The sequence below is a fragment of the Geodermatophilus sp. SYSU D01045 genome (assembly GCF_054050295.1).
In genome coordinates, this window is record NZ_JBJGZB010000001.1 from 1 (window position 1) to 110481 (window position 110481).

Consider the following 110481-nt stretch of genomic DNA (forward strand, 5'->3'; position numbering starts at 1 on the left):
GCGCCGGGACACACCCCCCCCGCGGGGAGGCCGGGGGCGGTGGCCCGCCCTGGCCCTCCCCGCGTTCGGGGCCGGGTGCCCGGCCGGTCCCCGCTCAGCCCGTGGCGATGCAGGCCCACACGTGCTTGCGCCCGTCGTCGACGCTCCAGCCGTGCACCCGGGCCAGCCGGGCCACCAGGTGCAGGCCCAGACCCCCCAGGGCCGGATCCCGGCCGAGAGGGGGCACCGGAGGACGGTCGACCGCGGCGTCCACGACGTCGACGAGCCACCTGTCACCGGCGGCCTCGACGCGCACGCTCACCGGCGGCCGCCCGTGGCGCAGGCCGTTGGAGGTCAGCTCCTCGAAGACCAGGAGCAGCTCGTCGACGTCCACCAGGGTCCCGGTCCCCCGCCGTCCCCGCCGGACCGCGTCCTGCAGGTCGCGGCGGCCCGCCGTCAGGTCGGGCGCCGAGCGCAGCTCCCACCCCCAGGCCAGGAGGGTGACCCGGGGCATCCGCGGCAGCGGTCGCCGGCTCCAGGGTTCGTGCTCCATCTGCCACCCTCTGCTCGGGCAGGTCCCCGTGCCCGCCGCGGCGTGCGACCGCCTGCTGTGTCCGTTGCCGTTCCGGATCTCGAGCGTAGGTCCGCGGCGGCCGGGGGGCTCCCGGTGACGGGTCCCCCCGGCGGGGCGTGACCGCACGGTGTCGGCCGTGTCGGCGCGGTCACCGTGGGCACCCGCGTCGCGAGGACCACCGGTGCGGCTCGCGCCGACTAGGCTTCAGACCCGTCCTGTGCCCGGGGGCGTCGACCGATGGACCGGGGGTCACGGTGAGCCAGCCCGCCACAGGCCCGACGGCACCGGCGTGGCTGGTCACGGTCCTGGACCGGCTCCCCGGGGGGACGGCCGTCTTCGATGCCGACTGGACGCTGCGCTACGCGAACCCGGCCGCCGCGGGCCTGCTCGGCCGCCCCGCCGAGGACCTGACCGGCCGGAACCTGTGGATCGCCCTCCCCGAGCTCGCCGGCACCGCGCTGCACGCCTTCCTGCTGCACGCCCGCGCCGCCGGCACCGCCACCACCTGGCGCGGCTTCTACGCGCCGACGGGCCGGTGGCTGTCGGTCACCGCCGAGCCGGTCGAGGACCTGCTGCAGCTGTCCATCCGGCAGGACGCCGGCCTGCAGGCACCGACCTCCGCCCGGGGGCTCGCCGACGGCAGCACCGACACCGACGCCGACCGGGCGCGGCTGCGGTTCCTCGCCGAGGTGTCCGAGACGCTGATCAACAGCCTGGACATGGGGCAGGCGGCCACCCAGCTCGCCGAGGTGGTGCTGCCGCGGCTCGGGGACTGGACGGTCGTCGCGCTGCTCGACGAGGACGGCGGCGGGGGCGAGGAGGCCTGGGCCCACCGGGACCCGGCCCGGCGCGCGGACCTGGACACCTACATGCGCGGCCGGATCCGCGGCACCGGCGACGACGAGGCGATGGTCCGGGCGCTGCTGTCCGGCGAGCCGGTGCAGGTGACCACGATCGACCAGCAGCAGGTCGCCCCCTCACTGCCGACGGAGGCGGTGCGCGCGGCCTGGCGGCGGCTGGACGTCACCTCGTGCACGATCGTGCCGCTGCGCGCCCGCGGCGACACCTTCGGCGCGCTGGCGCTGCTCAACGCCGGGGACCGCCCGCCCCACACCGAGCTGGAGATCGCCACCGCCGTCGAGGTGGCCCGCCGCGGCGCGCTCGCGCTGGACAACGCCCGCCTCTACGGCCGCCAGCAGCGGGTCGCCGAGACCCTGCAGCGCAGTCTGCTCACCCCGCCGCCGCAGCCGGACCGCCTGCAGATCGCCGTCCGCTACCGGCCGGCCAGCAGCCACGCCCTGGTCGGCGGCGACTTCTACGACGCCTTCATCCCCCCTGACGGCGCCACCGTGCTGGTGATCGGCGACGTCGTCGGGCACAGCGTCGAGGCCACCGCGGCCATGTCCCAGCTGCGCAGCGCGATCCGCACGCTGGCCTACGACCACCCCGACAGCCCCGCGCACACCCTCACCCGGGTCGACCGGGTGCTCGGCGGCCTGGGCTTCGGCACCCTGGCCACCGCGCTGCTCGCCCGGGTCGAGCAGCCGCCCGAGCAGGCCCGCGCCGGCCTGCGCACGCTGCGCTGGTCCTCCGCCGGCCACCCACCCCCGCTACTGGCCCACCCCGACGGCGCGGTGGAGGTCCTGCACTGCCCACCCGAGCGCCTCCTCGGCACCGGCGAACCCGCCCCGCGCACCGACCACACCGTGACACTGCAGCCCGGCGCCACCGTGCTGCTCGTCACCGACGGCCTCGTCGAGCACGGGCACACCGGCATCGACGAGGGCCTCACCCGCCTCACCCGCGCCCTCGAGGAGTTGCACGACCTGCCCCTCGAGCAGCTCTGCGACCGGCTGCTCGACCGCATCCTGACCGGTCGAGCCGACGACGACGTCGCCGTCCTCGCCGTCCGCTGCGAGACCTAGCACCCCGGGGCGGTGCGGTGGCCGGTCACGTCGTCCCCACCAGGGGTCGGTGCTCGACCTGGCAGCCGCGAACCGGACGACCTCCGCCGGCGCGGCCTGCTTCCTCGCCCGCGCGGTCCCGGGGTTGGTCGCGCGTCGGCCGGGTCCGTCGACCGGCGGCCCCCGGGCGCCGCGCGGCGCCGGCGCAGGACACCGGCGCGCCGACGTGCGATGCGGGTGCACAGCGGGCGGCGGACGGGCCAGGATGACCCCAGCGCCCCGTCGACGCGAGGAGGGACAAGGTGCCGGACCCCTCTCCTCCCGGGACCGGAGGACGGAGCCCCCGCCCCCGGGACCCGCTCGCGGCCGGCTGGGACCGCGACGAGGCGGCCGCCGAGCGGGACGCCGACGCCCGCGAGCGTGACCGGGACGCGGAGGACCGCGACGACCGCGCCGTCGAGCGCAGGGCGGCGGCCGGGCACCGGCTCGTGACGGCCGACCGGGACACGGCGGCCGACCAGGACGCCGCCCGTGCCGACCGCGACGCCCAGGAGTCCGACCGCAAGGCCGCGGCCCGTGACCGCGAGGCGGCCGCCGCCGACCGGGACGCGGCGGCCCGCGACCGGGTCTCCGCCCGGGCTGACCGGGAGCAGTCCGCGATCGACCGGGCCCAGGACCACTGAGGCCCCGGGGCGGCGCTCAGTCCACCGTCCCGGTGCGGATGACCTCCTCGGCCACCAGGCGCAGCTTGACGTTGCGGTGGCTGCTGGCGGTCCGGAGCAGGCCGAACGCGGCCTCCTCGTCGACCTTGCGCAGCGCCATGAGGATGCCGATCGCCATGCCGATGCGCCGATTGGTCTCGACGGCGATGCGCAGGTGGGTGAGCTGCTCGTCGGCGACCTGCAGGTTCTTCTCCATGCGGGCCACCTGGTCGGCGGTCCGCTGCCGGGCGGCTGCGAGGGCCGCGGAGGTGTCGCCGCGGGAGGGGCGCCCACCGCCGTCGGAGCCGGTCGGCAGTCGCTTCCCAGGGAGGTGGTCGACCACGGGTGATCCCGTCGCGGGCAGGGCGGAGGAGCCGGGACACCGGGTGCCGGGGCTGGACACCAGGTGGCCCGAGGACCGTAGCCGATGCCGTTCCCTCAGCGTCCGGCGTCCGGTGCTGGAGACGGCCGGTCGAGCGGGTGGGCGCGCTCGTCGGCGGGCAGCCGGGCGGCGAGGAGGGTGACGGCGGCCAGCACCGGCGGCACCAGGCCGGCCACCAGGAACGCCGTGCGCAGGCCGGCGCCCTCGCCCAGCGGCCCGGCGAGGGCCACCGACACCGGCACCAGCGCGCCGGAGACGACGAAGTCGAGGCTGGACACGCGGCCGAGCAGCGCGGGCGGGACGCGGCGCTGCAGCAGGGTGCCCCAGATGGTCATCCCGCCGTGCACCCCGGCGCCGACGAGGACGGCGGCGGCGACCACGACCGGCACCGACGTCGCGGTGCCGAGGACGACCAGCGGCAGGCAGCCGGCGGCCCACAGCGCCATCGTCGTCGTCAGGTAGCGGCGCGGCAGGGGCCGCGAGGCGACGACGAGCGAGCTCAGCGCGCCGCCGACGCCGGAGCCGGCGAGCACCAGGGAGTGCTCGACGGGGCCGCCGCCGGCGTGCTCGCGCAGGGCGAACGGCGTCAGGACCTGCAGCGGCCCGGTGGTGGCCAGCAGCATCAGCGCCCCGAACAGCAGCGTGGCCAGCAGCCAGCGGGTGCGCACGAGGAAGGCCAGGCCCTCGCGCAGGTCGGCCAGCAGCGCCCGCGCCGGGTGCGCCGGACCGCCCGCGGCGCGGTGCACGGGCAGCAGCGGCAGCCCGAGGACGCACACGGTGGCCGCCAGCGAGGTGGCCGCCGTCGCCAGCAGCGCCGCGCCGGGGGATGCGGCTGCGACCAGCAGCCCGGCCAGCGCGGGCCCGGTCACCTGGTACAGCAGCGGCCGCATCGCGCCCTCGAGGCCGTTGGCGGCCAGCAGCTGGTCCTCCGGCAGCAGCGCCGGCACCAGCGCGGAGTAGGCCGGGTAGTGCAGCCCGAGCCCGGCGCCCCCGAGCAGCCCGGCGACGGCGAGCAGCGGCAGCGGCAGCGCGCCGGCCACCGACAGGGCCCCGGCGAGGCCCACCGGCACCGCCGCGAGCAGGGTGACCGCGAGCAGCAGGTGGCGCTGCGGCACCCGGTCGGCGAGCACCCCGCCGGGCAGCGCCATCGCGAGCGTCCCGACCGCGGAGGCGCCGGTCACCAGCGACAGCTCCGCCGGCCCGCCGCCGAGGGCCACCACCTGCCAGACGGCGGTCACCGCCCAGGCGCCGTTGGCCACGAGCGACAGCGCCAGCGAGAGCGCCAGCCGGCGGTAGGCCGCCGAGCGCAGCGGCGCCAGCGCCCGCGGGGAGGCGGTCACCCGGCCATGGTCCCCCGGGGACCGGAGCGACTCCCGATCCCCTCCGTTCCGGAACCGCGCATGGACCGCCCTCCCGCCGGGCACCACGTCCCCGTGGGGGACTGGCGGGAACAGCTGGACGGCTTGCCGTTGGAGAGCCGGCTCAAGGCCCTGCTCGTGTACGAGCTGGCCTCCGACCGGGTGCCCGGGCAGCCGCTGGAGGTGACGACGGCGGCGGTGCGGGCGGTCGCGACGGCGGAGGGGCTGGACACCGGCCAGCCGTGGATCGACGCGGCCGCCGCGCGGATCACCGCGAACCCGGACGAGGCCCCCGGCGCCTGACCCCGGTGTGCCGCCTGTGACGGCAGGGACGGGTGCGCCTCCCCGATCCGGACACGCACCGGGCGGTGCTGGCCCGCCGCCGCGCCGCCTCGGACCCTGGCGGCATGACCACTGCCTTCTCCTACGGGACCGCGCACGCGGTCGTGATGGTCGGCTCGGTCGGCAGCCCCGAGGGCCTGCAGCCCCGGCAGATCGGTCCGGCGCACGCGACGATCGGCCGGGTCACCGGCCGCAGCCGCAAGTCGCTGTGCGGCGCCTACGTGGCGGTGGACGAGCAGACGGAGTGGCCGCCGGAGGAGTACGAGGAGCACCAGCTCTGCCAGGAGTGCGCGGAGCTGGCCCGCCTCTGAGGGGTCCTCAGCCGCCGGCGACCGAGGGCAGCACCTGCACCACCGACCCGGCGGGCACCGGGGTCGCCAGGCCCGCGGAGAAGCGGACGTCGTCGCCGTCGACGTACACGTTGACGAAGCGGCGCACCTCCCCGGCCTCGTCGCGGATCCGCCGCTCCAGCACCGGGTGGGTGGCCGCCAGCGCGTCGAGCAGGCCGGCCAGCGTGGCGTCGCCCGGGTCCACCCGCAGCCGCCGGGTGCCGCCGGCCAGGTCGGCGAGCACCCCCGGCAGCAGCACCTCGACCGTCACGGCAGCACCGCCGCGCGAACGCAGAGGACGTCGGGCAGGTGCTCGGCGACCGTGGTGAAGGTGTCGCCCTCGTCGGCGCTGGCGTAGACGCAGCCGTCCCGGGTGCCCACGTAGACGCCGGTCGGGTCGCCCTCGTCGACGCAGACGGCGTCGCGCAGCACGGAGGTCCAGGACCCGTCCGGCAGCCCCGTGCCCAGCTCGGTCCAGGTGGCCCCGGCGTCGCGCGTCCGGTGCACCCGCAGCCGCCCGCCCGGCGGCACCCGCTCGGCGTCGGCGACCAGCGGCACCACCCAGGCGGTGCCGGGGGTGCGCGGCGAGGCGGCCACCGGGAAGCCGAAGTCGACCGGCAGCCCGGCCGCGATCGAGGTCCAGGACGCGCCGCCGTCGTCGGTGCGGAAGACGCCGAAGTGGTTCTGCGCGTAGAAGCGGTCGGGGTCCCCCGCGTCGGCGGCGACCTTGTGCACGCACTGCCCGTACTCCGGTGGCGGGTCGGGCAGGAACGGCGCGGTGATGCCCGCGTTGCGCGGCGCCCAGGTCGCCCCGCCGTCGTCGCTGGCGTAGACGCCGCCGGTGCTCATGGCCACCAGCACCCGGTCGGTCGCGGGGTGCGGCAGGACGGTGTGCACCGCGCCGCCGCCGGCGCCCGGCGCCCAGGTCGGCCGGTGCGGGTGGTCCCACAGGCCGCGGACCAGCGCGAAGGTGCGGCCGCCGTCGTCACTGCGCCACAGCGAGTGCGGCTCGCAGCCGGCCCACACGACGCCGGGCCGGTCCGGGGTGTCGGGGCGGAGCTGCCAGACGCGGGCCAGCGCGGCCCCGGTGTCGGCCGGGAAGCGGATCGCGCCCTGCTCGGTCTCGGTCCACGTGCGGCCCAGGTCGTCGGACCGGGTGACGGTCGGGCCCCAGTGGCCGTACTGGACCCCGGCCAGCACCCGCGGCGCCGGCCCGCGGGTGTCGATCCCGACCGCCGCCACCTCCTGCGCGAGCAGGTGCGGACCGTCCACGGTCCAGGTACGGCGGCCGTCGTCGCTGCGGGCCAGCCACAGTCCCTTGCGCGTGCCGATGGCGAGCAGGTCGGTCACGGTGCCTCCGCGGCGTCGGCGGGACCCGGCGGGCCCCTCCCGGCACTGCAGACCGCGGCCGGCGCCGGAACTGAGCGGTGGGCCCGCTCAGAGGCGCCCCGCTCAGAGGCGGGTCGAGCCCTCCGAGCCCTCGGCGGTCCGGCCGGGGTGGCCGTCGGCGTGCCGGTCGGACAGCCCCGGGGCCAGCCGCTCGGCCTCCGCCCGCAGCTTGTCCGCGGCCGAGGCGTGCTCCTGGGCCGCCTCGGCCCGCTGTCGGGCCTCCTGCTCGGCCAGGCGGGTGCGCTCCTCGACCTCGGCGCGCTCGCGGCGGGCGCGGGCGGCCTGCTCCTCGGCCAGGGCCTGCTCCTTCTCCGCCTGCACGCCGCGCAGCCGGGCCTCCTCGAGGTGCTCGCGCGCCTGGGCGCGCTGCTGCTCGCGGCGCCGTGCGCCGGCCACCCGGCTGCGCTTGGCCAGCGCGAGCCCGATCAGCGCCAGCACGACGACCGCCACGACGACGATGAGCACGATCAACCAGGTGTCCACGACGCTCTCCCTCCTGAGATCGACTCGGGAGTGCCCTGGTGAGCGGCCCGGGAAACCGAGATCACTTCAGCGCGGAACCCGCCTGCCACTGGTCCCACGGGATGGTCCAGTCCGCGATCGGGGAGGTGAGCGGGCCGGCGTCGGAGTTGACGATCTCGACGACGTCGCCGGGCTGGGAGAACTCGTAGAACCAGCGGGCGTTCTCGTCCGAGAGGTTGATGCAGCCGTGGGAGACGTTCTCCCGGCCCTGCTGCGCCACCGACCACGGGGCGCCGTGGACGAACTCGCCGCTGTCGGAGATGCGCACGGCCCACTTCACCGGCGTGCGGTAGCCCTCGGGGCTGTCGACGGGCACGCCGTAGGTGCTCGAGTCCATGACCCGGTCGGCGTTGAGCTCGGTGACCACGTGCGGGCCGTTGTAGCTCGGGTTGTCCGGGCTGCCGGCGCTCATCGGCCAGTCCTGCACCAGCGTGTCGCCGTCGTAGACCTGCATGCGGTGGGTCGCGGCGTCGGCGACCGACACGTGCCGGTCGCCGATGCGGAAGGAGACCGTGCGGTCCTTCTCACCCCAGACACCGTCGCCGAGGTCGACGCCGTAGAGGTCGGCCTCGAGGGTCACGTCGGTCTGCGCCGGCCAGTACTGCGAGGGGCGGAAGTGCACCTCGGTGTCGCTGATCCAGCTCCAGACGCCGTCGGTGGGGGTCGAGCTGGTGACCAGCAGGTGGCTCTCGGCGGCGGCCTTGTCGGCGACCGGCTGCTCGAAGTACACGCGGATCGGCATGCCGACGCCGACCGTCTGGCCGTCCAGCGGGCCGACCGAGGGGGTGGTGACCGTCTGCGGGTCCACGGTGGTGAAGGTGCTCGTGGCCTCGGCCCGCTCGCCGTCGGCGTTCGTGGCGGTGGCGGTGAGCGTGTAGGTGCCGGCGTAGGCGAGGTCCTCGTCCGGCGTCCAGACCTCGGTGCCCTCGGTGGCGCCGTCGGCCAGCCGGCCGGGCACGGCCGCGCCGGCGCCGTCGGTCACGGTGACGTCGGCGAGGTCGCCGTCGGTGACGGAGATCTCCACCGGGTCGGCCGGGGCGACGTCGACCGCGCCGTCGGCCGGGGCGAGCTGCAGCTGCGCGGGGGCCGCGTCGGCCGAGGTCGGGGCCGCGGACGTCGCCGTGGACGTCGCCGCAGACGACCCGCCGTCGTCACCCTGGCACCCGCTGAGCAGGACCAGCGCCCCCGCCGTGACCAGCGCAGCTGTCCGTCGCACCGTGTTGCCCCCTCGTCCCCGCGGAGCCGCCCCCGCACCCGGGTACGGATGTACCCGCTCCAGTGTCCACGTGGACCACGGAACCGTGGCGTCCGCCACCCGGGACCCCCGAGCGGGACGCCGTCGACCGCTGGTATCGTTCTCCCTCGTGGCCCGGTCAGCCGGGAGACACGCGCCATTAGCTCAATTGGCAGAGCAGCTGACTCTTAATCAGCGGGTTCGGGGTTCGAGTCCCTGATGGCGCACCAGGTCCGGCCAGCGGCTCCGTCCTCCGGGACGGGGCCGCTTCGTCGTCCCGGGGGCTGCGCGGGCGCGACACGGGTGCACCAGCGCCCCTTGTCGGCGGCCGCCGTCGGGAGAACCCTCGGGGCATGGACGGGTCCGAGGAGCGGGCCGCCGACGAGTGCGCGCCGGACCGGCAGGAGCGCCGGGAGCGGCAGTTCCGTCGCGCCGGGCAGGCCTCCGAGCGCCTCCGGCAGGACATCCGGCGGCTCCGGGAGCGACTGAGCCGGAGCGCCGCGGCGGTGGCCACGACCGAGAGCGGCGTCGCCGCCACGAACCTCACCCTGGCCGGACGAGCGCTGCAGGAGGGCCGTCTCGACGACGCGCAGGGGCTGTTGAGCGAGGCCGCGGCGGCGCTGCAGGCCGTCGAGCACGAGCGTCTGCGGGCGGACCACTGGTCGGCGGGCGCCACGCCCGGTCCCTCGGACGCGGCGCGGGTTGAGCAGCGGCGGCTCGCGGCCGGCCGGGCGCAGGAGGACGCGGCCCGGCGCCGGGAGCAGGCGGGCCGCCGGCGGGACAGGGCGGCCCTGCTCCGCGAGGAGGCCGCTCAGCAGCGCGACGAGGCGGCCACCCAGCGGGACCAGCAGGCCGAACGGCGGGCCGAGGCCGCACGCCGCCGGGAGACGTCCGCCGACGAGCGCCGGACCGAGCAGGCGCGGCGTCCGGACGGGGCCGTCCCGGCCGGTGGGCCCGCGGACGGGGCGGCCGAGCAGCAGCGGGCCGTCGACGCCGAGGTCGCGTCGAGCTACCGGGGATGGGCCGAGGACGACCGGGCGCGGGCCGCGGCCGACAGGGCGGCCGACGTGGCCGACCGCGCGGCGGCGGAGCAGGACCGCCTGGCGGCGGAGCAGGACCGCCTGGCGGCGGAGCAGGACCGTGCGGCCGCCCGCACCGACCGCGAGCAGGACGGCCGTGACCGGGCTCGTTCCTGGCGGGCCCGGGGTCCGGGTCCCTGACAGCGGCCGGCGCCCGGGAGCGGCTCACGGGCCGTCGTCGGGGACCGTCCCCTCGAGCAGCGGCCGCTGGCGCGTCGAGAGCGCGGCGAGCTCCGCGTCGAGGGCCCGGTACGCCCGGCGCTCCCGCTCGAGGAACGCCGTCCAGGCGCCCTGGTCCCGCCAGCGGTCGACGGTGAGGAAGCGGCCGCCGTCCTCCGCGCCGCGGAACAGCTCCGTGCCGGCGTGCCCACCGGCCCGCCGGAACAGCCGCGCCCAGTCCCCGTCCGCGCCGTAGGCCGCGACGAACCGCTCGACGGCCGCGGGCGGGACCTCGTACTCCCAGATCCGCACGAACACGCCGACCCGGACCCTCCGCTCAGCCCAGCCGCAGCCCGTGCTCGGCCAGCGCCTCGTCGAGGACGCGCAGCGCCCTCGGCCCGACGCCGTGCAGCGCGGCGAGTGCGGGGCGAGGGACCCCGGCCAGCTCACCGAGCCCGGTGTACCCGGCCTGCTGCAGGGCGCGGGTGGCCGGGGCACCGATCCGGGGCAGCTCGTCGAGCGGCGTCACGCCCGGCACCGTAGCGCCGGGGTCAGCCCCGGACGGCGCGCACGACCCTGCGGACGCCGAGCGCCGCGGCCCCGGCGCCGGCGAGCCACGGCCCGGCGACGACCACCGGGTCGAGCAGCTGGTGCCGGACGTCCGAGCGCCCGCGCCGCGAGCGCAGGCCGCCGCGGGTGAACTCCGTCCGCAGGCCGGTGGCGGGCACGTCGGGCCGGCCCGAGGCGAACGACCGCAGGTGGTGCTCCCAGGCGTCCACGCGGTCGCCGGCCACCAGCAGCAGCCAGTGCGCGAGCCGGCCCTCGCTGAAGCGGGCGTAGGCGTAGCGGCGGATCGCCCCGGACAGGCCGTGCAGCGGCTGCGCGGTGCCGAACACCGGCGTCACGAAGGCGTGCTCGACCGACCGCTCGCGGCCCTCGGCGCCGGGCTGGCGCTCGGGGAAGTCCCAGTGGGCGCCGGTGTCGGCCGGGTACTGCAGCTTCGGGTACGACGGCCGGTCGGCCGGGTCGAGGTCGGCGCCCCACCCGGGGATGCGGGCCCGCAGCTCCTCGCGGCTCGGCGTCGGGGTGCGCTTGTCGCGGACGTACGCGCTCGGGATGTCGGACTCGGTCATGGTCGCCCCTCAGGCCGCGTCGGGCAGGATCACCGGCTTGATGCAGCCGTCGAGCTTGCTGGAGAACACGTGGTAGGCCTCCGCGATGTGCTCCAGCGGGAAGCGGTGGGTGACCACCTCGCGCGGGGTCAGGTGGCCGTTGCGGACGTGCTCGAACATCCGCGGCCACTGCCGCTTCACCGGCGTCTGGTTCATCCGCAGCGTCAGCCCCTTGTTCAGCGCGTCGCCGAACTTGACCGCGTTGGGGATCGGCCCGTAGGCGCCGACGACCGACACCGTGCCGCCCTTGCGCACGCCGTCGATCGCCCAGTTGAGCGCAACCGGCGACCCGCCCTGCAGCTTCAGCTTCGTCCCGGTCACGTGCTGGAGGAGGTTGCCGTCGGCCTCCGCGCCGACCGCCTCGATGACGACGTCGGCGCCGAGGTAGTCCGTCTGCTTCTTCATCTCGACCACGACGTCGTCGTGCTCGTCGTAGTCCAGCGTCTCGGCGTGGGCCATGGTCCGCGCCTTCTCCAGCCGCTCCCTCAGGTGGTCGACGACGATCACCCGGCCGGCGCCCATCAGCCAGGCCGACTGGGCGGCGACCAGCCCGACCGGCCCCGCACCGAGGACGACGACGGTGTCCCCCTCGGCGATCTCGCCGAGCTGGGCGCCGAAGTAGCCGGTCGCGGCGGCGTCGGTCATGACGACGGCGTCCTCGTCGTGCAGCCACTCGGGGATCCGCACCGGGCCGACGTCGGCGAACGGCACGCGCACGTACTGCGACTGGCCGCCGTCGTAGCCGCCGGTGGTGTGCGAGTAGCCGTAGATGCCGCCGACCGCCGTCGCGTTCGGGTTCACGTTGTGGCAGTTGGAGTACAGGCCGCGCGCGCAGAACCAGCACGACCCGCAGAAGACGTTGAACGGCACCATCACCCGGTCGCCGACCTGCAGGTTCCGCACCGAGGGGCCGACCTGCTCGACGACGCCGATGAACTCGTGGCCGAACGTGTGGCCGATCCGGGTGTCCGGCATCAGCCCGTGGTACAGGTGCAGGTCCGAGCCGCAGATCGCCGCCAGGGTGACCCGGACGATCGCGTCGTTCGGGTGCTCGATCGCCGGGACGTCCTTGTCCTCGACGCGGACCTTGTACGGCCCGCGGTAGACCATCGCGCGCACGCAGCGCCCCTCTCCTCGTGCCGGGCCCTGCACACCGGCGCTCCCGCAGCCGTGCCCGGCGCCCGGGACCCGGAAACGGCCCCGGGTGCCCCGAGGGGCCGCGGACCGCTCAGGCGGTCGTCGCGCCGGGTGTCCGGACGGCGCCCCGGGCCCGCCTCCGCTCCGTGGCACGGGTGACGTCGCCGAGCAGGCGGCGCAGGTCCGCGGCGTGCTCGCCGAGGTCCTCCTCCAGGCCGGCGAGGACGGTGCCGGCGTCGCGGGCGAGCCGCCGGCCGGTGGCGGTCAGGCGGACCAGGCGACCGCGGGACCGGGCGGGGTCGGCGACCGTCTCGACCAGGCCCAGGCGGACCAGGCCGGCGACGAGGTCCTGCTGGGCCTGGCGGGTGGTGCCCAGCCGCCGGGCGAGCTCCGCCGGGGCGGTCCCGTCCGGGTCGAGGAAGGCGAAGACGAGGGACTGCGCCGCCGACAGCCGCGGCCACCCCCGGGCTGCGAGCTCCTCCCGGAGGACGGCGTCGAAGGACCGGCCGGCCTGCAGCAGCAGGTGGGCCAGCGGCAGCTCGCCCCGCCGTTGCACGGACGTCAGGTTACCTGACACCCTGTCGTCAGGGAACCTGACAGAGGAGGCCGGGGTGCGCATCGTGGTGTTCGGAGCGGCGGGCGGCGTCGGCCGGCACGCCGTGCGAGTGGCGGCCGAGCGCGGGCACGCGGTGGTCGCCGTGGCCCGCCGGGCGACGGGGCAGCCCGGCGTCGTCGAGTGCCCCGGGGACGTCCGCGACGCCGCCCTGGTGGCCGCGGCGGTGCGCGGGGCCGACGCCGTCCTGTGGTGCGTGGGGGTCACCCGGACCTCGGGCGGGGACGTCGGCCGGACCGCGCTGCCGGGGGTGGTCGCGGCCATGGGAGGAGCCGGGGTGCGGCGCTTCGTCGGGGTCTCGGGCGCGGGGGCGGACCTGCCCGGTGACCGGAAGGGACGCGGGGCCCGCTTCGTCTCGTGGCTGACCCACCGGCTGGCGCGCGACGTCGTCGAGGACAGGGAGGGCGAGTACCGGGTGCTGGCCGCCTCCGACCTGCAGTGGACCCAGGTGCGCCCGCCACGGCTGGCCGACCGGCCGGGCACCGGCCGGTACCGGCTGACGAGCGAGGCGCCGGGGCTGCGCGCCGCTCCGGTGGCGAAGGCGGACGTGGCCCTCGCACTGGTCGACCTCGCCGAGGGGCGGGACCGGCTCTCGGCGGCGCCGTTCGTCGTGGCCGGCGACCGGTGACCGTGCTCGTCGCCGGGGCCACCGGCACGGTCGGCGGCGAGGTCGTCCGCCGGCTGGCCGGCCGCGGGGCCGACGTCCGGGCCGGCGCGCGCGACCCGGGGCGGGCTGCTCCGGGGCTCCCGCCCGGCGTGCCCGCCGTCCGGCTCGACCTGGAGGACCCCGCCTCCTGGCCGGCCGCGCTCGACGGCGTCGGGGCGCTGTTCCTGCTCCGCCCGCCGGACGTCGCCCGGGTCGAGCGCCTGCAGCCCTTCCTCGACGCGGTCGTGGCCGCCGGGGTGCGGCGGGTCGTCGTGCTGTCGGTGCAGGCTGCCGGGCGCAACCCCCTGCTCCCCCACCGGGCGCTGGAGAAGCGGGTGGAGGCCACCGGCCTGGCCTGGACCCACCTGCGGCCGGCCAACTTCTTCCAGAACCTGCTCACCGTGCACCGCGAGGAGATCCGGGACCGGTCGCGGATCTCGGTGCCGGCCGGGAACGGGCGGACCGCCCACGTCGACGTCCGCGACCTCGCCGAGGTGGCCGCCACGGCCCTGACGGAGCCGGGCCACGAGGGTCGGGCCTACGAGCTGACCGGCCGGGAGGCGCCGACCTTCGCCGAGATCGCGGCGACCCTCTCGGCGGTGCTGGGCCGTCCGGTCGTCTACCCGCGGCCGGGCGCGGTCGCCTTCGTGCGGGAGCAGCTGGCCGAGGGCACGCCTCCCGGGCTCGTCCTGGTCATGACCCTGCTGTTCACGACCACCCGGCTCGGTCTGGCGGCGCACACCACCGACGACCTCGCCCGCCTGCTGGGCCGGGAGCCGACCTCCCTGCGCCGCTTCGTGGAGGACCACGCCGACGCCTGGCGCCCGGAAACCGGTTGAGCCCGTCCCCAGCATGGAGGGCATGGCGACTCCCCCCGTGCTCGAGCCGGTGCACCGTCCGGAGGACGGCGAGCTCGTCGGCCACCTGACCGCTGCCGCCGGCCGGGACGGGTGGACCGCGCACGCCGTCCCCGGCATGCCGCTGCGCGACTTCCCCACCCGCGAGCAGGCCGTCGCCTTCCTGCGCGAGCGCGGCCTGGCGCTGCTCGCCGACCGCTGGACCTGGACGCCGGAGACCGGCGAGCCGCGCACCGCGTGGCTGGTCGAGGCCCGGCCCGGGGCGGTCGTCGTCCGGTTCGGGTACGACCCGGCACCGGTGCCGCTGACCGGCGCGGACCTCGCGCGGCTCACCCCGGCATAGCCGCGGGCCGAGGAGCGTTCCGCGGGCATGAGCAGCCCGCGGGACGTCGACGTCGTGGTCGTCGGCGCGGGCCAGGCCGGCCTGTCCGCCGCGTACCACCTGGCCCGCCAGGGCTTCGCGCCCGGCAGCGGCTTCGTCGTCCTCGACGCCGACGCCGCGCCCGGCGGGGCCTGGCAGCACCGCTGGCCCTCGCTGACCCTGGCGACGACGCACCGGGTGCACGAGCTGCCGGGCCTGCCGTTCGCGCCGGCGTCGGAGGACCTGCCCGCCGCCGAGGCGGTGCCGGCCTACTTCGCCGGCTACGAGCGGCGCTTCGCCCTGCCGGTGCAGCGGCCGGTGCGGGTGTCCGCCGTCCGCCGCGGCGACGACGGCCGCTTCGTCGTGGATTCCGACCGCGGTCTCTGGCGGGCGCGGGGCCTGGTCAACGCCACCGGCACCTGGACCCGGCCGTTCGTGCCGCACTACCCGGGCCAGGAGACCTTCCGCGGCCGGCAGCTGCACACCGTCGGCTACCGCGGCGCCGGGCAGCTCGCCGGGCTGTCGGTCGTGGTCGTCGGGGGCGGCGCCTCGGCGGTCCAGCTGCTCGGCGAGATCGCGCCGGTCGCCCGCACGACCTGGGTGACCCGCCGCCCGCCGGTCTGGCGCGAGGGGCCCTTCGGCGAGGAGCAGGGCCGGGAGGCGGTGGCCCGCGTCGAGGCCGCGGTCCGCGCCGGACGGATGCCCGGCAGCGTCGTCGGCGCGACCGGGCTGGTGGTCACCCCGTGGGTGCGCCGCGCCCTGGACGACGGCGTCCTCACCCGGCTACCGGTGTTCGACCGGATCACCCCCGACGGCGTCGCCTGGGACGACGGCCGGTCCGTCGCCGCGGACGTGATCCTGTGGGCCACCGGCTTCCGCGCCGCGGTCGGCCACCTGGCCCCCCTGCGGCTGCGCACCCGCGACGGCGTCATCCGGCTCGACGGCACCTCCGCCGTCGACGAGCCGCGGCTGCAGCTGGTCGGCTACGGGCCGAGCGCGAGCACGATCGGCGCCAACCGGGCCGGCCGCACGGCGGCCGTGACCCTGCGGCGGCTGCTCGCCGCGGACCTGCCCCGCACCGCCTGACCGGGGGCGTCCCCCAGCACCGGATGAGGGTCGGTCCAGGGTCGGGCCGGGGGTCCTCCCCGATGTGCCGGGCACCCCGCGGCCGAGAGCCTTCCCGGCATGACCTGGCAGCCCTCCCCCACCCCGGCGGTGACCCCGTGATCGTCGCCAGCGGACTCACCAAGCGCTACGGCGACCGGGTCGCCGTCGACCGCGTCTCCTTCACCGTCCGGCCGGGCCGGGTGACCGGCTTCCTCGGGCCCAACGGCGCCGGCAAGTCGACGACGATGCGGATGGTCATCGGCCTGGACCGGCCCACCGAGGGCACGGTGACCGTCGACGGCATCCGCTACCTCGACTGCCCCGCGCCGCTGCGCGCGGTCGGCGCGCTGCTGGAGGCCCGCGCAGTGCACCCGGGCCGCACCGCCTGGGCGCACCTGCGCTGGATGGCCGCGTCCAACGGCATCCCCGCCGCCCGCGTCGACGAGGTGCTCGGCCTGGTCGGGCTGGAGGCGGTGGCCGGCCAGCGGGTCGGCCGGTTCTCCCTCGGCATGGGGCAGCGGCTGGGCATCGCGGCCGCGCTGCTCGGCGACCCGCCGGTCGTCGTCCTCGACGAGCCGGTCAACGGGCTGGACCCCGAGGGCATCCGCTGGGTGCGCACCCTGGCCCGCGACCTCGCCGCCGAGGGCCGCACGGTGCTGGTGTCCAGCCACCTCATGGCCGAGATGGCGCTGACCGCCGACCACCTCGTCGTCATCGGCCGCGGCCGGGTGCTCGCCGACTGCCCGACGGCGGACTTCATCGCCGAGCACGCCGCCTCCTACGTGCGCGTCCGCACCCCCCGCCCGGCCGAGCTGGCCGAGCTGCTGCGGCGCTCGGACGCCGACGTCACCCGCGACGGCGACGAGCTGCGCGTCCAGGGCGTCGACACCGCCACCACCGGCGAGCTCGCCGCCGGAGCCGGCCTGGTGCTGCACGAGCTGGGCCTCGTCCGGTCCTCCCTCGAGGACGCCTTCATGACCCTGACCGCAGGCAGCGTCGAGTACGCCGCCGCCCGCCCCGCCGAGGTGACCCGGTGACCGCCTCCACCCTGGCCGCGCCCCGCGCGTCCTCCCCCGCCCCGGCCGCGACCGCCGGGCTGCCCCGCGCCCTGCACGCCGAGTGGATCAAGCTGTGGTCGGTGCGCTCCACCGGCTGGTCGGTGGCCGCGATGGTCGCGCTCGGCGCCGGGCTCACCACGCTGGTGTGCGCGCTCGTCGCCCCCGACCTCGCCGCCGGGGAGACCGGTGAGCCGGTCGGCGCGTTCATCACCTGGGGACTGCTGTTCGCCCAGGTCACCGCCGTCGTCCTCGGCGCGCTCACCGTCACCGCCGAGTACGGCACCGGCATGATCCGCGCGACCCTGGCCGCCACGCCGCGCCGCGGGACCGTGCTCGCCGCCAAGGCGCTGGTGCTCACCGGGGTGCTGTTCGTCGCCGGCGTGGTCACCGCCGTCCTCGGCTGGCTCGGCGGCAACGCGTTCCTGTCCGCGGAGGGCATCGGCCTGTCCCTCGGCGACGACGGAGTGCTGCGCTCGCTGCTCGGCAGCGGCCTCTACATGGCCGGGCTCGGGCTGTTCGCGATGGCCGTCGGGCTGCTGGTGCGCTCCACCGCCGCGGCGGTGTCGGTGGTGCTCGCGCTGGTGTTCCTCGTCGGCAACCTGGTGATGCTGCTGCCCGGTGCCCTCGGCGAGTGGCTGACCAAGCTCATGCCGGGCAACGCGGGCTCGCGGATCGCCATGCCGGAGTCGTTCAACCCGCTGCTGCTCGAGCCGTGGACCGGGTTCGCCGTCTTCGCCGCCGAGGTCGCCGTCGTCCTCGCCGTCGCCGCGGTCGCCTTCACCCGCCGGGACGCCTGAGGCCCACCCGGGAACCGAGCCCGCCCCCTCCGTCCGGGACGGAGGGGACGGGCTGGCACCGTGGAGGGGTGACCTCCCCCGATCCCGCCGCCCTGGGCCGCGAGCGCGCCGACCTGCTGCTGACCCACCTCGAGGCCGACGACGACGCCGGCGCCGACGCGCTGCTGGCGGACGTCGCCGAGGTGCGCGACCTGGTCTACGTCGGCGCGGCGCTCACCGCGCAGGCCCGGGCCGAGGGGCGCGCGCTGCCGCCGGCGCAGCGGGCGCAGGCCAACACCCGGCAGCTGCGGCTCGGGGCGGTGCGGGACGCCGCCCGCACCGACCCGGCCGCGCTGCGGCAGTGGCTGCGCCGCTCCGGGGAGGAGCTGCTGCTCATCCGCTCGCTGCAGGCCGCGGCGGACCGCGTCTCCTGAACCGCGGGCTCAGACCGCGGCGGGGACCGCCGCGGTGCGCGGCTCCAGGTGCACACCGGCGATCATGCAGCGCACCGAGCCGCCGGCCAGCTCGACCGTCGGGACGGCGACCGGCAGCAGCCGGGCCGACGCCTCGATCACCCGGCGCTGACCGGCGTCCAGGCTCGCCGCGGCCCGCGCGGACAGCGCGAGCACCGGGCCGTCGGCGCCCTGCACCTCGATGGCGTTGCCGGCGAACTCCCCGACCTGCCGCGCGGTGAGCGGCACGACGGTGCGCCCGGTCGCCTCCAGCCGGGCGACGAGCTCCTCCCGCTCGGCCGCCGACGGCAGCAGCTCCAGGCCGACCAGCGCGAACTCTCCGGCCACGGTCATCATCACGTTGGTGTGGTAGACCGCCCGGCCGGCCGCGTCGACGGCGTCGAAGACCACCGGCTCGTAGCCGAAGCCGCGGCAGAAGCGGTCCAGCGCCCAGGGGTCGACCCGCAGCGACCGCGCGACGTAGGCCATGCGCGCCACGTGGTCGAGCACCATCGCGCCGGTGCCCTCGAGGTAGCGGCCGTCGTGCTCCAGGCCCGACAGGTCGACCACCTCGTGCACCCGGTAGGCCGCCTTGAGGAACTCGACGACGTCGCCGCGCCGCTCCCCCCGCCGGTTGGCCGCGTACATCGGGAACAGCGCGACCCGGCCGTCGGCATGGGTGGACAGCCAGTTGTTCGGGAAGACGCTGTCGGGCCGGCCCGGCTCCGGGTCGTCGAACAGGTGCACCATGACGCCCGCGGCGGTGAGCGCCCCGGCCAGCGCGCCGACCTCGTCGTGCGCCCGGCGCGCCAGCACGCCCGGGTCCTCGCGGACGACGGGCACCTGGAAGGCGTTGTCCCCGAGCGTCAGCGGGTTGGGCGAGAAGGCGTGCGGGCGGATGAGGACGACGGCCGGGGGGGCCTGGGCGACGGCCCCGGCCGTCACGAGGGGATCGGCGTGAACGCCGCGACCATCCCGAACAGGTCCTTGGGGTCCTCCGGCTCGGCCACCAGGTCGATGTCGTCGACCCACGGCGTGCCGGCCACGGCGTCGCGGACGTAGCGCAGCGCCGACAGGTCCTCGATCGCGAAGCCGACGGAGTCGAACAGGGTCACCTGGGCCGCCGAGGTGCGCCCGGCCGCCCGGCCGGTGAGCACCTGCCACAGCTCGGTGACCGGGAAGTCGGCCGGCATGGCCTGGATCTCGCCCTCGACGCGGGTCTGCGGCGGGAACTCGACGAAGACCTCGACGTCCTCGCGCAGCAGGATCGTGGGGTCCAGCTCGGTCTTGCCGGGGCAGTCGCCGCCGATGGCGTTGAGGTGCATGCCCGGCTCGATCCAGTCGGCCTGCAGCACGGTGGCGCGGGCCTTGTCGGCCGTGCAGGTGGTGACGACGTCCGCGCCGCGCACCGCCTCCCGCCCGGAGGACGCGACCGTCACGTCGAAGCCCAGCGGCTCGAGGTTGCGGACCAGCTTGGCCATCGCGGCGGGGTCGGTGTCCCAGACCGTGACGTCGTTGATGCCCAGCGCCCCGCGCATGCCCAGCGCCTGGAACTCCGACTGGCTGCCGGCGCCGATGAGCGCCAGCCGCCGGGAGTCCGGCCGGGCCAGGAGGCGGGCGACCATCGCCGAGGTCGCGGCCGTGCGCAGCGCGGTCAGCAGCGTCATCTCGGCGAGGAAGACCGGGTAGCCGTTGGAGACGTCGGCCAGCGCCCCGAAGGCGCTCACCGTCTGGAAGCCGCGGGCCGGGTTGCTCGGGTGCCCGTTGACGTACTTGAAGGCGTAGGTCTCGCCGTCGCTGGTCGGCATCAGCTCGATCACGCCCCAGGGCGTGTGGCTGCCGACACGGGCGATCTTGTCGAAGGACTCCCACCGGCGGAAGTCGTCCTCGATGTAGCGGGACATCCCGGCGATGATCGCCTCCGGCCCCGTCCCGGCGGTCCAGCGGACCATGTTGCGCACGTCGACGAACAGTGTCATGGCGACAGCCCCCTCTCGGCACCGAGAACGCTAGGAGTGGGCGATCTGCACACACAATGAGCAGCAAGCGCGCGTTGTGTGCAGAAACGGATCAGGTGGCCATGATCAGCTGTACGTTCTGCGCATGGCAGACCTCAGCGACCTCGACCGCCGCCTGCTCTCCGCGCTGCGCGAGGACGGCCGCGCGCCGGTGGCCGAGCTGGCCCGCCGGCTCGGGGTCACCCGGGCGACGGTGACCAGCCACCTCGACCGGCTCGTCGCCGAGGACGTCATCGTCGGGTTCACCGTCCGGGTGCGCGACGAGGCCGCCGCGGGCGGGGTCCGGGCGGTGTCGCTCGTCGAGGTGGAGGGCCGCTCCACCGACGACGTCATCCGGCGGCTGCGCGGCTTCCCGGAGATCGAGTCGATGCACTCGACCAACGGCGCGTGGGACCTCGTCGCCGAGCACCGCACCAGCGACCTCGTGGAGTTCGACCGGCTGCTCAACCGGATCCGGTCGGTGCCCGGGGTGATCAACAGCCAGACGAGCCTGCTGCTGACCTCGGTGCTGCGCTGAGCGCTCAGGCCGTCCGGGTCGCCACCCGGGCCAGCGGCAGCCCGACGAGCAGGACGCCGGCGACGAGGACGTAGGTCCAGGGCAGCCCGACGCCGGCCGCGACCAGCCCGAGGACCAGCGCGCCGACCGCCGTCCCCGCGTCGAACGAGGCGTTCCACAGCGCGCTCGCCGCGGTCGAGCCGCCCTCCCCCGCGCGGGCGAAGGCGGTGACCAGCGTCAGGTTCTGCACTGCGCCGTAGCCCGCGCCGAAGACCGCCGCCCCGGCCAGGACGACGGCGTCGCCGGTGACCAGGCCCAGCGCGACGGCGGCCAGGCCGAGCGCGCCGGCGACCAGGGCGGCGGGCAGGAGCCGGCGGGTCCCGAGCCGGTCGGCCAGCAGCCCGGCGCGCCAGCGGGTGAGCGCGCCGGTGATGCCGAACACGAGCAGCGCGGCGGTCGCGAGGCCGCCGTCGGGGCGCTCGATGGGCAGGAAGGTGACCACCCCGCCGCCGGCGAGGGTGACCAGCAGCAGCACCCCCGACGGCGCCAGCGCGGCGCGGGCCGCGGCGCGCGAGGACGTGCCGGCGCCGCCCTCCCAGTGCACCGAGCGGGCCAGGCCGGGCACCAGCGGCAGCGCGAGCACCGGCGAGGCGGCCAGCCACGCCAGCCAGCCGGGGTGCCCGTCGAGCACCAGCGCCACCCCGGCCGGCACCGCCACCAGGTTGGGCACCGCGATCGCCAGGCCGTACAGCCCGATCGACTCGCCGCGGCGCTCGGGCGGTGCGACCTGCGCGGCCAGCGTCGCGCCGAGCACGGTGAGCACCGCGAAGCCCGCGCCGCGCACCGCCGAGACCGCCGACAGCCACGGGACGCCGTCGCCGAGGACGTACAGCGGCGACGGCGCGCCCAGGGCGAGCAGGCCGGCGGCGAGGACCGGGCCCAGGCCGAACCGCGCGGTCAGCGCCGGGACGACCGACTGGACCGCGATCGTCACCACCAGGAAGACCGCGGTCACCACGCCGGCGGTGTCGGCCGACGCCCCGCCCGCCACCGCGTACGCCGGCAGCGAGGCGAGGGTCAGGCAGTAGCTGGCGAAGCCGAGCGTCGTCGCCCCCACCAGCGCCCGCATCGCCGGCAGCCGCCACAGCGACACCCGGTCCGCCGTCGTCCCCCTGGTCACGCGTCTCCCCTCCGCGGGCGTCGTCGCCCGGCCGTCCAGCATGACCGTGGGACCGCGGCTCCCGGGTAGGGGGTGTCCGTGCTGCTCACCGTGGGCCACGGACCGGACGACCGGACGGCCCTCGCCGCCCGGCTGTCCGGGGCCGGGGTGGACGCGGTGGTCGACGTCCGCCGCTTCCCCGGCAGCCGGGGCAACCCGGACGTCCGGCGGGAGGCCCTCGCGGAGTGGCTGCCCGCCGCCGGGATCGGCTACCGGTGGGAGGAGCGGCTCGGCGGCCGGCGCCGGCTGCCGCCGGACGAGCTGGCGGCCGACGGCTGGTGGACCGTCGCCCAGTTCGCCGCCTACGCCGCGCACACCCGGACGCCGGCGTTCGCGGCCGCGCTGGACGGCGTGCTGGCCGAGGCGGCCGCGGCGACGGTCGCCGTGATGTGCAGCGAGGGCGTGTGGTGGCGCTGCCACCGGCGACTGGTCGCCGACGTCGCCGTCCTCGCCCGCGGCGTGCCGGTCACGCACGTCATGCCCGACGGCCGGCTCACCCCGCACCGCCCGTCCGAGGGCGCCGTCGTCCACGACGGCCTCGTGCGCTGGCCGGCCCGGTGACGTGCCGGAACGGCCCTCCCGCAGGGCCCGCCGCGAGCGTGCGAGCGGTGGGGGGCGGGAGGGTCCTCAATCCATGTGCGGGTAGCGGTGGTCGGTCGGCGGGACGAACGTCTCCTTGATCGACCGGGTCGACGTCCAGCGCTGCAGGTTCTGCGCGGCGCCGGCCTTGTCGTTGGTGCCCGAGGCCCGCCCGCCGCCGAAGGGCTGCTGGCCGACGACAGCGCCGGTCGGCTTGTCGTTGACGTAGAAGTTGCCCGCCGCGAAGCGCAGCTTCCGCTGGGCGTGCGCGATGGCCGCCCGGTCCTGGGCGATGACCGCGCCGGTCAGTGCGTACGGCGCCGCCGACTCCATCTGCGTGAGCACGGTGTCGTAGTCGGCGTCGTCGTAGACGTGCACCGCGAGGATCGGGCCGAAGTACTCGGTGGTGAACACCTCGTGCCCGGGGTCGGTGCCCTCGATGACCGTCGGCCGGACGAAGAAGCCCTCGGAGTCGTCCTTCTGGCCGCCGGCGACGATCGACAGCGCGGGGTCGTCGTCGACCCGGTCGATGACGCCGGACAGCTTGGAGAACGACTTCCGGTCGATGACCGCGCCCATGAAGTTCGAGAAGTCGGTGACGTCGCCCATCGACAGCGACTCGGTGGTGTCGACGAGGTCGTCGCGCAGCCGGGCCCACACCGATCGCGGGACGTAGGCGCGCGAGGCCGCCGAGCACTTCTGCCCCTGGTACTCGAACGCACCCCGGACCAGCGCGGTGCGCAGCACGTCGACGTCGGCCGAGGGGTGGGCGACGACGAAGTCCTTGCCGCCGGTCTCGCCGACGATGCGCGGGTAGCCGCGGTAGTTGGCGATGTTCTCGCCCACGGTGCGCCACAGGTGCTGGAACACCGGGGTCGAGCCGGTGAAGTGGATGCCGGCGAGGTCGCGGTCGGCGAGCACCACCTCCGACACCGGGATGCCGTCGCCGGGCAGCATGGTGATCACGCCCGGGGGCAGGCCGGCGGCCTCGAGCAGCCGCATGACGAAGTGCGCGGCGAACTGCTGGGTGGGGGCGGGCTTCCAGACGACGGTGTTGCCCATGAGCGCCGGGGCGGTGGGCAGGTTGCCGGCGATCGCGGTGAAGTTGAACGGCGTGACCGCGTAGACGAAGCCCTCCAGCGGCCGGTGGTCGCTCCGGTTCCACACCCCCGGCGAGGACACCGGCTGGGCGGACACGACCTCGCGGGCGAAGTGCACGTTCCAGCGCCAGAAGTCCACCAGCTCGCAGGCGCTGTCGATCTCGGCCTGGTGGGCGGTCTTGGACTGGCCGAGCATGGTCGCGGCGTTCAGCGTCTGCCGCCAGGGCCCGGCGAGCAGGTCGGCGGCCTTGAGGAACACCGCGGCGCGGTCGTCGAGGGACAGGTCGCGCCAGGCGGGGGCGGCGGCCTTCGCGGCGGCCACGGCCTCGGTGGCGTCGGCGTGCGTGGCATGCGCCGAGGTGCCGAGCACGGCGGCGTGCCGGTGCGGCTGGACGACGTCGAAGCGCTCGCCGCCGGCCATGCGCTGCTTGTCGCCGATGGTCGCCGTCAGCTCCAGCGGCTCGGCGGCCAGCTCGGCCAGGCGGGTCTCGAGCGCGGCCCGCTCGGGCGAGCCGGGCGCGTAGCTGAGCACCGGCTCGTTGCGCGGCGGGGGGACGCGGGTGGTGCCGTCCATCGGGGACCTCCAGACGAGTGCGGCAGAGACGGCCGTCTCTGCCGGGGCGGGTCAGCGGGAGACGAGGGCGCGGAGGAAGAAGCGGAGGTTCGCCGGGCGCTCGGCCAGCCGGCGGACGAAGTAGCCGTACCAGTCGCGGCCGTAGGGCACGTAGGCGCGCACGCGGGTGCCGGACGCGGCCAGCCGGCGCTGCTCGTCGACCCGGATGCCGTGCAGCATCTGCACCTCCCAGGAGTCGGCGGCGCGCCCGTACTCGGCCGCCAGCCGCTGGGCCAGCGTGATCATCGCCGGGTCGTGGCTGCCGACCATCGGGTAGCCGGGCCCGCGCATGAGCACGCCGAGGCAGCGGGCGTAGGCGGCGTCGACGTCCCGGCGGCCCTGGTGGGCGACCGACGGCGGCTCGTCGTAGGCGCCCTTGACCAGCCGCACCCGGGAGCCCGGCGTGGCCAGCGCCTGCACGTCGTCCTCGGTGCGGTGCAGCGCGGCCTGCAGCACCGCGCCGGTCTGCGGGTGGTCGCGGCGGAGCTCGGCGAGGACGGCGAGGGTGGCGTCGACGGTCGAGGAGTCCTCCATGTCGAGGGTGACCGTGGTGCCGGCCCGCGCCGCGCACTCGACCACCGGCCGGACCAGCTCCAGCGAGAGGTCCTCCCCGCCCGGCAGCGCCTGCCCGAAGGCCGACAGCTTCACCGACACCTCGGCCCGCGGGCCCAGCTCCAGCGGCGCCAGCGCCTCGAGCAGGGCGAGGTAGGCGTCGCGGGAGGCGCGCGCCGCGGCCGGGTCGGTGACGTCCTCGCCGAGGTGGTCGAGGGTCACCTCGATGCCCTCGCCGGTGAGCCGGCCGACGACGGCCAGCGCGTCGGGCAGCGTCTCGCCGGCCACGAACCGCTCGACCACGCGCCGGGTCACCGGGGTGCCCACGAGCGCGCGGCGCAGCGCCGGGCGGCGGGAGGCCCCCAGCAGCAGGGTCTTCGTGGACAGCACCGGCCACCTCCGTCGTCGAGTGTGACCTCGAACGCTAGGAGCGCCCGATCGGGTCCGCCAGGGACGGACGTACGGACTCCGGACGTCCGGTTTCATACAGTCGTACGGTGCGCGACGACCTGCAGGACGTGGTGGACGAGGTCGCCCGGCTGCTGCGCGCCCCGGCCACGCTGGAGGACGTCGACTTCACGCTGCTCGCCTTCGCCGCCCACCCCCTCGACGGGGGCGACACCGCGATGGACGCCGTCCGCACCCGCTCCATCCTCGGCCGCGGCTCCACCCCGGACACCCGCCGCTGGTTCGAGGACCTCGGCATCGCCACCGCGCAGCGGCCGGTGCGCACCCCCGCCGACCCGACCGCGGGCATCCTCACCCGCCTGCTCCTGCCGGTCCGGCACGGCGGCCGCACCCTCGGCTACCTCTGGCTGCTCGACGGCGGCCGCACCGACCCCGACGACGACGCCGACCCGGCCCTCGCCGCGGCGGTCGACCTCGCCGCCCGCGCGGGGCGGCTGCTGGCCGGCCGGGACGACGACGGCGACCTCGGCGAGGCCCTGGCCGCCGTGCTCACCGGCACCGCGCCGGCGCGCGAGCGGGCGGCGCGCACCCTGGCCGCCCGGCTCGGCGAGGACGCACCGCTGGCGCTGGTCGCGCTGCGGGGCCCGCTCCCCGAGGGCCGGCGGCTCCCGCCGGCCGCGGCGGTGCTCGGCGAGGACCGCCGCGAGGCCGCCGTCCTCGTCCGGCTGGCCCGCCCCGGCGACCTGCGCCCGGCGGTGACCACCGCGTCCGCGGCCCTCGCCCGACTGTCCGGCGGCGCGGCCGCGGGGGTGTCCGACCCCGCCGCGGGTCCCGCGGGACTGCCCGCGTGCTGGGCGCAGGCCCGCACCGCGGCCCGGGTCGCGGCCGCGGTGCCGGGGCTCGCGCCGGTGGCCCGCTGGTCGGAGCTCGGCGGCTGGCGGGTCGCCGCGGCACTGCCCGCGCCCGACCCGGCCGTCGCGCCGCTGCTCGCCGACCCGGTGCTGGCCGCCACGGCCGAGGCCTACCTCGACGCGGCCGGCAGCGTCGCCCGGACCTCGGCGGCGCTGTCGATCCACCGGCAGACGCTGTACTACCGGCTGGGCCGGATCACCGCGCTGACCGGCCTGGACCTGGCCGACGGCGGCACCCGGCTGCTGGTGCACGCCTCGCTGCGCCGCGCCCGGCTGCCCTGACCGCCCGTCAGCGCAGCCGCTGCTCGGCGGCGGCGAGCACCCGCGGCACCAGCCGGCGGTGCACGGCCGACAGCGGCGGCCACAGCAGCCGGCCCCACGGGCGCTCGTAGGACAGGCACGTCGTCCAGGTGACCCGGCGCGCGGTGGCCTGCACGACCATGTTCGCGCGCAGCGACCGGGACGCGGTCTCCAGCCGGATCCAGTCCGCGCCGCGCCCGCCGACCCGCCAGCCGCCGACCGTGTCCGGGGAGCACCGCGGGTGAAGCCGGAAGGCGAGCAGCGCCTGCCAGACGAACCGCTCCGCCAGGCTCGGCACGTCGCCGAACACCGCCCGGGCCCACCGCTCCGGCGTCGCGGTCACGTCGGTGACCAGCGTGCACCGGTCGGCGTAGTCGATCCCGGGCAGCGAGCAGACCTCCCGCGCGGAGCCGGTGATCCCCCGGACCACCCCGGTGCTGTCGAGCAGGGTCACGGCGACCTCCCTCTCGTATACGGTGCCGTACAGACGACGGTAACGGATGTGTACGGTGGCGTACAGGAGGTGGGCGTGGCGGTCGTGCGCACCCCGCGCGAGCGGTGGGTCGAGCAGGGGCTGGCGGCACTGGCGGCGGGTGGCCCGGACGCCGTCCGCGTCGAGGCGCTGGCCAAGGACCTCGGCGTCACCAAGGGCGGCTTCTACGGCCACTTCGCCGACCGGGAGGCCCTGCTCGAGGCGATGCTCGACACCTGGGAGCGGGAGAGCACCGACGAGGTGCTCGAGCGCGTCGAGCGCGAGGGTGGGGACCCGCGGACCCGCATCGAGCGGGCCGGCGTCCTCACCTTCTCCAGCGACCGCCTGCTCCCGATCGACCTGGCCGTCCGCGACTGGGCCCGCCGGGACGAGGCGGTCGCCGCGCGCCTGCGCCGGGTCGACGAGCGGCGCATGGGGCTGCTGCGCGAGCTGATCGGCACGTTCTGCACCGACCCCGAGGAGGTGGAGGCGCGCGCCCTGATCGCCTTCTGCCTGGCGATCGGCGAGCACTTCCTCGCCACCGGCCACGGCGGGCGCACCCGGGCGCAGGTCCTCGCCCGCGCCGCCGACCTCCTGCTGGACCGCGCACCGCGGATGCTCTGACCCCGGGACAGAACTGTTGCGCACTGCACCTTCTCCCCCGCGACGGTGTCGGGGGCGTGACCTACCCTCGAGGGGCTGATGGCTGCGGGAGGAGAGGCGTTGCCTCGAGACGCGGGCGGCGCCGGCGACGTCCTCCGGGACCTCCGCACGGCCACCGCCGTGGAGCACGGACAGGTCGAGGCCACCCTCGACCTGATGGACCAAGCACTGGACCGCGGCCGCCTGGTCACCGTGCTGGCGCGGCTGCACTCCTTCTGGGCCGCGGCCGAGGCGGGGCTGGACGACTGGGCCGCCCGGCACCCCGGCGACGCCGCCGCCCTCGACTGGGACCGCCGCCGCCGCACCGGCCTCTACGCCGCCGACCTGGCCGGGCTGGGCGGCGCCGCCGACGCCGGCCGGCCGGACCTGCCCGCCGTCGCCGGCACCGACGAGGCGCTGGGCCGGCTGTACGTCATGGAGGGCTCGACCCTCGGCGGCACCGTCATCGACCGCCACCTGGCGGGCCTGCCGGGACTGCCCCGGCTGCGCTGCTTCAGCCCCTACGGCGAGGACACCGGCGCGATGTGGGCCGCGTTCCGCCGGGTCACCCGGGCGCACGTCGCAGGCACCGGGGACGCCGGGCGGGTGGTCGCCGCGGCCCGGCAGACCTTCGCCGTCCTCGCCGACTGGTGCGCCCCGGCGGCGCAGGGGGCGAACGCGTGACCGACGTCGAGGCCACCTCGGGCTCCGACACCGCGGGGACGGACGTCGCGTGGCTGTCGCCGGGTGAGCCGGTCGACCTGGACAACTGCGCCCGCGAGCCGATCCACGTCCCCGGCAGCATCCAGCCGCGCGGCGTGCTGCTGGCGGTCAGCGAGCCGGACCTGGTCGTCGTCCAGGCGTCGGAGAACCTGGCCGGGCTGACCGGCGTGGGCTGGTCCGACGCGCTCGGCCGCCCGCTCGCCGACGTCCTCGGGGTGGCGCAGACCGAGGCCGTCGTCCGCTCGGCCAGCGCGTTCGGCGACCTGCGCGAGCGCAACCCGGTGGAGGTCACCCTCGACGTCGACGGCGACCCCGTGCCGGTGGACGCCATCCTGCACCGGGCGGTGCTGGGCGGTGCCCGGGACGGGCACGGGCAGCCCGAGGACGGCGACCCGCCGCAGACCAACCTCGTCGTGGAGCTGGAGCCGGCGCGCGGGCCGCGGCCGTTCTCCTTCCCGAACACCTACCAGGCGGTGCGCGGGACCGTCGCCGAGCTCAACCGGGCCTCCACCCTGCAGGAGCTGTTCGACATCACCGCGCGGGCGATCCGCGCCCTCACCGGCTTCGACCGGGTGATGGTCTACCGCTACGACGCCGACTACAACGGCGAGGTCGTGGCCGAGGCGAAGGCCGCCGACCTCAACTCCTTCCTGGGCCTGCACTACCCGGCCTCGGACATCCCGGCCCAGGCGCGGGCGCTGTACGAGAAGAACTGGATCCGGCTGATCAGCGACGTCGGCTACGTCCCCAGCCGCATCCAGCCGGCCGCGCACCCGGCCACCGGCCGGCCGCTGGACCTCACCTACTCGACGCTGCGCAGCGTCTCGCCGATCCACGTCGAGTACCTGCAGAACATGGGCGTGCGCGCCTCGATGTCGATCTCGCTGCTGCAGGACGACCGGCTCTGGGGCCTCGTCGCCTGCCACCACTACTCCGGCCCGCACCAGCCGCCCTACGCCACCCGCGCCGCGGCCGAGTTCCTCGGCTCGACGCTGTCGCTGCGGCTGGTCGACCGCACCGCCCAAGACGAGGTGCACCGGGCGCTGCAGGTCCGCTCCACGCTGGCCTGGCTGACCGCGTCCACCCTCGACGAGGACCGCGCGCTGGCCGACACGCTGCTCGGCACCACCAGCCTGCTCGACGTCCTGCCCGCCGACGGCGTGGCCGTCTGCCTGCAGGGCAGCAGCGGCACCAAGGGCGCGGAGCTGCCGGCCGACGTCCTCGAGCGGGTCGTGGCCTGGGCGGCCGCCCGCGGCGAGGACGTGGTGGCCACCGACGCCCTGCAGCGCGAGGCACCGCAGCTGGGCGTCCCGGTCGAGGTCGCCTGCGGCGTGCTCGTGCTGCCGCTGCCCGAGGGCCAGTACGTGCTGTGGCACCGCCGCGAGGCGGTGCGGCACGTCGACTGGGGCGGCGACCCGCACAACAAGGCGATCGCCGAGCGGGAGGGCGACGACGTCCGGCTCAGCCCGCGCAAGAGCTTCGACCGCTGGCGGGAGACCGTCCGCGACCGCTCGCACCCGTGGACGCCGCAGGAGCACGCCGAGGTGCTGCAGCTGCGCAGCCACCTGCTCGAGGCGCTCTACGCCCGCTCGCGCAGCATCGTCCGCGCCGCCGAGACGCTGCAGCGCAGCCTGCTGTCCGAGCCCCCGCAGCCTGACCACCTGCAGATGGCGGTGCGCTACGTGCCGGCCACCCGCGAGGCCCAGGTCGGCGGCGACTGGTACGACGTCTTCGCCCAGCCCGACGGCTCGACGATGCTGGTCATCGGCGACGTCGTCGGCCACGACGTCCAGGCCGCCGCCTGCATGGCCCAGCTGCGCGGGCTGCTGCGCGGCATCGCCTACGACAGCGGCGAGAGCCCCGCGGCGGTGCTCACCCGGCTCGACGCGGCGATCGAGGGGCTGCAGCTCGGCGCCATGGCCACCGTGCTGGTCGGCCGGCTCGAGCAGACCGACGACGAGCGCGCCGCCGGGGTCGCCCGCCTGCGGTGGGCCAGCGCCGGCCACCTGCCCCCGCTGGTCGCCGCCCCCGACGGCACGAGCGCGCCGCTCGACGGCGGCCGGCCCGGCCTGCTGCTCGGGGTGAGCCCGGAGGCGGTGCGCACCGACGCCGAGGTGACCCTCGAGCGCGGCTCCACGGTGCTGCTGTTCACCGACGGCCTGGTCGAGCGCCGGGACGAGGGCTTCGACGACGGTGTCGACCGGCTCGCGCGGGCGCTCGCGGAGCTGCGCGACCGGCCGGTGGAGCAGGTCTGCGACGAGGTGCTGGCGCGGCTGGTCCCCGACGGCGCCGAGGACGACGTCGCCCTGGTCGCCGTCCGCCTGTCCCCGGAGGAGTGAGCGGGCCCCCTCCCGGGATCCGGGAGGGGGCCTCGGTCACGGCTGGGGATCGGAGAAGTCGGCCTCCAGGCCGTCGTCCTGGGCGCCGCCGTCCTCGGGCAGCGGCGCCTCGTCCTCGGCCGCGCGCACCTCGGCCTCGGTGCCGTCGGGCGGGGCGTCGACGCCGCGCGTCAGCTCGGCGAGCAGCCGCTCCTCGTCGGGGCGCAGGTCGCCGCTGCCGAGGTGCTCGCCCGGCTCGCCGGCGTCCGAGCCGGAGGCCATGCCGCTGTCGGGGAGGTCGGGGTCGGTCATCGCGGGAAGTTCGGCTCGAGGCGCGGCACGACCTGCATCTCCGGCACGAAGGCCGACGGGTGCAGCAGGAGCAGCGTGCGGACGGTGTCGGCCACCGCCGACGGCGGCATCATCAGGTGCCCGGGGATGCCCCACTGCTCCATCATCGGCGTGTCCATCGCGGCCGGGATGACGCTCATGACCCGCGCCGGGAAGGGCCGCTCGCTGCCGTCCTCCTGCTTCACGGCCTTCTCCCGCAGCTCGCGCTGGATGCAGCGGGTGGCGTTGAGGAAGCCGGCCTTGGAGCCGTTGTAGGCGATCGCGCCGCTGCCCGAGGTGATCGCCGACAGCGACACCACGTGCACGACGTCGGCGGTGCGGCCCTCGGGCAGGTGCTGCACCCGCTTCACGAACTCGCTGGTCAGGAAGATCGGGCCCTCGCAGTTGACCGCCATGACCCGGCGGTAGTCGTCGAGGTCGATGTCGGTGACGTAGCCCGGGCGGTCGATGCCGGCCACGTTGACCAGGACGTCGAAGGCGTCGCCGTGCTGCTCGAAGAGCCGGGCCACGACCTCGCGGCGGCTGGCGTCGTCGGTCACGTCCAGCGGGACGACCTCGGCGCTGCCGCCGGCGTCGGTCACCAGCTCGCGGGTGCGCTCGCTGCCGTCGGCGTCGATGTCGGCGACGACGACGTGCGCACCGGCCTCGGCCAGCGACACGCACGTCGCCCGGCCGAGCCCGCTGGCCCCGCCGGTGACCAGCGCCACGCGGCCCTTCAGCTCCCCTGCCACCCGTTCCTCCGTCCTCCGGCCCGCTCCCGGACGCGACCGGCGGGCCCGTGATCACGATGCGTCCCCGCCACTCTCGCCGAGGTGCGCGCGGCCCGCAGGTCGGGGCGGTCAGGCCGGGGAGGACCAGACGTCGGCGAGGGTCACCGTCTGCAGCTGCCGGGTCTCGATCAGCTCGAGCATCCGGTCGAGCACGGTGGTGATCGCCGGCTGGTTGGCGTGGCCGACGACGATCGCCCGGGCGGTGAACCACCGGTCCGCGGCGGCCATGAGGTCCTCGGCGCCGATGGCGCGGGCGTCGTCGAAGGTGCCGTTCCACATGACCGTGGTGGGGTGGCCGAGGTCGGCGGCGATGGCGTCGACGCGCTCGTCGTGCGAGCCGAACGGCGGCCGCCAGAACGGGGTGTCGGTGACGCCGAGGGTGCGGCGCATGAAGTCCTGGTTGCGCCGCAGCTCCTCGGCGACCTCGGCGTCGGAGACGGTGGTGAGGTCCGGGTGCGACCAGGTGTGGTTGCCGAAGGCGACCTGGCCGGACTCGATGAGCGGCCACAGGTCGCGGGCGTTGTCGCCCCACGTGCGGTAGCTGCCGTTGGGGAAGAACGTCAGCCGGGTGCCGGTCTCGCGGGCCAGGGTGACCAGCGCCGCGACCACCTCGCCGTCGCTGCCGTCGTCGATGGTCAGGGCCAGCTGCTCGCCCGGTCCGGGCAGCTCGTCCACGACGCCGGCCGGGGCGGGGACGGCGACCAGGCCGCCCGGGCCGGTGGGGGTGGCCGCCGCGGCGGGCGGCGGCGCGGCGAGGTCGGGTGCCGCCAGGTCCATCTCGGCGGCGCCGCGCCCGACGGCGGCCCCGGCGAGTCCGGTGGCGAGCAGGAGGAGGAAGCCCCGGCGGTCCACGCGGCGGACGCTAGGAGGGCGCTCCGGCGCGTCCGGCGCAGCGACACGAGCGGGCGGGCGCGCCCGCCACCGTCCGTGTCCCGGCGACTACCGCCTCTCGCGCTGATGGCTCCCCGGGACCAGCCCGGCCTGCTCGATCAGGCGCGCCTGCTCGCGGCACCAGGGCGACCAGGCGTCGCGCTCGGACTCCTCCTGGCGACGGCGGAACGCCGCCCACTCCAGCAGCTCCCACTCCCCGACCTCGGCCGGGTCGGGGTCGGGCGTGCCGGTGAAGCGACCCAGGTACACCGGGCACACCTCGTTCTCGACGACGCCGCGGAACTCGGCGCGGTAGCGGTAGCCGGGCAGCGCCGGGCGCAGGTCGGCCACCTGCAGGCCGAGCTCCTGCTCGGCGCGGCGGGCGATCGCGGCGCCGTCGTCCTCGCCGGGGCCGGGGTGGCCGCAGACGGTGTTGGTCCACATGCCCGGGAAGGTCTGCTTGTCCTCGGCGCGGCGGGTGACCAGCAGCCGGCCGTCGTCGGCGAACAGGTAGGCGGAGAACGCCCGGTGCAGCGGCGTCTCGCCGTGGTGCACCAGCGGCTTGGGCATCGTGCCGATCGGCGTCCCGTCGTCGTCGACCAGCACGATCAGCTCCGCCGCGGTCCCCGTCACCGGCCCATCCTCCCCGACCGCGGGGGTTCCGGCAGCCGCCGGGCGGGCACCGGGAGGGCATGCGGGAGTTCGGGAACGACGGCCTGACCTTCGACGTCCGCGACGACGGGCCGCCGGGCGGGGAGCCGGTGGTGCTCCTGCACGGCTTCCCGCAGGACGCGAGCGCCTTCGACCGGATGGCGCCGCTGCTGCACGCCGCCGGCCTGCGCACCCTCGCGTTCGACCAGCGCGGCTACAGCCCCGGCGCCCGCCCGCGCGGGCGCTCGGCCTACCGGCTGCGCGCGGTGGCCGGCGACGTCCTGGCGCTGCTCGACGCCGCAGGGCTGGAGAGCGCGCACGTCGTCGGGCACGACTGGGGCGGCGCGGTCGCCTGGGCGCTGGGCGCCTGGCACCCCGACCGGGTGCGCACGGTGACCTCGCTGTCCACCCCGCACCCGGCCGCGGTCGCGCGGGCGGTGCTCACCAGCGACCAGGGGCTGCGCTCGTCGTACATGGCCGCCTTCCAGCTCCCGCTGCTGCCCGAGCGGCTGCTGCTCGCCCGCGACGGCGCGGCGCTGCGCGGCGTGCTGGAGAACGGCGGGCTGCCCGCGGACGTCGTCGCCCGGTACGTCGAGCGCATGCGCGAGCCGGGGGCGCTGTCGAGCGCGCTGGCCTGGTACCGGGCGGTGCCCTTCGGCGCCCGCGACGCCGTCGGCGAGGTCACCGCGCCGGCGCTGCACGTGTGGAGCACCGGCGACACCTTCCTCGGCCGGGCGGCCACCGAGCGCACGCGCGACCACGTGCGCGGCCCGTACCGGCTCGAGGTGCTCGAGGACGTGCCGCACTGGATCCCCGAGCTCGCCGCCGAGCGCACCGCCGGCCTGGTCGTCGAGCACACCCGCGCGGTGGCCTGAGGATCAGACCCCCGGCGGCTCGGACAGCGGCAGCCGCACCACGAACCGGGTGTTCCCCGGCTCCGAGCGCACCTTGATCACCCCGCCGTGCCGGTTGGTGACGATGCGCCAGGCGACGTCGAGGCCGAGGCCGGTGCCCTGCCCCACCGGCTTGGTGGTGAAGAACGGCTCGAACACCCGGCGCCGCATCGTCTCCGGGATGCCCGGGCCGGTGTCGGCGACCTCGACGACGGCGTTGTCGCCGTCGACGGCGGTGCGCAGGGTGAGCGTGCCCTCCCCCGCCATGGCGTCGAGGGCGTTGTCGATGAGGTTGGTCCACACCTGGTTGAGCTCGGCGGCGTAGGCCGGGACCGGCGGCATCGAGCGGTCGTAGTCCTTGACCACGCGGATCCCCGGGCCGGTCTTCGCGCTGAGCATGACCAGCGTCGCGTCCAGTCCGGCGTGCAGGTCGGTGAGCTGGTGCGGGGTGCGGTCGACCTGCGAGTACTGCTTGGCCGCGCCCACGAGGTGGGAGATCCGCGAGGTGCTGTCGAGGATCTCGGCGAGCAGCATCTCGGTCTCGACGGTGTAGGCCAGCCAGCGCAGCGCCGGCTCGAGGAAGTCGGGCTCGACGGCGTCGGCGACCGCCTCCAGGGACGCCGGGTCCAGCCCGGCCGGGACGAACACCGACGCCAGCTCCCAGGGCCGGTCGACGTCGTGGTCCTCGAGCCAGTCGCCGAGCTCGTCCTCCCGGTCCGACCGCTCCAGCGCGCTCAGCTCGACCGCGCTGCCGATGCCCGCGACGAACCGCTCCTGCAGCTCGGTCAGCCGGCGCAGCTGCGAGCCGTCGAAGGTCCCGTCGGCCAGCAGCGCGAGCTTGTGCCGCATGCCCGCGACCCGCTCGCGCAGCGCCGCGGTGGCCCGGGACGCGGCCGCGGCCGGGTTGTTGAGCTCGTGGGTGAGCCCGGCGGTGAGCTTGCCCAGCGCCAGCAGCCGCTCCCGCTGGCCGACCAGCTCCTCGGAGTTCCGCGTGCCCAGGAACAGGCCCTGCAGCAGGTGGACGGCCATCGGGTACCAGCGGCGGAACACGGCGGCGAACTCGGCCGCGGGCAGCGCCAGGAACGTGCAGTCGGTGACCGCCCGCACCGTCGCCGGGTAGACCTGTCTGACCTGGTCACCGAGGTAGAACTGCACCGCGCCGCTGTAGACGCCCGGCTGGTCGGTGCGCGTGGTCTCCACCTCGTCGCGGCCCACCCGCCGGACCATCCGCAGGGTGCCGGTCAGGAGCACGTAGAAGCACTCGGCCGGCTCGCCCTCGGTGGACACGTCGCTGCCGGCGGGGAACGCGACGACGTCGCCGGTCTCCGACACCCACGCCAGCTGCGTCTCGTCGAGGTCGGCGAACAGGAACAGCTCGCGCAGCCGCGCGGGCTCCAGCCGGGTGGGCGCGGTCACCGCTCCTCCAGGTACCGGTGCACCAGCGTGACCGCCATGGCACCCTCGCCGACGGCGGAGGCCACCCGCTTCACCGACTGGGCGCGGACGTCGCCGGCGACGAACACCCCCGGGACGCTGGACTCGAGGAAGAACGGGTCGCGCTGCAGCCGCCAGCCCGGTGGCCGCTCGCCGTCGACGAGCAGCTCCGGCCCGGTGAGCACGAACCCCCGCTCGTCGCGGGCGAGGACGCCGTCGAGCCAGTCGGTGCGCGGCTCGGCGCCGATGAAGACGAACAGGTGCGACGTCGGCACGGTCTCCACCCGGCCGGAGCGGTCGGTGAGCTCGATCTCCTCGAGGTGGTCGTCGCCCAGCACGGCGGTCACGGTGGTGCCGGTCCGGACGACGACGTTCGGGATCGCGGCCAGCTGCTGCACCAGGTAGTGCGACATGGACGCCTCCAGCGAGGAGCCGCGGACCACCAGGGTGACGCAGCTGGCGTGGCGGGAGAAGAACACCGCCGACTGGCCGGCCGAGTTGGCGCCGCCGACGACGTAGACGGGCTGGTCGGCGCAGGCCTCGGCCTCGGTCATCGCCGAGCCGTAGTAGACGCCGCGGCCGGTGTACCCGTCGGCGCCCGCGGCCGGCAGCGTCCGGTAGGCGACGCCGGTGGCCAGCACGACCGCGTGCGCGGCGATGCTGCCGCCGTCGGCGAAGTGCACCACCCGGGCCGAGCCGCGGACCTCGAGCGCGGTCACCTTGCGGGCGGTGAGCACCTCGGTGCCGAACCGGATGGCCTGCCGCCGGGCGCGCTCGGCCAGCTGCCCGCCGGAGACGCCGTCGGGGAAGCCGAGGTAGTTCTCGATCCGGCTGCTCTGCCCGGCCTGCCCGCCGGTGGCCTGCCGCTCGACGAGCACGGTGCGCAGCCCCTCGGACGCGCCGTAGACGGCGGCGCCCAGCCCGGCCGGGCCGCCGCCCACGACGATGAGGTCGTAGAAGTCGGTGCTCGGCTCGACCGTGAGCCCGACCGCGGCGGCGAGCTCGGCCTCGGTCGGCGCCAGCAGGGCCTCGCCACCGGGCGGCACCACGACCGGGACGTCGTCCGGACCGGCGCCGGCGGCGGCCAGCAGCCGCCGCCCCTCGGGCTCCTCGACGCTGTACCAGCGGTAGGGGACGGCGTTGCGGGCCAGGAAGTCGCGGGCGGCGAACGACGGCGCCGACCAGTGGTGGCCGACCAGCTTGACGTCGTCGACGGCGGTGTCGGGGCTGGCCTCCCAGGACGCGACCATGGCGTCGACGACCGGGTAGAGCTTCTCCTCGGGCGGCTCCCACGGCTTGAGCAGGTAGTGGTCGACGTCGACGAGGTTGATCGCCTGGATGGCGGCGTCGGTGTCGGCGTAGGCGGTGAGCAGCGCGCGGCGGGCCCGGGGGAACAGGTCCATCGCCTGCTCGAGGAACTCGATGCCGTTCATGCCGGGCATCCGGTAGTCGGCAAGCACCGCCGCCACCCGGTCCCCGCGCAGCTTGAGTTCCCGCAGCGCCCCGAGCGCCTCCTCGCCGGAGGAGGCCCGGACCACCCGGAACCGCTCGCCGTAGTGGCGGCGCAGGTCGCGCGCCACCGCCCGGGACACCCCCGGGTCGTCGTCGACGGTGAGCAGGACGGGCCGGGCGCGGGCGCCGGCCTCCGGGGCCTGGGTCACGGTTCCTCCTGGGGGACGCGGGTGGGGGCGGGCCCGGCGGGCGCGTGCCCGTCGTCGACGAGTCCGGCGAGCTCGGCGTCGGTGGGGCGGCGCAGGACCCGCCCGGAGCGCCACACCACCACCGGCAGGTCGTCCTCGGTCACGCCGAGGTCGGCGAGCAGCGCGGCGGCGTCGTCCACGGTCTCGACGTCGACGACGGTGGCCGTGAGCCCGCGGTCCGCGGCGAAGCGCCGCAGCCGGGCCGTGTCGCCCGAGGCGCCCCGCCCGACGACGCGCAGGTCCGCGGCGAGTTCGAGCAGCATGGACCGCCGGATGAGGAAGGTGCGCAGGACCAGCTCCTTGAGTGCGGGGTCCGCCGCGAACGCCTCCCGGATCCGCGCGTCCGGGACGGTGACCACCTCCGCCGGCTGCAGGACGACGGCGGTCAGGAAGACCGGGCGGTCACTGAACAGGTCGAGCTCCCCGAGGAAGCGCCGCGCGCCGTGGACCGCGACCACCCGCTGGTCGGGCCGGCCGTGGTGCTCGACCACGGCGACGGAGCCGGACAGCACGAGCTGGAAGTCGTAGCCCGGGTCGCCCTCGCGGAACAGGGTCTGCCCCGGCTGCCACGTGCGGCGGGTGCCGTGCCGCGAGAGCAGCGCGACCTGGGCGTCGTCCAGGCGGGGGAAGGCGCCGTAGCGGTCCGGCGTCTCGGGCAGGTCGCCCGGCAGCGGGACGGGCGGGCCATCAGAGGGCCCCGGCCGGTCCGCCCGGCGGGTCCCCAGCACGGGCACCACCTGCGCGCCTGCCCCACCGCCGGCGGGGACCGCGGCCGGGCTCCCGTCGGCGCCGGCGAGCAGCGCGGCGGCCAGGGAGTCGGCGTCGTGCGGGCCGGTGTGCCGGCGCCCGTGGACGAAGAAGGTCGGCGTCCCCGCCACCCCGCTGGCCTCCGCGGAGTCGACGTCCTCCTGCACCCGCCGCGCGAACCGGGCGGCCCCGAGGTCGCGGGCGAAGCGCTGCACGTCCAGGCCCAGGGCGGCCGCGTGCTCGAGCAGGTCGGCCGGGGTCAGCCGGTCCTGCGCGGCGAACAGCCGGTCGTGCATGGCCCAGAACCGCCCCTGCTCGGCGGCGGCCTCGGCCGCCTCGGCGGCCAGCCGGGCGTGCGGGTGGACGTCGGCCAGCGGGAGGTGCCGGAAGACGTAGCGCAGCCGGTCGCCGAACCGCTCGCGCACCTCCTCCACCGCGCCGGTCGCCCGGCCGCAGAAGGGGCACTCGAAGTCGCCGTACTCGACCAGGGTGAGCGGCGCGTCGGCCGGTCCGCGGACGTGGTCACGGGCCGGGTCGACGGGCGGGTCGAGCCGGGACGGCCGGGTCGGGCCGGGCGGCCGGCGGCGGTCGGCGGCCCGGAACAGCGCCCAGCCCAGCAGCGCGGCCAGCACCGACGCCGCCAGCACGCCCACCCGCGCCTGGTCGCCGAGCCGGTCGTCGTCCGCGAGGGCCAGGTCCACGATGAACAGCGAGATGGTGAAGCCGATGCCCGACAGCGCGGCACCGCCGGCCAGCTGCAGCGCGGTGAGGCCGGGGGCGAGCTCCCCCAGCCGCAGCCGCACCGCGAGGCCGGCGCCGGCGAGGATGCCCACCAGCTTGCCGAGGACCAGCCCGGCGACGACACCGAGCGTCACCGGCGAGGTCGCCGCGGCGCGCAGCGTCTCGCCGGTCAGCGGGACGCCGGCGTTGGCCAGCGCGAACACCGGCACGATGACGAAGCTGGTCCAGGGCTGCCACAGCTGCTGCAGCCGCTCACCGGCCGACACCGACCGGTCCAGGGACAGCCGCGCCGCCCGGGCGTACCCCGCGCTGGGCGACTGCTGGTAGGCCCGCACCAGGCGCGCGGCGTCGGCGACCTCCTCGCGTCGCGCGGCGTAGGCGGGAGTGAACAGCGCGATGACCACACCGGCGAGAGTCGGGTGGACGCCGGACTCGTGCATCGCCACCCAGACGGCCACGCCGAGGACCAGGTAGGCCGGTCCGCGCCAGACCCGCAGGTAGCGCAGCCCGACCATCAGGGCCAACCCCACGACGGCCAGGCAGAGCGGGAGCAGCTCCAGGTCGTCGGTGTAGAAGAGCGCGATGACGCCGAGCGCGCCGACGTCGTCGGCGATGGCGAGCGTGAGCAGGAACAGCCGCAGCGGGGCCGGGCAGGCCGGGCCGACGAGCACCAGGACGCCGAGCAGGAACGCGGTGTCGGTGGAGATGACCACGCCCCAGGCGGTGGCCGCCTCGTCCCCGAGGGTGAAGGCGACGTAGACCAGCGCCGGCACCACCAGCCCGGTGACGGCGGCCAGCGCCGGCACCGCGGCCCGCCGCCGGTCGGTGAGCTCCCCCAGGACCAGCTCGCGCTTGATCTCGAGCCCGACGACGAAGAAGAAGAACACCATCAGCCCGTCGTTGACCCAGTGCTGCAGGTCCAGGGACAGCTCGGTGCTCCCGAGGCGGACGGCGAACTCGGTGTGCCAGAAGGCGGCGTAGCTGTCGCCGAACGGGGAGTTGACCCACACCAACGCCACGACCGTGGCCGCCAGCAGCAGCCCCGCGCTGCCCGCCTCGGTGCGCAGCGAGCGCCGCAGCGGCGCCACCCGCGCCAGCAGGCCCCTACCCCCGGCGACCGACTGCGCGCGGGCCCGGTCGGCCCGGAGGCGCCCCTCCGGTGCCGGACGCAGGTCCCGGCCGTCGTGCGCGGTCATGCGTTGTCCCGCGGCGCTGCCCCCGCGGGTTCCCGCGGGTACAACTGCGGGCCCTCGACGTTGCAGTGCGGGTACTCCTCGACCGGCAGCCGCCCGCCGAGGCCGGGCTCCGCCGTGCGCAGCGGCCGGCGGATCCCGGCGAGGGCGACGAGCGCGCCCGCGACCAGCAGCGCGGCGCAGACGAGCACCGCCGTCCGGAAGCCGGCGCCGAAGGCGGCGGGGTCGGTGTAGTCGTCGCCGCCGATGCCGGCCACGACCGGGACGACGGCCACCGCGAGGAGGCTGGCCGCCCGGGCGACGGCGTTGTTGACCCCGGACGCGACGCCGGCGTACCGGTCGTCGGCGGAGTCGAGGACGGTCGCGGTGAGCGGGGCGACCAGCAGGGTCAGCCCGGCGCCGAACACGACCGTGGCCGGCAGGACGTCGAGCAGGTAGGAGGCGTCCTCGCCGATCCGCAGCATGAGCAGCAGGCCGGCGGCCGACAGCAGCGGCCCGAGGGTCATCAGCGGCCGCGGCCCGATGCGCTGGGCGAGGGCGCCGGCCCGCGAGGAGAACAGCAGCATGAGCACGGTGACCGGCAGCAGCGCGGTCCCCGCCAGCAGCGGGCTGTAGCCGGACACGACCTGCAGCTGCAGCACCAGCAGCACGAAGACGACCCCGAGCGGGGCGTAGACCAGCAGCGTCACCACGTTGGCGGAGGTGAACTGCCGGCTGCGGAAGAGCACGGGCGGCACCAGCGGGTGGCGGGAGCGGCGCTGCACGACGACGAAGGCGGCCAGCGCGACCACCGCGGCGATCCCCCAGGCCCAGACCGCCGGCCCGGGGCTCGGCCCGCCGGCGGCGGTGAGGGCGTAGGTGAGCCCGCCGAGGCCGACGACCACCAGGACGGTCCCGGTCCAGTCCAGCCCGGGCGCGGCGGCGGGGTCGCGGGTCTCGGGCACGTGCCGGGCCGCGACGAAGACGATCACGACGGCCAGCGGGATGTTGACCAGGAAGACCGCCCGCCAGCTCCACTCCACCAGCCAGCCGCCGACGAAGGGCCCGACCGCGCCGGCCACCCCGCCCAGCCCCGACCACGCGCCGACCGCCGCGGCGCGGTCCTCCCCGGCGAAGGACGCCGAGATGATCGCCAGGCTGCCCGGGGTCAGCAGCGCTCCCCCGACCCCCTGCAGCGCACGGGCGACGACGAGCGTCCCGGTGTCCGGCGCCAGCCCGCACAGCAGCGACGCGGCGGCGAACCACACGACGCCGACGACGAACACGCGCCGCCGGCCGAACCGGTCGCTCAGCGACCCGCCGAGCAGGATCAGCGAGGCCAGCGTCAGCGTGTAGGCGTTCACCGTCCACTGCAGCCCGGTGAACCCGGCCCCGAGGTCGGCCCCGATGCGCTCGAGGGCCACGTTGACGACGGTGCTGTCCAGCAGCGCGAGGCTCGAGCCCAGGACGGTGGTCAGCAGCACCCACCGCCCCCGCGGGGTGCCCATCCGCAGGCCCTCCGCCGGGGTCGGCTGCACCCGGGACGTCACCTGAGCGCCACCTCGATCCCCCACCGGTGCCGGGCAGCGGGAGTCCGCTGCTCCGAGGCCCGGCGACGTCGGCGGATGCCTGTGGCCGCGAGCCTCGCCCCGCCGGTCGCGGGCTGTCAATCACCCCGCGCGGCCGGCCGGGCGCATGGACGCCGCCGGTCCGGGGCACCCCGTGGCCCCACCCCCCGACTCCCAGGGAGCCGCCATGTCGCTCGCCACCACGCCCCGCCGCCGCAGCTGGCGCCTGGCCGCCGTCGGCCTCACCCTCGCCGCGTCCCCGTTCACCGCCGCCTGCGGCTCGGACGTCGTGAACGACGAGGTGGAGCAGAACGTCGAGGAGGGAGTCGACGAGGCCGAGCAGGAGGTCGAGGACGCCACCGACGGCGAGGACTCGGACGGCTGACGGCACCAGATGCAGAGACCTCTTTGCAAAGAGGTCTCTGCATCCCTAGCCTGGGTGGGTGTCCGACACCGCTCCCGAGGAGACCGTCGACGTCACCGACCCGCGGACGCTGCGGGCGCTGGCGCACCCGATCCGGACCGGGCTGCTCGCCCTGCTGCGGTCGGAGGGCCCGTCGACGGCCTCCCGGCTGGGCCAGCGCCTGGGCGAGAGCAGCGGGACGACCAGCTACCACCTGCGCCAGCTCGCGGACCTCGGCTTCGTCGAGGAGGTGCCCGGCCAGGGCACCGCGCGGGAGCGCTGGTGGCGCGCGCGGCACCGCAGCACCCGCTGGCGCACCGAGGACCTGGTCGCCCAGCCGGGTGGCCGTGAGGTCGTCGAGGAGCTGACCCACCAGTCGCTGGGCCGGCAGCGCCGCATGCTCGCCGCGCACGCCGAGCAGCGGGAGGCCCTCGAGCCCGTCTGGCGCGACGCCGTCTCGCTCAACGACTGGGCGCTGCACCTGTCGCCGGAGGCCACCGCGGCGCTCACCGAGGAGCTCAACGGCGTGCTCGCCCGCTGGCGCGCCGAGCGGGAGGAGCCCGGCCAGCCGCTGGTGCACGTGCTGCTGGACCTGTTCCCGCTCACCGAGGACCCGGCGTGAGCGCGCCGCTGACCGTGCGCTCGGCCGGCCGCCGCTTCGTCGCGCTGACCGCGCTGCGCTGGCTGCCGATCGGGCTGAGCGCGCCGGTGGCGGTGCTGCTGGCCGCCGCCCGCGGGCTGTCGCCGGCCGACATCGGCGTCGTCGTCGCCGTCTACTCGCTGGTCACCCTGCTGCTCGAGCTCCCCACCGGCGGGCTGGCCGACGCGCTCGGCACCCGGCAGGTGCTCGTGCTGTCCGGGCTGTTCACCGCCGCGGGGCTGCTGACCTCGGCCCTCGCGCACTCCGTCGCGGCCTTCGCGGTGGCGTGGGCGCTCAAGGGCGTCGGCCGGGCACTGGACTCCGGGCCGTTGGAGGCCTGGTACGTCGACGCCGTCCGCGCCGCGGACCCGTCCGCGGACGTGACGCCGGGGCTGGCCCGCGCCGGCGCCGCCGACGGGGCCGGCCTGTGCCTGGGCGCGGTGCTCGGCGGGCTGATGCCCCTGGTGGCCGCGGGCGCGGGCGACGCGGTGCTCGTGCTGCCGGTGCTGGTCGCGACGGTGGTGGCCCTGCTGTCGGTGGCCGCCGTCGCGGCGCTCGTCGTCCCGGTCGGCCCCGTGCGGCACGCGGGGGCGGCCGCCCTGCGCGCCGGTGTCCGGGAGGTGCCGGCGGTGGTCCGCGGCACCGCGCGGCTCGTCGTCCGCGACCGGGTGCTGCGCCGGCTGCTGGCGATCTCGCTGCTGGTCGGCTGCACGCTCAGCACGCTGGAGCTGGTGGGGCCGCTGCACGTCGCGGCGCTCACCGGCGACGACGCCGAGGGCGCCGCCGTGTTCGGCGTGGTGATGGCGGTGTCGTACGCGGCGGCCGGGGTGGGGGCGCTGCTCGCGCCGCTCGCCCGCCGGGCGGCGCGGGGGTCGGCGGGTGCGGCGACGGCGGGGCTGGCCCTGCTCGGTGCGCTCGCCGTCGCGGCCGTCCCCCTCGGCGGACCCCTGGCGCTGGGCGGGCTGTTCACCGTCTTCTACGTCGGCAACGCCGCGGCGTGGCCGCTGTGGAAGGACGCGCTGCACGCCCGGGTGGCCGCGGGGCAGCGGGCGACCGCGCTCTCGGCGTCGTCGCTGACGCTGCAGGTCGGCGGCCTGCTCGCCAGCCTGCTGGTGCTGCGGCTGGCCGACGCCCTGGGCACGCCGACCGGGTTCTGGGTGGCCGCGGGGGCGCTGCTCGTCGTCGCGGCGGTGTCGGCGGGCGTGCGCTCCGGTGCGGCGGTCCCGTCCGGGCCGGCGTCCCCGGTTGCCTCGCGGCAGCGCGGGTAGCGGCGGGGCATGGCTGATCTCCCCCGCGACCACTTGAAGGGCCTCCGGGTCGCCGTCACCGGCGCGAGCGGCAACGTCGGGACGGCCCTGCTGCGGCGGCTGACCGCCCCGGGCAGCGGGGTGGCCGAGGTCCGCGGGCTGGCCCGCCGGCAGCCGCCGGACACCGCCCCCTACGACTCCGTCACCTGGTACACCGCCGACCTCGGCGAGACCTCCAGCGAGCAGGCGCTGACCAACCTGCTCGAGGACGTCGACGCCGTCGTCCACCTGGCGTGGGTGCTCCAGCCGGGCCGCAGGCCCGACGAGCTGCACGAGGCGAACGTCAACGGCACCCGCCGGGTGGTGCGCGCCGCGGTGGCCGCGGGGGTGCGGCACGTGGTGCACATGTCCTCGCTCGGCGCCTACTCCGCCGGGGGCGGGGACCGGCCGGTGACCGAGGACTGGCCGGTCACCGGCATCCCGAGCTCGCAGTACAGCCGGCAGAAGTCCGAGGCCGAGCGGGTGGTGCGCGAGGTGGTCGGGCGGAAGCGGGACGTCACGCTGACCGTCGTCCGCCCGACCCTGGTCCTGCAGCCGGAGGCGGCCAGCGAGATCGGCCGCTACTTCCTCGGGCCGGTGCTGCTCGGCGCCGCCCGGCTGGTGCCCGGGCAGGTGGCCTCGCTGCTGCCGCTCCCCCTGCCGTCGCTGCGGGTCGGGTTCATCCACGCCGATGACGTCGCCGACGCCATCACCCGCATGCTCGACCGGCGCGCGCCCGGCCCGTTCAACCTCTCCGCCGACCCGGCGCTCGACGCCGACGGGATCGCCCGGGCGCTCGGCACCACGCGGGTGCCGGTGCCGGCGGCGGTGCTGCGCGCCGGGCTGAGCGCGGCCTTCCACGCCCGCCTGGTGCCCACCGAGCCGGGCTGGCTGGACCTCGGGCTGAAGTCCCCGGTGCTGGAGACCGCCCGCGCCCGCACCCAGCTGGACTGGCAGCCGGCCTATCGCGGCGACGACGTCCTGCGCCAGTTCGTGGCCGCCCTCGGCCGCGGGGACGGCGGGCCCGGCCCGCTGCTGTCGGCGACCGGCGGCAAGGAGCACGACCCGGGCGGCGACCCGGCCAACGTGCCGGACCACCGCCCGGGCTGAGGCCCATTCCCGCCTCTGAGCAGCACTTTCCCTCCCCGCAGAGGTTGCCCGCTCACCGTCGCCGAACGTGTGATCGAGCCCGTGACGGGGTCGGCTGGACGGGTGCTCGACGCTCCTGCCGTGTCCGCCCCTCCGGTGGGCTGGGCGACCGGTCCGCTGGGCGAGGTGCAGGCCGCCGACCGGGAGATCGCCCGGCACACCGCACGCCGGTACCGGGCGATCGCCGCCTTGGCCGCCACCCGGCCGGCGTCGGCCGACCGCCCGCAGGGCTCGCCGGGCGCGATGTCGGCCGACCACCGCGGCAAGCACCAGGCCCCCGGCTGGACGTACCGGCTCACCCCGGACGCGACGCTCCTCGTCACGACTCCGTCCGGCCCGACCGCCGCGACCGCGCCCCCGCCGTACCGAGCCCGGCCGCGATCAGGACCGGGCAACCGGCCGAGGGCCCGTCCTACGGGGATCACCTGCGCGGCCACCCGTGTCTCTGGAGGCGGCCTGTGGGACTTCCTCGGGGTCTGGCGACCGCGAGGCACAGCGTCTGGCGACCGCGAGGCACAGGGCCGCGACAGGCGGGGCCATCGCCGCGTCCGGGTCCGCCGGCCGGCGAGCATGTGAGAGCGTGCAGGTCGTGGACGACTGGTCATTCGCCGAGCCGCCTGACCTCGGGGTGATCACGACGCGACAGGTCCTGGACGGCGCTCCCGTACGGCTGGTGTCCCACGACGAGGACGACGGCGGCTGGCAGTTCCTCTGCGGAACGACCAGCGACCCTGCCGATGGTCGGATCGTCCACCTCGCGCACGTCATCAACGACCGCCCACAGCTGGCAGACATGGCCGATCTACCGCTCGGGTGGGTCGCCGGATGGTGCGAAGAGCACGGTGTATGGCATCGCCGGCCTGCGGAAGACGACGCGGAGGACTGACGGGCCGTCCCACCGTGGGCCGCTTCGAGATGCAGGCGGCCTGGGCGACACGGTTCGACCCCCGAGGTCGCCCGAGAGTCCCTGCCCCTCAGTCGCCGCTTCGAGCGTGCAGCAGGCGGGGGAGGCCGAACTGCTGTACGGCCCGCACGACCTCCGCCGCCAACGTCGCCGTGGCGGTGGCTGGTGTCAGCTCCCACCACACGTCGTCGTGCGGGGGCATCAGTTCGCCCAGTCGCAGGTAGGTGCCCACGGGGCCCTGCACGGTGGCCGAGGGCTTGCCCCACCACGCCCGCCGGCCCCGCTTCCACGCCGACTTGCTGATCACAGCCAGATTCACGGTGAAGCGAACGGCCTCTGCGGTGTTGGACTGCGAACCCTGGAGTCCCACGAGGAGGTACTGGTCGGGGTCGGGCAGGACGAAGTCGCGAGCGGAGCCCTGCATGCCCAGCTCGCGGAGTGCGGGAGCGATCTCCTGGCGGAGCATCCGCTCGTACTGGTCCTGCGCAGTGGCCATGCGCGCATGGTGACCGAGTGCTGTTCGCGGCACCGCAGCGCATGGGTGGACACCCACCCGCGCCTCCTGGTCAGCTGCTTCGGGACGGAGGGCGGCGTGAAGGGCACTGGCTGTTCAGCGAGTGCAGGTAGCAGCGTCGTCGATCGCCCAGTCGTGTCGTCGGCAGTGGTCGTCGTCCGCCTCCGAGTCGCTGATCGCACCGATGAGTCACGACAACTCGAACCGTCCACGCATCAGCGCCACCTCACCCGGCAGCCGTGTAGACGGTGGAGGAGCTCGTCGATGACCCAGATCCCCGACCACCACCTCGGCGGTCGGAACAGGGTGGACGCCCCCGCGTCCACCACCGTCACGCCGGTCCTCGTCGCCGACATGCTCGTCGAGGGCGAGCGGATGCCGGTCTACGTGCACGTGATCGACCATCCCGATGCGCGCGCGCTCGTCGACACCGGCATGACGGAGCTGCACCCGGCGGGAGCCGACCTCGACCTCCGCCTCTGGCCACTGAGCGAGCAGGACTTCGACCTGGCCGGCATCGACGTCGTCGTCAACACGCACCTGCACGCCGACCACTGCGGCGGCAACCACCTCTTCGCCGGCAAGCCGATCCACGTCCAGCGGCGGGAGCTCGACGACGCGCGCAGCGAGGACGGCTACACCATCCGCGAGTGGGTCGACGCGCCCGGCGTGCGGTACGTGCCGGTCGACGGCGAGCTCGAGCTGCTTCCCGGGCTCCGACTCGTCCCGGCACCGGGCCACACGCCCGGCACGCAGGTGGTCGTCGTCGAGACCGGCGGGCGCCCGGTCGTCATCGGCGGCGACATGGCGGTCTGGTCCGGCGAGCTCGACGAGCCGCACACCGAGGGCCAGCTGCTGGTGCGTGCTCTCGACCCCGAGCTGGTCTGGCTCGCGCACGAGCACGAGCCCTGGCGACCCCGTAACGCCAAAGGCACCACGACGGTGTCCTGACCGGGTCGGAGTGCGGAGCTCCGAGCCGGGATCGACCGGTCAGTTCCGCCGGCCGGGGAGGTCTCCCAGGACGTACGCCGTCGAGCCACCGAGTGGAGACCCCGCATCACCAGTCCCGCACACCCCGGCCGGATGCTGTTCGTGAACGTGCCCGTCGCGGACCTCGAGCGCAGCAAGGCCTTCTTCGCGGAGCTCGGGTGCACCTTCGACCCGAGCTCCACCGACGAGACCGCCGCCTGCATGCTCGTCGGCGAGCAGGCCTTCGTCATGCTGCTCAGCCGGGAGGAGTTCGCGGAGTTCTCCGAGCTGCCGATCGCCGATCCCCGGACCCACGCGCTGGCCCTGTACTGCTTCAGCGTGTCCTCCCGCGAGGAGGTCGACGCGTTCAGCGCGGCCGCGCTCGCGGCGGGCGGCTCCGAGGCGGATGGCGCCGAGGACCTCGGCTTCGTGTACTCCCGCAGCTTCTCCGACCCGGACGGCCACGGGTGGCAGGTCATGTGGATGGACCCGGCGGCGGCCGAGCAGGGCCCCGAGGCGGTCGCGCCCTCGGTGCAGGAGGCCGACGCGCCGGCTTGACCCACCACCACGCTCCGCTCGTGTGCCGTCGTGGTGCGGGCAGCAGCGACGGCGCGTGTGATCCGGAGGCAGGCTCCTGGTCAGCTCCGGGACGTCCAGGCGCCGACCGAGCGGCCGGTGGCCGCGAAGACGTCGGCCGCCTGCTCCGCCCGCAGCGCCACGAACAGGCCCTCCGCCTCGGCGAGCACCACCTCGGGGCTGTCCTCGGCCACCAGCCGGGCGTGCGCGGTGGTGCGCCGGCCGACGGTCTCCCCCATCTCGGCGGTCAGCAGCAGCGGCACCCCGAGGTGCACCGGGCGCCGGTACTTGACGGTCAGGATCGCGGTCAGCCCGCCGCGGCCGGCGGCGCGCAGCGCGCGGGCCAGGACGTGGTCGAGCAGCGTGGCCACCACGCCGCCGTGCACGAGCCCGGGCGGTCCCTCGTGCGCCTTGCCCACGGTGACCCGGCCGGTCGCCGTCCCGTCGGGGGTGTCGGTGGCCACCAGCGGCGGCGCCACCGGGCTGCCCGGCCCGTACACCGGGCTGTACCAGCGCTCGCCGGTCTCCGGGTCGTCGACGCGGGCGATCTCGTGCAGGCCGCGGCCGGTCACCCGCAGCCGGGCCGCCAGCTCCCGCGCGACGGCGGCCACCGCCTCCAGCTCGGCCTCCGGCACCTCCGTGCGGACGGCGGCGTCGACCAGCTCGCGCAGCGCGTCGCCCAGTTCGCCGACGGCGACCCGCCGGGCCGCCCGCTCCTCCGGTGGGGGTTCAGCCACGGGGCATGCCAGCCGCGCGCAGCAGCCCGCCGCCGACGATGACCCGCTGCACCTCGCTGGTGCCCTCGTACAGCCGGTAGAGGCGGGCGTCGCGGTAGAAGCGCTCGACCGGGGTGGTCCGCAGGTAGCCCATGCCGCCGTGCACCTGGACGGCGCGGTCGGTCGCCCGGCCGACCATCTCGCTGCACCACAGCTTCGCCGACGACGGGCCGATCGAGGTGTCCTCGCCGGAGTCGTAGCGGGCGGCGACCTCGCGGACCATCGCCCGCCCGGCCAGGGTCTCGGCGTGCACGTCTGCGATCAGCGCCTGCACCAGCTGGAACCGCCCGATCGGCGCGCCGCCCTGCTTGGCGGTGGCGGCGTAGGCGACCGACTCGTCGAGCACCCGCTGCGCCATGCCGACGCACAGCGCCGCGATGTGCAGCCGGCCGCGGGACAGCACGGTGAGCGCCTTGGAGTAGCCGCGCCCCTCCTCGCCGATCAGCGCGTCGGCCGGCACGTGGACGTCGTCGAGGAAGACCTCCGAGGTCCACGCCCCCGACTGGCCCATCTTCTTGTCCCTGGGGCCGAGCGTGACGCCGGGCGCCTCGGCGTCGACGACGAAGCTGGAGATCCCCCGGCCGCCCTTCTCCTCCGGGTCGGTCCGGGCGAAGACGACGAACAGGTCGGCCAGCGGCGCGTTGGTGATGTACCGCTTGGCGCCGTTGAGCACCCAGCCGTCGCCGTCGCGGCGGGCGCTGGTGCGCAGGCCCGCCGGGTCCGAGCCGGCCTCGGCCTCGGTGAGCGCGAAGGAGCCGATCAGCTCACCGGCGGCCAGCCGCGGCAGGTACGCCTTCTTCTGCTCGTCGCTGCCGAACTTCGCGATCACCTGCCCGGCGATGCCGTTGTTCGTGCCGAACAGGGACCGGAAGGCCGGCGTCGTGTAGCCGAACTCGAAGGCGAGCTCGACGTCCTCGCTCATGGAGACGCCCAGGCCGCCGTACTCCTCGGGCAGCGCGTAGCCGAACAGGCCCATCTCCGCCGCTGCAGCGCGCAGCTCCTCGGGGATGCGGTCGTCGAGGTCGATCTCCTCCTCGCGCGGGACGACCACCTCCCGCACCAGCTGGCGCACCGCGTCCCGGATCTGCGTGAAGTCCTCGGCGTCCACGCCCCCATGGTGCCGTCCCGGGCGGCCTCCCGACGAGCCGGGGGCGCAACACAGCCGCGCGGGTGTTACGGACGACTGTGGACGGAAAGTCGTGGGACGGACACTCCCCGTTGCCGGTGACGGTCAGCCGCACTAGCGTCACCGACGGCACCCGAACCAGCGGCGCCGCGTCCTCCCCCCGGGAGCCCCCGTGCACCTCTCCGTCGCCGTCGTGCCCGCACCGGACCAGGTCGTCGTCCGGCTGACCGGCGACGCCTGCCGCCCGACCCTCCCCCGGCTGGCCGCGGGCCTGACCCGCGCCGCGGAGCACGGCACCCCCAGCGTCGTCGTCGACGTGGCCGGCGCCCGCTTCCTGGACCGCGCCGCGCTGCGGACCCTCGCCGGCTTCAGCGACACCCTCACCGCCGCCGGCCGGCGGTGCCGGGTGGTCGGGGCCCCCGCGGCCACCCGCCGCCAGGTGGCCGAGGCCGGCCTCGCCGGTGTCCTGGAACTCGACGGCCCGCTCACCGGGGCCGACCCGGTGCGGCCCCTGCCGCGGCCGGCCGCCGAGTCCCTGACCGACCCGCGCCCCACGCAGCCCCTCCCCGTCCAGCCGCTGCTCGCCGCGGCGGACCGGCCGGTCCCGGCGCCGGCGCCGGCGCCCGCGCCGGCGCGCGAGGCCCCCCGCCCCCCCCGCGCCCCGGCCCACCCCACCCCGGGACCCCCCCGCGGCTCCCCCCCCCCCCCCCCCCCCCCCCCCCCCCCCCCCCCCCCCCCCCCCCCCCCCCCCCCCCCCCCCCCCCCCCCCCCCCCCCCCCCCGCCCCCCCCGCCGGCGCGCGAGGACGCCCGCCGGCCGCGGGCTGCGGCCCACCCGATGCGGGGACCGGCCGGCGGGTCCCGCCGGCGCGTCCCCGTCCCGCTGGACCGCTGGCGTTAGGCCCCCTGCAGGGTCCCGCCGCGAGCGTGCGAGCGGTGGGGCCAGGGGGTCCTTCGTCAGGCGAGGGCGTCCAGGCGGGCCATGTCCTCGTCGGAGAGGGTCAGCCGCGCCGCGCCCATGTTCTCGGTGAGGTGGTCCACCGACTTCGTGCCGGGGATGGGCAGCACCACCGGCGACTTCTGCAGCAGCCAGGCCAGCGCGACCTGCGCCGGGGTGGCGTCCAGCTCGCGGGCGATGTCGGCCACCGGGCTGTGCGGGGCGGCGAGGTCGCCGGTCGCGATCGGGAACCACGGGATGAACGCGATCCCGTTGTCGGTGGCGTGGTCGAGGACGTCCTGCGACTGCCGGTTGGTCAGGTTGTAGAGGTTCTGCACGCTGACGACGTCGACGATCTCGCGGGCCGCCTGCAGCTCCTCGACCGAGACCTCGGAGACGCCGATGTGGCGGACCTTGCCCTCGTCCTGCAGCTCCTTGAACGCGCCGAGCTGGTCGGCCAGCGGCACCTCGGCGTCGATGCGGTGCAGCTGGATGAGGTCGATGCGCTCGACCCGCAGGTGGCGCAGCGACAGCTCGACCTGCTGCTTGAGGTAGGCGGGGCGCCCGACCGGCGTCCAGATGCCCGGGCCCTGGCGGGTCAGGCCGGCCTTCGTGGCGACGACCAGGCCCTCCGGGTACGGGTGCAGGGCCTCGGCGATGATCTGCTCGCTGACGAACGGCCCGTAGGAGTCGGCGGTGTCGATGAGGTCGACGCCCTGCTCGACGGCGGCGCGGACCACGCGGAGGGCGGCGTCGCGGTCGGCCGGCTCCCCCCAGACACCCGGGCCGGGCAGCTGCATGGCGCCGTAGCCGAGGCGGTGGACGGCGAGGTCGCCGCCGATGGCGAAGGTGTCGGCAGGTGCGGTGGCGGTCATGGACCCTCCCGGTGCGTGTGCCCCGGGCCGGCTGCCCGGGGACCCGCATCCCGCCAGCACGGCGGTCCGCGCCGGTCTTCCCGGCACGCCGGTGGTGTGACCGGTGACACGCGAGCGAGAGGACGGCGATGGGCGAGATCCTGGTGCTGCGGCACGGCGCGACCGAGTGGAGCAGGAGCGGCCAGCACACCGGCGTGACCGACCTGCCGCTGCTGCCCGAGGGCGAGGAGCGGGCCCGCTCCCTGGCCCCGGCGCTGGCCGAGCGGCACGTCGTCGAGGTGTGGACCAGCCCCCGTCAGCGCGCCCGGCGCACCGCCGAGCTGGCCGGGCTGACCGCCACCGCCGTCGACGAGGACCTCGTCGAGCTCGACTACGGCGGCTACGAGGGCCGCACCACCGCCGAGATCAGCGAGGAGCTCGGCCGGGAGTGGTCGGTCTGGCGCGATCCGGTGGTGGCGGGCGAGACCCCGGGCGAGTCCCTCGAGCAGGTCGGCGAGCGGGTCGACCGGGTGCTGGCCCGGGCGCGGGCCCGGCTCGCCGACGGCGACGTCGCCCTCGTCGCGCACGGGCACGTGCTCCGGGTCCTCACCGCGCGCTGGCTGGGCCTCGAGCCCGCCGCGGGGGCGCTGTTCGCGCTGCCGGCCGGTGCCTACGGGGTACTCGGGCACGAGCACGCGCGCCCGGTGCTCACGGGATGGGGACTGGGCTGAGGTCCGCCGGCCCGGCCGCGCCGGCGGGCGCGACGGGCCGGCCGAACAGCCAGCCCTGCGCGAGGTCGGCGCCGAGCGCGGCCACCTCCGCGGCCACCTGCTCGGTCTCCACGCCCTCCGCGACGACGACCGCCCCCAGCCGGTGCGCGTGCTCGGTCACCGTCCGCACCACCGCGCGGGCGCCGTCGTCGGGCAGCGCGGACACCAGCGCCCGGCCGAGCTTGACGACGTCGGGCCGGACGACGTCGAGCAGCGAGCGGCTCGACCACCCGGCGGCCACCTCGTCGAGGGCCACCCGCCAGCCACGCTCGCGGTAGGCCTCCAGGACGGCGAGCAGGTGCCCGCGGTCGGCGACGGCGGCCCGCTCGCCCACCTCCAGCACCAGCTGCCGCGGCTCCAGCCCCGCGACCTCCAGGGCCTCGACGGTGCCGGCGAGGTCGGCGTCGGGGTGCAGCACCGAGGTGGGCCGGGTGTTGACGAACAGGTCGGCGCCGCCGAGCCAGCCCGCCGCGCCGGCGATGGCGCACTCGCGGCCGACCCGGTCCAACCGGGTGAGCCAGCCCGCGGAGTCGGCGACGAAGAACAGGTCCCCGCCGTCGACGGTGCGCCCGTCGGAGTCCCCGCGCAGCAGCGCCTCGTGGGCGACGACGGCACGGTCGGCCAGCGTCACGATCGGCTGGTACGCCGACCACAGCTCGGCCTCGGCGAGCACGCCGACCTCGGCGGTCACGCCGCGGCGCGCCAGCTCCTGCGCCAGGGTCGGCGCGGTGAGCAGGCCGAGGGTGAGCGCGGTGTACTCACCGGCCGGGTCGGTGGCCACCCGCACCGCCTCGGCCTCGGCCCCGGTCAGCGCGCGGGAGAGCCGGTCGAAGAACACCTCCACGCGGACGCCGTCGCGCTCGTCGGACAGGTCGAGCAGCCCGGGGGCGGCGAACACCGACAGCCCGACCGCGCGGGCGACGGCGGCCACGGCGGGCAGCACGTTCTCCTCCGCGGTCGCCAGCAGCACGCGGGTCGCGGTCTCGGGCAGGGGCCACTCCTCGCGCCGCCGCGCCGCGCCGATCGGACTCGCCACGCGCAGCAGGATGACCGACCGGCCCGGCGCGGGCGGGCAGGCGCGCGGACGAGGTCCGACCGTTCAGGATGCCGCGCCGCGGACCGGTCTGCACGCGGCGCGCAGGCCCTAGGGTCGGTCCATGGCTGCTGTCCTCACCGAGCCGCCGACGCGCACAGGCCGCGGCGGCCGCCCGCGCGACCCCAGCCGCGACGACGTCATCCGCGCGGCCATCCTCCGGCTGCTCGGGGAGGTCGGGTACGGCGCGCTGACCATGGACGCCGTCGCCGCGGAGGCCGGGGTCGGGAAAGCGACCATCTACCGCCGCTGGCGCACCAAGCAGGACCTCGTCGTCGACACCGTCTCCGACCTCAACCGGGCGTGGACGGTCACCGCCGACACCGGGTCCCTCGAGGGCGATCTGCGCCAGCTCGTGCACCGCATGGTGGAGATGATGGCCAGCCCGGTCGGCGCAGCCACCCGCTCGCTGCTCGCGGCGATGCAGCACGAGCCGGCGCTGATCGAGGCGTTCCGCGAGGGCCCGCTGGCCGTCTGGCGGCGGGCCTACGACGAGGTGTGGACCCGGGCCCAGGCCCGCGGCGAGGTGGGCCCCGGGCTGCCGCAGTCGATCCCCGCCGAGGCCACCACCGCGCTGCTGGTGCAGCGCTGGCTGGTCACCCGCGAGCCGGTGGACGCCGCCTACGCCGACGCCGTGCTCGAGACGGTGGTCCTCCCGCTGGTCCGCCGGGGCTGACGCTCACCAGCCGAGCGTGCCCGGCTCGCCCTTGAACGGGCCGACGACGTCCGCGGTGATCCAGCCGCCGTAGAAGTCCCCCGCCTGCGCGCGCACCTGCTCGCCGTCGACCAGCGCCCGGTCGACCCGGCTCGGGTAGAAGGCCACCGCCCCGCGCAGGTGCTCGTACCCCCGGGTCGGGTCCTCGTAGGACCAGCCGACCGCCGGGTGGCGCCGCCCGTCGACGGCGGCGTCCCAGTAGGTGGCCTGCCCCTTCCACTCGCACCACGACGAGCCGGCGGCCCGCTCGAGCACCCCGGCGACGACGTCCTCGCGGGGCACGTAGTAGACCGGCGGGTGGCTGGTCTCGCAGACCCGCACCGCGCGGCCCGTCGCCGCGACCACCCGCCCGCCCAGCTCGACGACGACGCGGCGCGGCGTCACCTCGGCCGACGGCGGGCGCGGGTAGTCCCAGACCGACTCCTGACCCGGGCCGACCGGGTCGCGGCGCGGCGGGCGCACGGCCGGGTCAGTCGTTGCGGTGCCGGGCCTTCTGGACGACGACCAGCGTCACCAGCAGGCCGAGGGCGCCGACGGTGGCGCGCCCCGCCGTCGACTGCAGGAAGCGCACGACGGCGGCCTGCCCCTGGGCCCGGAGCCGCGTCGGGCTGCTCCGGTACGCCAACTGGTCCAGGGTGGCCGCCAGTGACTCACGGGCGGCGTCGATCTCCAGCTGGATCTCTCGAGGGTCGCGAGGCACGGCGACAGCCTGCCAGACACCGCGGCGACCGGCCCGTTCCGGCGATCAGCGGCACCCACGCGGGCGATGCGCCCCGGGACGCGCCCTAGACTCGGCGGCCACGCGGGAGTGGTGTAACGGCAGCCACGCCAGACTTAGGATCTGGTGCCCTCGGGCGTGCGGGTTCGACTCCCGCCTCCCGCACCCAGGGGTCAGCCCAGGCGCACGGTGAGCTCGACCTGCGGCGAGGCGAGCCCCGGGTCGTCGGCGTCGACCACCGCCAGCAGGTCGACGCGGTCACCGTCCACGCCGCGCAGGGCCAGGCCCTCGACCTTCGCCACCCGCCCGTCCACCTCCGGCACCGGCGCGACGTCGAGCACCCGCCCGTGCTCGACCAGGACGAGCGCCGTGGCCACCACCGGGCCGTCGTCGACGGCGTTCGGCGTGTCCTCCGCCGCCGCGGACAGCAGCTCCCGGCCGTCGGGCAGGGCGACGGCGTCGGTGACGGCGAGCCCGACGCCGGCGACCTCGCCGAGGTCGAGGACGTGCACCGGCCCCAGCGGCACCGCGCCGGGGTCCGCGCGCCCGAGCACGGCCGCCAGCAACGGCGCCAGCGGGACCTCGACGCAGGCGTTCGGCACCCCGGCGGCGCGGTTGCCGCGCTGGTACCAGCGGAGGACGTCGCCCGCGCGGGCGGCGCCCTCCAGGTTCCGCTGCCCGTCCGGCACCCCGAGGCGGTCGCCGACCGCGGCGTACAGCGGGCCGAGGTCGGCCGCCCGGGCGGACGGTCGGTCGCCGTCGAGGGCGACCAGCACCCCGCGGGTGCGCCTCGGCGTGGACCCCGACCCGAGCAGCAGCACCGCGGGCCGCCCGCCGGCCTCCACCGGGCTGGCCGTCTCCAGGTCGGGCTTGAGGGACTTGGTCCCGGCCGCCTCGGAGAACCGGTCGTGTCCCTCGACCGGCGGCAGCAGCCGCACCGGGACGACGCCGCCCGGGCGCTGCCAGGCCGCGGACGTGGCGTCGTCCTGGACCACGAGCCAGCCGTCGCCCAGCGGCGCGAGGCCCGAGGCCGCGGTCACCGGCGTCCCGTCGTCGAAGCGGAGCCCCCGGACGGCGGTGAGGTCGACGCGCACGGGGACGGGGTGCCCGCTCGGGCGCGGCCTCACGCGGGCGGGTGCCGGGACCGGATCACACAACTGTCTTTCCGCAGCTCAGCACGCTGAACTCCGTCCAGGGCCGCTGCACGCGCGGCGAAGCCGACGTAGCCTCGGGTCGACCGGCCGCACGACGGGGTGCCCGGGGCCGGTCCTCTTCCCCTGCACGCAGTCCTCCGGACACGACCCGTCGGAGCTCATGACCTCCCCGCGCACCGAGACCACCACCTCCCCCGGCACGAACCCCGAGCCGGTCCCCGACAAGCCCCGCACCGGACTCAGCGTCACCCAGGTGGCGGCCGGCGCCCTGGCCGCGGTGTCCGCGGCGGTCCTCGCCTCGTTCTTCGGCGTCGCCGGCACGGTGATCGGCGCCGCCCTCGTCAGCGTCGTCAGCACCGTCGGCTCCGCGCTCTACAGCGCCTCCCTGAACCGCACCGGCGAGAAGCTGAGGAAGGCCCGCGAGCAGCTGGCGCCCCGCCCCGACCCTGCGCCCGGCGCGGCGCCGACCCGGGCGATGCCCGCGGCCGGCGAGGCGGCGACCCGGGCGATGCCCGCGGCCGGCGAGGCGGCGACCCGGGAGCTGCCCGCGCACCTGGACCCGCGCCGGGCCCCGGAGCCGCGCCGGCGGATCCGCTGGCCGCGGGTGGCGGTGTACGCGGCCGCGGTCTTCGTCCTGGCCATGGGGATCGTCACCACGATCGAGCTGGTCGGGCAGAAGCCGGTGTCGGCGCTGGTCGGCGGGAACGACACCTCGTCGTCGTCCACCACGATCGGCGAGCTGTCCAACGCCTCGTCCTCGCGCGACCTGACGCCGTCGGACTCCGACCCGGCCACCCCGACGACCGAGGCGCCGGCCACGGGGACGCCCGGGGACGCCGGGGAGAGCGCGGCGCCCACGGAGGAGTCCGGGGAGTCCGCGCCGGCCACCGAGAGCGGCAGCGACGACGGCGACACCGACGGCGGCACCGAGGAGTCCGCGCCGGCCGAGCCGTCGACGCAGGCACCGGGGACCGACTCGGGCAGCGGCTCGGGCAGCGGCTCGGACAGCGGCTCGGACAGCGGCTCGGACACCGGCTCCGACAGCGGCTCGGACACCGGCTCGGACGACGGCTCGGGCGCCGAGCCGCAGGCCGAGGCGGACACCGGGGGCCAGGCGGCCGACAGCGAGGCGCCGCCGGCCGCCTGAGCCGGATCCTCCGGGATCAGTCCTTCGCGCGTCGCGGGACCAGCTTGAGCAGCGCCAGCCCGGCGAACAGCAGGGTGACGCCGGCGACCACGAACGCCAGCGCGTTGAAGCCGGTGTAGGCGAGGGCGGTCGACCCGCCCACGCCGCTGGCCGTCACGTAACCCGCCTTGCTGTACACGTGCACCTCCTCTCGGTGGATCAGCCCGCCGCGGGAGCCGCGACGTGGTGCCAGGTGGCCTCCCGGCGGCGGACGACGTCCACCAGGGAGCGGACGAAGACGGCCTGGATGAACAGGTCGTAGACGAGCTCGACGACCAGCGGCAGCGCCAGCAGCAGCGCTCGCGGGCCGCCCCTGCGGACGGTCACCAGCCGCTCGGCCAGGAAGACCAGGCCGACCGAGGCCCAGAACGGGTCCACGTGCAGCCCGCCGTCGCGGGCGAGCACCAGCACGGTGAGCAGCAGGTAGGCCTGGAAGGCGAGGACGCCGAGGCCGATGCCCAGCTGCTGGCCCCAGTAGCGCAGGGTGACCCGGGTGAGCCCGTAGTGCCGGAGGTTCTCCAGGGCGCCGCGCTGCCACCGCATCCGCTGCTTCCACAGGTCCCGCCAGGTCGGCATGATCTCGGTGACCACCGAGCACGCCGCCGGGCTGGTCATGCGCCAGCCGAGGGTCTTGAGCGCGAGGGTCAGCTCGTTGTCCTCGGTGAGCGCGAGGGTGTCGTAGACCTGCCCCTCCCGGCCCGGCAGCGTGGTGCCCCGCGCGGCGGCGACCTCCCGCAGCGCCCGGACGCGGAACAGCGTGCCCGTGCCGGTCAGCACCATGACGCGGCCGGTCCGCGAGACGTCGCGGCTGTAGCGGAGGTACTCGTTGCGCTGCAGCTGCCCGAGGACCCCGGCCCCGGGGTGCCCGTAGAACAGGCCGCCGGCGGCGCCGATGCGCGGTGAGGACTCCAGGCTGGCCGCGGCGGCCTCGAGGAAACCGGGCGCGAGCTCGGTGTCGGCGTCCATCACCAGGACGAGGTCGTCGTCGCGCAGGTCGGGCGTGGGGCCGGCGGGGACGCCGTCGTCCGCCGCGCCGCGGCGCCGGTCGGGACCGCGGCGGGGGTCGTCGGAGGCGCCCCGCCGGTCGGCGGTGGCGGTGCGGCGGAACCGCTGCACGATCGCCTGGTTGAGCGCGCCGGCCTTCTTGTCGGTGTTGCCGACGGTCTCGTAGACCTCGGCCCCGCGCTCGCGCGCGATCCGGGCGGTGTCGTCGGTGCAGTTGTCGGCGACGACGACCACGCGGTCGGGACGCCGCGTCTGCCGCTGCAGGGCGTCGAGGGTGCCGCCGATGTTCGCGGCCTCGTCGTGCGCCGGGATCAGCACGACCACCCGCGCCGTCGAGCGTCCGTCGTCGCCTGCCATGCGTCTCCCCTGCCGTCGTCCCGTCAGGGGGTCAACGGCAGCCCGGGGCCGGTCCCGCAGCCGGCGCGGGCGGGACCACCCGGAGGGGTCAAGAACCGACCAGCGCCCGGTGCAGGACGGCGACGAGCTCGGCGCGGGTGACGATCCCGGCGAGCCGGTCGTCGGAGTCGACCACCGGCAGGTGCCGCAGCCCGCGGTCGGCCATGAGCCCGACCAGCTCGGAGACCGGGGTGTCGGCGTCGACGGTGGTGACCGGGCTGGTCATGACCTTCGCGACCGGGTCGAAGTCCACGACGTCGAGGTTGAACAGGTCGTGGACGGTGACGATGCCGACGACCCGGCGGTCGGGCGTGACCACCGGCAGCGCCTTCACCGCGTGCTGGTTCATGAGCATCCGCGCGCGGTACAGCGTCTCGTCGGGCTGCACGGTCCGCACGTCCCGCTCCATGAGCGCGCCGACGCGCAGCTGCCCGAGCCGGCGGTCCAGGGCGTGCGCCTCGGCGTCGCGGACCAGCGCCAGCACGTCGCCGGGCAGCACGTCCAGGCCGCGGTCCAGCCGCTGCATCGCCGCCGTGACGTCCTCGGCCTGCAGCCCGACCCGCTCGGTGGGCGGCGCCTCGGACCCGGTGCGCGGCGGCTCGGGCACGTGCGGGTAGGGCCGGCCGGTCAGGTTGTTCACCAGCGCCGCCACGAGCAGCAGCACCAGGGTGTCGACGCCGACCGGCCACAGCGCGAACGCCCACCCGTGCTCGGCCACCGCCGCCTCGCCGACCGCCGCGAACAGCGCGCACGCGCCGCCCGGCGGGTGCACGCAGCGCAGCACCATCATCAGCGGGATCGCCACGCCGACGGCGACCGCTGCGGCGAGCGTGACGTCGTCGAGGAGCTTGCCCGCCGCGACGCCGACCAGGGTGGACAGCGTGTTGCCCGCGAGCACGGGATAGGGCTGGGCCAGCGGGCTGGCCGGCGCGGCGAACAGCAGCACCGCGGTGGCGCCCATCGGCGCGACGATCCACGGCAGCCCGGCCGGCCCGCCGGGGACCGCGTGGGCGGTCAGCGCGGCCAGCGCGATGCCGGCCAGGGCGCCCAGCCCGCCGCGGAGCACCTCGGAGCGGCGGTAGCCCACCGGCGAGGGCCGCAGCCCGGTCCTCCACGCCCTGACGTCCGCGCGCACCCCGCTCCCCTCCCGCGGGCCCCCGCCCGCCGCGGGCGTGGACCCTACGTCGTCGGGGCGGGATCCAGGTGCCGCCGCGGCGCGGAGGTCAGGCCGCGCCGAGCGCCTGGGCGATCACCGGGACGAGCGCGGCGAAGGCCTGACCGCGGTGGCTGCGGGCGTCCTTCTCGGCGGGCTCGAGTTCGGCGGCGGTGCGGTCCAGGCCGTCGGCGACGAACACCGGGTCGTAGCCGAAGCCGTTGCTGCCTCGCGGCTCGCGGACCACCCGGCCGCGCCACTGCCGCTCGACGACCGACTCCGCGCCGTCGGGGGTGACCAGGGCGGCGGCGCACACGAACGCCCCGCCGCGCCGCTCGTCGGGGACGTCGCCGATCTGGCCGAGCAGCAGCGCGGTGTTGGCGGCGTCGTCGCCGTGCCGGCCCGACCAGCGCGCCGAGAGCACCCCGGGCATGCCGTTGAGCGCGTCGACGGCGAGGCCCGAGTCGTCGGCCACCGCCGGCAGGCCCGTGTACCGGACCGCCTCCCGCGCCTTGAGCAGCGCGTTCTCCGCGAACGTCGCGCCGGTCTCGGGGGCCTCCGGGTACTCGGGGACGTCGCGCAGGCCGACCACCTCGATCCCCGGGACGGCGTCGGACAGCAGCCGCTGCAGCTCGGCGAGCTTGCCGGCGTTGCGGGTGGCCAGCAGCAGGCGGGTCGTCATCGCTGCAGCGCCTCCTGCTGGACGCGGGTGAGCTCGGCGCACCCGGCGACGGCGAGGTCGAGCAGCCGGTCGAGGGTGGGCCGGTCGAACACCGCGCCCTCGGCGGTGCCCTGCACCTCCACGAACCCGCCCTGCCCGGTGCAGACGACGTTCATGTCGGTGCCGGCGCGCACGTCCTCCTCGTAGGCGAGGTCCAGCCGCGGCTCGCCGTCGACCACGCCGACGCTCACCGCCGCCACCGACTGCACGATCGCGGTCTTCCTCGCCTGCTTCCGGCGGTCGGCCAGCCACGAGACGGCGTCGGCGAGGGCGACGTAGGCGCCGGTGATGGCCGCCGTCCGGGTGCCGCCGTCGGCCTGCAGGACGTCGCAGTCGAGGGCGATGCTGTTCTCCCCCAGCGCCGCGAGGTCGATCGAGGCGCGCAGCGAGCGGCCGATGAGCCGGCTGATCTCGTGGGTACGCCCGCCGATCCGGCCCTTGACCGACTCGCGGTCGCCCCGGGTGTGCGTGGCGCGCGGCAGCATGGCGTACTCGGCGGTGACCCAGCCCAGGCCCGAGCCCTTCCGCCAGCGCGGCACGCCCTCGGTGACGCTGGCCGCGCACAGCACGCGGGTGCGGCCGAACTCGACGAGCACCGAGCCCTCGGCGTGGTCGAGCCAGTTGCGGGTGATGGTCACCGGGCGGAGCTGGTCGGCCGCGCGGCCGTCGGGGCGGGTCACGGGCACCGAGCCTATCGACGTCGGCACGCCGTCCTCCGGGCGAGATGCCACGATCGCCCCGTGCGATCGGAGCTGCGGACGGTGCGGACCGGCGGGCAGCCGGTGGTGGTCGACCTGACCGGCGAGTGCGAGGACTTCGTCCGTCAGGAGGACGACGGCCTGCTGTCCGTGTTCGTCCCGCACGCCACGGCCGGGCTGGCGGTCATCGAGACCGGCGCGGGCAGCGACGACGACCTGCTCGCCCAGCTCGACGAGCTGCTGCCCCGCGACGACCGCTGGCGTCACCGGCACGGCAGCCCCGGCCACGGCCGCGACCACGTGCTGCCGGCGTTCGTGCCGCCGCACCTGGGCGTGCCGGTGCTCGGGGGCCGGCTGCAGCTGGGCACCTGGCAGCGGATCTGCCTGGTCGACCCCAACGGCGACAACCCCGAGCGGCAGGTGCGGCTGTCGTTCCTCCGCGGCTGACGCCCCGATCCCCTCCCCCGCCGGACGGGCACGGCATCATCGCTGCATGACCGAGACCGCGCCCGCTCCCGTCCGCCTCGCGCCCGGTGACCCGGCGCCGGACTTCACGCTGCCCGACGCCGACGGCACCCCGGTCTCCCTCGCCGACCGCCGCGGCCGCCGGGTGGTCGTCTACTGCTACCCCGCCGCCCTCACCCCGGGCTGCACCACCCAGGCCGTCGACTTCACCGCCGCGGCCGGGGAGCTGGCCGAGGCCGGGCTGGACATCATCGGCATCTCCCCCGACCCGCCGGAGAAGCTGCAGCGCTTCCGCGAGCAGGAGGGCCTGGGCATCACGTTGCTGTCCGACCCGGACAAGCGCGTGCTCACCGCCTACGGCGCCTTCGGCACCAAGAAGCTGTACGGCAAGGAGGTGCAGGGCGTGATCCGCTCGACCTTCGTCGTCGACGCTGAGGGCCGCATCGAGCGGGCCGCCTACAACGTCAAGGCCACCGGGCACGTGGCGAAGCTGCGCCGCGACCTGGGCCTGGGCTGAGCGCTCAGTCCCCGCGGACCCCGAGCACGCCGGTCACCAGCGCGTCGACGACCGTCGTCGCGGCCTTGAGGTCGGGCTCGCGGGCGACCATGACGTCGGAGTAGAGGAACGACTCGCCCAGCCGGACGACGGCGTAGGCGAGCACCGGCAGCGGCACCTCCGGCGTCAGCCCGCGCTCCTCGACGTCGCGCTCGAACAGCGCGGTGTAGGCCTCGACCAGCCGCGGCTGCACCCGGCCCCGCGGGTCGGTGAGGATGCGCATCGCGGTGGTCGGCTCGTCGTCGAGGAAGCGGTGCAGCGGCGCCGCCGTGCCCAGCGCGTGCCGGTAGTCCTCGACGACGGCCAGGCTGCGCAGCCGGCCGGCGGGCTCGGCGCCCTGGGGCCGGGCGTCGTACGCGTCGGCGGCCTGCTGCAGCTGCCGCTCGGCGAGGTACCAGAGGGTCTCGCCCAGGATGGCGTCGCGGTTGCCGACCCGGCGGAACAGCGTCACCCGGGAGATGCCGAGGTCGGCGGCCAGCGTGGTGGTGTCGATCCGCTCGCCGCGCAGGAAGGTCCGCGCCGCCCGGCGGACGACCTCTTCACGCGGCGCGATCACGGACGCAGCGTAGGCGCGGGCGTCCGGCGTCGACACGGCCGCGGCACCGGCCTCACCCGCACGCGGGAGGGCGGCCACCGTGCGTGCCCGTGGCCGCCCCCGTCGTCAGGACGCCGGGTCCGGCCGTGACGACCGGGTCCGCCGGGGTGCCGCTCCGGGCGCCGGTGGACGAGCATCGGCGGGCATGAGCGACGCGGACGCGACCCCTCCCCCCGACGGCGACGTCGGCGTCACCGGGCTGGCCACGATGGGCGCCAACCTGGCCCGCAACCTCGCCCGCCACGGCTGCCGGGTGGTGCTCCACAACCGGACGCAGGCGCGCACCGAGGCGCTGGTGGCCGCGCACGGGGACGAGGGCGCGTTCGTGCCGACCGGCTCGGTCGAGGAGTTCGTCGCCGCGCTGGCCCGGCCGCGCAAGGTCGTCGTCATGGTGCAGGCCGGGGCGTCGACCGAGGCGGTGGTCGAGGAGGTCGCGCGCCTGCTGGAGCCGGGCGACGTCCTGGTCGACGGCGGCAACGCCCGCTACACCGACACCATCCGCCGGACGCAGGCGCTGGCCCGGCGCGGCGTGCACTTCGTCGGCTGCGGGATCAGCGGCGGCGAGGAGGGCGCCCTGCTCGGGCCGAGCATCATGCCCGGCGGGTCGGCCGAGGCCTACGCGATCGTGGGGCCGCTGCTGGAGTCGATCGCGGCGGTGGTCGACGGGACGCCGTGCTGCACCCACGTGGGCACCGACGGCGCCGGCCACTTCGTGAAGATGGTGCACAACGGCATCGAGTACGCCGACATGCAGCTCATCGCCGAGGCGTACGACCTGCTGCGCACCCGGCTGGGCCTGTCCCCCGCCGAGATCGGCGAGGTGTTCTCCGGGTGGAACGCCGGGGACCTGGAGTCCTACCTCGTCGAGATCACCGCCGAGGTGCTGCGCCACGTCGACGCCGCGACCGGCCGGCCCTTCGTCGACCTCGTCCTCGACCAGGCCGAGCAGAAGGGCACCGGGCGCTGGACGGTGCAGTCGGCGCTCGACCTCGGGGTGCCGGTCAGCGGGATCGCCGAGGCGGTGTTCGCCCGCTCGCTGTCCGGGCACACCGCGCAGCGCGCCGCCGCCCGGGCGGTGCTGCCCGGCCCGTCGGCGGCGCCGGAGCCCGTGGCCGACCGGGACGCGTTCGTCGAGGCGGTCCGGCAGGCGCTGTACGCCTCGAAGGTGGTCGCCTACGCGCAGGGGTTCGACCAGATCGCCGCCGGCGCCCGCGAGCACGGGTGGGACGTCGACCCCGGCGCGCTGGCGACCATCTGGCGCGGCGGCTGCATCATCCGCGCCCGCTTCCTCGACCGGATCCGGCAGGCCTACGCCGACGAACCGGACCTGACGACCCTGCTCACGCACGGCTACTTCCGCGACGCCGTCGCGGACTGCCTCGAGGGCTGGCGGACGGTCGTCGTCGAGGCCGCCCGGGCCGGGATCCCGGCGCCCGGCTTCTCCACCGCGCTGGCCTACTACGACGGGCTGCGCGCCGAGCGGCTGCCCGCCGCGCTGGTCCAGGGCCTGCGCGACCTGTTCGGCGCGCACACCTACCGGCGGACCGACCGGGAGGGCGTCTTCCACACGGTCTGGGCCGAGGACCGCCGGGAGGTGCGGACGGGCTGAGGCCGGCGGGCGGCGGTCACCCGTGCTCGGCGGCCGCCTCCGCCCGCACCCGCGCCCGCGCGTCGGCGTAGCGGACCACCTCGAAGGTCAGCATCGCCACCAGGACCGCGGCGAGCACCGCGAGCTGCGTCAGCGCCGGCAGGGGCGTCACGGCCAGGGGCGCGAGCAGCAGCACCACCGCGACGACGGCGCGCGGCCGGTTGACCGACCCGACGTTGCGCAGCCGGAAGGCCAGGTGCGCCAGCAGGTACACCGCGACGCCGGCGTAGAGCGACCACAGGGCGGTCCCCTTGAGCGGGTCGGTCAGGTCGTGGTGCTCGACGTCGCCGACGTACTCGGCGACCTTCTTCAGCCCGAGGGCGAGGAAGATGATCCCGGCGATCATCGGGAAGTGCAGGTAGGTGTAGGAGTCACGGGCCAGCCGGACCCGGTCCACCCCCTGCTTGCCGGCCAGCACCCGCTCCGCCACGGGCGCGACCACGTCGAAGTAGGACCACCACAGGCACACGGTGACCGTGAGCCCGAGGAGCGCGACGGCGGCGATCGGCAGGGTCAGCGGCAGGTCGACGACCCCCACGCCGACCGCGATGATCGACTCGCCGAGGGCGATGATCACGATCAGGCCGTGCCGCTCGGCGAAGTGCCGCGGCGCCGGCAACCGCCAGTCGGCGCCGGAGAGGTAGATGCCGGTGTAGTCGACCAGCAGCGCCAGGACCCACAGCAGCGTCTGGGCGGTCCCGCCGACCAGGGCCCCGGCCACCAGGAGCCCGGCGGCCAGGACGACCGGGACGGCGGCCCGCAGCAGCTGCCGGCGCAACCCGGCGTCCTCCCCCGCCGCGATGGAGTAGACCGCGAGGTGACCCAGGCGCACGACGACGAGGCACGCGGCCAGCACCAGCGGGGCGCTGAACCCGTCGCCCTCGTCGCGCCAGGCCTCCGGGATCGCCAGCGCGACGAGGAACAGCGCGCCCATCACCGTGATCAGCGCCCCGCGGACGACCCCCTCGTCGGCCCGGGCCTGGTTGCCCAGCCACGCGTAGCTGCACCAGGCCCACCACAGCAGCGCGAGGACGAGCAGGCCGCGCACCGCGCTGCGCCAGCCGATGTCCTCGGCCATGAACGCGGTGACCTGCGTGATCGCGAAGACGAAGACCAGGTCGAAGAAGAGCTCCAGCGTGGTGACCGTGTGGTGCTCCGTCGTCGGCAGCACGCGGGCGCGGGCACGCACCCCGGACGGTCGATCGGCTCGCGCGGTCACGTGCACCTCCCGCCCGCCGGGCGCGCCCCGGCCTGCCGCGACGCGGGCCATCCTGGTCCCTCCCGGCGCCCGGGACGAGGGGCGTTCTCCCGGAGCGGACTCAGGCCGTCCACGTGCCCGGCCGGGGCTGCCCGTACCGGCCGCCGTCCCAGCCCGGGTCCCACGGGAAGCACCCGGCGGGCGAGGCCCAGGTGAGGACGTGCGCCGGCACCGAGTACTCGGCCGGCCGCCGGTACCAGCGGTTGGCGCCGAGCAGGACCTCGCCCGGGTTGGGGCACTCCTCCACGACCAGCTCCTCCCGGCCGGCCTCGAGCAGCTCACCGGGCACCAGCGAGCGGCCGGCCACGACCTCGCCGGCCACAGCGTCGAGCAGCGCGTGCGTGGCGGAGGTCCCGCGCCCGACGAGCACCAGCTCGGGGTGCCCGAGGCCGAACAGGCCGATGGTGTAGCCGAACGCCGGCTCGTCGGGACGGTCCCCCGGCCCCACGTACTGCACGGCGAAGCGGGCGCGGCGGATGACGGCGGCGAGGTGGGCGTCCTCCTGGTCGAGCCAGGCGGTGGTCTGCGGGTCGTGCGTCATGCCCGGGAGCGTGCGGGTCGGCACCGACAGGACGCGCCCGCGCACAGCCGGTGGTGGACGCGGGTCCCTCCTGTGGACGACGGCGGCGGGGGTGTCGGTCCCCGGGTCGCCCGCTCAGCCCTCCGCGGACCGCTTGGCCCGCGCCCGCCGCTTGCCCTCGTGCATCGCGGCCACCCGCGCCACCGGGATGGTGTGGCCCTCGGCGACCAGGTCGGCCGGCAGCTCCCGCGGCCCGGGCAGCAGCTCGGCCCACGGGTCGCCGTCCCCCAGCCGGTCCAGGGCGGTCGTCACGGTCACGTCGCCCGGCCGGACCGAGGGCAGGTCCTCCCACGCGACCGGCGCCGACACCGGCAGGCCGGGCCGGATCCGGGGGCTGTAGGCGGCCACGACGGTCGAGGACCCCGACCGGGTGGAGTCGAGGAAGACCCGGCCGTGCCGGTCCTCCTTGATGTAGGCGGTCGTGGCCAGGTCCGGGTGGAGCGCGGCGGCGCGGGCGGCGAGCGCGCGGGTCGCGGCCGCGGCGTCCTCGGGCCCGGCCCCGCGCACCGGGACGACCACGTGCACGCCCTTGGACCCGCTGGTCTTCACCGCCCCGGCCAGCCCGGCGTCGGCGAGCGCCCGCCGCACCAGCTCCGCGGCCTGCACGACCACCGCGAAGTCGGCGCCCTCCGGCGGGTCGAGGTCGAGCACGATGCCGGTCGGCTCGGTCTCCGCGCCCGCGCGGAAGAACGGGACGTGGAACTCCACGGCGCGCTGGTTGGCCAGCCACAGCAGGGTGCGCCGGTCGTCGCAGAGCACCTGGTGCACCTCGCGGTGGGCGCCGAACGACCACACCGGCACGGTGCGCACCCAGTCCGGCGCGCCCTTGGCGACGTTGCGCTGCATGAACGGCTCCTGGCCCGGCCGCACCCGCTTGACCGACAGCGGCCGGCCCGCCAGCTGCGGCACCAGCCGGTCCGCGAACGCGTCGAGGTGGTCGACCAGGTCGCCCTTGGTGACCTCCAGTCCGTCGCCCAGCGGCGCGTCGAGGCTGGTCAGCCGGACGCCGTCCCGTTCGTCGTCGACCACCGGCCCACCGTGCCCGCCCCGCCCGGGGACGGCAAGCGCCTAGACCTCGTGGACGGCTCCCGGGAGGGCCAGCTCCGCGCCGGGGAACGCCGTCCGCGCCGCGGCCAGCTGCGCGGCGGGGTCCACCCACGCCGGCACGTGGGTGACCAGCAGCCGGCGCACCCCGGCCGCGGCCGCGGCCTCCCCCGCCTGCCGGCCGGTGAGGTGCAGGTCCGGCGGCAGCCCGTCCCGCTCGGGGTGGGCGGCCTCGGCCAGCAGGAGGTCGGCGCCGTGCGCCAGGTCGACGACGGCCCGCGACGGCCCTGTGTCGCCGGTGTAGACCAGGGAGCTGCCGTGCGCGGCCAGCCGGACGGCGTGGCACTCGACCGGGTGCGCGGTGCGCGCGGTCTGCACGGTGAACGGGCCCAGGACGGCCGACACCGGGGTGACCGCGAAGTCGAAGACGTCGGTCAGCGGCGCGCCCCCGTCGTCGTAGACCAGGGCCAGCCGCCGCTCGGCGCCCGCGGGGGCGATCAGCGGGATGCGGCGCCCCGAGGAGCGGCCGGAGTAGCGGTGCCACACCACCAGCGGCGCGACGTCGAGGCAGTGGTCGGCGTGCAGGTGGGAGAGGTAGACGGCGTCGATCGAGTCGGGGTCGGCCAGCGCCTGCAGCGCGCCGAACGCGCCGCTGCCGAGGTCGAGCAGCACCCGGAAGCCGTCGTGCTCGACGAGGTAGCAGGAGGCCGCCGACGTCGGGCCGGGTCCGCTGCCCGAGCAGCCCACGACCGTGAGCCTCATGCCGCACTCCCCGGCCGGTCGCACGTCCATCCGCTTCCCATGGCGGGCGCCAGGCTAGCCGCCGGTCGCCAGCAGGGCGGCGGCCGGGACGGACAGGACGCCGCCGGTCCAGGACAGGCCGCGGAGGTCACGGACGACGACGTCGGCCCCGGCGCCGAGGGCCCGCTCCCCCACGCCGACGACCCGCGCGCCGGCCGCCCGGCCGGCGGCGATGCCCGCGGGGCTGTCCTCGACGACCACGGTGTCCTCCGGCGGCACGCCGAGCAGGCGGGCGCCGAGGCGGTAGCCCTCGGGGTCGGGCTTGCCGGTGCGCACGTCCCGGGCGGTGACCAGGGCGCCGGGCAGCGGCAGCCCCGCGGCGGTCAGCCGGGCGGCGGCCAGGTCGGGGGTGCCGGAGGTGACCACCGCCCAGACGCCGGCGGGCAGCCCGGCCAGGAGGTCGGCCGCCCCGGGGACGGCGGCCACGGTGGTGGCGTCCTCGAGCTCGTACCGGTCGATGAGCGCCGTCGCGGCGGCCCGCCCGGGCCCGGGCACCAGGTCGGCGACGGTGTCGGCGGACCGCCGGCCGTGCACGACGGCGAGCACGTCGGCGGGCGCCAGGCCGTGCTCGGCGGCCCAGCGCGACCAGGAGGAGGTGACGGCGGCGTCGGAGTCGACCAGGACGCCGTCGTTGTCGAACAGCAGGCCCCTCGCGACCAACCGTCGGCCACCCTGCAGGGGCCCGCCGCGAGCCTGCGAGCGGTGGAGGGCAGGGTGGCCCTCCATCAGGCCCAGAGCTGGCCCTCGAGGGCCGAGGTGGCCTCCTCGAGGGTGCCCGCGTAGGCGCCGGTGGACAGGTACTTCCAGCCGCCGTCGCAGACGATGAACACGATGTCGGCCCGGCGCCCCGCGGCGACCTCGCGGTCGGCGACGCCGAGCGCGGCGTGCAGGATCGCCCCGGTCGAGATGCCGGCGAAGATGCCCTCGCGCTCGACCAGCTGCCGGGTGCGGTGGACGGCGTCCTCCGGACCCACGGAGAACCGGGAGTCCAGCAGCGAGGAGTCGTAGAGCTCGGGGATGAACCCCTCGTCGATGTTGCGCAGGCCGTAGACCAGCTCGCCGTAGCGCGGCTCGGCGGCGATGACCTGGACGCCGGGCTTGTGCTCGCGGAAGTAGCGCGAGCAGCCCATCAGCGTGCCGGTGGTGCCCAGGCCGGCGACGAAGTGGGTGATCGACGGCAGGTCGGCGAGGATCTCCGGGGCGGTGCCGGTGTAGTGCGCGTCGGCGTTGGCCGGGTTGCCGTACTGGTAGAGCATCACCCAGTCGTCGTGCTCGGCGGCCATCTCCTTGGCCATCGCGACGGCCTGGTTGGAGCCGCCGGCCGCCGGCGAGCTGACGATCTGCGCGCCGTACATCTCCAGCAGCTGGCGCCGCTCGACGGAGGTGTTCTCCGGCATGACGCAGATGAGCTTGTAGCCGCGCTGCCGAGCCACCATCGCCAGCGAGATGCCGGTGTTGCCGCTGGTCGGCTCCAGGATGGTGGCGCCCGGCTGCAGCGTCCCGTCCTTCTCCGCCGCCTCGATCATCGAGATCGCGGCACGGTCCTTGATCGACCCGGTGGGGTTGTGGTCCTCGAGCTTGGCCCACAGCCGAACGTCCGGCGTCGGCGACAGGTTCGGCAGCCCGACCAGCGGGGTGCCGCCGAGGGAGTCGACGAGGGAGTTGAAGCGGGCCATGCGGGAGCTCTTCCGGGTGAGGGGGCGGGACGGCGGGACGGCGGGGCGGTGAGCCTCAGCAGCCGCCGGCGACCGCCGGGAGGATGGTGACCGAGTCGCCGTCCTTGACCGCGGTGTCGAGGGCACCGGTGAAGCGCACGTCCTCGTCGTTGACGTAGACGTTGACGAAGCGGTGCAGCTTGCCCTCCTCGGTCACGAGGCGGCCCTTGAGGCCGGGGTGCTTGGCGTCGAGGTCGTCGACGAGCGCGCCGAGGGTGTCCCCGCTGCCCTCGACGGTCTTGTTGCCGCCGGTGTGGGTGCGCAGGATGGTCGGGATCCGGACCTCGATGGCCATGGCGTGCGGTTCTCCTCGGGAGGGTGGGGGGACGTGCGGGAGCGCTCGGGCGAGCGCGTGTCGGTGCGGGCAACGCCCGCTCGCCGCCGGGGATTCCGCACCCGGCGGCACGGCACCGTTCAGTCGTAGACGACGGTGGTCGGCGAGTGGCCGAACAGGTAGGACTCGACGACCTCGACGTCCTCCTCGCTCACCTCGCCGTCGACGATCCGGAAGCTGCGGAACTCGACGTCGTCCCCGGCCAGGCCGGTCTCGCGGCCGGAGTGGCGGGTGGAGACGAGGACGTAGTGGGCGTTCGGCTCCGAGGCGTAGCTGACGTCGGTGCGCGAGGGGTACGCCTCGGTGGCGGTGTGCGAGTGGTAGATCACCACCGGCTCCTCGTCCCGGTCGTCCATCTCCCGGTACAGGCGCAGCAGGTCGGCCGAGTCGAACTCGTAGAACGTCGGCGACCGGGCGGCGTTGAGCATCGGGATGAACCGCTCGGGGCGGTCGCTGCCCTCGGGTCCGGCGACGACGCCACAGGCCTCGTCCGGGTGGTCCTCCCGGGCGTGGGCCACGATGGCGTCGTAGGTCGCGCGGTCGATGCGCAGCACACCGCCAGTCTAGGCGGCGCGCGGCAGCGGCACCGCGGGCACCGGAGGACGCTCGCCCGACCGGGGCAGGACACCCGGTCGTCACCGACCGGATACGGTGCGGACCCGTGGTGCTCGAGCTGATCATGGCGGCCGGTGTGGTGGTCGTCGCGCTGCCGACGCTGTGGCTCGGTGTCCGGGGGCTGACCCTGCGCAGCGGGCACTACAGCAGCGACGTCGCCGCCGACCGCCTGTCGCTCGCCCTGCTCGTCGCGCTGCGCGTGCTGGTGCTCCTGCTGGTGCTGGTCCTGTCGGCGGTCACGCTCGTCTCCACCGTCGGGGCGGCCGTCCGCGACCTGGAGCTGCCCAGCCTCGTGCTGGTCTTCTTCGTGCTGGACCTGCTGCTGGCGGTGCTGGTGCTGCTCACCTTCGGGCGTCGCGCCCGGCGGCGACCGCGTCGACGAGCGACCCCTGCAGCCCGGTGAGCCAGTAGTAGACGGCCAGCTGCTGGCCCTCCTCGCCGGCCGGGTCCTCGGGCGGCTCGGTCTCCTCGGTGATCCCGATCCGCTCGCCCAGCGCCAGCCGCAGGTCGTTGGTGGTGCGCAGCCACGCGCCGGCCTGGTCCCGGTCCAACCGCACCTCACCGCCGTCGGCGGGCAGGGTGGCCCGGACGGCGGCCAGGTCGTCGGTCTTGCCCGCGCGCAGCGCCGACTCGGTCAGCTCGCGGTAGTCGGCGGCGAGCTCCGGGTCGGTGCGGTGCCCGGCCGGCAGCAGCCGCGCGACCACCGGGTCGCCCTCGACGTCCTCGGGGTCGGCGCCCAGCAGCTGCTCGAGCTGGTCGAGCAGCAGCCCGAGGACGCCGGCCTCGGCCGGCTCGAGTCGCGCGACGACGTCGGCCCCCTTGCGGCGGAACGGCCTCATGCGTCCTGCTGGTAGGTGGCCCACAGGCCGTAGGCGTGCAGCCGGCTGGTGTCGTGCTCCATCCGCTCGCGCGGCCCGGAGCTGACCACCGCCTTGCCGTCGTTGTGCACCTGCAGCATGAGCGTGGTCGCCGTCGGCTCGTCGTAGCCGAACAGCTCCCGCAGCACGTGGGTCACGTAGGTCATGAGGTTCACCGGGTCGTTCCAGACGATGGTGACCCAGGGCCGGTCGAGGTCGGCGGTCTCCTCGACCGTGGATTCGGGCGTCCGTGTCGGCGCGAGTGGTCCGGCCACCCGACCACTCTAGGACGGTCGCTCCCCCGGTCCCCCGGGTGCGGCCACGGCGGCCGACCTAGGGTCGGGATCATGCCGACGGGTACCGCCCTGCTCACCGACCGGTACGAGCTGACCATGGTCGCCGCCGCCCTGGCCGACGGCACCGCCGACCGGGACTGCGTCTTCGAGGTCTTCGCCCGGCGCCTCCCGCACGGCCGCCGCTACGGCGTCGTCGCCGGCACCGGCCGGCTCCTGGAGCTGCTGCCCTCCTTCCGGTTCGGCGACGACGAGCTGGCCACCCTCCGCGAGCAGGGCCTGACCGACGCGCGGCTGCTGGACTGGCTGGCCGACTTCCGCTTCTCCGGCGACGTCGCCGGCTACGCCGAGGGCGAGCTGTTCTTCCCCGGCTCCCCGGTGCTCACCGTGCGCGCGCCGTTCGCCGAGGGCGTGCTGCTGGAGACCCTGGTCCTCTCGGTGCTCAACCACGACAGCGCGATCGCCTCGGCCGCGGCCCGCATGGTCGGGGCCGCCTGCGAGCGGCCGGTCATCGAGATGGGTTCGCGGCGCACCCACGAGCAGGCCGCCGTCGCCGCGGCGCGGGCGGCGTACCTGGTCGGCTTCACCGCCAGCTCCAACCTGGAGGCCGGCCGCCGGTACGGGGTGCCGACGACGGGCACCAGCGCGCACGCGTTCACCCTCCTGCACGACGACGAGGCCGCCGCCTTCCGCGCGCAGGTCGACACCCTCGGCGTCGGCACCACGCTGCTGGTGGACACCTACGACGTCGTCCAGGGCATCCGGACGGCGGTCGAGGTGGCCGGGCCGGACCTCGGCGCCATCCGGCTGGACTCCGGCGACCTGCCGACGCTGGCCACCGCCGCCCGCCGCCAGCTCGACGAGCTGGGCGCCACGAAGACGCGGATCATCGTCACGAGCGACCTCGACGAGTACGCGATCGCCGGGCTCATGGCCGCGCCGGTCGACGGCTACGGCGTCGGCACCTCGCTGGTCACCGGGTCGGGCGCGCCGACGGCCGGGATGGTCTACAAGCTGGTCCAGCGCGACGGCGTGCCGGTGGCCAAGCGCTCGGAGGGCAAGAACTCCACCGGCGGCCGCAAGACCGCCGTCCGCCGGCACGACCCCGACGGGACGGCGACCGCCGAGGTGGTCAGCAGCGGGCGGGTCGAGGCGCGTGACGGCGACCGGCAGCTGGTGGTGGAGCTGGTCCGCGGCGGCGAGGTCGTGACGCCGTCGTCGCCGGCCGACGCGCTCGAGGCGGCGGCCGCGCACCACCGCCGGGCGCGCGAGGCGCTGCCGCAGGAGGCATGGGCGCTCTCCCGCGGGGAACCCGCACTGGAGACGGTGACGGCGTGAACGGAGGTCCCGCGGTGACGCGCGCACTGCTGGTGGTGGACGTGCAGAACGACTTCTGCGAGGGGGGCAGCCTGGCGGTGGCCGGGGGTGCGGCGGTGGCGGCGGCGATCACCGAGCACGTGAGGTCCGCCGACTACGCGTACGTCGTCGCCACGCGCGACCACCACGTCGACCCGGGCGACCACTTCCACGAACAACCCGACTACCTGGAGACCTGGCCGGCGCACTGCGTCGCCGGCACCAGCGGGCTCGAGCTGCACCCGTCGCTGGACCGCGGGCCCCTCGACGCCGTCTTCGACAAGGGCCACTACGCGGCGGCCTACTCCGGCTTCGAGGGACGGTCCGACGGCGTGCCGCTGGCGGACTGGCTGCGCGAGCGGGGCGTGGACGCCGTCGACGTGGTCGGGATCGCGACCGACCACTGCGTGCGGGCCACCGCGCTCGACGCCGTCGCGGCGGGCTTCGCGACCCGCGTGCTGCTCGACCTCACTGCAGGGGTGTCCGAGGCCTCGACCGAGGCGGCGCTGGACCAGCTGCGCACCGCCGGCGTCGAGCTCGAGGGCGCGGTCACCCGCGGCTGACCCCAGCCGCCGACGAGGTGAGCCGCCCTGCGGGGCGGGCCGAGGAGTGGGGGCCGGAGGCCTCCGCGACGAGGACCGGGTGGGGCTCAGCGCAGCAGGGGGACGGCACGTGGCCGCGGTGCCGTCCGGTGGGACGGCAGATCACACCGTGTCACAGCGCGTCCATCACCTCGTCCCTCGTGAAGCCGAGGACCTGCAGGACGGCGTCCAGGTAGGGCTGGTTGAGCGCGGTGTGCGCCTGCTCGCGCACCACGGGCTTGGCGTTGAACGCGATGCCGAGCCCGGCGGCGTTGAGCATGTCGAGGTCGTTGGCGCCGTCGCCGACCGCGACCGTCTGCTCCAGCGGGATGCCGTGCTCGGCGGCGAAGCGGGCCAGCGCGCGGGCCTTGCCCGCCCGGTCGACGATCTCGCCGACCAGGCCGCCGGTCAGCTTCCCGTCGGCGACCTCGAGGGTGTTGGCCGCGGCGAAGTCGAGGCCGAGCGCGGCGGCCAGCGGGTCGGTGATCTGGCTGAAGCCGCCGCTGACGATGCCGCAGCGGAACCCGAGCCGCTGCAGCGTGCGGATGAGCGTGCGGGCACCAGGGGTGAGCTCCAGGTGCTCGCGCACCTCGTCGAGCACCTCGACCGGCAGGCCCGCCAGCGTGGCGACCCGCGCCCGCAGCGACTCGGCGAAGTCCAGCTCCCCGTTCATCGCCGCCGCGGTGATCCGGGCGACCTCGGCCGCGCGGCCGGCGCGGGCGGCCAGCTCGTCGATGACCTCGCCGCGCACGAGCGTGGAGTCGACGTCGAGGACGATCAGCCGCTTGCTGCGCCGGGCCAGCCCGACCCGCTCGACGGCGATGTCGGCGCCGGTGGCGGCGGCGACGGCGGCCAGCGCGGTGCGCAGCTCGGTGGCCCCGGCCCCGGAGACGGTGAGCTCGAGGGACGTGACCGGGTGGTCCGACAGCCGCCGGATGGCGTCGATGTTGCCGCCGACGCCGGCGATGGCGGTGGCCGCGCCGGCGACCGCGGAGGGCGGCACCGGCCGGCCGAGCAGGATCACGTGGTGCGGCCGGCCGGTGGGCGTCCTGCCGGCACCGCGGCCGGACGCGGTCTCGACGTCGACCCGGACCCCGGTGGCCCGGGCGACCTCGGTGGCCAGCCGGCCCAGGCAGGCGAGGAAGCCGGCCTCGTCCGCCTCGTCGTCGGCCGGCCGGGCGCCGATGACGACCCCGAGGACGAGCTGGCCGTGCACGACGACCTGCTCGACGTCGACGACCTCGACCGGCGGGAGCCCGTGGTCGCCGGAGGCGAGGGCCCCGAACAGCCGGGCGGTCACGCCGGGCCGGTCGGCGCCGGTGACCGTGAGGACCGCGCGCGGCCCGACGGGGGCGGCCTGCGGACGCGTGCGGGGTGCGGGGTCGAGCGGCACGGCGGCCATGGTGCCGCACTCCCCCGGGGGCTCCGGGCGGTGGTCCCGGAGACGCGGCGACGCCCCGCCGGCCGGGGCCGACGGGGCGTCGCTGGTGACGTGCGCTCGCGCGGGAGGGGGCAGTGCCCCCGGGGGATCAGAAGGGGTCGGGGTCGTTGGGACCCTGCCGCGGGCCGGTGCCCTCGGCCAGCTCGCTGACACCCGCGTAGGGCTGGTGCCGCTTGCCGACGTGCGCCTCGGCGTGCAGCCGTTCGACCAGGTGCGGGTAGTGCGCCTCGAACGCCGGGCGCTCCGACCGGATCCGCGGGATCTCGGTGAAGTTGTGCCGCGGCGGCGGCGAGGAGGTGGCCCACTCCAGCGAGTTGCCGTGGCCCCACGGGTCGTCCCGCAGCGCGAGCCGGCCGTACTTCCACGACTTCACCACGTTGTACAGCCACGGGATGGTCGAGGCGCCCAGGACGAACGACCCGATGGTGGAGATCACGTGCAGGGTCGTGAACCCGTCGGTGGGCAGGTAGTCGACGTACCGGCGCGGCATGCCCTCGGTGCCCAGCCAGTGCTGGACCAGGAACGTCGCGTGGAAGCCGATGAACACCAGCCAGAAGTGCAGCTTGCCCAGCCGCTCGTCCATCATCCGGCCCGACATCTTCGGGAACCAGAAGTAGATGCCGGCGTAGGCGGCGAACACCACGGTGCCGAACACGACGTAGTGGAAGTGCGCGACGACGAAGTAGCTGTCGTTGACGTGCCAGTCCAGCGGCGGGCTGGCCAGCAGCACACCGGTGAGCCCGCCCAGGAGGAAGGTCACCAGGAAGCCGATGGAGAACAGCATCGGCGTCTCGAACGTCAGCTGGCCGCGCCACATGGTGCCGATCCAGTTGAAGAACTTGATCCCGGTCGGCACCGCGATCAGGTAGGTGAGGAACGCGAAGAACGGCAGCAGCACCGCGCCGGTGGCGTACATGTGGTGCGCCCACACCGTGAGCGAGAGGCCGCCGATGAGCAGCGTCGCGCCGACCATGCCCTTGTAGCCGAACAGCGGCTTGCGGGCGAAGACCGGGATGATCTCGGTGATGATGCCGAAGAACGGCAGCGCGATGATGTAGACCTCGGGGTGGCCGAAGAACCAGAACAGGTGCTGCCACAGCATCGGGCCGCCGTTCTCGTCCGAGTAGACGAGGGCGCCGAGGTTGCGGTCGGCCAGCATGCCGAAGATCGCGGCGGTGAGGATCGGGAAGGCCAGGAGCACCAGCAGGCTGGTGACCAGCGTGTTCCAGGTGAAGATCGGCATCCGGAACATGGTCATGCCCGGCGCCCGCAGGCAGGCGATCGTGGCCGTGAAGTTGACCGCGCCGAGGATGGTGCCCAGACCGGAGACCGCCAGGCCCGCGAACCACAGGTTCGCGCCCACCCCCGGGGAGTGGACGGCGTCGGACAGCGGGGCGTAGGCGTACCAGCCGAAGTCGGCCGCGCCACCGGGCGTGAAGAAGCCCGAGACCGCGATGATGCTGCCGAAGAAGAACAGCCAGAACGAGAAGGCGTTCAGCCGGGGGAACGCCACGTCCGGGGAACCGATCTGCAGCGGCATGATCAGGTTCGAGAACGCGAAGAACAGCGGCGTCGCGAACATCAGCAGCATGATCGTGCCGTGCATCGTGACGAGCTGGTTGTACTGCTCGGGCGAGAGGAACTGCAGCCCGGGCTGGCCCAGCTCACCGCGGATCAGCATGGCCATGAAGCCACCCACGATGAACCAGGCGAACGAGGCGGCCATGTACATCAGGCCGATGGTCTTGTGGTCCGTGGTCCGCAGCAGGTTCGAGAGCCGCGCACCCCGCTGGACCTCGCGAGCCGGGCTGGGCCGGCTCACGATCGGTGCAGGCGCGATCGTCACGAGCGCAGCTTAGACCGAGGGCCACGGGGCCGTCGGGCCCGACCGGGGAGGCGCGCCGGTGCCGGCGGCCCCGGTGCGGGCGGCGCTCAGGTCACATCATGATCAAGACGCGTTTCCGCGCTGCTCACCAGGGGAACAGGACCGTCCGAGCCTGGAGATCCCAGCGCCTCGGCCACCCGGCCATCCCCTCAGGAGGTCTCCACCGTGGAGCTTCTCTGGAACATCATCGTGCTCATCGTCGTCGGCGCCATCGCCGGCTTCGTCGCGCGGGCCGTCGTCCCGGGCAAGCAGTCCATGAGCGTCGGGATGACGATCGTCCTGGGCATCATCGGGTCCTTCGTGGGCAACCTGCTCGGGAGCCTGATCAGCGGCAACGGCTTCGAGCTCGGCGCCGCCGGCATCATCGGCTCGATCATCGGCGCGATCATCGTGCTGCTGGTCTACGTCTTCGCCACCCGCGGACGCACCCGCACCCGGATCTGACCGGCGCAGGGCTCCCGGCACCTCGGGGGACGACGAGAGCCCTGCGGTCCCGTCACCCAGGAGGGGCCCGGCCGTCACGGCCGGGCCCCTCCTGCGTCCGCGGGCAGCGCCCAGGTGGTGACGTCGACGGCGAGGGTGACCCGCACCCGCGGCGGCAGCGCGGCGACCGCGGCGGCCAGCCGCTCCGGCGTCAGGTGCCGGGCGTGCGGCCCCATCCCCACGACCGTGGTGACGGTGCGGGGGTCGAGCTCCAGCTCCTCCCGGTGCCGCACGCGCCCGGCCGGCACCAGGTGCGGCTCCAGGGCCGCGGACAGCCGGGCCTCCTTCTCCGGGTCCACCCGGAGCAGCCCCAGCGGACCGACCAGCTCGGCGAGGTGCTCGGGCGCCGGGGTGGCGACCACCAGCCGGCCGCCGGGGCGCAGCACCCGCGCGGTCTCCGGGCCGTTGCGCGGGGCGAACACCACCATCACCCGGTCGACGGCGGCGTCGCGGACCGGCAGCCGGGCCCAGGTGTCGGCGACGACGGCGAGCGCCCGCGGCGAGGCGCCGGCCGCGCGGCGGGCCGCGTACCGCGACGAGTCGAGCACCACGCCGACGGCGCCGGGCAGCGCGTCCAGCACGCCCGCCAGGTGGTGCCCGGTGCCCCCGCCGAGGTCGAGGACGGCGTCCACCGGGCCCTCCCCCGCGGCGACCGCGCCGGCCAGGACCCGGGTGAGCCCGGCGTAGGCGCCGGCGGACAGCACCTCGGCGCGGTCGGCCACCATCGCCGCGGTGTCCCCGGTCGGCGGCGTGTGGCCCGGCGGCAGCAGCGTCACGTGCCCCTGCCGGGCGCGGTCGAAGGCGTGGCCGGCCGGGCAGCGCAGGCCCGCGTCGCCGGGGAGCGCGGCCAGCCCCGCGCCGCACACGGGACAGGCCAGCACGGCCACCGCCCCCGGCGGCCAGGGGCGCCACCGGCTCACGACGCACCCGCCGGGACCGGCGGCGCCGGCTCGGCCGCCCGGGCGGGCACGACGGCGAGGTGGCGCCGGCGGGCGGCGGGAGGGGACACCGGGGCGAGGGCCGTCACCGGGCGACCGGGTGGAAGACCACCTCGGTGAGCACCCCGCCGCCGGCGACCGCGGTGACGAAGGTGCCGTGCGGCTGCCGGCGCCGGTCGGTGGGCGAGCCGGGGTTGACCAGCCGCAGCCCGGTGTCCGCGGTGGTGTCCCACGGGATGTGGCTGTGGCCGAAGAACAGGACGTCGGTGTCGGGGAAGCGCGCGGCGCAGCGCCGCTCGCGGCCCCGGGCGTCGCCGGTCTCGTGGACGACGGCGACCCGCAGCCCGCCCACCTCGGCGCGCGCCACCTCCGGCAGCCGCTCGCGCAGGGGCCCGTGGTCGTTGTTGCCGTACACCGCGAGCAGGGCCCGGGCGCGGGACTCCAGGACGTCGAGCAGGGTGACGTCGACCCAGTCGCCGGCGTGCACGACGAGGTCCGCGGCGTCGATCGCGGCCCAGAGGGATCGGGGCAGGTCACGGGCGCGCTTCGGCAGGTGTGTGTCGGCGGTCACCACCAGCGAGACGGGCACGAGCCCATGGTCGCAGGGGGCTAGGTTGCTCCCTCGGCCGACGACCTCGGCCTCGCGTCACGACCCTGAGGACCCCATGACCCACCCGTCGTCCACCCCTGCCGCCGGGCCGGACACCCCGGCCGCGGAGCCCTACGAGAAGCGCTGGCTCGCCCTCGGCGTCATCGCGATGACCGTCCTGCTGGTCATCCTCGACGCCACGATCGTCAACATCGCGCTGCCGGCGGTGTCCGCCGACCTCGGCATCTCGGCCGCGACCCAGCAGTGGATCGTCACCGCCTACACCCTCACCTTCGGCGGCTTCCTGCTGCTCGGCGGGCGCATCGCCGACTTCTGGGGCCGCAAGCGCACCTACCTGGTCGGCGCGGCCGGCTTCGCCGTCGCCTCCGCGCTCGGCGGCATCGCGCAGAACGAGGCGATGCTCTTCGGCGCCCGCGCGCTGCAGGGGGTCTTCGGCGCGCTGCTGGCGCCGGCGTCGCTCGCGCTGCTGACCGTGCTGTTCACCGACCCGAAGGAGCGGGCCAAGGCGTTCGGCGTCTACGGCGCGATCGCCGGCGGCGGGTCGGCGGTCGGCCTGCTGCTCGGCGGCGTGCTCACCGAGTACGCCGACTGGCGCTGGTGCTTCTGGGTGAACCTGCCCGTCGCGCTGCTCGCCGTCGTGCTGGCCGTCCCGATCGTCCCGGAGAGCCGGGCGCCCGGGGACACCAAGTACGACATCCCGGGCGCCGTGCTGGTCACCCTCGGCCTGGCCTCGATCGTCTACGGCTTCACGCGGGTCGCCGAGGCCGCGCAGACCAACGCCGCCGAGGCCGCGGCCGCCAACGCCCGGGCCGCCGCGCAGGGCAGCACCACCCTGGTGTCGCCCGAGAGCGGGTGGGCCGACGGCCCGGCGTGGCTGTTCATCGTCGCGGGCCTGGTCCTGGTGGCGCTGTTCGTGCTGCTGGAGCTGCGTACCCGCAACCCGCTGCTGCCCATGCGGATCGTGCTCGACCGCAACCGCGGCGGCGCCTACCTCACCTCGACGCTGGTCGGCGCCGGGCTCATCGGGGCGTTCTTCTTCCTGAGCCTGTACTTCCAGCAGGTGCTCGGCTACGAGCCGGTGGTCGCGGGCGTCGCCTCGCTGCCGACGACGCTGGGCGTGTTCCTCTCGGCCGGCGCGGCCAGCGCGCTGGTGCCGCGGGTCGGCCCGAAGCCGCTCATGGTGCTCGGCGGCCTGCTCGCCGCGGGCGGGCTGTTCACGCTGTCGTTCGTCGGGCTGGACACGGGCTTCTGGGCGCTGCCCTTCCCCGGCCAGCTGCTGCTCGGCCTGGGCCTGGGCTTCACCTTCGTGCCGCTGTCCAACCTGGCGCTGGTCGGCGCCGGCGAGCACGACGCGGGCGCCGCGAGCGCGATGCTCAACGCCACCCAGCAGGTCGGCGCCTCGATCGGCACCGCCGTCCTGGCGTCGCTGTCGGTGGGTGCGATCAGCGCCTACACCGCGGACGCGCTGACCGCGGGGGCGGACCCGCGGGACCCGGCGGTCGGCCTCCAGGGCCAGGTCGAGGGCTACACCACCGCCTTCACCTGGGCGGCCGCGCTGCTCGTCGTCGGCGCGCTGGTGGCCGCGGTGCTCATCAGGGCCACCCGGGAGGACCTGCCGGCCGGCGACGTCGCCGTCCACGTCGGCTGACCGCTCCTGCGCAGCGCACCGCCCGCGTCCCCGCCCGGGGACGCGGGCGGTGCCGCGTTCAGGAGCCGGAGCGGGTGGCGAGCTGCTTCAGGCGCGCGTTGTACGCCTCGAGCTCGGCGTCGTCGGTGCGCCGGGCGACGCGGTCCATCCGGCGCCCGCGGCGCTCCTCGGAGCCCATCCAGCTGAACAGGACGACGACGAGGACGAGCACCGTCGGCAGCTCGCCGAAGGACCACGCGATGCTGCCCGCGGCGTTCTGGTCGGCGAGCGGGTCGACGCCCCAGCCGGCGGGCGGGTCGGCGAAGGTCCGCACCACCAGCGACGTCGACATCATGATGGCGACGCCGAAGAACGCGTGCAGCGGCATGGGGATCAGCAGCTCGAGCATCCGGCCGGCGTGACCCACCTGCCGGGGCCACGGGTCCTGGGCGAGGATCGGCCCGAAGAACAGCAGCCCGGTGACGGTGAAGTGGGCGAGCATGAACTGGTGCCCGACCGGGTCGCCCATCAGCGCGTCGAAGACGGGCGTGAAGTAGACGCCGTAGAGGCTGACCAGGAACAGCGGCAGCGTGAACAGCGGGTGTGACAGGAAGCGCGCGACCCGGCTGTGCAGGGCGTCGAGCAGCAGCGCCCGCGGGACGCCGGCCACTCCCCTCCCCCGCGGCAGCGAGCGCAGCGCCAGCGTCACCGGCCGGCCGAGCAGCAGGAGCAGCGGCGCGACCATCGACAGCACCATGTGCTGGGCCATGTGCACGCTGAACAGCACCATGCTGTAGCCGTTCAGCCAGGTCCCGGTGACGGCGAACAGCGACAGGCAGCCGGCCACCCAGGACGCCGCGCGCCACCACGGCCAGGCCACGCCCGAGCGGCGCAGCCGGACCAGGCCGACCAGGTAGGCCAGCACGCCGAGCAGGGCGAGGACGGGCAGCACCGACCACGCGTCCAGGTGGGGCAGGAAGACCCGCCCCCACGTGGGTGGCTCGCCGGGCACCCACATGCCCGAGTGGTGCCCGTGCTCCACCTGTACCTCCGGTCCGTCGGTCGCGCGCTCCCCACTGTCCCACCGGCGGCCGCGCCCGGGGTCGCGGCCTCAGTCGTGGACCGGCGCCTCGTGGCCGGCGTGCGCCTCGGCCTCGATCTGGAAGGTGCAGTGCGGGACGTCGAAGTGGTCTCCGAGGCAGGCGCACAGCGCGTCGAGGACCCGGCCGCCGTGCCCGGCGGCCAGCGCCTCGTCGGTGACGACGACGTGCGCGGACAGCACCGGCAGGCCCGAGGTGATCGTCCAGGCGTGCAGGTCGTGGACGCCGATGACGCCGGGCACCCCGAGGACGTGCGCGCGGACCTGGTCGAGGTCGACGTCGCGCGGCGCGGCCTCCAGCAGCACGTCGAGGGACTCGCGCAGCAGCGCCCACGCCCGCGGCAGCACCAGGCAGCCGATGAGCAGCGCGGCGATCGTGTCGGCCGGCGTCCACCCGGTGAGCGCGACGACGCCGGCCGCGACGAGGACGGCCACCGAGCCCAGCGCGTCGCCGAGCACCTCCAGGTGCGCACCGCGGACGGCGAGCGACCCCCGCCGGCCGCGGTGCAACAGCGTCAGCCCGGCGAGGTTGGCGGCCAGGCCCCCGGCGGCGACGGCGAGGACGACGCCGGAGGTGATCTCGGGCGGGTCGCCGATCCGCCGCACCGCCTCGACGAGGACGAACACCGCGACGCCGGCCAGCAGCAGCCCGTTGGCCACCGCGGCGAGGATCTCCACCCGCTGCCAGCCGAAGGTGCGCCGCCCGCGGGCCGGGCGCTGCGCCAGCGTCACCGCCCCGAGGGCGAGGCCCACGCCGAGCGCGTCGGTGGCCATGTGCCCGGCGTCGGCGAGCAGGGCGAGCGAGCCGGAGACGACCGCGCCGACGAGCTCGGCGACGAGGACGGCGAGGGTGAGCCCGAGGACGACCGCCAGCCGCCCCCGCGAGGCCGCCGCCGCGGTGGCGTGCGCGTGCCCGTGCCCGGCTCCCATCGGCCCACCTCCCCCTCCAGTGTCCTCCGACGCACACGCGCCCCCTGCCCGGAGCTGCCGGGAGGGGGGCGCGTGTCCCGTGACGTGCTGGAACGGCCACCCTCCAGGGTCCGCGCCGTGCTCGCGAGGCGTGGGGAGGAAGGGTGGTCCTTCGTCAGATCGCGACGCCGCGGTCCCGCAGCCACGGGATCGGGTCGATCCGCTCGCCATCGATGCCGCCGACGTGCACCTCGAAGTGCAGGTGCGGGCCGGTCGACTGCCCGCGGTTGCCCAGCAGCGCGATGGTGTCGCCGGCGCGGACCACCTGGCCGGGCTGCACGAGGATCTCCTCCATGTGCCCGTAGACGGTGACGTCGCCGTTCTCGTGCTGGACGTACACCGCCAGGCCGAAGCCGCTGGCGGGGCCGGCCTCGAGGACGACGCCGTCGGCGGCCGCGTACTCCGGCGTGCCGATGGGCGCGGCGAGGTCGATGCCGGCGTGCAGCGTGCCCCAGCGCGCGCCGAAGCCGCTGGTGAGCCGTGCCCCGCTGACCGGGAGCACGGTCCTGGGCCGGGCGGCCTCGGCGGCCGCGGCCGCGGCGGCCTCCTGGGCGGCGCGGTCGGCGTCGGCCTGCGCCTGCGCCGCGGCGGCCTCCCCGGCCTCGCGGGCGTTGCGGCTGGCGGTGACCGCGCCGAGCAGGGTGGCGTCCGAGCGCAGGGTCGCGACCTCGGCGGCCGCGGGGAGGTCCTGGTCGGCGATGCCCAGCTCCTCGGCGACGCTCACCGAGGAGCTGACCGCCTCCGGGCCGTCGGCCTGGGCGACGCGGTCGCCCACGGAGAAGGAGCCGATGCCGACCGCGCCGACCAGCGCGGCGGCGAGGTAGAAGGCGGGCTGGCGGCGCGGCAGCCGCAGCAGCCGGGCCATCGCCCGGTGCCGGCCGTGGCCGGCGACCACGGTGACCGGGACCCGCTCCTCGCCGGCGTCGGCCTCCTCGGGCCCGTCGGCGGCGGCCTCGTCGGTGCCGGCGGCCGCGACGGCGGCCAGCGCCTGGGCGTCGGCGGCCTCGACGAGCTCGGCGGCGTCGGCGACCGCGAGGACCTCGGCGGGCTCGGCGGCCTCGTCGGCCTCGGGAGCCCCAGCGGGCTCGTCCCCGGCGACCACGACGGTGCGGGCCTCGAGGCCGGGCACCGGGGCCGCGGGGGCGGGCGCCGGCTCGGCGGTCGCCTCGGGAGAGGTCCGCGGCGACGGCGTGGGCCGCGGCCGGGGGCTCGGACGGCGGGCGGGGCGGGACTCGGGTCGGGACTCGGTGCGGTCCCCGCTCGGCGACGTCTCCCCCTGACGTCGGTGCGGGGTGGGCCGCGGGGCCGTCTTCGCGGCGCCGGCGGGTCGCCGGTCGGGCGACGCTGCCGCTGCCTTGCGGAGGGGTGCGCCGGCCGCGGGCTTCGCGGCCGTCCCTCCGTCGAGGAGGCGGTCCGGGTGGAGCTCGGTCATGCACCTGACTTCCGTCGGGGACAGGGACGTCGTGCTGCGCCCGGGGGAGCGGGCGGGGCCCATGTAAACACGCCGTGACCGTTACGTGATCTGCAGACCTGGGTATGGAGGTCCGGATGTGTGGCATGGGTCACTGGGCTGCACGGTTGTCATTCGACGATGCGTCGAACCGATGTGACGGAGAGTGATCAACACGCCGGTTGAGCGTTGAACGAGGGGCGAGGAGGCCCACACCGGGCACGAGGCCCCTGGACAGGCCGATCGACGCCGCTTCCGGCCGACGACCCGAGGAGAGGATCTCGTGCGCGCAGTGACCTGGCACGGACGTGCCGACGTACAGGTGGACACCGTCCCCGACCCGACGCTGCAGGAGGACACCGACGTCGTCGTCGAGATCACCTCGAGCGGCATCTGCGGGTCCGACCTGCACCTGATCGAGGTGATGGCGCCGTTCATGAGCAAGGGCGACGTCATGGGGCACGAGCCGATGGGCGTCGTCCGCGAGGTCGGCTCCGCGGTGACGGCGGTCAAGCCCGGCGACCGCGTCGTCGTGCCGTTCAACATCTCCTGCGGGACCTGCTGGATGTGCTCGCAGGGCCTGCAGTCGCAGTGCGAGACCACGCAGAACCGCGACCAGGGCTTCGGCGCCTCGCTGTTCGGCTACACGAAGCTCTACGGGCAGGTGCCCGGCGGCCAGGCCGAGTACCTGCGGGTGCCCTTCGGCAACACGCTGCCGATCAAGGTCCCGGACGGCCCGCCGGACGACCGCTTCGTCTACCTCTCCGACGTCCTGCCCACCGCCTGGCAGGCGGTGCAGTACGCCGCGACGCCGCCCGGCGGCACGCTGCTGGTGCTCGGGCTCGGGCCGATCGGCGACATGTGCACCCGGATCGCCCACCACCTGGGCATCGAGGACGTGTACGCCTCCGACGTCGTCCCGGAGCGGCTGGAGCGGGCCACCGCCCGCGGCACGCACGTCATCCGCTCCACGAAGAAGGACGACGTCGTCCGGCAGATCCAGGACGCGACCGCCGGCCGCGGCGCCGACGCGGTGATCGACGCCGTCGGCATGGAGGCCCACGGCTCGCCGCTGGCGCAGATCGCGCAGAAGGCGACCGCGGTCGTCCCGGACGCGATCATGGAGAAGGTCATGCAGGTCGCCGGCATCGACCGGCTGGCCGCGCTGAACACCGCCATCGACGCGGTCCGCCGCGGCGGCACCATCTCGCTGTCCGGCGTCTACGGCGGCGCCACCGACCCGCTGCCGCTGATGCGGATGTTCGACAAGCAGATCCAGCTGCGGATGGGCCAGGCCAACGTGTGGCGCTGGGTGCCCGACATCCTGCCGCTGCTGGTCGACGGCGACCCGCTCGGCGTCGACGACTTCGCCACCCACCGGGTGCCGCTGGAGCGGGCGCCGCAGGCCTACGCCGACTTCCGCGAGAAGAAGGACGGCGCGGTCAAGGTGCTGCTGCAGCCCTGACCCGGGTGTGAGCACACCCACCGGCCGCGCGGGGCATGTCCCGCGCGGCCGGTGCCTTCCCTCCCTGTAGGACCAGCACGGACGACGACGTCCGCACGCCCCGCCACGTCCGCCGTCGTCCCTCCTGGAGTCCTCCCGTGCCCCGCGGTCTGCTCGCCCTCGCCATCGGCGCCTTCGGCATCGGCACCACCGAGTTCGTCGTCATGGGCATGCTGCCCGAGATCGCCGGCGGCCTCGGCGTCTCGGTGTCCGCCGTCGGCCTGCTCATCTCCGCCTACGCCGCCGGCGTCGTCATCGGCGCACCCACGCTCACCGCGCTCGGCGTGCGGTTCTCCCCGCGCCAGACGCTGGTCGCGCTGATGGTCGTGTTCGTCGTCGGCAACGCGCTGTCGGCCGTGGCGCCCACCTACGAGACCCTGGCCGCGGCGCGGGTGCTGACCGCGCTGGCGCACGGGTCGTTCTTCGGCGTCGGCGCGGTGGCCGCGCGGCGGCTTGTCCCGCCGGAGCGGGCCACCCAGGCGATCTCGCTGATGATGGTCGGGCTGACGCTGGCCAACGTGGTCGGCGTCCCGCTCGGCACGTTCGTCGCCCAGCAGCTGAGCTGGCGGCTGGTGCTCGGCGCGATCGCCGGCATCGGGCTGGTCACCATCGCCGGGCTGCTGGCCTGGCTGCCCGCCGGCACCGGGGAGCGCGGGGACCTGCGCGCCGAGCTGGCCGCCTTCCGCCGTCCCCAGGTGTGGCTGGTGCTCGGCCTGACGATGGTCGGCTTCGCCGCGCTGTTCGCCGTCTACAGCTACGTCAGCCCGATCCTCACCGACCTGGCCGGTCTGCCCGAGGGCTGGGTGACGCCGGTGCTCGCGCTGTTCGGCGTCGGCACCACCGTCGGCACGCTGGCCGGCGGCCGCCTCGGCGACCGGTTCGGCTGGACGTTCGTCGTCGTCGGGTTGCTCGCCACCGCGCTGCTGCTGGCCGCCTTCGCCTTCCTCGCCCGCACCCCCGCGGCCGCCGTCGTCCTGCTGGTGCTGTTCGGCACGGTCGCCTTCGCGATGGGCCCGGTCGTGCAGAACGGCGTGATCGTGGCCGCGCGGGTCTCCGGCGGCAGCCTGGTGTCGGCGGCCAACCAGGCCGCGTTCAACGTGGCCAACGCCGTGGGCGCCGCGCTGGGCGCGCTGGTCATCTCCCTCGGCCTGGGCTACACCGCGCCGATGTGGGTGGGCGCGGGCCTGGCGCTCCTGGGCAGCGGCCTGGCGCTGGCCGCCCGGCGGGCCGACCGGCGCGAGACCGCGCGGGTGACCGCCGACGTCGGCCGGTGGCACGCGGAGGTCGGCAGCCGGCTGGCCGCCTGAGGGTTCCCCCGGGCTCCCCGGGTAGGGAGCGGGCATGACGACGACCACGGCCGAGAGGTCGGGACAGTTCGCGCTCGGGGACCGCACGGTCCACCGCATCGGCTACGGCGCGATGCAGCTGGCCGGCCCGCACGTCATGGGCCCGCCGGCCGACCGCGAGGCCGCCGTCGCCGTCCTGCGCCGGGCGGTGGAGCTGGGCGTGGACCACGTCGACACCAGCGACTACTACGGCCCGCACGTGACCAACGAGGTCATCCGCGAGGCGCTGCACCCCTATCCGGAGCAGCTCACGATCGTCACCAAGGTCGGTGCCCGGCGGACGCCGGACGGCGCGTGGCCCGAGGCCCTCTCCCCCGAGGAGCTCAAGCAGGCCGTGCACGACAACCTCGACCACCTCGGCGTCGACGTGCTCGACGTGGTGAACCTGCGCATGCCCGGGTTCGACGCACCGGTGGAGCGCTCGCTGGCCGAGCCGTTCGAGGCGCTGGCGGAGTTGCAGCAGCAGGGGCTGGTCCGGCACCTGGGCGTGTCCAACGTGACGACGCAGCAGCTCGCCGAGGCGCGGTCGATCGCGCCGGTGGTGTGCGTGCAGAACCACTACAACCTCGTGCACCGCGCCGACGACCCGATGCTCGACGCGCTGGCCCGCGAGGGCGTCGCCTACGTGCCCTACTTCCCGCTCGGCGGGTTCACGCCCCTGCAGTCCGCGGCGCTGGAGACGGTGGCGCGGCGGCTGGAGACCACGCCGATGCAGGTGGCGCTGGCCTGGCTGCTGGCCCGCTCCCCCAACGTCCTGCTCATCCCGGGGACGTCGTCGGTGGCGCACCTGGAGGAGAACCTCCAGGCGGGCGCGCGGGTGCTCGGGCCGCTGGAGATGCAGGAGCTCGACCGCATCGGCGGCACCGGCGAGCCCGACGTCGACCTCTGACCCGGCGGGGAGCGGCAGGAACGGCCGTTCCTGCCGCCTAGGGCTGGGCGGCGGAGGTGACCAGCTGGTCGACCGCGGCCTCGAGCACCGCGCGGGTGGCGGCGGTGTCGCGGTCGACCAGCCAGGTCGTCGTCGCACCGTCGACCACGGTGACCAGCAGCCGGGCGAGCTCGGGCACCGGCCGCCGCCAGGTGGCGCCGGTCGCGGCGGCGGCCTCCTCCAGCAGCCGGGTCGCCGCCGCGGTGTAGGCGCGGTACTGCGCAGCGGCTACCGGCCGCAGCTCCGGGTCGCGCACCGCGTGCAGGGTGAGCTCGAGCATCAGCGCCTCGGCGCCGGGCTCGCGCTCCAGGTGGTCGAGGTAGCCGGCGGCGGCCGCGCGCAGGCAGCCGGCCAGGCCCGCGGCCGGGTCCAGGGCGGCGGAGGCGGCGGCCAGCTCGCGGCCGACCACGCGGGTCACCAGCTCGCGCAGCAGCTCGTCGCGCGAGGAGAAGGCGTAGTGGAAGGCGGCCAGCGGCATGCCGGCCTCGGCGACGACCGCGCGGGTGGTACCGGCGGCCAGGCCGTCCCGGGCCATCACCCGCAGCGCCGCCTCCACCAGGGCGGCGCGCCGCTGCGCGGCCGGCAGCCGCGGCACCTCAGGCCTGCCCGGCGGGCTGCCCGGCCGGGCCGAGGACCCGGGCGAGGTGGGTGTTGGTGAACACCCCGGCGGGGTCCAGCCGCTCGCGCAGCGCGGCGAACTCGCCGAACCGCGGGTACCGCTGCGCCAGCGCCGCGGCGTCGAGGCCGTGCTCCTTGCCCCAGTGCGGGCGCCCGCCGGCGGCCAGCGCGATCGCCTCGAACGCGGCGAAGTACCCGCCGGGCTCGCTGCGGGCGGGCACGTGGACGGCGACGTAGGCGGTGTCGCGGCCGTACGCCGTCGACAGCGGGACGTCGTCGGCGGCGGCGACCCGCACCTCGACCGGGAACGGCACCCGGTGCGGGCCGGCGTCGACCACCCGTCGCAGCTCCGCCAGCACGGCCGGGGCGGCGTCCCGCGGGAGGGCGTACTCCATCTCGCGGAACCGCACCCGCCGGCGGGAGACGAAGACCCGGTGCGCGACGTCGGTGTACGTGCGGGCGCCCAGCGCCCCGGCGGAGAACCGCGCCAGCGGCGGCACCAGCGCGGGCACCCGGTGGCCGGCCGCGACGACGGCGGCGAGGCCGGCGTTGGCGAGCACCTCGTCGTCCCAGAACGCCCGCGCCCGGCCCGGCGGCGCGACCTCCTCCAGCGGCACCCGGGTGTTGCGCAGGGTGCGGCACCGGTCGGTGTGCGGGAACCAGTAGAACTCGACGTGGTCGGTGGAGGACGTGAAGCCGGCGAAGTCGGCCAGCAGGTCCGGCAGCGCGGCGGTGCCCTCCTCGGCGCGCAGGGCGAACGCCGGCACCGCCTGCAGGGTCACGGTGCTCAGCACGCCGAGGGCGCCCAGGCCGACCCGCGCGGCGGAGAGGACGTCGGGGTTCTCGTCCGGCGCGCAGCGCAGCACCGTCCCGTCGGCGGTGACCAGCTCCAGCGCGCAGACCTGCGTGGCCAGCCCGCCGAACCGGGCGCCGGTGCCGTGGGTGCCGGTGGAGATCGCGCCGGCGACGGTCTGCCGGTCGACGTCGCCGAGGTTGGTCAGCGCCCAGCCGCGGGCGGCCAGCTCCGCGTTCAGCCGGTGCAGCGGCATGCCGGCCTGCACGGTGACCAGCCCGGCGTCGTCGACGCCGACCAGGTCCGCGTGCCGGTCCAGCGCCAGCGCGACGTCCTCCGGGCGGCCGACGCCGGTGAACGAGTGGCCGCTGCCCAGCGCGGTGACCCGGCGCCCGGCCGCGGCGGCGTCCCGCACCGCGGCGGCGATCTCCCCGGTGCCCGCCGGGTGCACGACGGTCACGCCGTCCGCCCGCTGGTTGCCGGCCCAGTTGCGCCAGGTGCCCACGCCGCCTCCTCCGTCGTGCGCGGCAGCGTCCCGCTCGCGCCGGACCGGGTCAAGTGACTGGGACGCTTGACCCGGTCGGCGGTCCGCGAGGATGCTGCCGCGCCATGACCTCCCCGGCCGCAGCCCGGGCCCGGCTGGACCGGGCGACGGCGGACCTCGACCCGCCGCTGGCCGTCCTGGACCTCGACGCGCTCGACGCCAACGCCGCCGACCTGGTGCGCCGCGCCGCCGGGCGCCCGGTCCGGGTGGCGAGCAAGTCGGTGCGCAGCCGCGCGGTCCTGCGGCGGGTGCTGGCCCGCCCCGGCTTCGCCGGCGTGCTCGCCTACACGCTGGCCGAGGCGCTCTGGCTGGCCGGCGGCGACGACCCGGTGTCCGACGACGTCGTCGTCGCCTACCCCTCGGTGGACCGCGCGGCGCTGCGCCGGCTGGTGGCCGACCCCGCGCTCGCCGCGCGGGTGACGCTGGTGGCCGACTCCCCCGACCACCTCGACGCCGTCGACGCGGTGGCGCCGCCCGGGTCGCGGCCGCCGGTGCGGATCTGCCTGGACCTCGACGCGTCGCTGCGGGCCGGGCGGGTGCACGTCGGGGTGCGCCGGTCGCCGGTGCACGACCCCGCGGCCGCCGCGGCGCTGGCCCGGGCGGTGTGCGACCGGCCCGGCTTCGCCCTGGTCGGGCTCATGGCCTACGAGGCGCAGGTCGCCGGCGTGCCGGACGCGCCGCCCGGGCGCCCGCTGCGCGGCCTGGCGGTGCGCGGGGTGCAGGCGCTGTCGGTGCGGGAGCTGACCGGGCGCCGCGCCGCCGCGGTGGCCGCCGTCTCCGCCGTCGCGCCGCTGGCGTTCGTCAACGGCGGCGGCACGGGGAGCCTGGAGCGGACCGCGGCCGACCCGTCGGTCACCGAGGTCGCCGCGGGCTCGGGGCTGTACCAGCCGACGCTGTTCGACGGGTACCGCGCCTTCCGCGGCCGGCCGGCGCTGCTGTTCGCGCTGCCGGTGACCCGCCGGCCCGCCCCCGGGACGGTGACCGTCGCGGGCGGCGGGTGGATCGCCTCCGGGCCGCCCGGCGCCGACCGGCTGCCGCGCCCGGTCCATCCCGCGCGGCTGCGGGTGCTCGGCACCGAGGGCGCCGGGGAGGTGCAGACGCCGCTGCGCGGCCCGGACGCCGACGGGCTCGCCGTCGGGGACCGCGTCTGGTTCCGGCACGCCAAGGCCGGCGAGGTGTGCGAGCACGTCGAGGTCCTGCACACGCTGGCCGGGGACCGCCTCGCCGGCGCCGTCGCCACCTACCGCGGCGAGGGCCGGGCCTTCGGCTGAGCCCCGTACTCGCAGGTGTCGATCGTCGGGTCGTCGCCGCTCGCGCCGGCGCGCCCGCGCGTGCCTGCGGCGAGAACTCGGTGACCGACCGCCCGACCAGCCCCCGGGCGGCAGGGACGGCCATTTCTGCCGCCCCCGGGAGCCGCGTCAGTCGGCGTCGTTGGCGAGCAGGGCGCGGGCCTCGGCGGCCTCGTCCTCGGTGAGCCCGCCCGAGCCGTCGGGGTGGTCGACCTGGGCGTCGATCCAGCGCCGGTGCGCCTCCCACGCCGACTGCCGGGTGGCGCCCAGCGCCCGGCCGATCTGCGCCCAGGACGCCCCGGTGGCCCGCGCCGTCCGGACGGTGAGCTGACGCCCCTGCGCCGCTCGCCGGGCGACCACCTCGCCCAGCGCCAGGAGCTCCAGCGCCTCCTCGCGGGTCAGCGGCCGGGGGCCGGCCGGGTCGTCGGGGTCGGCCAGCGAGTCGCGGGTGCGCAGCTCGTCGTAGCGGCGGACGGCGCTGGCGAGGGTGTGCCGTCGTTCGAGGTCGTCGACGTCCATGACCCAGCGTCCGTCAGGCTCCCCTGACAGTCAAGGAGACCTGACGGCCGGACGGCGCCGGCGGGACGGGTGGTGCTCCTGCGGCGGCTGGGATGCCTCCGGGCGTTTTCGGATCGCGATCGGGTGCGGTCCGGCCGAAGAACGACACGGTCTCGATCCGAATCCACCCAGCCCTCGCGAGGAGCCGTTCCGTGTCCCACCCCCCGCAGGCGCCGTACCAGCAGCCCTACGCTCCGGTCCAGCCGCCGTACGTCCCCCAGCAGAAGGGCGCCGGCCTGGCCGTCGCGTCGATGGTCCTGGGGATCATCGCGCTGCTGCTGAGCTGGGTGCCGATCGTCAACAACGTCGCCGCTGTGATCGCCGTCGTCGGCCTGGCGCTGGGCATCCCCGCGCTGCTGCGCGCCCGTCGCGGCACCCACCGGGGCAAGGGCCTGTCGATCGCCGGCCTCGTCACCTCGGTGGTGGCCATCGCCGTGGTGTTCGCGACGCAGGCCTTCTACGCCAGCGTGATCGACGAGGTCGCCGACAGCCTCGACGAGGACCTCGGCAGCGCCGCCCCGTTCGACGGCGCGACGTCGGAGCTGCTGGAGTCCGCCCCCGAGGAGGCCGCCCCGGCCGACGAGGTCGTGCCGCTGGGGGTCCCGGCCCAGGTCGGCGACTACCTGGTCACCGTGGACGCCGTGGAGCTCGACGCCGACGAGTCCGTGCTCGCCGCGAACGAGTACAACGAGCCGGCCACCGGCCAGTACGTGCTCACCCAGCTGACCGTCACCTACACCGGTACGACGGAGGGCATGCCCGGCTTCGACCTGACCACCGTCTTCCACGGTTCCGACGCCCGTCAGTACAGCGACTCCGAGTGCATGGCCGTCCTCGCCGACGACGCCATGGACACCCCCACCCTCAACCCGGGGGGCTCGGACACGTTCGAGTTCTGCATGGACGTGCCGCCGGCCGCCGTCGCGGGCGGTCAGCTGTCCGTCGAGCCGACGATGAGTTTCGACTCGGACGACCGCGTCTTCTACGCCCTCCCGTAGCCCCACGCCGCGCGTTCCCGGCCGGACCTCCCACGACGGAGGTCCGGCCGGTTCCGTTCACGGGTGCTCAGCGGGCTCGGACGACCCGGGTCTCGTCGAACACCGGCTCGGCGGACTCGTACACCCGCCCGTCGGCGCCGAAGACGAGGAACCGGTCGAAGGAGCGGGCGAACCAGCGGTCGTGGGTCACCGCGAGCACGGTGCCGTCGAACGCGGCCAGCGCCTCCTCCAGCGCCTCGGCGGAGAGGACGTCGAGGTTGTCGGTGGGCTCGTCGAGCAGCAGCAGCGTGGCGCCGGACAGCTCCAGCATCAGCACCTGCAACCGCGCCTGCTGCCCGCCGGACATGGTCCGGAACGGCTGGTCGGCGGAGTCGGTGAGCCCGTAGCGGCGCAGCACCGCCATGGCCCGCCCCCGGTCGACGCCCGGCCGGCCGGGTTCCCCGTGCCACAGCAGGTCCACCGGCGTCCGGTCCTGCCACTCCGGGTGCGCGTGGGTCTGGGCGAAGGAGCCGGGGGCGACGCGCGCCCCGAGCCGCCAGGCCCCGGTGTGGGCGACGTCCTGGCCGGCCAGCAGCCGCAGGAAGTGGGACTTGCCCGCGCCGTTGGCGCCGAGGACGCCGACCCGGTCGCCGTACCGGACCTCCAGGTCGAACGGCTGCATGAGGCCGGTCAGCTCCAGCTGCTCGGCCACGACCGCGCGCACGCCGGTGCGCCCGCCGCGCAGCCGCATCGTCACCTGCTGCTGCGGCGGCCGGTCCGGCGGCGGCCCGGCCGCCTCGAACTTCGCCAGCCGGGTCTGCATCGCCCGGTACCGCGAGGCCATGTCCGGGGAGTTGGCCGCCTGCTGCTGCAGCGTGCGGACCAGCTCCACGAGGCGCTCGTGCTCCTCCTCCCAGCGGCGGCGCAGCTCGGCCATCCGCTCGTGTCTCGCCTCGCGGGCCTCGGGATAGGAGGACCACCCGCCGCCGTGCACCCACGCCGTCCCGCCCTCGACGGTGACCACCCGGTCGGCCACGGTGGCGAGCAGCTCGCGGTCGTGGCTGACGAACAGCACCGTCTTGCGGGTCTCGAGCAGCCGCTGCTCCAGCCACCGCTTGCCGGGGACGTCGAGGTAGTTGTCCGGCTCGTCCAGCAGCAGCACCTGCTCGGGCCCGCGCAGCAGCGCCTCGAGTGCGAGCCGCTTCTGCTCGCCACCGGACAGCGTGGACAGCTCGCGGTACTTGCACCGGTCGTAGGGGACGCCGAGCGCCGCGACGGTCACCGTGTCCCAGGTGACCTCGGCGTCGTAGCCGCCGGCGTCGCCCCACTGCGCGAGCGCGTCGGCGTAGGCGAGCTGCGCGGGCTCGTCGTCGGTCTCCATGAGGGTCAGCTCGGCGGCGTCGAGGGCGTCCCAGGCCGCGCGCACCGCGGGCGCGGAGAGGTCGACGAGGAAGCGCTGGACGGTGGTGTCGTCGCGCACCGAGCCGATGAACTGCCGCATGACGCCGAGGCCGCCGCTGCGGGCCACGGTGCCTGCCTCGGGCACCAGGTCACCGGCGACGATCCGCAGCAGCGTCGTCTTGCCCGCGCCGTTCTCGCCGACCAGCGCCGCGCGGGCGCCCTCGCCGATCCGGAACGAGACGTCGTCCAGCAGCACCCGGCCGCCCGGCAGCGTGTGCCGGACCCCGCTCACGTCGACGTAGCCCACCCCGACATCGTCCGGGGCCGGGCAACCGGATTCGGCGGGTCCCCCTCAGCCGACGGACTGCAGGCGGGTCCGGGCCAGGCGCTCCACCATCTCCGGCAGCGCGGTCACCGGGACGCCGCTGAGGTCCTGCCGGCACATGCGGACGACGTTGCCGACGACCTGGGGTCGCAACCGCGTGCCGAACTCGTCCACCAGCCGGGTGACGGCCTGCTCGACGCTGGGGTCGGAGAGCTGCTCGATCGAGGTCATGGGCGCGCGGGACTCCTCGTTCGGTCCGTGCGGGGAAGTGCGTCCACCGTGGCGGCTGGGACGGGTGTGATCCAGGGACCTAGGTCCCCGGCCGAGGACGGATCCGGCGTGTCGGTCAGGACGCGAAGAAGGTGTTGCCGCCCGAGGACGTGACCGCGGCGGCGTCACGCACCAGCGCGGACAGCTCCGCCTCGTCGACCCGGTCGAGCGAGGTGAACCGGATGCAGCTCTTCCCGCAGGACACCCGCCCCAGCCGCGCGGCGCGCGCCTCGGGCAGGTACTCGCCGCCGACGACGGCGCAGACGTACAGCGACAGGTGGCGCTTCTGCGCGGCGAGGGCGACCAGCGGCCAGCGGGTGGTCTCCCTCGCCGACCGCGGCCGGTAGGGCAGCAGGCCGTAGCCGAGCACGCGTCCCGACCCGGCCGGCACGAGTTCGCGGTCCAGCCCGGGCGCGGCCTCGCGGACCAGGGCGTCGACCCGGCGCAGCTCCGCCTCGCGCGGCCCGGCCGCGGCGAACCACTCCTCGATGGTGTCGGTCACGGACCGGACGCTAGCGCCGCGGGCCGACAGGTCCGGGCGGTCGGCGTCCCCAGAGCAGGGTGTCCAGCGCGGTGCCGTCGGGCGTCTCCCGGCGGACCTGCTCGAGCCGGTCGACGTCGAGCAGGGCGGCCACCGGGGCCAGCCGCCGGGTGCTGTGCAGGATCGCCGGGTCCTGCGGCCCGCCGACGCCCGCGGTCACGTTCTCGGCGTCGTGCCCCAGCAGCAGGAACCGCCCGCCGGGACGCAGCCAGCCGACGGCCCGGCGGAGCAGGCCGGTCATCGGCGGGTCCGGCAGGTGCAGGTAGGCGACCAGCACCAGGTCCAGGGAGCCGGGCGGTGGCGACCAGGTGGTCGCGTCGGCGGTCACCCAGGTGACCCGGTCGGCGTCCGGCTGCGCCCGCCCGCGGGCCAGGCCGGTGGCCGAGAAGTCGACGGCGGTCGCGCGCCAGCCGCGCCGGGCGAGCCACAGTGCGTGCCGCCCCTCCCCCGCGGCCAGGTCGACGGCGTCCCCCGGCGGCAGTTCCCCCACGAGGGCGGCGACCAGCGCGTTGGGCTCCCCCGACCACTGCTGCCGCTCGGCGTAGCGCGCGTCCCAGTCCTCGGCCTGCACGGGCCGGAGTGTGGCAGCGACGACGTGCGCGCCGCCCGGGCCGGGGTCAGGGTGGGCGGGTGAACACCCTCCGGCTGGTCCGCTTCGAGCCGGAGCACCTGCCCGCCGTCACGCCGTGGTTCGACGACGACGAGACGCGGCGGCGGCTGGGCGGCCGCGAGTGGCCGGTGCGGGAGATCGCGCTGCGCAGCACGCGGTGGACCGACGAGTTCCGCGGGCGCCGGTTGCTGCGCAGCCACTCCTTCGTCGCCCTCGACGACACCGGCCGCCCGGTGGCCCAGATCGGCGGGGACGTCTACGACCGGTGGACGACGTGGGACCCGGTGGCCGAGCGGGTCCTCGCGGCCGACACGCGCCGCACGATGGGCGTGGCCTACGTCGTCGACCCGGCCTGCCGGGGGCGCGGCCGCGGCAGCGCGGCGCTCCGGGCGCTGGTGGCCGCGCCCGAGACCGCCGACGTCGAGCAGTTCGTGCTGGGCATCGAGCCGGACAACGCGGCGAGCCTGCGGGTGGCCGCCGCGGCCGGGTGCACGCCGCTGACCACGGAGCCCGACGCCGAGGACATGGTCTACCTGCACCTGGAGCGCTGACCGGCGCGGGGCCGTGGCCGAGGATGGCCCCGTGCCCCCACACGTCTCCGACCCCGACGACCTCGTGCTGCACGGCCTCCGGGTGCTGGGCTTCGCCTCGCCGGGGCGGATCGCGGCCCGCTTCGGGCTCGACCGCGACGAGGTCGAGGACCGGCTGCTCGGGCACGCCACCCGGGGCTGGGTCACCCACACCCGCTTCGCCGACAGCGCCGGGTGGTCGCTGACCGAGGAGGGCCGGGCCGAGGACGGGCGGCGGATGGGCGCGGAGCTGGAGCTGACCGGCGCGCGGGACGTGGTCACCGAGGCCCACGGCCGGTTCGTCCCGTTGAACCGCAGGTTCGGCAAGGTCTGCACCGACTGGCAGCTGCGGCCGACCCGCACCGAGCCGATGGCCGCCAACGACCACACCGACTGGAGGTGGGACGAGCGGGTGCTCCGGGCGCTGGGCACGCTCGGCCGCGACCTGGCCGCGGTGACCGACCCGCTGGCCCGCTGCCTGCAGCGCCTGGACGGCTACTCCGACCGCTACGCCGCCGCGCTCGCCCGGGTCGACCGCGGCGAGCGGCACTGGGTGGACTCCCCCGAGGTCGACTCCTGCCACACGGTGTGGATCCAGCTGCACGAGGACCTGCTCGCCACCCTGGGGATCGAGCGCGGGCAGGACGCCTGACGGTCACCCCCGGCTGGCACGCTCCCGGCATGACGACGGTGACGCCCCGCGAGGTCGCGCTGCTGCGCCTGGTGGCCCAGCGGGTGGCCGGGACGCCGTTCCCCGACGCGGCGGCGGCGGTGCGGGCGCTGGGCGCGGTGCAGGGCCAGGACCTGCCCGGCGCGCTGACGTCGGTGGCGCTGCGCACCGCCGGCCGCTCCCGCGCGGGGGTCACCGCGGCCCTCGACGCCGGCAGCGTCGTCCGCTCCTGGCCGATGCGCGGGACGCTGCACCTGGTCGCCGCCGAGGACCTGCACTGGATGCTCGAGCTGCTCGGCGGGCGGGCGCTGGCGGGCGCGGCGAAGCGGCGGGCCGTCGTCGGGCTGACCGAGGAGGGCCTCGAGCGCTCGCGGGAGGTCGCCGTCGCCGCGCTGACCGGCCGGCGGCGGCTGGGCCGGCAGGCGCTGCTGGCCGCGCTGACCGACGCCGGCTGCGACGTCGCGGGCCCGAAGGGCTACCACACGCTCTGGTACCTCTCCCAGACCGGGACGCTGGTCCTCGGCCCCACCGACGACGGCGACCAGGCGTTCGTGCTGCTCGACGAGTGGGTGCCCGCGCCGCGCCGCCTGGACCGCGAGGGGGCGCTGGCCGAGCTCGCGCTGCGGTTCTTCACCGGGCACGGGCCGGCCACGGTCGCGGACCTGGTGCGCTGGGCGGGCACGACGGTCCGCGACGCCCGCGCGGGCCTCGCGTCGGTGCGGGACCGGCTGGCCACGGTCGACGTCGGCGGCACCGAGGCCCACCTCGACCCGGAGACCCCGGAACGGCTGGCCGCCTGCCGCGCCGACGCCGAGGGGCTGCACCTGCTGCCCGGGTTCGACGAGGTCGTGCTCGGCTATGCCGACCGCAGCTGCACGGTGCCGCCCGAGTTCGCCGACCGGATCGTGCCCGGCGGCAACGGGGTGTTCCGGTCCACCGTCGTCTGCGGCGGGCAGGTGGTCGGCACCTGGCGGTGGACCGGCAAGGGCGCGAAGCGGGTCGCGACCGCCGAGCCGTTCACCGCCTTCCCCGACGGTGTCGCCGAGCGCGTGCCGGAGCTCGCCGCCGCCCTCCCCTGAGTGCCCGAGGTGCTCCGCCGCCGCTGGGAGGCGACCACCGCGCCGCCGGGGAAGGCTGGGCGCATGGAGTACGTGCGCCTGGGCGCCACCGGCCTGGAGGTCTCGCGGATCTGCCTCGGGATGATGAGCTTCGGCGAGCCCGGGCGCGGGATGACGCCGTGGAGCCTGCCCGAGGACGAGGCGATGCCGCTGGTCCGCAAGGCGCTCGAGGCCGGCGTCACCTTCCTCGACACCGCCAACGTCTACTCGGCCGGCTCCAGCGAGGAGATCACCGGGAAGGCGATCCGCGAGTTCACCACCCGCGACGACGTCGTCCTGGCCACCAAGGTGCACGGCCGGATGCGCCCGGGGCCCAACGGCGGCGGGCTGTCCCGCGTCGCGATCCTGCGCGAGCTCGAGGCGAGCCTGCGCCGGCTGCAGGTGGACCACGTCGACCTCTACCAGATCCACCGCTGGGACCCGGCCACGCCGGTCGAGGAGACGCTGGAGGCGCTGGACTCGGCCGTGCGCAGCGGCAGGGTCCGGTACCTGGGCGCGAGCAGCATGTGGGCCTGGCAGTTCGGCAAGGCGCTGCACCTGGCCGGCGAGCGCGGCTGGCACCGGTTCGTGTCGATGCAGGACCACTACAACCTGCTCAACCGCGAGGAGGAGCGGGAGATGCTCCCGCTGTGCGCGGACCAGGGCATCGGCGTCATCCCGTGGAGCCCGCTGGCCCGCGGCCGGCTGACCCGCGACTGGGACGAGACGACGCACCGCTCGGAGAACGACGCGTTCGGCGGCCGCCTCTACGACGAGTCCAGTGACCGCGCGATCGTCGAGCGGGTGGCCGAGGTGGCCCGCGAGCGCGGCGTCCCGCGGGCGCAGGTGGCGCTGGCCTGGCTGCTGGCCAAGCCGGTGGTCACCGCTCCGATCGTCGGCGTCACCAAGGCCGCGCACCTCGACGACGCCGTCGCCGCGGTCGACCTGCGGCTCACCGACGAGGAGGTCGCCCGCCTCGAGGAGCCGTACCGCCCGCACGCCGTCGCCGGCTTCTGAGCCGCCGGTACTCGCGCAGCACGAGCGCGGTCAGCAGCAGGTCGAGGCCGCCCGCGGCCCACATCCCCCACGAGCCCCGGTCCACCGCCAGGTACACCTCGTAGACGCCGAACACCCCGAGCACGGCGGCGGCGACCGGGTAGGCGGGCCGCACCTCGCGCAGCAGCGCGACGACGAGGCCCAGCTTCACCAGGCCGTGCAGGGTCAGGTAGACGACGGCGAAGGTCCGGTCGGCGCCGAGCGCGGCCTCGCCGGCGAGGACGCGCCCGGCCGGGGCGCCGTCCGGGCTGCCCAGCAGGTGGTGCCCGACCACCCCGCGGGTCAGGCCGTCCAGCGCGCGGGGGCCCGCCGCCAGCAGCGCCAGGCCCGCCAGCAGCTCCGTCGCGCCGTCGAGTCCCTTGACGAACAGCGCGGCGCGCAGCAGCCGGTCGGTGGTTGTGCCGGGCATGGTCCCGGAGCCGGCCGGGGCGCGTCCAGGGACCGGGATCACGCCCGCGGCGCCCGGCCGGGCCCGGGGAGCGCGGCGACGATGGGCGGGTGACCGCCGTCCGCCCGCTCCTCGGCCCGCCGGTCCCCCCGCTCCGGGCGCTGTGGCGGGCCGGCGGGCGCCGCGGGGTGACCGCCGCGGCCTGCCTCGTGCTGACCCTGGCCGCCGGCACGGCGCTGGGGCGCCCGGACCTGGGCTCGGCGGCGGGCCTGGCGTCGTTCACCGCGGTCTACGGCCACGCGCTGCCCTACCGCCGCCGCGCGGGCGTGGTCGCCGTCGTCGGGGTGGTGCTCGTGGCGAGCAGCACCCTGGGCGCGCTGGCCGGCGGGCACCCGGTCGCGCTGGTGCTCGCCTGCGCGGCGCTGACCGCGGCGGCCACGGCGGCGGGCGTCGTCTGGCGGGTCGGCCCGCCCGGCCCGCTGGGCGTCGTCCTGGTGGCCGGCGGCTCCGGCGCGCTCGGCACCCCCCTGGACGGGCTCGGCGCGCACACCCTCGCCGCCGCGGCCGGCGCGGCGCTGGCCTGGGCCGGCTGCATGCTGCCCTGGCTGTGGGACCCGGCCGGCCCCGAGCGCCGCGCGCTGGAGGCGGCCGAGGCGGCGGTGGGCGGCGCCCCGGCCGGGGCGGCCCGGGCGGTGCGCCTGGCCGACGTCGCGGTCCGCGGCGGCAGCGCCCGCGGCGACGGCCGGCTGCGCGCCCGCCTCGACGACGTCGAGCGGCGGTTCCTCGCCGCGCTGCCCGCTCCGCCCCCGCCGGCACCCGCGCCGCCCCTCGACCCCGCACCGCCGCGGTGGTGGCACGCCCCCGCCGCCGCGACCGCGCTGCGCCTCGGCGCCGGGTCGGCCGCCGCCGGCCTGGCCGCCGTCGCCCTCGGCCTGTCCAGCCCCTACTGGGCCGTGACGACGGCGGTCGCGGTGCAGATGGGCACCGACGCCCGCGCCACCCGCACCCGGGGGCTGCAGCGCGCGGTCGGCACCGCCCTCGGCGTGCTGGTCGCGGGGCTGCTGGTCGCGCTGGACCCGCCGGTCGGCGTCGCCGTCGCGCTGGCCGGGGTGCTGCAGCTGGCCGTCGAGCTGCTCGTCGCCGCGCAGTACGTGCTCGCGGTCTCCTGCATCACCCCGCTGGCGCTGCTGCTGGTGCACCTGGGCAACCCGACGCTGTCCGCCGGGCAGCTGGCCACCGAGCGGCTGGCCGAGACCGGCGTCGGCGTCGTCCTCGCGCTGGCGGTCGGGCTGTCGCTGCTGCCCCGCGCGTCGAGCCGGCGGCTGCCCGCCGCGGTGCGGGAGGTGACCGCCGCGGCGGCCGCGGGCGACGACCGCCGGCTGCACGCCGCGCTCGACCACCTGGCCGAGGTGTCGGCCGCCGCCCGGGCCGAGCTGCTGCCCACCCCGGCGCTCACCGCCCGGGTGCACGCCGCTCGGGTCGTGGCCGACCTCGGCTGGGGCCTGCTCGGCGCCCGCGCCCGGGGCGACGACGCCGTGGCCGCCGACCTCGGCCGCCGGCTCCCCGCGTCCTAGCCCGCGAGCTCGGGCGCGAGCTCCTCGAGGTCGTCGAGCACCAGCCCGGCGCCCAGCGGGCCCAGGCCGAGGAACCAGCGGTCGTCGTCCACCGCGACCGCACGCCCCCCGGCGACCGCGGGGATCGACCCCCACAGCGGCCCGGCGGTGACCTGGTCGGCCGCCGTCACGCCGTCGGCCCCGTACGCGCCGTAGAAGAGCAGGTCGCCGTCGGCCCGGGACACCTGCTCGGGCGAGACCTCGACGAAGGTCTCCGCCGTCCGCTGCAGCTCCGGCCGGGCGAAACCGACCTCGGCCAGCACCGACCCGATGAACGAGCCCTCGCCGTAGAGGCGGATCAGCGTGCCGTCGAGGAAGCGGACGACGCTCACCTCGGTCTGCGCCGGGTCGCCGTAGAGGCCGCCGACCTCCTCGGCCCGCGCGGCGAACCCGTCGAGCAGGTCCTGCGCCTGCTCCTCGCGGCCGAGGGCCTCGCCGGCGAGCAGCAGGTTCTCCTGCCAGCTCTCGCCGATGGCCTCGGCGAACACCGTGGGGGCGATCTGCGCGAGCTGGTCGTAGACGTCGGCGTGGCGCACGGAGTTGGACAGGATCAGGTCCGGCTGCAGCGCCGCGATCGCCTCCAGGTCGGGCTCGGCGATCGTGCCGACGGCGGCGATGTCGGCGGGGTCGACGCCGGCCTCCGCCACGAACCCGGGCAGCTCGTCGCTGACGTCGGTGCGGACCGCGCCCACCGGGGTCACGCCGAGGGCGAGGGTCGCGTCGAGCTCACCGGTGTCGAGGACGACGACCCGCTCGGGGGTGCCGACGACCTCGGTCTCCCCCATCGCGTGCTCGACCGTGCGCGTCTCCGCCGCGGGCGCCGCCGCGGCCACGGGATCGGTGTCCGCGCACCCCGTCAGCAGCGCCGCCGCCAGCAGCCCGCCCGCCGTCGTCCCGGTGACCCGCCGGCCCGTCTCTCCCCAGAGCACCCTTGCCCTCCTCCCGGCGCCGGACCACCCGGCTCCGGGAAGGAACTTAGGACAGCCTTTCCTCAGTCGAGCGGGCGGGTCAGCCCTTCCGCTCGACCAGGAAGACGGGGATCTCGCGGTCGGTCCTCTGCTGGTACTCGGCGTAGGGCGGGTAGGCGGCCACCGCGCGCTCCCACCACTCGGCCCTCTCCGCGCCGGTGATCTCGCGGGCGACGCCGTCCCAGGGCTCCGGGCCGTCCTGCACGGTCACCTGGTCGGGGTGCCTGCGCAGGTTGGCCACCCAGGCCGGGTGCTTCGGCGCCCCGCCCTGCGAGCCCACCATCGCGTACACGCCGTCCTTCTCCACCCGCATGAGCGGCTGCTTGCGGACCTTCCCGGTGGTCGCCCCCCGGGTCGAGAAGACGACGACCGGCAGACCGGTGTCGAGCAGCGTGTTCGCCTCGCGCCCGCCGGTCGCCTCGTAGCGCTCGACCTGGTCGCGGACCCACTGCTGCGTGCTCGGCTCGTACTCACCCTCCAGCGGCATGTCCCGACCGTAGGTCGGCACGCCCCGCCCCGCCGCCTACCGGGCGTCGACGGTGTGCGGGACGAAGAAGCTGAGGTTGTCGGTGATCAGCCCGTCGCTCTCGCGGATGCCCAGGCCCGCGGGCTCGCCGTCGACCACCCAGGCGCCGAGCACCGGGTGGTGCGGCCCGTCGACACCGGCGAAGTCCGGCAGTGGCGCGAACTCCTGGACGACGAACCCCTCGGTGCCGTAGCGGCCGGGCATCGCGGTGACCACCTGCCCCCCGCGGACGACCTGCACGTTCGCCCCCTCGCGGCCCCACAGGGGCTTGCGCACGTAGTCCCGCCACGACGAGGGCATCTCGTCGGCGAAGTAGGCCGGCAGCAGGTACTGCCCGAGCACCGGGTCGCTCCCGAACAGCTGCCACAGCACCGGCAGCAGCGCCTTGGTGCTCCACAGCATCTTGTAGACCGGCTCGACCCAGGTGGTGCCGCCCGGGCGGGCGGCGTCGGCGAGGACGGCCGCGCCGAACTCGTCGTCGACCAGCCACTCCCAGGGGTAGAGCTTGAAGACGACGTCGAGGTGGCGGCCGGCGGGGTCGTAGAAGCGGCCGTCGCCGGAGTCCAGCGCGACGTCCTCCACCAGGACCTCCACCGCCTCGTAGCCGGCCTGGACGACGGTGTCCATGAGGTAGGCGACGGTCATCCGGTCCTCGCCGGAGGTCTCCGCGCTGGTCCACGCCAGGTGCACCCGCGGTCGCACCCCGGTGCGCCGCTCCCAGCGGGTCAGGTTGCGCTGCCAGGCGGCGACCAGCCTCTCGTGCAGCGCGTTCCACTGGTCGCGGCCCTGCCCGGTGAACAGGTGCCAGTTCCACTGGGTCACCGCCGCCTCGACCAGGCCGGTCGGGGTGTCGGCGTTGAACTCCAGCAGCTTCGGCGGGCCCTCGCCGTCGTAGCGCAGGTCGAAGCGGCCGTACACGCTCGGCGGCTCGGCCTCCCAGGAGGCGCGGATGCCGGAGCGGGCGATCAGCGGGATGCCCATCCGGTCGAACAGGTCGTGCTCGATGACGTGGTCGCCGGCGGCGACGCACATCTCGAACAGCTGGGCGACGGCGCTCTCGAGCCGCTCGACCTCCGCGGCGGTGAAGTCGTAGTACGGGCCCTCGCGCCAGTAGCTGCGGACCTCACCGCCCGGCGTCGTCGTGCGGTTGTAGACCAGCCCCTGCGCCTCGACCTCGGCCTCCCAGCCGGGCCGGACGACGCCGCCCTCGATGCGCCGCACTCAGGAGCCCGAGCCGCCGCCGACGCCCGAGCCGATGCCGCCGGTCACCCGCTGGCCGGCGGACACCTTGCCGGTGGCGGGCAGCCCGTAGCGCTGGCGGGCCGCGGTGTCGGTGGGGTTGACGCGGGTGCCGCCGGCCGGCAGCACCGTGCCGACCGGCAGGCCGGGGCGGAAGGCGCCCAGGTAGAGGAAGAACAGCCCGGGACCGCGGTAGCCGTCGTCGCAGTAGTCCTCGTCGACGATCTCGCCGTCCTCGTTCGTGCAGTAGGCGACCTGCTCCTGGTCGTCGTCGGACCCGCAGCCGGCGAGGAAGCCGGTGGCGGCGGTGGCCAGCACCGTGGTGGTCAGGGCGCTGCGCACCCGGTTGCCGAACGCCATGGGCTCCTCCCCGCTCGATCGTCGGCCCGACCCTAGGTGCTGACCTGCGCAGGTGGCGTCCCCGGGCAGCGCGGACGGAGGTGTTCCACTAGCGTCCCGGGACGACCCCGCTGTCCCGGGAGGCCCGATGACCGCGAAGGAACCCGCCGAGGTCGCCAGGGTCGCGAGCGCGACCGGCGCCAAGAAGGTGCACCGCAGCTGGGACCGGGTGCTCGTGAGCGCCTTCCTCGCCGGCGCCTACATCTCCTTCGGCGCGCTGGTGGCGATCACCGTCTCCTCGGGCCTGGACGTCGGCACCTGGGGGACGCTGCCCACGCTGTTCATGGGGGCGGCCTTCACCCTCGGCCTCGTGCTGGTGCTCATCGCCGGCTCCGACCTCGCCACCGGCAACATGATGCTGGTCCCGCTCGGCGCGATGAACGGCAAGATCACCGGCGGCGACGTCGTCCGGAACCTGACGCTGGTGCTGCTGGGCAACCTGCTCGGGGCGCTGTTCGTCGCCTTCTTCCTCGCCGTCTCCACCGGGGTGATCGGCGACCCGGACAGCACCGGCAGCGCGGGGCTGACCTTCACCCGGCTGGCGGAGATCGCCGACGGCAAGACCCACCACACCGCGTGGGAGACGTTCCTGCGCGGCGTCGGGTGCAACTGGCTGGTGTGCCTCGCGGTGTGGATGTCGCTGGCGTCGACGAGCGTCTCGGGCAAGATCCTGGCGGTCTTCTTCCCGGTCATGGCTTTCGTCGCGATGGGCTTCGACCACGTCGTCGCCAACATGTTCTTCCTGCCGGCGGCGGTGTTCGCCGGCGTCGAGGGCGCGAACTGGGGCGACACCCTGACCAACTGGCTGCTGGCCGGCGCGGGCAACCTGATCGGCGCGGTCGTCTTCGTCGGGACGTCGTACTGGTACCTGTTCCTGCGCGAGGACCGCGACGCCGCCCCGCGCACCGGCGCCGAGCCCGCCGAGCGCGCCTGACCCCGCCTCCCTCCTCCCCGCGATCACGGCGCCGTGACCACGGTCGCGGGTTCCGGGACGGTCACGGCGCCGTGATCGCGGGCCCCTGACGCTCCGGTCGCGGAGCGCGGGGGCCGGTGGCACGGTCGGACGACGGCCGGCCACGGGGAGGACTGCAGCGGATGAGGTACAGGGAGGGCGGCGACCTCGACACGTCGTCGATCCAGGACCGGCGCGGACGCGGCGGGGGCCTGGGCGGGGGCCGCGGGCTCGCGGTCGGCGGCGGCGGGATCGGCCTCGTCGGGCTCCTGGTGATCGTGCTGTTCCAGGTCCTCGGCGGCAGCGGGGGCAGCGCCGGGGCCGGGCTCGGCGCGCTGTCCGGCGGCCTCGGCCCGGGCGAGACGGCCGACAACAGCGCCCTCGAGCAGTCCTGCGACGACAGCGGCGACGCGAACGACTCGGTCGAGTGCGCCGTCGTCGCCGACATCGACTCGATCCAGGACTACTGGTCGCAGACGCTCGGCGCGGACTACGTCCCCACCGACACGGTGTTCTTCTCCACCGAGACGCAGACGCAGTGCGGCGGCGCCACCAGCGGGTCGGGGCCGTTCTACTGCCCGGCCGACCAGCTCGTGTACATCGACCTCACCTTCTTCGACACGCTGCGCAGCCAGTTCGGCGCCGAGGGCGGCGCGTTCCCCAACGCCTACGTGCTCGCCCACGAGTACGGCCACCACGTGCAGAACCTGCTCGGCGCCAACCGCCAGGTGACCCCGGGCGAGACCGGCCCGACCAGCGGCACCGTGCGGCTGGAGTTGCAGGCCGACTGCTACGCCGGCGTGTGGGCCAACCACGCCGAGACGGTGCCCGACGAGTCCGGCGCCCCGCTGATCACCGAGATCACCCAGGACGACGTCGACGCGGCGCTGGACACCGCGGGCCGCATCGGCGACGACTTCATCCAGGAGAACCTCGGCGGCGGCACCGTGGACCAGGACACCTTCACCCACGGCTCCTCCGAGCAGCGCCGGCACTGGTTCCTGACCGGGTACGAGACCGGCGACCCGCGGCAGTGCGACACCTTCGCCACCGACGACCTGGGCTGAGCGCGTGACCTCGTCCGACCCTGCCGACCACCTGCGGGTCGGCCGCGACGGCGCCGTCGCCGTCCTGACCATCGACCGCGCGGACAAGCGCAACGCGCTCACCGCCGGCATGTGGGCCGCGCTCCCCCGCGTGCTGGCCGGGCTGGCCGCCGACCCGGCGGTGCGCGTGCTCGTGCTCACCGGCGCCGGGACGAGCTTCTGCGCCGGCGCGGACATCTCCGACCTGCTCGGCGGGCCGGACGCCGACGACCCGATGGCGCACCTGCGCCGGGACAACCTCGCCGCGCAGGCGGCGCTGCGGGACTTCCCGCGGCCGACGATCGCGATGATCCGCGGCCACTGCATCGGCGGCGGCGTCGAGCTGGCGACCTGCTGCGACCTGCGGTTCACCGACCCGACCGGCGTCTTCGGGGTCACCCCGGCGAAGGTCGGCATCGTCTACACGCCGACGTCGACCCGCCAGCTGATGGAGCTCGTGGGCCCGGCGACGACCCGCTACCTCCTCTACTCCGGGGAGCTGGTCGACGCCGAGACCGCGCTGCGCACCGGCCTGGTCGACCGGCTGCTGCCCGCCGGGGACCTGGCCGGCGAGGTGCGCCGGTTCGCCGAGGTGCTGGCCGGCCGGTCGGCGCTCACCCAGCGCGCGGCCAAGGAGGTCACCGCCGCGCTGGCCGCGGGCGGCGACGGCGAGGAGGTGGCCCGCCGCTGGTACCGGGAGACCATCGCCGCCGGCGAGCTCGCCGAGGGCGTGGCCGCCTTCACCGAGCGGCGCACCCCGCGCTTCCCCTGGAGTCCCTGAGGCGTGGAGTCCCTGAGGCGTGGAGTCCCTGAGGCGCCCCGGTCAGGCGACGCCGAGCCCCTGCTCCTCCGCCTCGACGGCGGCGTTCCACTCGCGCTTCTCGGCCTGCCAGCGGTCCTCGGTGCTGCCCAGCCGCCAGTAGCCGGACACCGACAGCCGCTCGCGCGGGGCGCCGAGCCCGGTGCGCACGAACCGGCGCAGCTCCCGCACGGCGCCGGCCTCGCCGTGCACGAAGACGTGCACGTCGCCGTCGGGCAGGTCCGCCGCGACGACGGCCGCGACCAGTGCCACCCCGGGGGCCGCGCCGCGGTGCACCCAGGTCACCCGCACGCCCGGGCCGGAGGCGAGGTCCTGCTCCTCCTCGGGCCCGGCCACCTCGACGAAGACCTCCGCCCGCGCCCCGGCGGGCAGCGCCTCCAGCGCGGCGGCGATCGCCGGCAGCGCCGTCTCGTCGCCGGCCATCAGGTGCCAGGCGGCGTCGGCGGCCGGGCTGTAGGCGCCGCCGGGACCGAACATCTGCAGCGTGTCGCCGGGGCGGGCGGCCAGGGCCCACGGGCCGGCCACGCCCTCGTCGCCGTGCACGACGAAGTCGACGGTCAGCTCGCCGGCCGCGGCGTCCCACGAGCGGACCGTGTAGGTGCGCGTGGCGGGCCACTGCTCGCGGGGCAGGCGGGCCTGCACGTCGTCGAGGTCGAACGGGGCGATGTAGGGCGCACCGGCCGGCGGGAAGAGCAGCTTGACGTAGGAGTCGGTGTGCTCGGGCGCGAAGCCGGACAGCCCCTCCCCGCCGAGGACGACGCGGACGACGTGCGGCGTCACGCGGCTGGTGCGCACGACGGTGCCGGTACGGGGCGTCCGCCTGCGGCGCGGGGACTGGTCGGCCATGGGCCCTCCTCGGATCAGGGAAGGCTCACCTTACCTGCGGTCCCTGGGGGCCCCGCCGCGGTTTCGGACCCGTGCGTCCGGGTAGCCCGTGGCCTGCGGGAACGGCGACTCCGCCGGGCACGGACGTCCGGGCCGCCGGCTCCCCGACCGCGTCTTCCCCACGGTCCACCGGCCGGCGCCACTCGTCGCCGGCCCCGCTCCACCCGCATCCGTCCCGGCGACGGCCGTCGCCGGGATGTGTGTGAGTGATCCAGTTCTGGGTAGCGCCAGCCTCGACCGAGATCCACTCAGGAGGAACGATGACCCACTCCATCGACGCCCCCCTCCCGCCGCCGCCCTCCTCGGGCGCCAGCGGCTACGGGGAGACGAGTACGACCTCGACCACCACCTCGGGCTCGCCGTCGACCACCGACGTCGCGAAGGACGAGGCCCGCAACGTCGGCCAGACCGCGAAGGAGGCCGGCTCCCAGGTCGCCTCGACCGCCGCGGACGAGGCCAGGAACGTCGTCGCCGAGACCAAGCAGCAGGCGCAGAGCCTGGTCGAGCAGGGCCGCACCCAGGCCCGCCAGCAGGTCGTGTCGCAGCAGCAGAAGGCCGGCCAGAGCCTGTCGAGCCTGGCCGAGCAGCTGCGCGGCATGGTCGACGGCAACGCCCCGGCCCCCGGCCCCGCCCGCGACCTGATCCAGCAGGGCGCCGGCAAGGTCCAGGAGTTCGCGGAGATGCTGCAGAACCGCGAGCCGGCCGACCTGCTCGAGGAGGTCCGCTCCTTCGCCCGCCGTCGGCCGGGCACCTTCCTGCTCGGCGCCGCCGTCGCCGGCGTCCTCGCCGGGCGGCTGACCAGCGGCGTCAAGGCCGCGCACAGCAACGGCTCCTCGTCCGGCTCGCAGCAGTTCGCCTCGACGCCGTCCACGTACCCCGCCGGCAACTACGTCGACCCGGCCCCGACCTACTCGGGCTACGAGACGACCTCCTCCTACGGGACGACCGGCGGCTACGAGACGACCACGGGCTCCTACGGCGAGCACGCCGCCACCTCCGGCACCCCGGTGCCGCCCCCGCCGTACGGCACGGTCCCGCCGGCCGGCAGCGTGGTGCCGCCGTCGGCACCCGCCGGCTGGGACGACCCGACCCGCCGCCCGGGCCAGGGGGTCTGACCATGAGCTCCCCCTACTCCGGCGCCACGCCGGTGGGCGGCCAGCAGGGCTACCCCCCGGAGCCGCCGCAGTCGAACTACGCCGTGACCCCCGGCTACGAGCAGGGCTACTCCGGTCAGCAGGGCTACGCGGGCCAGCAGGAGTACGCCGGCCAGCAGGAGTACCCGACTGAGTCCTACGGGGCGCACGCCGGCGAGCGCGGCACCCCGATGACCGAGGCCGGCCGGCCCGAGGTCTCCGGCACCTCCGTCGGTGAGCTCATCAGCGAGGTCACCACGGACCTCTCGGTGCTCATGCGCCAGGAGCTCGAGCTGGCCAAGGCCGAGCTCAAGGTCGAGGCCAAGAAGGCCGGGCAGGGCGCGGGCATGTTCGGCGCCGCGGGCTTCGCCGGCTACATGACGGTGCTGTTCCTCTCCTTCGCCCTGTGGTGGGCGCTGGAGAACGTGATGGACGCCGGCCTGGCCGCACTGATCGTGGCGGTCATCTGGGGCGTCATCGGGGCCGTCGCCTACGCCATGGGACGCAAGAAGTTCCGGCAGGTGAACCCGAAGCCCGAACGGACCGTGGACACCCTCCAGCAGGTCCCCGGCGCCCTCAAGCCCCACTGACCCTCGGCCCGCGACCCGACCGGTCAGGCCACCACACCCCCTGGAGCAGACATGACCAGCAGCAGTGACCCGGACGTCATCCGGCGGCAGATCGAGGAGACGCGTCGCGAGCTGAGCTACGACGTCGACGCCCTCAACGAGAAGGTCAACCCCGCCCGCGTCATCGACCGGCGGATGTCCTCGGCGAAGGGCCGCTTCGCCAACGTCAAGGACAAGGTCATGGGCTCGGCCCACGACACCCGGTCCTCGGCGCGCGGCACCGCGCAGGACGCCCGCGGCATGGCGCAGCACGCCGTCGGCTCGGTGCAGGGTGCGGCGTCCAACGCGGCCGGCACCGTGCAGGGCGCGGCGTCGAGCGCGGCCGGCACCGTCCAGGACGCCGCCTCCCAGGCGGCGCACGCCGTCCAGCAGGCCCCCGACGCGGTGGTCCGCCAGACGCAGGGCAACCCCCTCGCGGCCGGGCTGAT

Annotated in this window: 123 protein-coding genes, 2 tRNA genes and 1 pseudogene (1 of these 126 only partly in view); 56 read left to right on the forward strand and 70 right to left on the reverse strand. The window is 76.1% G+C overall.

Annotated elements, in window-relative coordinates:
• Nucleotides 1-94: 94 nt before the first annotated feature.
• A complete protein-coding gene (locus ACI798_RS00005; RefSeq protein WP_456940805.1) occupies nt 95-532 on the reverse strand; it encodes an ATP-binding protein in 438 nt (145 codons plus the stop codon).
• Between the two features lie 275 nt (nt 533-807).
• Here ACI798_RS00005 and ACI798_RS00010 point away from each other — a divergent pair, with 275 nt between their 5' ends.
• Together ACI798_RS00010 and ACI798_RS00015 are read left to right on the forward strand one after the other, a co-directional pair.
• The gene (locus ACI798_RS00010; RefSeq protein ID WP_456940806.1) at nt 808-2478 is read left to right on the forward strand and encodes a SpoIIE family protein phosphatase; all 1671 of its coding nucleotides are present in this window, start codon (nt 808-810) and stop codon (nt 2476-2478) included.
• 281 nt (nt 2479-2759) lie between these two features.
• Complete coding sequence (locus ACI798_RS00015) at nt 2760-3140, forward strand: hypothetical protein (RefSeq protein ID WP_457046869.1); 381 nt, start codon at nt 2760-2762, stop codon at nt 3138-3140.
• 16 nt (nt 3141-3156) lie between these two features.
• Here ACI798_RS00015 and ACI798_RS00020 read toward each other — a convergent pair whose 3' ends face one another.
• Together ACI798_RS00020 and ACI798_RS00025 are read right to left on the reverse strand one after the other, a co-directional pair.
• Complete coding sequence (locus tag ACI798_RS00020; protein WP_456940808.1) at nt 3157-3501, reverse strand: ANTAR domain-containing protein; 345 nt, start codon at nt 3499-3501, stop codon at nt 3157-3159.
• Between the two features lie 95 nt (nt 3502-3596).
• Entirely contained in the window at nt 3597-4880 is a 1284-nt protein-coding gene (locus ACI798_RS00025) for an MFS transporter (RefSeq protein WP_456940809.1), read from the reverse strand.
• 60 nt (nt 4881-4940) lie between these two features.
• Here ACI798_RS00025 and ACI798_RS00030 point away from each other — a divergent pair, with 60 nt between their 5' ends.
• Entirely contained in the window at nt 4941-5201 is a 261-nt protein-coding gene (locus ACI798_RS00030; protein WP_456940810.1) for a hypothetical protein, read from the forward strand.
• A 104-nt stretch (nt 5202-5305) separates the two neighbouring features.
• Nucleotides 5306-5551: a hypothetical protein gene (locus tag ACI798_RS00035; RefSeq protein ID WP_456940811.1), complete on the forward strand. Its 246-nt coding sequence runs from the start codon at nt 5306-5308 to the stop codon at nt 5549-5551.
• A 7-nt stretch (nt 5552-5558) separates the two neighbouring features.
• On the opposite strand, the gene ACI798_RS00040 is transcribed toward ACI798_RS00035, so the two are convergent.
• From ACI798_RS00040 to ACI798_RS00055, 4 genes are all read right to left on the reverse strand, one after another.
• Nucleotides 5559-5840, reverse strand: coding sequence for a ubiquitin-like small modifier protein 1 (locus ACI798_RS00040; protein ID WP_456940812.1), 282 nt, complete (start codon nt 5838-5840; stop codon nt 5559-5561).
• Nucleotides 5837-6919, reverse strand: a complete 1083-nt coding sequence (locus ACI798_RS00045) for an exo-alpha-sialidase (protein WP_457046870.1) — start codon at nt 6917-6919, stop codon at nt 5837-5839. The genes ACI798_RS00040 and ACI798_RS00045 overlap by 4 nt, the downstream gene beginning before the upstream one ends.
• A 102-nt stretch (nt 6920-7021) precedes the next feature.
• Nucleotides 7022-7441 carry a hypothetical protein gene (locus tag ACI798_RS00050; protein WP_456940814.1) on the reverse strand — a complete coding sequence of 140 codons (420 nt, stop codon included), beginning with the start codon at nt 7439-7441 and terminating at the stop codon, nt 7022-7024.
• Nucleotides 7442-7502: 61 nt separating this feature from the next.
• Nucleotides 7503-8696, reverse strand: a complete 1194-nt coding sequence (locus ACI798_RS00055) for a L,D-transpeptidase (protein ID WP_457046871.1) — start codon at nt 8694-8696, stop codon at nt 7503-7505.
• A 172-nt stretch (nt 8697-8868) separates the two neighbouring features.
• Between ACI798_RS00055 and ACI798_RS00060 the strand changes: the two genes are divergently transcribed.
• Nucleotides 8869-8944: transfer RNA gene (locus ACI798_RS00060), tRNA-Lys, on the forward strand.
• A gap of 123 nt (nt 8945-9067) precedes the next feature.
• Entirely contained in the window at nt 9068-9934 is an 867-nt protein-coding gene (locus tag ACI798_RS00065) for a hypothetical protein (RefSeq protein WP_456940816.1), read from the forward strand.
• A gap of 24 nt (nt 9935-9958) precedes the next feature.
• Here ACI798_RS00065 and ACI798_RS00070 read toward each other — a convergent pair whose 3' ends face one another.
• The 5 genes from ACI798_RS00070 to ACI798_RS00090 form a co-directional block, all read right to left on the reverse strand.
• Entirely contained in the window at nt 9959-10270 is a 312-nt protein-coding gene (locus ACI798_RS00070) for an antibiotic biosynthesis monooxygenase family protein (protein WP_456940817.1), read from the reverse strand.
• Between the two features lie 19 nt (nt 10271-10289).
• Nucleotides 10290-10481 carry a DNA-binding protein gene (locus ACI798_RS00075; protein WP_457046872.1) on the reverse strand — a complete coding sequence of 64 codons (192 nt, stop codon included), beginning with the start codon at nt 10479-10481 and terminating at the stop codon, nt 10290-10292.
• Between the two features lie 22 nt (nt 10482-10503).
• Nucleotides 10504-11085, reverse strand: a complete 582-nt coding sequence (locus ACI798_RS00080; RefSeq protein WP_456940819.1) for a hypothetical protein — start codon at nt 11083-11085, stop codon at nt 10504-10506.
• A gap of 9 nt (nt 11086-11094) precedes the next feature.
• Nucleotides 11095-12234, reverse strand: coding sequence for a zinc-dependent alcohol dehydrogenase (locus ACI798_RS00085; protein ID WP_457047032.1), 1140 nt, complete (start codon nt 12232-12234; stop codon nt 11095-11097).
• 118 nt (nt 12235-12352) lie between these two features.
• The gene (locus ACI798_RS00090; RefSeq protein WP_456940820.1) at nt 12353-12817 is read right to left on the reverse strand and encodes a MarR family winged helix-turn-helix transcriptional regulator; all 465 of its coding nucleotides are present in this window, start codon (nt 12815-12817) and stop codon (nt 12353-12355) included.
• A 55-nt stretch (nt 12818-12872) separates the two neighbouring features.
• Between ACI798_RS00090 and ACI798_RS00095 the strand changes: the two genes are divergently transcribed.
• The 7 genes from ACI798_RS00095 (at nt 12873) to ACI798_RS00125 (ending at nt 18113) form a co-directional block, all read left to right on the forward strand.
• Nucleotides 12873-13502: an NAD(P)-dependent oxidoreductase gene (locus ACI798_RS00095; RefSeq protein WP_457046873.1), complete on the forward strand. Its 630-nt coding sequence runs from the start codon at nt 12873-12875 to the stop codon at nt 13500-13502.
• Nucleotides 13499-14359, forward strand: a complete 861-nt coding sequence (locus ACI798_RS00100) for an NAD(P)H-binding protein (RefSeq protein ID WP_456940822.1) — start codon at nt 13499-13501, stop codon at nt 14357-14359. Before ACI798_RS00095 ends, ACI798_RS00100 begins: the two co-directional genes overlap by 4 nt.
• Nucleotides 14360-14381: 22 nt before the next feature.
• Nucleotides 14382-14720 (forward strand): hypothetical protein, encoded by a 339-nt coding sequence (locus ACI798_RS00105; protein WP_456940823.1) that lies wholly within the window; start codon nt 14382-14384, stop codon nt 14718-14720.
• A gap of 27 nt (nt 14721-14747) precedes the next feature.
• Nucleotides 14748-15824 (forward strand): FAD-dependent oxidoreductase, encoded by a 1077-nt coding sequence (locus ACI798_RS00110; protein WP_456940824.1) that lies wholly within the window; start codon nt 14748-14750, stop codon nt 15822-15824.
• Between the two features lie 137 nt (nt 15825-15961).
• Nucleotides 15962-16882, forward strand: a complete 921-nt coding sequence (locus tag ACI798_RS00115) for an ABC transporter ATP-binding protein (RefSeq protein ID WP_456940825.1) — start codon at nt 15962-15964, stop codon at nt 16880-16882.
• Nucleotides 16879-17700, forward strand: a complete 822-nt coding sequence (locus ACI798_RS00120; protein WP_456940826.1) for an ABC transporter permease subunit — start codon at nt 16879-16881, stop codon at nt 17698-17700. The genes ACI798_RS00115 and ACI798_RS00120 overlap by 4 nt, the downstream gene beginning before the upstream one ends.
• A gap of 68 nt (nt 17701-17768) precedes the next feature.
• Nucleotides 17769-18113, forward strand: coding sequence for a hypothetical protein (locus ACI798_RS00125; protein ID WP_456940827.1), 345 nt, complete (start codon nt 17769-17771; stop codon nt 18111-18113).
• Nucleotides 18114-18122: 9 nt separating this feature from the next.
• Here ACI798_RS00125 and ctlX read toward each other — a convergent pair whose 3' ends face one another.
• Nucleotides 18123-19076, reverse strand: a complete 954-nt coding sequence (gene ctlX / locus ACI798_RS00130) for a citrulline utilization hydrolase CtlX (protein WP_457046874.1) — start codon at nt 19074-19076, stop codon at nt 18123-18125.
• Nucleotides 19073-20110: an ornithine cyclodeaminase gene (locus tag ACI798_RS00135; protein WP_456940829.1), complete on the reverse strand. Its 1038-nt coding sequence runs from the start codon at nt 20108-20110 to the stop codon at nt 19073-19075. The genes ctlX and ACI798_RS00135 overlap by 4 nt, the downstream gene beginning before the upstream one ends.
• 124 nt (nt 20111-20234) lie before the next feature.
• Between ACI798_RS00135 and ACI798_RS00140 the strand changes: the two genes are divergently transcribed.
• On the forward strand, nt 20235-20666 hold the full coding sequence (locus tag ACI798_RS00140) for an Lrp/AsnC family transcriptional regulator (protein WP_456940830.1): 432 nt from the start codon (nt 20235-20237) through the stop codon (nt 20664-20666).
• A 4-nt stretch (nt 20667-20670) separates the two neighbouring features.
• Here the strand turns inward: ACI798_RS00140 and ACI798_RS00145 are convergent, their stop codons facing one another.
• Complete coding sequence (locus tag ACI798_RS00145; RefSeq protein ID WP_456940831.1) at nt 20671-21825, reverse strand: MFS transporter; 1155 nt, start codon at nt 21823-21825, stop codon at nt 20671-20673.
• Nucleotides 21826-21903: 78 nt separating this feature from the next.
• On the opposite strand from ACI798_RS00145, the gene ACI798_RS00150 reads away from it, so the two are divergent.
• Nucleotides 21904-22425 carry a DUF488 domain-containing protein gene (locus ACI798_RS00150; protein ID WP_456940832.1) on the forward strand — a complete coding sequence of 174 codons (522 nt, stop codon included), beginning with the start codon at nt 21904-21906 and terminating at the stop codon, nt 22423-22425.
• A gap of 66 nt (nt 22426-22491) precedes the next feature.
• Here the strand turns inward: ACI798_RS00150 and pruA are convergent, their stop codons facing one another.
• Nucleotides 22492-24117 (reverse strand): L-glutamate gamma-semialdehyde dehydrogenase, encoded by a 1626-nt coding sequence (pruA, locus tag ACI798_RS00155; protein WP_456940833.1) that lies wholly within the window; start codon nt 24115-24117, stop codon nt 22492-22494.
• A gap of 51 nt (nt 24118-24168) precedes the next feature.
• The gene (locus ACI798_RS00160; RefSeq protein ID WP_457046875.1) at nt 24169-25098 is read right to left on the reverse strand and encodes a proline dehydrogenase family protein; all 930 of its coding nucleotides are present in this window, start codon (nt 25096-25098) and stop codon (nt 24169-24171) included.
• 107 nt (nt 25099-25205) lie between these two features.
• On the opposite strand from ACI798_RS00160, the gene ACI798_RS00165 reads away from it, so the two are divergent.
• A complete protein-coding gene (locus ACI798_RS00165) occupies nt 25206-26309 on the forward strand; it encodes a PucR family transcriptional regulator (protein ID WP_457046876.1) in 1104 nt (367 codons plus the stop codon).
• Between the two features lie 7 nt (nt 26310-26316).
• On the opposite strand, the gene ACI798_RS00170 is transcribed toward ACI798_RS00165, so the two are convergent.
• Entirely contained in the window at nt 26317-26781 is a 465-nt protein-coding gene (locus tag ACI798_RS00170) for a hypothetical protein (protein ID WP_457046877.1), read from the reverse strand.
• A 75-nt stretch (nt 26782-26856) separates the two neighbouring features.
• Here ACI798_RS00170 and ACI798_RS00175 point away from each other — a divergent pair, with 75 nt between their 5' ends.
• The 3 genes from ACI798_RS00175 (at nt 26857) to ACI798_RS00185 (ending at nt 30503) form a co-directional block, all read left to right on the forward strand.
• Entirely contained in the window at nt 26857-27423 is a 567-nt protein-coding gene (locus ACI798_RS00175; protein ID WP_457046878.1) for a TetR/AcrR family transcriptional regulator, read from the forward strand.
• 99 nt (nt 27424-27522) lie between these two features.
• The gene (locus tag ACI798_RS00180) at nt 27523-28125 is read left to right on the forward strand and encodes a biliverdin-producing heme oxygenase (RefSeq protein WP_457046879.1); all 603 of its coding nucleotides are present in this window, start codon (nt 27523-27525) and stop codon (nt 28123-28125) included.
• Nucleotides 28122-30503 (forward strand): SpoIIE family protein phosphatase, encoded by a 2382-nt coding sequence (locus ACI798_RS00185; RefSeq protein ID WP_457046880.1) that lies wholly within the window; start codon nt 28122-28124, stop codon nt 30501-30503. The genes ACI798_RS00180 and ACI798_RS00185 overlap by 4 nt, the downstream gene beginning before the upstream one ends.
• Nucleotides 30504-30539: 36 nt before the next feature.
• On the opposite strand, the gene ACI798_RS00190 is transcribed toward ACI798_RS00185, so the two are convergent.
• The 4 genes from ACI798_RS00190 to idi form a co-directional block, all read right to left on the reverse strand.
• Nucleotides 30540-30794 (reverse strand): hypothetical protein, encoded by a 255-nt coding sequence (locus ACI798_RS00190; RefSeq protein ID WP_456940840.1) that lies wholly within the window; start codon nt 30792-30794, stop codon nt 30540-30542.
• Nucleotides 30791-31564 carry an SDR family NAD(P)-dependent oxidoreductase gene (locus tag ACI798_RS00195; RefSeq protein ID WP_456940841.1) on the reverse strand — a complete coding sequence of 258 codons (774 nt, stop codon included), beginning with the start codon at nt 31562-31564 and terminating at the stop codon, nt 30791-30793. Before ACI798_RS00195 ends, ACI798_RS00190 begins: the two co-directional genes overlap by 4 nt.
• 108 nt (nt 31565-31672) lie before the next feature.
• Nucleotides 31673-32455 carry a polysaccharide deacetylase family protein gene (locus ACI798_RS00200; RefSeq protein WP_456940842.1) on the reverse strand — a complete coding sequence of 261 codons (783 nt, stop codon included), beginning with the start codon at nt 32453-32455 and terminating at the stop codon, nt 31673-31675.
• 87 nt (nt 32456-32542) lie between these two features.
• A complete protein-coding gene (idi, locus tag ACI798_RS00205) occupies nt 32543-33106 on the reverse strand; it encodes an isopentenyl-diphosphate Delta-isomerase (RefSeq protein WP_456940843.1) in 564 nt (187 codons plus the stop codon).
• 59 nt (nt 33107-33165) lie between these two features.
• On the opposite strand from idi, the gene ACI798_RS00210 reads away from it, so the two are divergent.
• A complete protein-coding gene (locus ACI798_RS00210) occupies nt 33166-33999 on the forward strand; it encodes an alpha/beta fold hydrolase (RefSeq protein WP_456940844.1) in 834 nt (277 codons plus the stop codon).
• 3 nt (nt 34000-34002) lie between these two features.
• Here the strand turns inward: ACI798_RS00210 and ACI798_RS00215 are convergent, their stop codons facing one another.
• The 4 genes from ACI798_RS00215 to ACI798_RS00230 are packed head-to-tail and all read right to left on the reverse strand — an operon-like array spanning nt 34003 to nt 41349.
• The gene (locus tag ACI798_RS00215) at nt 34003-35433 is read right to left on the reverse strand and encodes an ATP-binding protein (RefSeq protein ID WP_456940845.1); all 1431 of its coding nucleotides are present in this window, start codon (nt 35431-35433) and stop codon (nt 34003-34005) included.
• Nucleotides 35430-37112 carry an FAD-dependent oxidoreductase gene (locus ACI798_RS00220; RefSeq protein WP_456940846.1) on the reverse strand — a complete coding sequence of 561 codons (1683 nt, stop codon included), beginning with the start codon at nt 37110-37112 and terminating at the stop codon, nt 35430-35432. Before ACI798_RS00220 ends, ACI798_RS00215 begins: the two co-directional genes overlap by 4 nt.
• Nucleotides 37109-39835 (reverse strand): Na+/H+ antiporter NhaA, encoded by a 2727-nt coding sequence (nhaA, locus tag ACI798_RS00225; protein ID WP_457046881.1) that lies wholly within the window; start codon nt 39833-39835, stop codon nt 37109-37111. Before nhaA ends, ACI798_RS00220 begins: the two co-directional genes overlap by 4 nt.
• On the reverse strand, nt 39832-41349 hold the full coding sequence (locus ACI798_RS00230; RefSeq protein WP_457046882.1) for an MFS transporter: 1518 nt from the start codon (nt 41347-41349) through the stop codon (nt 39832-39834). Before ACI798_RS00230 ends, nhaA begins: the two co-directional genes overlap by 4 nt.
• Nucleotides 41350-41566: 217 nt before the next feature.
• Between ACI798_RS00230 and ACI798_RS00235 the strand changes: the two genes are divergently transcribed.
• The 5 genes from ACI798_RS00235 to ACI798_RS00255 all read left to right on the forward strand — a co-directional run bounded on the left by ACI798_RS00235 (nt 41567) and on the right by ACI798_RS00255 (nt 45743).
• Complete coding sequence (locus ACI798_RS00235) at nt 41567-41764, forward strand: hypothetical protein (RefSeq protein ID WP_457046883.1); 198 nt, start codon at nt 41567-41569, stop codon at nt 41762-41764.
• Between the two features lie 58 nt (nt 41765-41822).
• Nucleotides 41823-42404 (forward strand): helix-turn-helix domain-containing protein, encoded by a 582-nt coding sequence (locus ACI798_RS00240; protein ID WP_456940850.1) that lies wholly within the window; start codon nt 41823-41825, stop codon nt 42402-42404.
• Nucleotides 42401-43690: an MFS transporter gene (locus ACI798_RS00245; RefSeq protein ID WP_457046884.1), complete on the forward strand. Its 1290-nt coding sequence runs from the start codon at nt 42401-42403 to the stop codon at nt 43688-43690. Before ACI798_RS00240 ends, ACI798_RS00245 begins: the two co-directional genes overlap by 4 nt.
• Nucleotides 43691-43699: 9 nt before the next feature.
• Nucleotides 43700-44818, forward strand: coding sequence for an NAD-dependent epimerase/dehydratase family protein (locus ACI798_RS00250; protein WP_456940852.1), 1119 nt, complete (start codon nt 43700-43702; stop codon nt 44816-44818).
• A gap of 619 nt (nt 44819-45437) precedes the next feature.
• Nucleotides 45438-45743, forward strand: a complete 306-nt coding sequence (locus ACI798_RS00255) for a hypothetical protein (RefSeq protein WP_456940853.1) — start codon at nt 45438-45440, stop codon at nt 45741-45743.
• An 88-nt stretch (nt 45744-45831) separates the two neighbouring features.
• Here ACI798_RS00255 and ACI798_RS00260 read toward each other — a convergent pair whose 3' ends face one another.
• Nucleotides 45832-46257: a DUF4304 domain-containing protein gene (locus ACI798_RS00260; RefSeq protein WP_457046885.1), complete on the reverse strand. Its 426-nt coding sequence runs from the start codon at nt 46255-46257 to the stop codon at nt 45832-45834.
• A 282-nt stretch (nt 46258-46539) separates the two neighbouring features.
• Here ACI798_RS00260 and ACI798_RS00265 point away from each other — a divergent pair, with 282 nt between their 5' ends.
• Both ACI798_RS00265 and ACI798_RS00270 read left to right on the forward strand, forming a co-directional pair.
• Entirely contained in the window at nt 46540-47226 is a 687-nt protein-coding gene (locus ACI798_RS00265) for an MBL fold metallo-hydrolase (RefSeq protein WP_457046886.1), read from the forward strand.
• A gap of 132 nt (nt 47227-47358) precedes the next feature.
• On the forward strand, nt 47359-47802 hold the full coding sequence (locus ACI798_RS00270) for a VOC family protein (protein WP_456940856.1): 444 nt from the start codon (nt 47359-47361) through the stop codon (nt 47800-47802).
• An 80-nt stretch (nt 47803-47882) separates the two neighbouring features.
• On the opposite strand, the gene ACI798_RS00275 is transcribed toward ACI798_RS00270, so the two are convergent.
• Nucleotides 47883-48557, reverse strand: a complete 675-nt coding sequence (locus ACI798_RS00275) for a PaaI family thioesterase (RefSeq protein ID WP_456940857.1) — start codon at nt 48555-48557, stop codon at nt 47883-47885.
• Nucleotides 48550-49704, reverse strand: coding sequence for an acyl-CoA dehydrogenase family protein (locus ACI798_RS00280; RefSeq protein WP_456940858.1), 1155 nt, complete (start codon nt 49702-49704; stop codon nt 48550-48552). The genes ACI798_RS00275 and ACI798_RS00280 overlap by 8 nt, the downstream gene beginning before the upstream one ends.
• A gap of 211 nt (nt 49705-49915) precedes the next feature.
• Here ACI798_RS00280 and ACI798_RS00285 point away from each other — a divergent pair.
• Nucleotides 49916-50179: pseudogene (locus ACI798_RS00285) on the forward strand (STAS domain-containing protein); the annotation flags it as partial.
• Nucleotides 50180-50677: 498 nt separating this feature from the next.
• Here ACI798_RS00285 and ACI798_RS00290 read toward each other — a convergent pair.
• Nucleotides 50678-51532, reverse strand: coding sequence for an aldo/keto reductase (locus ACI798_RS00290; RefSeq protein WP_456942324.1), 855 nt, complete (start codon nt 51530-51532; stop codon nt 50678-50680).
• Between the two features lie 128 nt (nt 51533-51660).
• On the opposite strand from ACI798_RS00290, the gene ACI798_RS00295 reads away from it, so the two are divergent.
• A complete protein-coding gene (locus ACI798_RS00295) occupies nt 51661-52242 on the forward strand; it encodes a histidine phosphatase family protein (RefSeq protein ID WP_456942323.1) in 582 nt (193 codons plus the stop codon).
• Here ACI798_RS00295 and ACI798_RS00300 read toward each other — a convergent pair.
• Nucleotides 52220-53317, reverse strand: coding sequence for an EAL domain-containing protein (locus ACI798_RS00300; RefSeq protein WP_456942322.1), 1098 nt, complete (start codon nt 53315-53317; stop codon nt 52220-52222). The genes ACI798_RS00295 and ACI798_RS00300 overlap by 23 nt on opposite strands.
• A 121-nt stretch (nt 53318-53438) precedes the next feature.
• On the opposite strand from ACI798_RS00300, the gene ACI798_RS00305 reads away from it, so the two are divergent.
• A complete protein-coding gene (locus ACI798_RS00305) occupies nt 53439-54050 on the forward strand; it encodes a TetR/AcrR family transcriptional regulator (RefSeq protein ID WP_456942321.1) in 612 nt (203 codons plus the stop codon).
• 3 nt (nt 54051-54053) lie between these two features.
• On the opposite strand, the gene ACI798_RS00310 is transcribed toward ACI798_RS00305, so the two are convergent.
• Together ACI798_RS00310 and ACI798_RS00315 are read right to left on the reverse strand one after the other, a co-directional pair.
• The gene (locus ACI798_RS00310) at nt 54054-54551 is read right to left on the reverse strand and encodes a DUF427 domain-containing protein (protein ID WP_457046887.1); all 498 of its coding nucleotides are present in this window, start codon (nt 54549-54551) and stop codon (nt 54054-54056) included.
• Nucleotides 54552-54558: 7 nt separating this feature from the next.
• Nucleotides 54559-54789: a DUF3618 domain-containing protein gene (locus ACI798_RS00315; RefSeq protein WP_387985736.1), complete on the reverse strand. Its 231-nt coding sequence runs from the start codon at nt 54787-54789 to the stop codon at nt 54559-54561.
• Between the two features lie 102 nt (nt 54790-54891).
• Here ACI798_RS00315 and ACI798_RS00320 point away from each other — a divergent pair.
• Nucleotides 54892-54972 (forward strand) — tRNA-Leu (locus tag ACI798_RS00320).
• A gap of 8 nt (nt 54973-54980) precedes the next feature.
• Here ACI798_RS00320 and ACI798_RS00325 read toward each other — a convergent pair.
• Nucleotides 54981-55901, reverse strand: a complete 921-nt coding sequence (locus ACI798_RS00325; protein ID WP_457046888.1) for a DUF6910 family protein — start codon at nt 55899-55901, stop codon at nt 54981-54983.
• A 220-nt stretch (nt 55902-56121) separates the two neighbouring features.
• Between ACI798_RS00325 and ACI798_RS00330 the strand changes: the two genes are divergently transcribed.
• Nucleotides 56122-57108 carry a hypothetical protein gene (locus ACI798_RS00330; protein WP_457046889.1) on the forward strand — a complete coding sequence of 329 codons (987 nt, stop codon included), beginning with the start codon at nt 56122-56124 and terminating at the stop codon, nt 57106-57108.
• Between the two features lie 16 nt (nt 57109-57124).
• Here the strand turns inward: ACI798_RS00330 and ACI798_RS00335 are convergent, their stop codons facing one another.
• From ACI798_RS00335 to rph, 5 genes are all read right to left on the reverse strand, one after another.
• Nucleotides 57125-57286, reverse strand: a complete 162-nt coding sequence (locus ACI798_RS00335) for a hypothetical protein (protein WP_456942317.1) — start codon at nt 57284-57286, stop codon at nt 57125-57127.
• A 20-nt stretch (nt 57287-57306) separates the two neighbouring features.
• The gene (locus ACI798_RS00340; RefSeq protein WP_456942316.1) at nt 57307-58509 is read right to left on the reverse strand and encodes a glycosyltransferase; all 1203 of its coding nucleotides are present in this window, start codon (nt 58507-58509) and stop codon (nt 57307-57309) included.
• A gap of 88 nt (nt 58510-58597) precedes the next feature.
• Complete coding sequence (locus ACI798_RS00345; protein WP_456942315.1) at nt 58598-59683, reverse strand: HPP family protein; 1086 nt, start codon at nt 59681-59683, stop codon at nt 58598-58600.
• An 88-nt stretch (nt 59684-59771) separates the two neighbouring features.
• Nucleotides 59772-60383, reverse strand: a complete 612-nt coding sequence (gene rdgB, locus ACI798_RS00350; RefSeq protein ID WP_456942314.1) for an RdgB/HAM1 family non-canonical purine NTP pyrophosphatase — start codon at nt 60381-60383, stop codon at nt 59772-59774.
• A complete protein-coding gene (rph, locus tag ACI798_RS00355) occupies nt 60380-61102 on the reverse strand; it encodes a ribonuclease PH (protein WP_456942313.1) in 723 nt (240 codons plus the stop codon). The genes rdgB and rph overlap by 4 nt, the downstream gene beginning before the upstream one ends.
• A 60-nt stretch (nt 61103-61162) precedes the next feature.
• On the opposite strand from rph, the gene ACI798_RS00360 reads away from it, so the two are divergent.
• Both ACI798_RS00360 and bcp read left to right on the forward strand, forming a co-directional pair.
• On the forward strand, nt 61163-61567 hold the full coding sequence (locus ACI798_RS00360; protein ID WP_456942312.1) for a YjbQ family protein: 405 nt from the start codon (nt 61163-61165) through the stop codon (nt 61565-61567).
• A gap of 46 nt (nt 61568-61613) precedes the next feature.
• Nucleotides 61614-62102 (forward strand): thioredoxin-dependent thiol peroxidase, encoded by a 489-nt coding sequence (gene bcp / locus ACI798_RS00365; protein WP_456942311.1) that lies wholly within the window; start codon nt 61614-61616, stop codon nt 62100-62102.
• Between the two features lie 4 nt (nt 62103-62106).
• Here bcp and ACI798_RS00370 read toward each other — a convergent pair whose 3' ends face one another.
• Nucleotides 62107-62697, reverse strand: a complete 591-nt coding sequence (locus ACI798_RS00370; RefSeq protein ID WP_456942310.1) for a QsdR family transcriptional regulator — start codon at nt 62695-62697, stop codon at nt 62107-62109.
• A gap of 184 nt (nt 62698-62881) precedes the next feature.
• Here ACI798_RS00370 and gndA point away from each other — a divergent pair, with 184 nt between their 5' ends.
• The gene (gene gndA, locus ACI798_RS00375) at nt 62882-64345 is read left to right on the forward strand and encodes an NADP-dependent phosphogluconate dehydrogenase (RefSeq protein ID WP_456942309.1); all 1464 of its coding nucleotides are present in this window, start codon (nt 62882-62884) and stop codon (nt 64343-64345) included.
• 16 nt (nt 64346-64361) lie between these two features.
• Here gndA and ACI798_RS00380 read toward each other — a convergent pair whose 3' ends face one another.
• The 8 genes from ACI798_RS00380 to ACI798_RS00415 all read right to left on the reverse strand — a co-directional run bounded on the left by ACI798_RS00380 (nt 64362) and on the right by ACI798_RS00415 (nt 70670).
• Complete coding sequence (locus ACI798_RS00380; RefSeq protein WP_457046890.1) at nt 64362-65555, reverse strand: low temperature requirement protein A; 1194 nt, start codon at nt 65553-65555, stop codon at nt 64362-64364.
• A 148-nt stretch (nt 65556-65703) separates the two neighbouring features.
• Nucleotides 65704-66183, reverse strand: coding sequence for a DUF4262 domain-containing protein (locus tag ACI798_RS00385; protein WP_456942307.1), 480 nt, complete (start codon nt 66181-66183; stop codon nt 65704-65706).
• Nucleotides 66184-66297: 114 nt separating this feature from the next.
• A complete protein-coding gene (locus tag ACI798_RS00390) occupies nt 66298-67251 on the reverse strand; it encodes a DNA polymerase domain-containing protein (RefSeq protein WP_456942306.1) in 954 nt (317 codons plus the stop codon).
• Between the two features lie 39 nt (nt 67252-67290).
• A complete protein-coding gene (locus tag ACI798_RS00395; RefSeq protein WP_456942305.1) occupies nt 67291-68028 on the reverse strand; it encodes an MBL fold metallo-hydrolase in 738 nt (245 codons plus the stop codon).
• 54 nt (nt 68029-68082) lie between these two features.
• A complete protein-coding gene (locus ACI798_RS00400) occupies nt 68083-68727 on the reverse strand; it encodes an HAD-IA family hydrolase (RefSeq protein WP_456942304.1) in 645 nt (214 codons plus the stop codon).
• Nucleotides 68728-68792: 65 nt separating this feature from the next.
• Nucleotides 68793-69743, reverse strand: a complete 951-nt coding sequence (locus tag ACI798_RS00405; protein WP_456942303.1) for a PLP-dependent cysteine synthase family protein — start codon at nt 69741-69743, stop codon at nt 68793-68795.
• Nucleotides 69744-69798: 55 nt separating this feature from the next.
• Nucleotides 69799-70077, reverse strand: coding sequence for a ubiquitin-like small modifier protein 1 (locus ACI798_RS00410; protein WP_387985774.1), 279 nt, complete (start codon nt 70075-70077; stop codon nt 69799-69801).
• 119 nt (nt 70078-70196) lie between these two features.
• The gene (locus ACI798_RS00415; protein WP_456942302.1) at nt 70197-70670 is read right to left on the reverse strand and encodes a Mov34/MPN/PAD-1 family protein; all 474 of its coding nucleotides are present in this window, start codon (nt 70668-70670) and stop codon (nt 70197-70199) included.
• A 107-nt stretch (nt 70671-70777) separates the two neighbouring features.
• Between ACI798_RS00415 and ACI798_RS00420 the strand changes: the two genes are divergently transcribed.
• Nucleotides 70778-71134, forward strand: a complete 357-nt coding sequence (locus ACI798_RS00420) for a hypothetical protein (RefSeq protein ID WP_456942301.1) — start codon at nt 70778-70780, stop codon at nt 71132-71134.
• Here ACI798_RS00420 and ACI798_RS00425 read toward each other — a convergent pair.
• Together ACI798_RS00425 and clpS are read right to left on the reverse strand one after the other, a co-directional pair.
• Nucleotides 71073-71570, reverse strand: coding sequence for a DUF2017 family protein (locus ACI798_RS00425; RefSeq protein WP_456942300.1), 498 nt, complete (start codon nt 71568-71570; stop codon nt 71073-71075). The two genes, ACI798_RS00420 and ACI798_RS00425, sit on opposite strands and share 62 nt — an antisense overlap.
• Nucleotides 71567-71863 (reverse strand): ATP-dependent Clp protease adapter ClpS, encoded by a 297-nt coding sequence (clpS, locus tag ACI798_RS00430; RefSeq protein WP_456926023.1) that lies wholly within the window; start codon nt 71861-71863, stop codon nt 71567-71569. Before clpS ends, ACI798_RS00425 begins: the two co-directional genes overlap by 4 nt.
• Before the next feature lie 72 nt (nt 71864-71935).
• Between clpS and ACI798_RS00435 the strand changes: the two genes are divergently transcribed.
• Both ACI798_RS00435 and ACI798_RS00440 read left to right on the forward strand, forming a co-directional pair.
• The gene (locus tag ACI798_RS00435; protein WP_456942299.1) at nt 71936-73219 is read left to right on the forward strand and encodes a nicotinate phosphoribosyltransferase; all 1284 of its coding nucleotides are present in this window, start codon (nt 71936-71938) and stop codon (nt 73217-73219) included.
• 14 nt (nt 73220-73233) lie between these two features.
• Nucleotides 73234-73800, forward strand: coding sequence for an isochorismatase family protein (locus ACI798_RS00440; RefSeq protein ID WP_456942298.1), 567 nt, complete (start codon nt 73234-73236; stop codon nt 73798-73800).
• Between the two features lie 151 nt (nt 73801-73951).
• On the opposite strand, the gene serB is transcribed toward ACI798_RS00440, so the two are convergent.
• Complete coding sequence (gene serB, locus ACI798_RS00445; RefSeq protein WP_456942297.1) at nt 73952-75220, reverse strand: phosphoserine phosphatase SerB; 1269 nt, start codon at nt 75218-75220, stop codon at nt 73952-73954.
• 127 nt (nt 75221-75347) lie between these two features.
• Entirely contained in the window at nt 75348-77105 is a 1758-nt protein-coding gene (gene ctaD / locus ACI798_RS00450; RefSeq protein WP_456942296.1) for an aa3-type cytochrome oxidase subunit I, read from the reverse strand.
• Nucleotides 77106-77309: 204 nt separating this feature from the next.
• Here ctaD and ACI798_RS00455 point away from each other — a divergent pair, with 204 nt between their 5' ends.
• Nucleotides 77310-77588, forward strand: coding sequence for a GlsB/YeaQ/YmgE family stress response membrane protein (locus tag ACI798_RS00455; protein WP_456942295.1), 279 nt, complete (start codon nt 77310-77312; stop codon nt 77586-77588).
• Nucleotides 77589-77662: 74 nt separating this feature from the next.
• On the opposite strand, the gene ACI798_RS00460 is transcribed toward ACI798_RS00455, so the two are convergent.
• Together ACI798_RS00460 and ACI798_RS00465 are read right to left on the reverse strand one after the other, a co-directional pair.
• A complete protein-coding gene (locus tag ACI798_RS00460) occupies nt 77663-78514 on the reverse strand; it encodes a putative RNA methyltransferase (RefSeq protein WP_456942325.1) in 852 nt (283 codons plus the stop codon).
• A gap of 136 nt (nt 78515-78650) precedes the next feature.
• A complete protein-coding gene (locus ACI798_RS00465) occupies nt 78651-79154 on the reverse strand; it encodes a metallophosphoesterase family protein (RefSeq protein WP_456942294.1) in 504 nt (167 codons plus the stop codon).
• Between the two features lie 76 nt (nt 79155-79230).
• On the opposite strand from ACI798_RS00465, the gene ACI798_RS00470 reads away from it, so the two are divergent.
• Nucleotides 79231-80823 carry an MFS transporter gene (locus ACI798_RS00470; protein ID WP_456942293.1) on the forward strand — a complete coding sequence of 531 codons (1593 nt, stop codon included), beginning with the start codon at nt 79231-79233 and terminating at the stop codon, nt 80821-80823.
• Nucleotides 80824-80881: 58 nt separating this feature from the next.
• Here the strand turns inward: ACI798_RS00470 and ACI798_RS00475 are convergent, their stop codons facing one another.
• The 3 genes from ACI798_RS00475 to ACI798_RS00485 form a co-directional block, all read right to left on the reverse strand.
• The gene (locus ACI798_RS00475; RefSeq protein ID WP_456942292.1) at nt 80882-81844 is read right to left on the reverse strand and encodes a cytochrome c oxidase assembly protein; all 963 of its coding nucleotides are present in this window, start codon (nt 81842-81844) and stop codon (nt 80882-80884) included.
• 69 nt (nt 81845-81913) lie between these two features.
• On the reverse strand, nt 81914-82831 hold the full coding sequence (locus ACI798_RS00480; protein ID WP_456942291.1) for a cation diffusion facilitator family transporter: 918 nt from the start codon (nt 82829-82831) through the stop codon (nt 81914-81916).
• A 154-nt stretch (nt 82832-82985) separates the two neighbouring features.
• The gene (locus ACI798_RS00485; protein WP_457046891.1) at nt 82986-83999 is read right to left on the reverse strand and encodes a M23 family metallopeptidase; all 1014 of its coding nucleotides are present in this window, start codon (nt 83997-83999) and stop codon (nt 82986-82988) included.
• Nucleotides 84000-84603: 604 nt separating this feature from the next.
• On the opposite strand from ACI798_RS00485, the gene ACI798_RS00490 reads away from it, so the two are divergent.
• The 3 genes from ACI798_RS00490 (at nt 84604) to ACI798_RS00500 (ending at nt 88059) form a co-directional block, all read left to right on the forward strand.
• A complete protein-coding gene (locus ACI798_RS00490; RefSeq protein ID WP_456942289.1) occupies nt 84604-85785 on the forward strand; it encodes an alcohol dehydrogenase catalytic domain-containing protein in 1182 nt (393 codons plus the stop codon).
• A gap of 137 nt (nt 85786-85922) precedes the next feature.
• A complete protein-coding gene (locus ACI798_RS00495) occupies nt 85923-87131 on the forward strand; it encodes an MFS transporter (RefSeq protein ID WP_457046892.1) in 1209 nt (402 codons plus the stop codon).
• Between the two features lie 34 nt (nt 87132-87165).
• Nucleotides 87166-88059 carry an aldo/keto reductase family oxidoreductase gene (locus ACI798_RS00500; protein ID WP_457046893.1) on the forward strand — a complete coding sequence of 298 codons (894 nt, stop codon included), beginning with the start codon at nt 87166-87168 and terminating at the stop codon, nt 88057-88059.
• Nucleotides 88060-88096: 37 nt separating this feature from the next.
• Here the strand turns inward: ACI798_RS00500 and ACI798_RS00505 are convergent, their stop codons facing one another.
• The gene (locus ACI798_RS00505; protein WP_456942286.1) at nt 88097-88693 is read right to left on the reverse strand and encodes a TetR/AcrR family transcriptional regulator; all 597 of its coding nucleotides are present in this window, start codon (nt 88691-88693) and stop codon (nt 88097-88099) included.
• 1 nt (nt 88694) lies between these two features.
• Nucleotides 88695-90014: a D-arabinono-1,4-lactone oxidase gene (locus tag ACI798_RS00510; protein ID WP_456942285.1), complete on the reverse strand. Its 1320-nt coding sequence runs from the start codon at nt 90012-90014 to the stop codon at nt 88695-88697.
• Nucleotides 90015-90118: 104 nt separating this feature from the next.
• On the opposite strand from ACI798_RS00510, the gene ACI798_RS00515 reads away from it, so the two are divergent.
• Nucleotides 90119-91324 carry an alanine racemase gene (locus ACI798_RS00515; protein ID WP_457046894.1) on the forward strand — a complete coding sequence of 402 codons (1206 nt, stop codon included), beginning with the start codon at nt 90119-90121 and terminating at the stop codon, nt 91322-91324.
• Nucleotides 91325-91471: 147 nt separating this feature from the next.
• Here ACI798_RS00515 and ACI798_RS00520 read toward each other — a convergent pair whose 3' ends face one another.
• Nucleotides 91472-91861 carry a hypothetical protein gene (locus ACI798_RS00520; protein ID WP_456942283.1) on the reverse strand — a complete coding sequence of 130 codons (390 nt, stop codon included), beginning with the start codon at nt 91859-91861 and terminating at the stop codon, nt 91472-91474.
• A gap of 191 nt (nt 91862-92052) precedes the next feature.
• On the opposite strand from ACI798_RS00520, the gene ACI798_RS00525 reads away from it, so the two are divergent.
• Nucleotides 92053-92898: a DUF4190 domain-containing protein gene (locus ACI798_RS00525; RefSeq protein ID WP_456942282.1), complete on the forward strand. Its 846-nt coding sequence runs from the start codon at nt 92053-92055 to the stop codon at nt 92896-92898.
• 67 nt (nt 92899-92965) lie between these two features.
• On the opposite strand, the gene ACI798_RS00530 is transcribed toward ACI798_RS00525, so the two are convergent.
• From ACI798_RS00530 to ACI798_RS00545, 4 genes are all read right to left on the reverse strand, one after another.
• Nucleotides 92966-94585, reverse strand: coding sequence for an ABC-F family ATP-binding cassette domain-containing protein (locus ACI798_RS00530; RefSeq protein ID WP_457046895.1), 1620 nt, complete (start codon nt 94583-94585; stop codon nt 92966-92968).
• 45 nt (nt 94586-94630) lie between these two features.
• Complete coding sequence (locus ACI798_RS00535) at nt 94631-94834, reverse strand: three-helix bundle dimerization domain-containing protein (RefSeq protein WP_456942280.1); 204 nt, start codon at nt 94832-94834, stop codon at nt 94631-94633.
• Nucleotides 94835-94949: 115 nt separating this feature from the next.
• Nucleotides 94950-95375 (reverse strand): DUF1801 domain-containing protein, encoded by a 426-nt coding sequence (locus tag ACI798_RS00540; RefSeq protein ID WP_456942279.1) that lies wholly within the window; start codon nt 95373-95375, stop codon nt 94950-94952.
• Between the two features lie 10 nt (nt 95376-95385).
• Nucleotides 95386-95985, reverse strand: a complete 600-nt coding sequence (locus ACI798_RS00545; protein WP_456942278.1) for a class I SAM-dependent methyltransferase — start codon at nt 95983-95985, stop codon at nt 95386-95388.
• Between the two features lie 59 nt (nt 95986-96044).
• Between ACI798_RS00545 and ACI798_RS00550 the strand changes: the two genes are divergently transcribed.
• Genes ACI798_RS00550 through ACI798_RS00565 form a run of 4 tightly spaced genes read left to right on the forward strand, consistent with a single transcriptional unit; the run spans nt 96045 to nt 99377 of the window.
• Nucleotides 96045-96575 (forward strand): GNAT family N-acetyltransferase, encoded by a 531-nt coding sequence (locus ACI798_RS00550; RefSeq protein WP_456942277.1) that lies wholly within the window; start codon nt 96045-96047, stop codon nt 96573-96575.
• A 31-nt stretch (nt 96576-96606) separates the two neighbouring features.
• Nucleotides 96607-97245, forward strand: a complete 639-nt coding sequence (locus ACI798_RS00555) for a hypothetical protein (protein WP_456942276.1) — start codon at nt 96607-96609, stop codon at nt 97243-97245.
• A 29-nt stretch (nt 97246-97274) separates the two neighbouring features.
• Entirely contained in the window at nt 97275-98342 is a 1068-nt protein-coding gene (locus ACI798_RS00560; RefSeq protein ID WP_456942275.1) for a winged helix DNA-binding domain-containing protein, read from the forward strand.
• Entirely contained in the window at nt 98343-99377 is a 1035-nt protein-coding gene (locus ACI798_RS00565) for an aldo/keto reductase (RefSeq protein WP_457046896.1), read from the forward strand. It begins immediately after the preceding gene.
• Here the strand turns inward: ACI798_RS00565 and ACI798_RS00570 are convergent.
• A complete protein-coding gene (locus tag ACI798_RS00570) occupies nt 99313-99825 on the reverse strand; it encodes a DUF2127 domain-containing protein (protein ID WP_457046897.1) in 513 nt (170 codons plus the stop codon). The two genes, ACI798_RS00565 and ACI798_RS00570, sit on opposite strands and share 65 nt — an antisense overlap.
• A gap of 89 nt (nt 99826-99914) precedes the next feature.
• On the opposite strand from ACI798_RS00570, the gene ACI798_RS00575 reads away from it, so the two are divergent.
• Complete coding sequence (locus ACI798_RS00575; protein WP_457046898.1) at nt 99915-101378, forward strand: FUSC family protein; 1464 nt, start codon at nt 99915-99917, stop codon at nt 101376-101378.
• On the opposite strand, the gene ACI798_RS00580 is transcribed toward ACI798_RS00575, so the two are convergent.
• The 4 genes from ACI798_RS00580 to ACI798_RS00595 form a co-directional block, all read right to left on the reverse strand.
• Nucleotides 101375-102346, reverse strand: a complete 972-nt coding sequence (locus ACI798_RS00580; RefSeq protein WP_457046899.1) for an ABC transporter substrate-binding protein — start codon at nt 102344-102346, stop codon at nt 101375-101377. The two genes, ACI798_RS00575 and ACI798_RS00580, sit on opposite strands and share 4 nt — an antisense overlap.
• 79 nt (nt 102347-102425) lie before the next feature.
• On the reverse strand, nt 102426-102872 hold the full coding sequence (locus ACI798_RS00585; protein ID WP_457046900.1) for a nitroreductase family deazaflavin-dependent oxidoreductase: 447 nt from the start codon (nt 102870-102872) through the stop codon (nt 102426-102428).
• Between the two features lie 36 nt (nt 102873-102908).
• Entirely contained in the window at nt 102909-104132 is a 1224-nt protein-coding gene (locus ACI798_RS00590) for a glutathionylspermidine synthase family protein (RefSeq protein WP_457046901.1), read from the reverse strand.
• Nucleotides 104133-104510, reverse strand: coding sequence for a hypothetical protein (locus ACI798_RS00595; protein WP_456942268.1), 378 nt, complete (start codon nt 104508-104510; stop codon nt 104133-104135).
• A gap of 127 nt (nt 104511-104637) precedes the next feature.
• Here ACI798_RS00595 and ACI798_RS00600 point away from each other — a divergent pair, with 127 nt between their 5' ends.
• The 3 genes from ACI798_RS00600 (at nt 104638) to ACI798_RS00610 (ending at nt 107367) form a co-directional block, all read left to right on the forward strand.
• The gene (locus ACI798_RS00600; protein ID WP_456942267.1) at nt 104638-105483 is read left to right on the forward strand and encodes a formate/nitrite transporter family protein; all 846 of its coding nucleotides are present in this window, start codon (nt 104638-104640) and stop codon (nt 105481-105483) included.
• Nucleotides 105484-105644: 161 nt separating this feature from the next.
• The gene (ypfJ, locus tag ACI798_RS00605; protein ID WP_456942266.1) at nt 105645-106568 is read left to right on the forward strand and encodes a KPN_02809 family neutral zinc metallopeptidase; all 924 of its coding nucleotides are present in this window, start codon (nt 105645-105647) and stop codon (nt 106566-106568) included.
• Nucleotides 106569-106572: 4 nt separating this feature from the next.
• Nucleotides 106573-107367, forward strand: coding sequence for an enoyl-CoA hydratase/isomerase family protein (locus tag ACI798_RS00610; RefSeq protein WP_456942265.1), 795 nt, complete (start codon nt 106573-106575; stop codon nt 107365-107367).
• 42 nt (nt 107368-107409) lie between these two features.
• Here ACI798_RS00610 and ACI798_RS00615 read toward each other — a convergent pair whose 3' ends face one another.
• A complete protein-coding gene (locus ACI798_RS00615) occupies nt 107410-108252 on the reverse strand; it encodes a siderophore-interacting protein (RefSeq protein ID WP_456942264.1) in 843 nt (280 codons plus the stop codon).
• A gap of 299 nt (nt 108253-108551) precedes the next feature.
• On the opposite strand from ACI798_RS00615, the gene ACI798_RS00620 reads away from it, so the two are divergent.
• The 3 genes in view from ACI798_RS00620 to ACI798_RS00630 are tightly spaced (at most 51 nt apart) and all read left to right on the forward strand, a layout consistent with a single transcriptional unit that may run on beyond the window.
• Entirely contained in the window at nt 108552-109406 is an 855-nt protein-coding gene (locus ACI798_RS00620) for a hypothetical protein (protein ID WP_457046902.1), read from the forward strand.
• Nucleotides 109407-109408: 2 nt separating this feature from the next.
• Nucleotides 109409-110014, forward strand: a complete 606-nt coding sequence (locus ACI798_RS00625) for a phage holin family protein (protein ID WP_456942262.1) — start codon at nt 109409-109411, stop codon at nt 110012-110014.
• Between the two features lie 51 nt (nt 110015-110065).
• Nucleotides 110066-110481, forward strand: partial view of a DUF3618 domain-containing protein gene (locus ACI798_RS00630; RefSeq protein ID WP_456942261.1) — the 5' portion only. It continues 310 nt past the right edge of the window; the window shows 416 of its 726 coding nt (coding positions 1-416); it begins with the start codon at nt 110066-110068; its stop codon lies off the right edge, out of view.

Bases quoted from the DNA above. Each gene is read 5' to 3' on its own strand.
- ACI798_RS00425 (WP_456942300.1), bottom strand. From the start codon at position 71,570: ATGAGGCCGTTCCGCCGCAAGGGGGCCGACGTCGTCGCGCGACTCGAG.
- ACI798_RS00035 (WP_456940811.1), top strand. From the start codon at position 5,306: ATGACCACTGCCTTCTCCTACGGGACCGCGCACGCGGTCGTGATGGTC.
- serB (WP_456942297.1), bottom strand. From the start codon at position 75,220: ATGGCCGCCGTGCCGCTCGACCCCGCACCCCGCACGCGTCCGCAGGCC.
- ACI798_RS00625 (WP_456942262.1), top strand. From the start codon at position 109,409: ATGAGCTCCCCCTACTCCGGCGCCACGCCGGTGGGCGGCCAGCAGGGC.
- ACI798_RS00435 (WP_456942299.1), top strand. From the start codon at position 71,936: ATGCCGACGGGTACCGCCCTGCTCACCGACCGGTACGAGCTGACCATG.
- ACI798_RS00570 (WP_457046897.1), bottom strand. From the start codon at position 99,825: ATGCCCGGCACAACCACCGACCGGCTGCTGCGCGCCGCGCTGTTCGTC.
- ACI798_RS00085 (WP_457047032.1), bottom strand. From the start codon at position 12,234: ATGGTCTACCGCGGGCCGTACAAGGTCCGCGTCGAGGACAAGGACGTC.
- ACI798_RS00190 (WP_456940840.1), bottom strand. From the start codon at position 30,794: ATGACCGACCCCGACCTCCCCGACAGCGGCATGGCCTCCGGCTCGGAC.
- ACI798_RS00535 (WP_456942280.1), bottom strand. From the start codon at position 94,834: ATGACCTCGATCGAGCAGCTCTCCGACCCCAGCGTCGAGCAGGCCGTC.
- ACI798_RS00260 (WP_457046885.1), bottom strand. From the start codon at position 46,257: ATGGCCACTGCGCAGGACCAGTACGAGCGGATGCTCCGCCAGGAGATC.
- ACI798_RS00520 (WP_456942283.1), bottom strand. From the start codon at position 91,861: ATGGACGTCGACGACCTCGAACGACGGCACACCCTCGCCAGCGCCGTC.
- nhaA (WP_457046881.1), bottom strand. From the start codon at position 39,835: ATGACCGCGCACGACGGCCGGGACCTGCGTCCGGCACCGGAGGGGCGC.
- ACI798_RS00110 (WP_456940824.1), top strand. From the start codon at position 14,748: ATGAGCAGCCCGCGGGACGTCGACGTCGTGGTCGTCGGCGCGGGCCAG.
- ACI798_RS00305 (WP_456942321.1), top strand. From the start codon at position 53,439: ATGGCTGCTGTCCTCACCGAGCCGCCGACGCGCACAGGCCGCGGCGGC.
- ACI798_RS00135 (WP_456940829.1), bottom strand. From the start codon at position 20,110: ATGACACTGTTCGTCGACGTGCGCAACATGGTCCGCTGGACCGCCGGG.
- ACI798_RS00080 (WP_456940819.1), bottom strand. From the start codon at position 11,085: ATGACCGAGTCCGACATCCCGAGCGCGTACGTCCGCGACAAGCGCACC.
- bcp (WP_456942311.1), top strand. From the start codon at position 61,614: ATGACCGAGACCGCGCCCGCTCCCGTCCGCCTCGCGCCCGGTGACCCG.
- ACI798_RS00250 (WP_456940852.1), top strand. From the start codon at position 43,700: ATGGCTGATCTCCCCCGCGACCACTTGAAGGGCCTCCGGGTCGCCGTC.
- ACI798_RS00480 (WP_456942291.1), bottom strand. From the start codon at position 82,831: ATGGGAGCCGGGCACGGGCACGCGCACGCCACCGCGGCGGCGGCCTCG.
- ACI798_RS00595 (WP_456942268.1), bottom strand. From the start codon at position 104,510: ATGGCGTTCGGCAACCGGGTGCGCAGCGCCCTGACCACCACGGTGCTG.
- ACI798_RS00615 (WP_456942264.1), bottom strand. From the start codon at position 108,252: ATGGCCGACCAGTCCCCGCGCCGCAGGCGGACGCCCCGTACCGGCACC.
- ACI798_RS00210 (WP_456940844.1), top strand. From the start codon at position 33,166: ATGCGGGAGTTCGGGAACGACGGCCTGACCTTCGACGTCCGCGACGAC.
- ACI798_RS00395 (WP_456942305.1), bottom strand. From the start codon at position 68,028: ATGAGGCTCACGGTCGTGGGCTGCTCGGGCAGCGGACCCGGCCCGACG.
- ACI798_RS00620 (WP_457046902.1), top strand. From the start codon at position 108,552: ATGACCCACTCCATCGACGCCCCCCTCCCGCCGCCGCCCTCCTCGGGC.
- ACI798_RS00405 (WP_456942303.1), bottom strand. From the start codon at position 69,743: ATGGCCCGCTTCAACTCCCTCGTCGACTCCCTCGGCGGCACCCCGCTG.
- ACI798_RS00585 (WP_457046900.1), bottom strand. From the start codon at position 102,872: ATGCCGCTGGAGGGTGAGTACGAGCCGAGCACGCAGCAGTGGGTCCGC.
- ACI798_RS00105 (WP_456940823.1), top strand. From the start codon at position 14,382: ATGGCGACTCCCCCCGTGCTCGAGCCGGTGCACCGTCCGGAGGACGGC.
- ACI798_RS00235 (WP_457046883.1), top strand. From the start codon at position 41,567: ATGTCGCTCGCCACCACGCCCCGCCGCCGCAGCTGGCGCCTGGCCGCC.
- ACI798_RS00560 (WP_456942275.1), top strand. From the start codon at position 97,275: ATGACGACGGTGACGCCCCGCGAGGTCGCGCTGCTGCGCCTGGTGGCC.
- ACI798_RS00340 (WP_456942316.1), bottom strand. From the start codon at position 58,509: ATGGCAGGCGACGACGGACGCTCGACGGCGCGGGTGGTCGTGCTGATC.
- ACI798_RS00065 (WP_456940816.1), top strand. From the start codon at position 9,068: ATGGACGGGTCCGAGGAGCGGGCCGCCGACGAGTGCGCGCCGGACCGG.
- ACI798_RS00290 (WP_456942324.1), bottom strand. From the start codon at position 51,532: ATGACCGCCACCGCACCTGCCGACACCTTCGCCATCGGCGGCGACCTC.
- ACI798_RS00515 (WP_457046894.1), top strand. From the start codon at position 90,119: ATGACCTCCCCGGCCGCAGCCCGGGCCCGGCTGGACCGGGCGACGGCG.
- ACI798_RS00270 (WP_456940856.1), top strand. From the start codon at position 47,359: ATGCTGTTCGTGAACGTGCCCGTCGCGGACCTCGAGCGCAGCAAGGCC.
- ACI798_RS00295 (WP_456942323.1), top strand. From the start codon at position 51,661: ATGGGCGAGATCCTGGTGCTGCGGCACGGCGCGACCGAGTGGAGCAGG.
- rdgB (WP_456942314.1), bottom strand. From the start codon at position 60,383: ATGACGACCCGCCTGCTGCTGGCCACCCGCAACGCCGGCAAGCTCGCC.
- pruA (WP_456940833.1), bottom strand. From the start codon at position 24,117: ATGGACGGCACCACCCGCGTCCCCCCGCCGCGCAACGAGCCGGTGCTC.
- ACI798_RS00500 (WP_457046893.1), top strand. From the start codon at position 87,166: ATGACGACGACCACGGCCGAGAGGTCGGGACAGTTCGCGCTCGGGGAC.
- gndA (WP_456942309.1), top strand. From the start codon at position 62,882: ATGAGCGACGCGGACGCGACCCCTCCCCCCGACGGCGACGTCGGCGTC.
- ACI798_RS00030 (WP_456940810.1), top strand. From the start codon at position 4,941: ATGGACCGCCCTCCCGCCGGGCACCACGTCCCCGTGGGGGACTGGCGG.
- ACI798_RS00470 (WP_456942293.1), top strand. From the start codon at position 79,231: ATGACCCACCCGTCGTCCACCCCTGCCGCCGGGCCGGACACCCCGGCC.
- ACI798_RS00265 (WP_457046886.1), top strand. From the start codon at position 46,540: ATGACCCAGATCCCCGACCACCACCTCGGCGGTCGGAACAGGGTGGAC.
- ACI798_RS00005 (WP_456940805.1), bottom strand. From the start codon at position 532: ATGGAGCACGAACCCTGGAGCCGGCGACCGCTGCCGCGGATGCCCCGG.
- ACI798_RS00600 (WP_456942267.1), top strand. From the start codon at position 104,638: ATGACCGCGAAGGAACCCGCCGAGGTCGCCAGGGTCGCGAGCGCGACC.
- ACI798_RS00140 (WP_456940830.1), top strand. From the start codon at position 20,235: ATGGCAGACCTCAGCGACCTCGACCGCCGCCTGCTCTCCGCGCTGCGC.
- ACI798_RS00410 (WP_387985774.1), bottom strand. From the start codon at position 70,077: ATGGCCATCGAGGTCCGGATCCCGACCATCCTGCGCACCCACACCGGC.
- ACI798_RS00385 (WP_456942307.1), bottom strand. From the start codon at position 66,183: ATGACGCACGACCCGCAGACCACCGCCTGGCTCGACCAGGAGGACGCC.
- ypfJ (WP_456942266.1), top strand. From the start codon at position 105,645: ATGAGGTACAGGGAGGGCGGCGACCTCGACACGTCGTCGATCCAGGAC.
- ACI798_RS00330 (WP_457046889.1), top strand. From the start codon at position 56,122: ATGACCTCCCCGCGCACCGAGACCACCACCTCCCCCGGCACGAACCCC.